At 43.5% G+C, this 115,343-nt stretch carries 90 protein-coding genes, 5 tRNA genes, 1 other RNA gene and 1 pseudogene (2 of these 97 running past the window's edge); 63 read left to right on the top strand and 34 right to left on the bottom strand.

Going from position 1 to position 115,343, the window contains the following annotated elements; genetic code table 11:
* The 3 genes from pykF to B9T10_RS04290 form a co-directional block, all read left to right on the top strand.
* Positions 1-668, top strand: the 3' portion of a protein-coding gene (gene pykF / locus B9T10_RS04300; protein WP_039949942.1) for a pyruvate kinase PykF. 739 nt of this gene lie to the left of the window's left edge; the window shows 668 of its 1,407 coding nt (coding positions 740-1,407); its start codon lies beyond the left edge, outside the window; it ends in the stop codon at positions 666-668.
* Between the two features lie 88 nt (positions 669-756).
* Entirely contained in the window at positions 757-2,124 is a 1,368-nt protein-coding gene (locus tag B9T10_RS04295; protein ID WP_094491373.1) for an MATE family efflux transporter, read from the top strand.
* A gap of 105 nt (positions 2,125-2,229) precedes the next feature.
* Entirely contained in the window at positions 2,230-3,144 is a 915-nt protein-coding gene (locus tag B9T10_RS04290; protein WP_094537941.1) for a hypothetical protein, read from the top strand.
* A gap of 32 nt (positions 3,145-3,176) precedes the next feature.
* On the opposite strand, the gene B9T10_RS04285 is transcribed toward B9T10_RS04290, so the two are convergent.
* Genes B9T10_RS04285 through ttrB form a run of 3 tightly spaced genes read right to left on the bottom strand, consistent with a single transcriptional unit; the run spans position 3,177 to position 8,075 of the window.
* Positions 3,177-6,275, bottom strand: coding sequence for a molybdopterin-dependent oxidoreductase (locus tag B9T10_RS04285; protein WP_094537940.1), 3,099 nt, complete (start codon positions 6,273-6,275; stop codon positions 3,177-3,179).
* Entirely contained in the window at positions 6,268-7,344 is a 1,077-nt protein-coding gene (gene nrfD / locus B9T10_RS04280) for an NrfD/PsrC family molybdoenzyme membrane anchor subunit (protein WP_094537939.1), read from the bottom strand. Before nrfD ends, B9T10_RS04285 begins: the two co-directional genes overlap by 8 nt.
* Positions 7,341-8,075 carry a tetrathionate reductase subunit TtrB gene (ttrB, locus tag B9T10_RS04275; RefSeq protein ID WP_008315243.1) on the bottom strand — a complete coding sequence of 245 codons (735 nt, stop codon included), beginning with the start codon at positions 8,073-8,075 and terminating at the stop codon, positions 7,341-7,343. Before ttrB ends, nrfD begins: the two co-directional genes overlap by 4 nt.
* Before the next feature lie 144 nt (positions 8,076-8,219).
* Between ttrB and B9T10_RS04270 the strand changes: the two genes are divergently transcribed.
* Both B9T10_RS04270 and B9T10_RS04265 read left to right on the top strand, forming a co-directional pair.
* Complete coding sequence (locus tag B9T10_RS04270; RefSeq protein WP_094537938.1) at positions 8,220-9,980, top strand: sensor histidine kinase; 1,761 nt, start codon at positions 8,220-8,222, stop codon at positions 9,978-9,980.
* Positions 9,958-10,545 (top strand): sigma-70 family RNA polymerase sigma factor, encoded by a 588-nt coding sequence (locus B9T10_RS04265; protein WP_094537937.1) that lies wholly within the window; start codon positions 9,958-9,960, stop codon positions 10,543-10,545. The genes B9T10_RS04270 and B9T10_RS04265 overlap by 23 nt, the downstream gene beginning before the upstream one ends.
* Here B9T10_RS04265 and B9T10_RS04260 read toward each other — a convergent pair whose 3' ends face one another.
* From B9T10_RS04260 to B9T10_RS04245, 4 genes are read right to left on the bottom strand one after another with little or no spacing between them, the layout of a single operon-like run.
* Positions 10,546-11,523: an XdhC family protein gene (locus tag B9T10_RS04260; RefSeq protein ID WP_094537936.1), complete on the bottom strand. Its 978-nt coding sequence runs from the start codon at positions 11,521-11,523 to the stop codon at positions 10,546-10,548. It lies immediately after the preceding gene.
* Between the two features lie 56 nt (positions 11,524-11,579).
* The gene (locus tag B9T10_RS04255; protein WP_094537935.1) at positions 11,580-12,824 is read right to left on the bottom strand and encodes a c-type cytochrome; all 1,245 of its coding nucleotides are present in this window, start codon (positions 12,822-12,824) and stop codon (positions 11,580-11,582) included.
* A gap of 3 nt (positions 12,825-12,827) precedes the next feature.
* Positions 12,828-13,376, bottom strand: a complete 549-nt coding sequence (locus B9T10_RS04250) for a (2Fe-2S)-binding protein (RefSeq protein ID WP_063455131.1) — start codon at positions 13,374-13,376, stop codon at positions 12,828-12,830.
* Positions 13,360-16,164, bottom strand: a complete 2,805-nt coding sequence (locus B9T10_RS04245) for a xanthine dehydrogenase family protein molybdopterin-binding subunit (RefSeq protein ID WP_094537934.1) — start codon at positions 16,162-16,164, stop codon at positions 13,360-13,362. The genes B9T10_RS04250 and B9T10_RS04245 overlap by 17 nt, the downstream gene beginning before the upstream one ends.
* Before the next feature lie 217 nt (positions 16,165-16,381).
* Between B9T10_RS04245 and B9T10_RS04240 the strand changes: the two genes are divergently transcribed.
* The 4 genes from B9T10_RS04240 to B9T10_RS04225 all read left to right on the top strand — a co-directional run bounded on the left by B9T10_RS04240 (position 16,382) and on the right by B9T10_RS04225 (position 25,074).
* Positions 16,382-19,276: an insulinase family protein gene (locus B9T10_RS04240; protein WP_094537933.1), complete on the top strand. Its 2,895-nt coding sequence runs from the start codon at positions 16,382-16,384 to the stop codon at positions 19,274-19,276.
* Positions 19,277-19,337: 61 nt separating this feature from the next.
* Positions 19,338-21,026: a hypothetical protein gene (locus B9T10_RS04235; protein WP_246782145.1), complete on the top strand. Its 1,689-nt coding sequence runs from the start codon at positions 19,338-19,340 to the stop codon at positions 21,024-21,026.
* On the top strand, positions 21,023-21,781 hold the full coding sequence (locus B9T10_RS04230; protein WP_094537931.1) for a Nif3-like dinuclear metal center hexameric protein: 759 nt from the start codon (positions 21,023-21,025) through the stop codon (positions 21,779-21,781). The genes B9T10_RS04235 and B9T10_RS04230 overlap by 4 nt, the downstream gene beginning before the upstream one ends.
* An 8-nt stretch (positions 21,782-21,789) precedes the next feature.
* Positions 21,790-25,074 carry a translocation/assembly module TamB domain-containing protein gene (locus B9T10_RS04225; RefSeq protein WP_094537930.1) on the top strand — a complete coding sequence of 1,095 codons (3,285 nt, stop codon included), beginning with the start codon at positions 21,790-21,792 and terminating at the stop codon, positions 25,072-25,074.
* A 75-nt stretch (positions 25,075-25,149) separates the two neighbouring features.
* Here B9T10_RS04225 and B9T10_RS04220 read toward each other — a convergent pair whose 3' ends face one another.
* Both B9T10_RS04220 and B9T10_RS04215 read right to left on the bottom strand, forming a co-directional pair.
* The gene (locus tag B9T10_RS04220; protein WP_094537929.1) at positions 25,150-26,229 is read right to left on the bottom strand and encodes a PilW family protein; all 1,080 of its coding nucleotides are present in this window, start codon (positions 26,227-26,229) and stop codon (positions 25,150-25,152) included.
* Positions 26,230-26,250: 21 nt separating this feature from the next.
* On the bottom strand, positions 26,251-27,108 hold the full coding sequence (locus tag B9T10_RS04215) for a pilus assembly FimT family protein (RefSeq protein WP_094492350.1): 858 nt from the start codon (positions 27,106-27,108) through the stop codon (positions 26,251-26,253).
* A gap of 210 nt (positions 27,109-27,318) precedes the next feature.
* Between B9T10_RS04215 and B9T10_RS04210 the strand changes: the two genes are divergently transcribed.
* The 6 genes from B9T10_RS04210 to B9T10_RS04185 all read left to right on the top strand — a co-directional run bounded on the left by B9T10_RS04210 (position 27,319) and on the right by B9T10_RS04185 (position 31,555).
* Positions 27,319-27,987 (top strand): site-2 protease family protein, encoded by a 669-nt coding sequence (locus B9T10_RS04210; RefSeq protein ID WP_063455124.1) that lies wholly within the window; start codon positions 27,319-27,321, stop codon positions 27,985-27,987.
* A 9-nt stretch (positions 27,988-27,996) separates the two neighbouring features.
* Complete coding sequence (locus B9T10_RS04205; protein WP_094537928.1) at positions 27,997-28,989, top strand: tryptophan--tRNA ligase; 993 nt, start codon at positions 27,997-27,999, stop codon at positions 28,987-28,989.
* Between the two features lies 1 nt (position 28,990).
* Complete coding sequence (locus tag B9T10_RS04200; RefSeq protein ID WP_018121809.1) at positions 28,991-29,782, top strand: segregation and condensation protein A; 792 nt, start codon at positions 28,991-28,993, stop codon at positions 29,780-29,782.
* A 282-nt stretch (positions 29,783-30,064) separates the two neighbouring features.
* Positions 30,065-30,139, top strand: a tRNA-Gln gene (locus B9T10_RS04195).
* 139 nt (positions 30,140-30,278) lie between these two features.
* Positions 30,279-31,214, top strand: coding sequence for a ribose-phosphate pyrophosphokinase (locus B9T10_RS04190; RefSeq protein ID WP_026165654.1), 936 nt, complete (start codon positions 30,279-30,281; stop codon positions 31,212-31,214).
* 68 nt (positions 31,215-31,282) lie between these two features.
* Positions 31,283-31,555 carry an oxidative damage protection protein gene (locus B9T10_RS04185; RefSeq protein WP_018121811.1) on the top strand — a complete coding sequence of 91 codons (273 nt, stop codon included), beginning with the start codon at positions 31,283-31,285 and terminating at the stop codon, positions 31,553-31,555.
* A 29-nt stretch (positions 31,556-31,584) separates the two neighbouring features.
* Here B9T10_RS04185 and ddpX read toward each other — a convergent pair whose 3' ends face one another.
* A complete protein-coding gene (ddpX, locus tag B9T10_RS04180) occupies positions 31,585-32,142 on the bottom strand; it encodes a D-alanyl-D-alanine dipeptidase (protein WP_008315221.1) in 558 nt (185 codons plus the stop codon).
* A gap of 141 nt (positions 32,143-32,283) precedes the next feature.
* Here ddpX and B9T10_RS04175 point away from each other — a divergent pair.
* Together B9T10_RS04175 and B9T10_RS10355 are read left to right on the top strand one after the other, a co-directional pair.
* Positions 32,284-32,360, top strand: a tRNA-Met gene (locus B9T10_RS04175).
* A 131-nt stretch (positions 32,361-32,491) separates the two neighbouring features.
* Positions 32,492-32,931 (top strand): annotated as a pseudogene (locus tag B9T10_RS10355) (GNAT family N-acetyltransferase).
* A gap of 587 nt (positions 32,932-33,518) precedes the next feature.
* Here B9T10_RS10355 and B9T10_RS04165 read toward each other — a convergent pair.
* From B9T10_RS04165 to B9T10_RS04145, 5 genes are all read right to left on the bottom strand, one after another.
* Complete coding sequence (locus B9T10_RS04165; RefSeq protein ID WP_063455847.1) at positions 33,519-34,205, bottom strand: IS6 family transposase; 687 nt, start codon at positions 34,203-34,205, stop codon at positions 33,519-33,521.
* A gap of 138 nt (positions 34,206-34,343) precedes the next feature.
* Positions 34,344-34,709 (bottom strand): plasmid mobilization protein, encoded by a 366-nt coding sequence (locus B9T10_RS04160; RefSeq protein ID WP_063503730.1) that lies wholly within the window; start codon positions 34,707-34,709, stop codon positions 34,344-34,346.
* 68 nt (positions 34,710-34,777) lie between these two features.
* On the bottom strand, positions 34,778-35,338 hold the full coding sequence (locus B9T10_RS04155; RefSeq protein ID WP_008316981.1) for a hypothetical protein: 561 nt from the start codon (positions 35,336-35,338) through the stop codon (positions 34,778-34,780).
* Between the two features lie 406 nt (positions 35,339-35,744).
* Complete coding sequence (locus B9T10_RS04150; RefSeq protein ID WP_094537927.1) at positions 35,745-36,068, bottom strand: MATE family efflux transporter; 324 nt, start codon at positions 36,066-36,068, stop codon at positions 35,745-35,747.
* A complete protein-coding gene (locus B9T10_RS04145; protein ID WP_094488290.1) occupies positions 36,069-36,380 on the bottom strand; it encodes a helix-turn-helix domain-containing protein in 312 nt (103 codons plus the stop codon).
* A gap of 421 nt (positions 36,381-36,801) precedes the next feature.
* Here B9T10_RS04145 and B9T10_RS04140 point away from each other — a divergent pair, with 421 nt between their 5' ends.
* The 19 genes from B9T10_RS04140 to B9T10_RS04050 all read left to right on the top strand — a co-directional run bounded on the left by B9T10_RS04140 (position 36,802) and on the right by B9T10_RS04050 (position 59,054).
* The gene (locus B9T10_RS04140) at positions 36,802-38,583 is read left to right on the top strand and encodes a hypothetical protein (protein ID WP_094537926.1); all 1,782 of its coding nucleotides are present in this window, start codon (positions 36,802-36,804) and stop codon (positions 38,581-38,583) included.
* A gap of 9 nt (positions 38,584-38,592) precedes the next feature.
* Entirely contained in the window at positions 38,593-38,844 is a 252-nt protein-coding gene (locus B9T10_RS04135) for a helix-turn-helix transcriptional regulator (protein WP_094488292.1), read from the top strand.
* Positions 38,845-39,846 (top strand): tyrosine-type recombinase/integrase, encoded by a 1,002-nt coding sequence (locus B9T10_RS04130; RefSeq protein WP_094537925.1) that lies wholly within the window; start codon positions 38,845-38,847, stop codon positions 39,844-39,846. It abuts the gene before it with no gap.
* Positions 39,847-39,920: 74 nt separating this feature from the next.
* Positions 39,921-40,388, top strand: coding sequence for a hypothetical protein (locus B9T10_RS04125; protein ID WP_094537924.1), 468 nt, complete (start codon positions 39,921-39,923; stop codon positions 40,386-40,388).
* A 125-nt stretch (positions 40,389-40,513) separates the two neighbouring features.
* A complete protein-coding gene (gene fic / locus B9T10_RS04120) occupies positions 40,514-41,590 on the top strand; it encodes a protein adenylyltransferase Fic (protein ID WP_094537923.1) in 1,077 nt (358 codons plus the stop codon).
* Between the two features lie 21 nt (positions 41,591-41,611).
* Positions 41,612-46,972 carry a DUF4011 domain-containing protein gene (locus B9T10_RS04115; protein WP_094537922.1) on the top strand — a complete coding sequence of 1,787 codons (5,361 nt, stop codon included), beginning with the start codon at positions 41,612-41,614 and terminating at the stop codon, positions 46,970-46,972.
* 457 nt (positions 46,973-47,429) lie between these two features.
* Positions 47,430-47,666, top strand: a complete 237-nt coding sequence (locus tag B9T10_RS04110; protein WP_094537921.1) for an EexN family lipoprotein — start codon at positions 47,430-47,432, stop codon at positions 47,664-47,666.
* A gap of 136 nt (positions 47,667-47,802) precedes the next feature.
* Positions 47,803-48,879: a protein adenylyltransferase Fic gene (gene fic / locus B9T10_RS04105; RefSeq protein ID WP_094537920.1), complete on the top strand. Its 1,077-nt coding sequence runs from the start codon at positions 47,803-47,805 to the stop codon at positions 48,877-48,879.
* Positions 48,880-49,155: 276 nt separating this feature from the next.
* A complete protein-coding gene (locus tag B9T10_RS04100) occupies positions 49,156-49,425 on the top strand; it encodes a type II toxin -antitoxin system TacA 1-like antitoxin (RefSeq protein ID WP_094537919.1) in 270 nt (89 codons plus the stop codon).
* 241 nt (positions 49,426-49,666) lie between these two features.
* On the top strand, positions 49,667-49,900 hold the full coding sequence (locus B9T10_RS04095) for an RNA-binding S4 domain-containing protein (protein WP_094488304.1): 234 nt from the start codon (positions 49,667-49,669) through the stop codon (positions 49,898-49,900).
* A 286-nt stretch (positions 49,901-50,186) separates the two neighbouring features.
* Positions 50,187-51,446, top strand: a complete 1,260-nt coding sequence (locus B9T10_RS04090; protein WP_094537918.1) for a 2-aminoadipate transaminase — start codon at positions 50,187-50,189, stop codon at positions 51,444-51,446.
* Position 51,447: 1 nt separating this feature from the next.
* Positions 51,448-52,836 (top strand): 2-oxoadipate dioxygenase/decarboxylase HglS, encoded by a 1,389-nt coding sequence (hglS, locus tag B9T10_RS04085; protein WP_094537917.1) that lies wholly within the window; start codon positions 51,448-51,450, stop codon positions 52,834-52,836.
* Between the two features lie 329 nt (positions 52,837-53,165).
* Complete coding sequence (cyoA, locus tag B9T10_RS04080; protein WP_094537916.1) at positions 53,166-54,071, top strand: ubiquinol oxidase subunit II; 906 nt, start codon at positions 53,166-53,168, stop codon at positions 54,069-54,071.
* A gap of 10 nt (positions 54,072-54,081) precedes the next feature.
* The gene (locus tag B9T10_RS04075; protein WP_094537915.1) at positions 54,082-56,088 is read left to right on the top strand and encodes a cbb3-type cytochrome c oxidase subunit I; all 2,007 of its coding nucleotides are present in this window, start codon (positions 54,082-54,084) and stop codon (positions 56,086-56,088) included.
* Positions 56,085-56,693 carry a cytochrome o ubiquinol oxidase subunit III gene (gene cyoC / locus B9T10_RS04070; protein ID WP_063455115.1) on the top strand — a complete coding sequence of 203 codons (609 nt, stop codon included), beginning with the start codon at positions 56,085-56,087 and terminating at the stop codon, positions 56,691-56,693. The genes B9T10_RS04075 and cyoC overlap by 4 nt, the downstream gene beginning before the upstream one ends.
* Positions 56,690-57,016, top strand: coding sequence for a cytochrome o ubiquinol oxidase subunit IV (gene cyoD, locus B9T10_RS04065; protein ID WP_008315211.1), 327 nt, complete (start codon positions 56,690-56,692; stop codon positions 57,014-57,016). The genes cyoC and cyoD overlap by 4 nt, the downstream gene beginning before the upstream one ends.
* Before the next feature lie 5 nt (positions 57,017-57,021).
* On the top strand, positions 57,022-57,873 hold the full coding sequence (gene cyoE / locus B9T10_RS04060; RefSeq protein ID WP_094488308.1) for a heme o synthase: 852 nt from the start codon (positions 57,022-57,024) through the stop codon (positions 57,871-57,873).
* Positions 57,874-57,882: 9 nt separating this feature from the next.
* Positions 57,883-58,458, top strand: a complete 576-nt coding sequence (locus B9T10_RS04055; protein WP_094537914.1) for a VOC family protein — start codon at positions 57,883-57,885, stop codon at positions 58,456-58,458.
* A 104-nt stretch (positions 58,459-58,562) separates the two neighbouring features.
* The gene (locus B9T10_RS04050) at positions 58,563-59,054 is read left to right on the top strand and encodes a RidA family protein (protein ID WP_008315207.1); all 492 of its coding nucleotides are present in this window, start codon (positions 58,563-58,565) and stop codon (positions 59,052-59,054) included.
* Positions 59,055-59,105: 51 nt separating this feature from the next.
* Here the strand turns inward: B9T10_RS04050 and B9T10_RS04045 are convergent, their stop codons facing one another.
* The gene (locus B9T10_RS04045; protein ID WP_094537913.1) at positions 59,106-59,891 is read right to left on the bottom strand and encodes an alpha/beta fold hydrolase; all 786 of its coding nucleotides are present in this window, start codon (positions 59,889-59,891) and stop codon (positions 59,106-59,108) included.
* A 112-nt stretch (positions 59,892-60,003) separates the two neighbouring features.
* Between B9T10_RS04045 and B9T10_RS04040 the strand changes: the two genes are divergently transcribed.
* From B9T10_RS04040 to B9T10_RS03995, 10 genes are all read left to right on the top strand, one after another.
* Positions 60,004-61,248: an ArsB/NhaD family transporter gene (locus tag B9T10_RS04040; RefSeq protein ID WP_008315204.1), complete on the top strand. Its 1,245-nt coding sequence runs from the start codon at positions 60,004-60,006 to the stop codon at positions 61,246-61,248.
* A gap of 8 nt (positions 61,249-61,256) precedes the next feature.
* On the top strand, positions 61,257-61,601 hold the full coding sequence (locus tag B9T10_RS04035; RefSeq protein WP_008315203.1) for a DUF1622 domain-containing protein: 345 nt from the start codon (positions 61,257-61,259) through the stop codon (positions 61,599-61,601).
* A 294-nt stretch (positions 61,602-61,895) separates the two neighbouring features.
* Positions 61,896-62,822, top strand: a complete 927-nt coding sequence (gene rsmH / locus B9T10_RS04030) for a 16S rRNA (cytosine(1402)-N(4))-methyltransferase RsmH (RefSeq protein ID WP_094537911.1) — start codon at positions 61,896-61,898, stop codon at positions 62,820-62,822.
* Positions 62,819-63,142, top strand: a complete 324-nt coding sequence (ftsL, locus tag B9T10_RS04025) for a cell division protein FtsL (protein ID WP_008315201.1) — start codon at positions 62,819-62,821, stop codon at positions 63,140-63,142. Before rsmH ends, ftsL begins: the two co-directional genes overlap by 4 nt.
* 3 nt (positions 63,143-63,145) lie before the next feature.
* Complete coding sequence (locus B9T10_RS04020) at positions 63,146-64,900, top strand: peptidoglycan D,D-transpeptidase FtsI family protein (RefSeq protein WP_094537909.1); 1,755 nt, start codon at positions 63,146-63,148, stop codon at positions 64,898-64,900.
* Positions 64,901-64,913: 13 nt separating this feature from the next.
* Positions 64,914-66,398 (top strand): UDP-N-acetylmuramoyl-L-alanyl-D-glutamate--2,6-diaminopimelate ligase, encoded by a 1,485-nt coding sequence (locus B9T10_RS04015; protein WP_094537908.1) that lies wholly within the window; start codon positions 64,914-64,916, stop codon positions 66,396-66,398.
* A gap of 6 nt (positions 66,399-66,404) precedes the next feature.
* A complete protein-coding gene (locus B9T10_RS04010; RefSeq protein ID WP_094537906.1) occupies positions 66,405-67,754 on the top strand; it encodes a UDP-N-acetylmuramoyl-tripeptide--D-alanyl-D-alanine ligase in 1,350 nt (449 codons plus the stop codon).
* Complete coding sequence (gene mraY / locus B9T10_RS04005; protein WP_008315194.1) at positions 67,755-68,837, top strand: phospho-N-acetylmuramoyl-pentapeptide-transferase; 1,083 nt, start codon at positions 67,755-67,757, stop codon at positions 68,835-68,837.
* A gap of 2 nt (positions 68,838-68,839) precedes the next feature.
* Entirely contained in the window at positions 68,840-69,439 is a 600-nt protein-coding gene (locus tag B9T10_RS04000; protein ID WP_008315193.1) for an IMPACT family protein, read from the top strand.
* 77 nt (positions 69,440-69,516) lie between these two features.
* On the top strand, positions 69,517-69,927 hold the full coding sequence (locus tag B9T10_RS03995) for a hypothetical protein (protein WP_018121836.1): 411 nt from the start codon (positions 69,517-69,519) through the stop codon (positions 69,925-69,927).
* A 44-nt stretch (positions 69,928-69,971) separates the two neighbouring features.
* Here B9T10_RS03995 and thiD read toward each other — a convergent pair whose 3' ends face one another.
* Together thiD and hemN are read right to left on the bottom strand one after the other, a co-directional pair.
* Positions 69,972-70,769: a bifunctional hydroxymethylpyrimidine kinase/phosphomethylpyrimidine kinase gene (gene thiD / locus B9T10_RS03990; protein WP_018121837.1), complete on the bottom strand. Its 798-nt coding sequence runs from the start codon at positions 70,767-70,769 to the stop codon at positions 69,972-69,974.
* A gap of 91 nt (positions 70,770-70,860) precedes the next feature.
* A complete protein-coding gene (gene hemN / locus B9T10_RS03985) occupies positions 70,861-72,237 on the bottom strand; it encodes an oxygen-independent coproporphyrinogen III oxidase (protein WP_094537904.1) in 1,377 nt (458 codons plus the stop codon).
* A gap of 131 nt (positions 72,238-72,368) precedes the next feature.
* Here hemN and pyk point away from each other — a divergent pair, with 131 nt between their 5' ends.
* Positions 72,369-73,799, top strand: coding sequence for a pyruvate kinase (pyk, locus tag B9T10_RS03980; RefSeq protein ID WP_008315188.1), 1,431 nt, complete (start codon positions 72,369-72,371; stop codon positions 73,797-73,799).
* A gap of 48 nt (positions 73,800-73,847) precedes the next feature.
* On the opposite strand, the gene B9T10_RS03975 is transcribed toward pyk, so the two are convergent.
* On the bottom strand, positions 73,848-74,492 hold the full coding sequence (locus tag B9T10_RS03975) for an epoxyqueuosine reductase QueH (RefSeq protein ID WP_008315187.1): 645 nt from the start codon (positions 74,490-74,492) through the stop codon (positions 73,848-73,850).
* Between the two features lie 73 nt (positions 74,493-74,565).
* Here B9T10_RS03975 and B9T10_RS03970 point away from each other — a divergent pair, with 73 nt between their 5' ends.
* From B9T10_RS03970 to nhaA, 3 genes are all read left to right on the top strand, one after another.
* Entirely contained in the window at positions 74,566-75,414 is an 849-nt protein-coding gene (locus B9T10_RS03970) for a sulfurtransferase (RefSeq protein ID WP_094537902.1), read from the top strand.
* A gap of 68 nt (positions 75,415-75,482) precedes the next feature.
* Entirely contained in the window at positions 75,483-76,337 is an 855-nt protein-coding gene (gene ypfJ / locus B9T10_RS03965; protein WP_063455107.1) for a KPN_02809 family neutral zinc metallopeptidase, read from the top strand.
* Between the two features lie 145 nt (positions 76,338-76,482).
* Positions 76,483-77,634 carry a Na+/H+ antiporter NhaA gene (gene nhaA / locus B9T10_RS03960; protein WP_008315184.1) on the top strand — a complete coding sequence of 384 codons (1,152 nt, stop codon included), beginning with the start codon at positions 76,483-76,485 and terminating at the stop codon, positions 77,632-77,634.
* A 58-nt stretch (positions 77,635-77,692) separates the two neighbouring features.
* Here nhaA and B9T10_RS03955 read toward each other — a convergent pair whose 3' ends face one another.
* Positions 77,693-78,976 carry an NAD(P)/FAD-dependent oxidoreductase gene (locus B9T10_RS03955; RefSeq protein ID WP_063455106.1) on the bottom strand — a complete coding sequence of 428 codons (1,284 nt, stop codon included), beginning with the start codon at positions 78,974-78,976 and terminating at the stop codon, positions 77,693-77,695.
* Positions 78,977-79,177: 201 nt separating this feature from the next.
* Between B9T10_RS03955 and B9T10_RS03950 the strand changes: the two genes are divergently transcribed.
* Complete coding sequence (locus tag B9T10_RS03950; protein WP_094537900.1) at positions 79,178-90,616, top strand: autotransporter outer membrane beta-barrel domain-containing protein; 11,439 nt, start codon at positions 79,178-79,180, stop codon at positions 90,614-90,616.
* Positions 90,617-90,672: 56 nt separating this feature from the next.
* On the opposite strand, the gene B9T10_RS03945 is transcribed toward B9T10_RS03950, so the two are convergent.
* Positions 90,673-91,647: a hypothetical protein gene (locus tag B9T10_RS03945; RefSeq protein ID WP_063503919.1), complete on the bottom strand. Its 975-nt coding sequence runs from the start codon at positions 91,645-91,647 to the stop codon at positions 90,673-90,675.
* Between the two features lie 96 nt (positions 91,648-91,743).
* On the opposite strand from B9T10_RS03945, the gene B9T10_RS03940 reads away from it, so the two are divergent.
* Positions 91,744-92,028 carry a hypothetical protein gene (locus B9T10_RS03940; protein WP_094537898.1) on the top strand — a complete coding sequence of 95 codons (285 nt, stop codon included), beginning with the start codon at positions 91,744-91,746 and terminating at the stop codon, positions 92,026-92,028.
* On the opposite strand, the gene B9T10_RS03935 is transcribed toward B9T10_RS03940, so the two are convergent.
* Entirely contained in the window at positions 92,025-93,026 is a 1,002-nt protein-coding gene (locus tag B9T10_RS03935; protein WP_008315177.1) for a 2-hydroxyacid dehydrogenase, read from the bottom strand. The two genes, B9T10_RS03940 and B9T10_RS03935, sit on opposite strands and share 4 nt — an antisense overlap.
* Positions 93,027-93,049: 23 nt before the next feature.
* Positions 93,050-94,102, bottom strand: a complete 1,053-nt coding sequence (locus B9T10_RS03930; protein WP_063455102.1) for an AEC family transporter — start codon at positions 94,100-94,102, stop codon at positions 93,050-93,052.
* A gap of 272 nt (positions 94,103-94,374) precedes the next feature.
* Here B9T10_RS03930 and B9T10_RS03925 point away from each other — a divergent pair, with 272 nt between their 5' ends.
* A complete protein-coding gene (locus tag B9T10_RS03925) occupies positions 94,375-94,836 on the top strand; it encodes a hypothetical protein (protein ID WP_008315175.1) in 462 nt (153 codons plus the stop codon).
* Positions 94,837-94,839: 3 nt separating this feature from the next.
* Positions 94,840-95,151 carry a single-stranded DNA-binding protein gene (locus B9T10_RS03920; protein WP_094537897.1) on the top strand — a complete coding sequence of 104 codons (312 nt, stop codon included), beginning with the start codon at positions 94,840-94,842 and terminating at the stop codon, positions 95,149-95,151.
* Here the strand turns inward: B9T10_RS03920 and B9T10_RS03915 are convergent, their stop codons facing one another.
* From B9T10_RS03915 to B9T10_RS03885, 7 genes are all read right to left on the bottom strand, one after another.
* Positions 95,152-96,306 carry a VWA domain-containing protein gene (locus B9T10_RS03915; protein WP_094488322.1) on the bottom strand — a complete coding sequence of 385 codons (1,155 nt, stop codon included), beginning with the start codon at positions 96,304-96,306 and terminating at the stop codon, positions 95,152-95,154.
* 8 nt (positions 96,307-96,314) lie between these two features.
* Complete coding sequence (locus B9T10_RS03910) at positions 96,315-98,627, bottom strand: DUF5682 family protein (RefSeq protein ID WP_281463636.1); 2,313 nt, start codon at positions 98,625-98,627, stop codon at positions 96,315-96,317.
* Positions 98,628-98,630: 3 nt separating this feature from the next.
* A complete protein-coding gene (locus B9T10_RS03905; RefSeq protein WP_094488323.1) occupies positions 98,631-99,737 on the bottom strand; it encodes an ATP-binding protein in 1,107 nt (368 codons plus the stop codon).
* Complete coding sequence (locus B9T10_RS03900; protein ID WP_094537896.1) at positions 99,730-101,595, bottom strand: hypothetical protein; 1,866 nt, start codon at positions 101,593-101,595, stop codon at positions 99,730-99,732. The genes B9T10_RS03905 and B9T10_RS03900 overlap by 8 nt, the downstream gene beginning before the upstream one ends.
* 13 nt (positions 101,596-101,608) lie before the next feature.
* Positions 101,609-103,045 (bottom strand): SWIM zinc finger family protein, encoded by a 1,437-nt coding sequence (locus B9T10_RS03895; RefSeq protein WP_094537894.1) that lies wholly within the window; start codon positions 103,043-103,045, stop codon positions 101,609-101,611.
* A gap of 114 nt (positions 103,046-103,159) precedes the next feature.
* Positions 103,160-104,308 carry a cyclopropane fatty acyl phospholipid synthase gene (cfa, locus tag B9T10_RS03890; protein ID WP_094537892.1) on the bottom strand — a complete coding sequence of 383 codons (1,149 nt, stop codon included), beginning with the start codon at positions 104,306-104,308 and terminating at the stop codon, positions 103,160-103,162.
* A 213-nt stretch (positions 104,309-104,521) separates the two neighbouring features.
* Positions 104,522-104,611 (bottom strand) — tRNA-Ser (locus B9T10_RS03885).
* Between the two features lie 410 nt (positions 104,612-105,021).
* On the opposite strand from B9T10_RS03885, the gene trpF reads away from it, so the two are divergent.
* The 5 genes from trpF (at position 105,022) to B9T10_RS03860 (ending at position 108,425) form a co-directional block, all read left to right on the top strand.
* Entirely contained in the window at positions 105,022-105,591 is a 570-nt protein-coding gene (trpF, locus tag B9T10_RS03880; RefSeq protein WP_008315156.1) for a phosphoribosylanthranilate isomerase, read from the top strand.
* Positions 105,592-105,628: 37 nt separating this feature from the next.
* Positions 105,629-106,021, top strand: a complete 393-nt coding sequence (locus B9T10_RS03875; RefSeq protein WP_026165662.1) for a cupin domain-containing protein — start codon at positions 105,629-105,631, stop codon at positions 106,019-106,021.
* A gap of 9 nt (positions 106,022-106,030) precedes the next feature.
* Positions 106,031-107,524, top strand: coding sequence for a malate dehydrogenase (quinone) (gene mqo / locus B9T10_RS03870; protein WP_063503928.1), 1,494 nt, complete (start codon positions 106,031-106,033; stop codon positions 107,522-107,524).
* A gap of 62 nt (positions 107,525-107,586) precedes the next feature.
* Positions 107,587-108,006, top strand: coding sequence for a YeeE/YedE family protein (locus B9T10_RS03865; RefSeq protein ID WP_063503929.1), 420 nt, complete (start codon positions 107,587-107,589; stop codon positions 108,004-108,006).
* A gap of 8 nt (positions 108,007-108,014) precedes the next feature.
* Positions 108,015-108,425 carry a YeeE/YedE family protein gene (locus B9T10_RS03860; RefSeq protein ID WP_063455094.1) on the top strand — a complete coding sequence of 137 codons (411 nt, stop codon included), beginning with the start codon at positions 108,015-108,017 and terminating at the stop codon, positions 108,423-108,425.
* Positions 108,426-108,476: 51 nt separating this feature from the next.
* On the opposite strand, the gene B9T10_RS03855 is transcribed toward B9T10_RS03860, so the two are convergent.
* The 4 genes from B9T10_RS03855 to B9T10_RS03840 form a co-directional block, all read right to left on the bottom strand.
* A complete protein-coding gene (locus B9T10_RS03855; RefSeq protein WP_094537890.1) occupies positions 108,477-110,435 on the bottom strand; it encodes a MacB family efflux pump subunit in 1,959 nt (652 codons plus the stop codon).
* A gap of 3 nt (positions 110,436-110,438) precedes the next feature.
* The gene (locus tag B9T10_RS03850) at positions 110,439-111,647 is read right to left on the bottom strand and encodes an efflux RND transporter periplasmic adaptor subunit (RefSeq protein WP_063455092.1); all 1,209 of its coding nucleotides are present in this window, start codon (positions 111,645-111,647) and stop codon (positions 110,439-110,441) included.
* 74 nt (positions 111,648-111,721) lie between these two features.
* Positions 111,722-113,248 carry an apolipoprotein N-acyltransferase gene (lnt, locus tag B9T10_RS03845; RefSeq protein WP_094537889.1) on the bottom strand — a complete coding sequence of 509 codons (1,527 nt, stop codon included), beginning with the start codon at positions 113,246-113,248 and terminating at the stop codon, positions 111,722-111,724.
* The gene (locus B9T10_RS03840; RefSeq protein WP_094537887.1) at positions 113,239-114,387 is read right to left on the bottom strand and encodes a serine hydrolase; all 1,149 of its coding nucleotides are present in this window, start codon (positions 114,385-114,387) and stop codon (positions 113,239-113,241) included. Before B9T10_RS03840 ends, lnt begins: the two co-directional genes overlap by 10 nt.
* Positions 114,388-114,526: 139 nt before the next feature.
* Here B9T10_RS03840 and B9T10_RS03835 point away from each other — a divergent pair.
* From B9T10_RS03835 to B9T10_RS03820, 4 genes are all read left to right on the top strand, one after another.
* Positions 114,527-114,602: transfer RNA gene (locus B9T10_RS03835), tRNA-Phe, on the top strand.
* An 18-nt stretch (positions 114,603-114,620) separates the two neighbouring features.
* Positions 114,621-114,696: transfer RNA gene (locus tag B9T10_RS03830), tRNA-Phe, on the top strand.
* Positions 114,697-114,763: 67 nt separating this feature from the next.
* Positions 114,764-115,117, top strand: a transfer-messenger RNA (tmRNA) gene (gene ssrA / locus B9T10_RS03825).
* A gap of 161 nt (positions 115,118-115,278) precedes the next feature.
* A protein-coding gene (locus B9T10_RS03820; protein WP_094492380.1) for a tyrosine-type recombinase/integrase crosses the window boundary here: on the top strand, positions 115,279-115,343 show its 5' portion. 1,144 nt of this gene lie beyond the right edge of the window; 65 of the gene's 1,209 nt are visible here — the first part of the coding sequence; its start codon is at positions 115,279-115,281; the stop codon falls past the right edge of the window.

The following is a 115,343-nucleotide window of genomic DNA, read 5'->3' as shown; positions in this document are numbered from 1 at the left end:
TAGGTGTGGAAATCCCTGTAGAAGAGGTGATTTTTGCACAAAAAATGATGATCGAAAAATGTGTGGCGGCGCGTAAAGTTGTGATCACTGCGACTCAAATGTTGGATTCGATGATCAAAAACCCACGCCCAACGCGCGCAGAAGCCGGCGACGTTGCCAATGCCATTTTAGATGGCACCGATGCTGTGATGTTATCTGGCGAAACCGCTAAAGGTAAATTCCCAGTGGAAGCGGTGTCCATCATGGCGGCGATTTGTGAACGCACAGATGGCTCGATGGGCAGTCGCATGTCTGCACCACGTAAAAAAATGCGTGTGACTGAATCGGTGTGTTTAGGTGCCGTTGAAATGTCTGAAATGCTGGAGTGTCCACTCATCGTGGTGGCAACGTATCAAGGGAAAACCGCGCGATCCATTCGTAAATATTTCCCAACGGCGCGCATTTTAGCGTTAACCACCAATGCAAAAACGGCACGTCAATTGCAAATGGTCAAAGGCGTGACCACAAAAGTTGTGCCAGAAATTCGTTCCACAGATGATTTCTACCGCATTGGTAAAGAAGAGGCATTATTGAGCGGCTTGGCAAAACAAGATGATTTGGTGGTGATGGTCTCTGGCGCATTGGTGCCAAGTGGTACCACGAATACCTCATCAGTTCACCGCTTATAGTGCTATAATTAAGCGTAAAAGCGAACAAAGATCGCTCTTCATACGAGGAGCGATTTTTTTATTCGCCTCAATTTAATGGAGGATTATTATGGCACTGTCCGAGAGAATGCTAGAACTCAAAGATGCACCGATTCGAAAACTCTTATGGAAATATGCACTGCCTGCCATCATCGGTAGTTCTGTCAGCGCCCTTTATAACATCATCACCCGTTATTTTATTGGCAATGCGGATTATCTCAATGACGATGCAATGAGCGCCATGGGACTTGCTTTGCCGATCATGACCATCATCGCTGCGTTTGGCATGTTAGTGGGTGCAGGGGCAGGGAGCCGCATCTCCATTTATCTTGGTAATGGGGATTATGAAAAAGCCGAGCGTGTTGTCGGTACATCACTATTGCTGACGCTGGTCATCACTTTAACCATTTCCTTCATATTCTTTTTCACGCTAGCACCATTGGTGCACTTTTTAGGGGCTGATGAAGGCAGCTATCAGCACACTTATGATTTTTTAAAGTATTTTTTACCAGGGGCGATTTTCTCAAACCTCTGTTTTAGTTTTAATAACATGATGCGTGCATCGGGTTATCCGAAAAAAGCGATGTACACCATGTTATTGACGTTGGTACTGAACGGCATTTTTGCGCCCATTTTCATCTATTGGCTCAAATGGGGCATGGAAGGGGCGGCGATCTCCATCATTTTATCCATGTTCATTGGCACGCTCTTTGTGATGCAGCATTTCGTCAATGGTCATTCGGTGTTGCAATTTAAGGCCAAATACATTCGCTTTGATGCACAGATCACCAAAGCTGTGCTCAGCATTGGTTTATCGCCCTTTTTGATGAACATTGTTTCAAGCAGCATTATTTTCATCATCATTCAGCAAGTGCGCGTATATGGCGGCTCTGTGGCCGTTGGTGCTTACACGATTGTGAATGTGTTGCTGATGCTCGTGGTGCTAGTGTTGCTTGGCTTGACGCAAGGGATGCAGCCGATTGTGGGTTATAGCTTTGGGGCAAAAGAGATTGCGCGTTTGCGTGAAGCTTTGCTGCAAACCATTAAAATTGGTGTGGGCATTGGCATTGTGGCAATGGTGATTGGCGTATTTTTCCCAGAATGGGTCATCATGCCGTTTAATCCATCGCCTGCGTTGTCTGATGTGGCGATTTCTGCCATTCGCATTGTGACGATGCTCTTTCCGTTGGTGGGCTTTCAGATTGTGGTGACGATCTTTTTCCAAAGCATTGGGAAAGTTAAACACTCTATCTTTTTAAGCTTAAGCCGTCAGATTCTCTTTTTGATTCCGGGGTTATTTATTTTGCCCCATTATTTTGGCATTGCGGGCGTTTGGTATGCCATTGTGGTGGCAGATTTGATCTCTACATGCACCGCAGCGCTCTTTTTATGGATTCAAATCAGAGAGTTTAATCGCTATTTAAAAGGCAATGCATAACGTTATGCATAACAAAACATAACGAAAATTAACGATACTTGAATCGCAATCGGCGATGAACTCCCTTAGACTGATCGGCTTAATAATCATAAAGGATGGATCATCATGAAAAAAGTTATGGCTGTTGCGGTTGCAAGTGTGTTTCTTGTGGCATGTTCTGAGAAAAATGAAGCCTACTATTTAGATAATATTGGTAAAGCTGAACAAAAAATGGAAAGCTGCAATGAAGCTGCCCGTAAAGCATTCATGAGTGGTAAAACCTCTGAGCTTGATCGTTTAAAGAAAGATGCTGAGTGCAACGCGGCAAGTAGCGCCATCAAAACACATAAACGCATGCAATATGAGTTAGAGAAAAAGCAAGCCGAAGAGCGCCATGCACAGGCAGTGAAAACTGCGCGTGATGCGATTAATGAAAGCCTAAAAGATCAAACTTGGCAAAAACAAATTGCCGCTTATTTAGGTTCAGAATGTGTCAATGCTTTCTCTTTTAACAAAACACCTGAATGTACGGCGTGGGATGAAGTGTATGAATCCGCCGTCACACAAGGTAAAGCAGAAATGCAAAGCGTGACATATTTAGAGCTTAAAGGTGAAGAGAAAACCTATTGCGGGGAAGACAAACGCCCAAAATCAGCATGCACAGTTTGGCAAAATGTGGTGGGGGAGAAAGCCACAGAAGTACTGCAACCGATGGATATTTTTGAGCTTTATGCTAAAAAAGGTGATTTTTGTCATGCCGAAGGCTATGACGCAAGCAGCAGCTGTAAAGCGTGGGAAGGATTGTATCGTGAGCGCTCACAAGCTTTGACGCAACACTTTGTGAATGATTTTGATGCCTTTAAAACTGCTTATAATCAATGTTATGTGAAGATGCAAGCCGTGCGTGATTTAGGCTTATCCTATTTTGATCAAGATAAACAATTTAGACCCATTTTACACAGCGTACCATGTGCACAGGCGAATCAAGCATATCGTGATCGCCGCTTAGGTTACAGTGATTTTAAAGCACCGATTGAATGATGAAAAAGCCCGCATTGCGGGCTTTTTTAACTTTAAACTTTCGTGATGCGGGCAGGGATGCCTTGGCGCACCACAGCGCCAGTTGCCCAATCTAACCATGGTGCCGGAATGGCGCGGCTCGGATCTTGGATCGCTAAATCATTGAGATTAAGTCCGCTGCCCACATGGCGATTAAAATAGAGCGGTTCGCCATCAATGTAGTGCGCCCGTGCGCCCATGTCACGATGACCATAACCATGTTCAATGGCAATCACGCCGGGCATCACGCCATCGAGCACCATAATTTGTGCTTCTTTTTTACCTGAGGGCGATTCGATGAACACCAAGTCACCATTCTCAATGCTGAGTAAATCAGCATCCACTTGGCTGATGGCGACAATATTGGTGGGCTTAATCATACGCATGCGAAGGTTCGAACCCGCCGTGCTGCTGATGAGGTTTGATTTAAACGAAGTGAGCAAAAATGGCCATTGATCTTTATGATAATGGGTGCGCATGTCCGAGCCATCCATAAAGCGCGCAGGATAATAGGTCGGGCAACCGCTGTAACGCTCGCCATTGGTGCTGTGCGTGTGTACGCTGACATTTTCATTCCACAGTTGCATTGTCATGGGCCATTTTTTACGAAGGTGATCACCATCCCAGCCAGTATCAAAATGGTTCGTTCGTCCACCACGAGCATACACATATGCCACTTTGGCTTGCTCTTCAGGTTTGAGCACCGCTTGAATCTTTGACAAAATGCGCGTGACGCCGGTCAGCACAAGGTCAGATTCTGTGGCATTATTTACGGGCGCATCATCAAACGCCACATTCGCTGCGGCGCGTAAATAGTAATCCTCAGGGCGTTTAAAAGGATAGTGAATATTGGGATCTTTTGCATCTTGAATGGCTTCATCGCCAAAACCCGGTAAATTCATGCGCTCGCCAATGGCAATGAAAAAACTCTCCATACAGATGGGATCGCCTTGGGCAGTTTTCTCAACGCGTGGTTCAACCACAGGCCAGCGCGCCGTTGTGGCTTTAAAAGGCACGCCGCCCCAAGGTGCAGTGAAGCCCCAACTTTCAAAGTTGTGAGTGTCCGGCACGATGTAATCGGCAAAAGCGGTGGTTTCATTGATGAAGGCATCAACCGCGACAAAGAGTGGTAATACTTTCGGGTCAGCGAGTTGCTTGCCCAATAACTGCCGAAAGCCAGCAATACCATAGACAGGATTGGTCATGTGGCTGATCCATGCTTTTAATGGATAAGGATCTTGGGCAAGGGCAGAGATCAACACTTCAGAGCTTTGTCCGCCGGCAAATGGATACCAAGGACGTTTGGCTGGGTATGGATTTTTACCGGCTTTGACGAGTGCTTTATAATCCGTAGAGGTTTCATACGGTTTTTTTGCACGAGCAAGGAGCATGCCTTTTGGTTGCACCATGCCTTTAAAATTGACCAAGTTATAACGTGGTCCTGGCGCATACTCTTTAAATTTACCGCCATTGACCAATAAACCGCCTTTGTGGTTCATGTTGCCAATCAATACATTGAGCGCCATGATGGACCATGCATTGTAAAAGCCATTGCCGCTCATCATGCCGCCATGGGTGATCACAGCAGCTTTGCGCCCGTGGCTTGTGAATTTCTTGGCCAAGGCTTTAATGGTGGCAACGGGCACGCCGCACAAGTTGCTGTATTCTTCTAACGAGTGGCGATGGGCGGATTCCGTGAGTAGGGTAAAGCTTGATTTCACAAGCGGCGCAGTGCCATCTTTGAGGCGCACAGGTTCCTCAATATAAAGGCTGCCTGTCAGGCAATCATCGGCTTTCATTAAGGTGTGGCTTGCTTCATCCATCACCATAAGAGCGCTGTCTGAACGTGCACCATCCATCTCTGTGATGTCCCATTCACGTAAAAACTGACCATACAATGGATGGGATTCATCGCTGATCACAAGGTGAGTGGCATTTGAAACGCTCACCTCTTGATGATGTGCCATGCCAGCTTTACCCGGCGTTTTAAGGTATGTTGCGTTGTACCATTGTTCATCGATGATTACGCGCATCAATGCCATTGCCATCGCGGAATCTGTCCCTGGTAAAATGGGAATCCAGCGGTTATCATCCACGGCTAAGGTATTGGTGAGCTGAAGATTCGGCGCGATGACGACATAAGAGAATTCTTCTGGTGTTTTGGTGCGGGCTTTGGCCAACAAGCGCCCTTGGCGTTTGAATGGGTTGCCCGATTGTGCAGGCGATGTACCCATAAATAGGGCAAATTCAATGTGATCAAAATCCGGTTTGGCATGGGCATTTTTTTGCATGTCATCCATCACGGCGCCAGAACCTAAGCGGTACGCAAGCCCACAGTATGAACCATGCTGTGCAAAGTTTTTACTGCCAAATGAGTTAAAGGTAAAACGTTTAGCGAGCTCTTCACGCCCTTCATTGCCAGCATCAGTGACCAAAAGCTGATTGGCTTTTGGGCCATATTCCGGAAAATTGGCGTCAATCGGTGTCTCTAAATCACGAATGGCGCGCAGACCCTCCACATGACCTTCGCCAAAGAGATCACCGCCTTCCACAACCTCTTTGACCAGTTGTTCAAAGGAGATGCGTTGCCATTTGCCTTCGCCGCGTTTGCCCACACGTTTTAATGGACTTAAGACGCGATAAGGACTCGTTAAACCTTCGCCCATCGCTGCACCACGCGCACAGGCTGTGGAGCGATCATTGATGCCTGTTTCACCGCCTAAACGTACCCATGCCTCTTCAATGGGTAGATCATAAGGATAATGCTCATCATGGGATAAAGGGCTGTAAGGATTACCACAGATGCGCAGTACCTCATTTTTCGCTTGATCCACGCGCACACGCACACCACACACAGTCCAGCAGCCAAAGCATTGAGTGTTAGACATCACTTGCCCCGGCGTTTGGGTAAAGTGACCATCTTTAATCACGCCTTCCACCGTTAAAGCATTGCCAAAAATACGATTGTCCGTGGGTTCAGCTGAGGTGCCTTTGATCATGCCCACCGCCATATTTTTGGCAGTATTGCTATAACCTGCAATGAATGCACCAACACCGCCCGCGGCTGCCAGCCCTTTGAGAAGATTGCGACGTTTTTTGTTGGTTTTATCCATGGTGTGCTCCTTTAAACGTAAACCAGCGATCGTTGAGTAGACTCCAAACGATGATCAATAGGGTGATCCATAAGCCAAAGGTGGAGATGATGCCAAGGGCACCATCAAATCCCCACGAGAGATGATAAGGATTGATGAAAATATTGTATTTGGGTAATGTCTGCGCTTGCATGAGGATCGCCCAGCGAATCGTCCATGCCAGAGATAAACTCATCAGCGACAGCAATAGATATAGATAAGGGGAGAGTGTTCGTTTGTTTGTCCAAGTGAGCACGGTAAAGAGCATTAAGGACACCCAATACACCACCAACCCTAAACCAATGGTGAACCATACGCTGCCTTGTTCAGGCAACGAACGAAAAGCTGCCCCCGCTGGCGTCTCGGACAAACCCCACCCCACCAATGTCACGAGTACACCAGAGAGCGCAATGAACTGAATGCGCGTTAAACAAGCATTATTTTCTGTGATGTTAGCTAAGCGCTGCCAAGTTTTCACCAGCATCGGCAACGTTTGCAATGCCGTAAAAAAGAGCACCCACGGTAACCACGGCGTGTGCCAAATGGCTTGAGCTTGTACGATGTTCACCTCTTTACCGGTGTAGAGCAAAATGCCAAAGGCAAAGAGGGCAAGGCAAATGCCCGTCCATGGTAGAATTTTACTTTCATTAAAGTTAAACCAATGGAGCGCTTTAAAGCCTTTAAACAGTTTATCAGGATCGGTATTTTCTCTCAGCACCAATAAAAATTGTGCCAATAAGAACATCACAAAGAAGGGCACAATGATGGCGCCAATCCACATCCATGACCATGGCGTGAAGGAGAGATAAAAATTTAGGATGCGCCCAGGCTGATGAAGATCAGCGCTGAGTGCAATCGGTCCCACAATGCCCGTTGTAACAGCAATGGCAAGTGTGATGAGTTCTGCCAATTGGTATTGCCCACGATGAAACAAGCGAAGATACACGGCAATGAGTGCGCCTGTCGCTGCGATGCCAATGAAGAAAAAGTATTGCACAGCCCACGGGAGCCATGCCAATTCTTGGGGATGGGTCAATAATTCGCGGATCATAATTTCACCTCCTGCCAGAGCATCGCTTGACCTTGCACATTGCGCGTAAAGGCTTCATCAAGCCCAATGTAGAAGACTTGGGGAATCGTGCCTTGCTCGGGTTTAAGCACTTTAATGTCATCTTTGAATGTGTTCAGCATTTGGCTGATTTCACTGTCAGGATCTTTCATATCCCCAATGATGCGCGCACCGCCCACGCAAGATTCCACACAGCCTGGCAGCAATCCTGCCTCTAAACGATGGACACAAAAAGTGCATTTATCCGCCGTGCCCGTTTCATGGTTAATGAAGCGCGCTTCATAAGGGCAAGCTTGTACGCAGTAAGCACAGCCGACGCAGCGTTTATTGTCCACAACCACAATGCCATCTTTACGTTGAAAGGTGGCTTGAACAGGGCAGACAGGCACGCATGGCGGATTGTCACAATGATTGCACAAACGTGGTAAAACCACATTGGTGGCTTCTTGATGATGTTCATTGATCACTTGATATTGGCGCACTGTGGTGCGAAATTGCCCGGGCGGCATTTGATTTTCTACAGAACAGCTCACCGTGCACGCTTGGCAGCCGATGCAGCGCCTTAAATCAATGATCATGCCATAGCGTTTTGAGCCATCACCTTCACGGCGATCCGGTGCCATCAAAGCTTGGGCTTGCGTTAAGCTCATGACGGTTGCGCCTGCTGTGATGGTGGCAAGTTGTTTTAAAAGATCTCGACGATTCAAATTCATAAACCTCATCCTTTTTATTTGTGATTTCCCAAAAAACCACTAGAATCATGTGAATATCATCGAGGTTTTTGCATTTTCTCTCTATTGTGGGAAACCACATTCAGGAGCAAAGATTGATCTGTGGCAAGAAAGGAAACAACAATAATGATCAAAAAGTTTCAGCAGTGGTGGTTTTGTGTGTGTTTGCTCATAAGTGGCATGATGGCGCTTGCACAAGATGTGGAAGATGCCTTAACGATTGCCATTTTAGCGCCGATGGGTGCACAAGAGACCTTAGAGAGTTGGCAAGGCTTTCAAACGTTGCTGGCCAGTCATGTAGATCGTTCAGTGGTTGTGTTACCGGTGACGTTTGAAGAATTTCAAACGGTGGCAAAAGATGCATCGGTCGATTTATTGATTGCAAATCAAACGGCATTTTTATCCATTTTTCCAGAGGTCAAATGGCGCTGGTTGGCAAGCCTTGATCAAAACAGCGCCTTGTTTAATCCTGAATCTGCCATTGGCAGTGCAATTGTGGTGCGAAAAAACAGCCAGATTCGCACATTAGAAGATTTAAAAGGCCAGCGAGTGACGGCGGTGTCTAAAGATGCATTGGGCGGATTTTTACTCGGTTATAAAGCCATTTATGATGCAGGATTGTCCGCGCCCGATGATTATTTCATTGAGATGACAGGCTTTCCCATTGAGCGCGGCATTTTTCTGGTGGAAAGTGGTTTGGCGGCAGCGGCCATTTTACCCACCTGTTTATTGGAAACTTTAGGGCAATCAGGATTGCTGAATGTGGCAGATTTTCGGGTATTAAATGAGGTGCAGGGTGGGCGTTGTCGAAGTTCAACGCCATTGTCCTATCATTGGTCATTGGCTGCATTGCCAAGTGTGGATGAAGCTTTGGCACAAAAGATCGTGCAAATTTTATGGCAGAACACAGATCCTGCCCTCACCACTTGGCAAACCCCAAGCAGTCTTGGGGAAGTGTATGCCATGAAGCGCTTTGCAGGGCTCATTGAGATTGATGAAACATTATGGGAAACTTTTGTGCGTCTTGCGAATGAATATAAATTAGGCTTGCTTGCCATCATCTTATTGATGCTGGTATTGGCCATGAATCATCTATGGCTCACATATGTTGCCCGTAAGCGCCGCTTTGCTCTAGAGAGCACATATCATCGTCTACATGATTATGAGGCATTGTTGTCAAAGGCAGATCGCATGAATATTTTGGGCGAAGTGGCCAGCGGCATCGGCCATGAGCTCAATCAGCCTTTGATGGCAATTCGCAATTATGCCGAAGGCACATTGCTTGGCATTGAGCGCGGTAAAGCACCGAATCAATTCATTCAGCCTTTATCACGCATCGTGACGCAGGTTGAACAGTGCAGTGCCATCATTAAAAATCTACAAGCGTGGGTCAAGCCAAAAACCATGCAGCAGTTTGAGTGGTTCAACTTTCATGATTTTATGAATCGGATGCTTGAGATCATTCGCTTACAGACCAAAAATCGCGTCGCCATTACGTTAGACATCAATTGCGAGCAGCAAATTTACACGGTGGTGTCTGTGCTTGAACAGGTGATGATGAATTCGCTGTTAAATGCGGTGCAAGCGGGTGCAACGGAGATCAACATTGAGGCGAGTTGTCACCAAGATTTTTATAAGATTTTAATCAGCGACAATGGCCATGGCTTTACACAAAGTGAGTTAGATGCGCCTTTTGTGCCTTTTCGCACCTCAAAACCCACCGGCTTAGGTTTAGGACTAGTGATTTGTGATCGTTTAATGACAGCCATTGGCGGAAAATTTAGGATCGATCATCGTAAAGATGGTATCAAAGGCGCATGCGTGCGCATCATTTTATCAAGCGGATCACAACAGGAGGCAAAAGATGAAGATACACATCGTGGATGATGAAATTGAGGTGCGTGAATCGTGCCAGTTTTTGATTGAGCAATTGACGGATGCTTCCATTGAACCGTGGGAAAATGGTGAAATCTTCGTGCAATCGGTGGCACTTTATGCACCGGCTGTGGTGATTTTAGACCTTCGCATGCCAAAAATGGATGGCGCAAGCGTGGTGGAATATTTAAAGCGTGAAGGCAGTGTGATTGCCCCCATTATTTTAACTGGGCATGGTGAATTGTCCCAAGCGGTGAGTTTACTCAAGCAAGGCGTGGTGGACTTTTTAGAAAAACCTGTCTCTTCTCTTAAGCTTGGGGAAGCTTTGCAGCGGGCAGAGGCAGAAACTCACCGTTTATGGCGTGGATTTTGTTTGAATCAGCAATTTTCAGAGCTCACAGAGCGTGAACAACAAGTGAGCCGCCTGGTGTATGAAGGCAAAACCAATCGTGAAATTGCAGAGCAGCTTCATGTGTCTGTGCGCACCGTGGAAGTTCAACGGGCAAGCGCCATGAAAAAACTCGGCGCAGAGACCTTAGCCGAGTTCATTGTGTTGTGTAATGGCTTGTGTGCTTGATCACGCTGCGCCATTTTTCACCCGCACAATGTCCGCAAGGATCGCGAGCGCAATTTCTGCAGGTGTTTTGCTGCCAATTTTAAGGCCAATCGGGGCATGGATGCGGGCAAGAGTGGCTTCTGAATGATCTGTCACTTCTCTAAGGCGCGCCATGCGATTGTCACTGTTGCGCTGTGAGCCCATGGCGCCAATGTAAAATGCATCCGTATCGAGTGCGGCCATCATGGTCAGATCATCAATGCGCGGATCATGGGTGAGGGATAAGATGGCTGTTTGTGGGTTTGCGCCATGTTTTTCTAAATGGGTGCAAGGGAAGGTTTCAACGAGCTCAATTTTGCGCATCAATTCTGGGCGTGATCTCAGTTGGCGCAACTCCTCTTCGCGATCTTCGCACACCAAAACATGGAAGCCTAAAGCATGGGCAAACTCAATGCAGTAGAGCGCCACAGCAGAAATACAGCCAATGAAAACGGTGGTAAAGCTTTGCAGCGTAATGGTGATGAAATCATCATGCAGGGTAACGCGAGTTTCAAGGGCATCGTGGTTGTCATTTAGGCGCGCTTTTTCGCCAATTTTCACCACTTTATGGGCAATCCAGTCACCTTTTAATGCACTGTGCATGGAGTGCAAATAAGCGATGTGCTCAGCTGTTGGGGTCAGATATTCCACCAAAACTTCAATGGTGCCACCACAAGGGAGGGCAACAGAAGGCGGAAAATCCCCTTCGCCATATCCATAACTCACCACTTGGCTTGGTGCGATAAAGCTTTGTTGACGGATGCGTTTTAAGAAATCTTCTTCAATACAGCCGCCCGACAAGGAACCCACATATTGACCCTCTTGTGTGGCAGCAAAGAGGGCGCCCGGTGAGCGCGGCGCAGAGCCATAAGTGCTCACCACAGTGCACAGCCAGACATCTTTGCCTTGTTCGAGCCAATTGATGGCATCCTCTAAGACGTTTAAATCCAACATTTGCATGTTTTCTCCTCACAAAAATGGCTGCACAGGCAGCCATCTTGTTTGATGATGATTGATCAACGCAAGGCTTTGACCATGTCAGGGGTGACATCAGCAGGCAAGCCGCCCCATTGTACGCGTAAAAAGTTCACAAGATTGGCAATGGCCTCATCGGATAGATCTTTTGCAAAGGCTGGCATGGCTTGTAAACGCTCATCATTCGGGAAGGTTTGCCAAGGCAATCCCTCTAAAATCGCTGTGATGAGGTTGTGAGCATCAGCATTTCGCACCGTACTATTGCCCACCATGGCAACCGCCACATTTGGCTTACCTAAGCCATCGCTACTGTGGCAGCCTGAACAGAGGGTCAGATAAGTATCGCGCCCAGCTGGATTGCCCTCGCCTTCTGTGATGGCTGTGGGTGCTAAAGGTTGATCACCCATTAAATAGGTAGCAACGGCCGTAATGTCTTGATCTGTAAAATATTGCGTGCTGTTGTGGATCACTAAATACATGTCACTGAAGGCAGAACCTTGTGGCGCTAATCCTGTGCTTAAGTATTGTTGAAGATCTTTAAATGTCCAGCCACGATTCGCTAAGCCTTCAGGCGTGATGTCGGGCGCGGCAAAACTGCCCATGATGCCACCTTTAAACATTTGATCGCGCTTCACTTCGCCAAAGGGTCCCATCGGTGTGTGACACATCGCGCAGTGCCCTAAAGTATCGACGATGTATTTGCCCCGTTGCCATTCTGGGGAGTCGCCTTTTGAAGCTGACGGCAGCGGTGTTTTATCTAAGAATAAAATGTTCCAACCGATCAACATGGCGCGAAGATTAAAGGGGAAATTGAGTCCATTTTGTGGCGGCGCCACATCAATGGCAGGGATGGACATCAAATAAGCATAGAGCGCATCAGAATCTTGGCGAGTGATGTTTGTAAAATAGGCATACGGCATCGCAGGATAAATATTGTGATAAATGGGTGAGACACCTTCTGTCATCGAACGATAAAATTCATCAGCTGTCCAGCGGCCAATGCCAAAGTCAGCCGATGGCGTAATGTTTGAGCTGTAAAGGGTGCCAAAAGGTGTTGCCATTTGATAGCCACCTGCTAACAGTGCACCATTGGTTGTGGTGTGGCATGATGCACAGTCGCCAACCGCCGCTAAGTAGCGACCTTGATTGATTTGCTCTGTGGTGAATTGCGCCACTTGTGGTGGATGGCTTGGACGTAAGCGTTCCACCCAAGTTAAAATGACAACCACCGCGATGGCGACAATCACCAACATGCCTAAAATACGCCAAATACGTGATTTTTTCATGAGTTACCCCTTGATCAGTCCAGGTGTATTGAGGATCACATCGCGCACCGCATCATAATAGCGCACATAACCAGTGCAGCGACAAATGTGATGGTTGAGGGCTTCGATGATGGCATCTTCAAGATCCGCGCGGGCAATGGGCTCACGCATCAACTTTTCAGCAAAGACAGTGGCAGCATTCACAAAACCCGGTGCGCAATAGCCGCATTGGAAGGCAAAGTTGTCAATGAAGGCTTGCTGAATTTTAGAGAGTTTTTCCTTCTGCGGATCTTCAGGATCTTTTTGCGCGATGCCCTCAATGGTGCGCACGGTTTTGCCGTTAAAGAAGTGCGCGCCCGTGATGCATGTGCGCATCTCTTCGCTTGTGCCATCAGGGTGATCTAATATCAGCACGCAGGCATGACAAATCCCTTGACCGCAGCCCATGCGCGAGCCGGTTAAGTCCATATATTCATGTAAAAAATCGAGCATCATTAAGCCTTCTGGGACATCGATGGGGCCGACTTTTTTGCCATTGATGGTCATTGAGAGTGGTTTATAGATGATTGGCATTTAAGACCTCCAAAACTTGTTTTGGCAAAATGGGATGATGATTAAAATAGTGACCGGTTGCAGCAGCGATGGCATTGGTGATGGCAGAAACCACAGGAATCATCACAACTTCCGCCATACCTTTAGGTGGATCGGTTTCTGACAAAGGTGGTAAAACTTCGCTGGTTTGTGTCCAGACAGCCACTTCGCTTGCGAGTGGCAAATGATAGCGGTTAAAGTTCCATGTGCCATTGCCGGGACCATCTTCAAATTGTGGTAAATATTCGTATAACGCATGACCAATGCCCATGGCAACACCCCCTTCGATCTGCCCAGAAACCAATTGCGGTACGATGACATTACCACATTCTACGACGGTATGGTGATTGAGGACAGTGACGGTGCCACTCGCTTCTTCGATGTCTAATTCCACACAAGTGGCCAGTGCCGTATAATATGTGACGCCTGCATTGCTGCGTTGTACATAAGGATAATAAGCGCGGGTGCGTGGATTGACTTGATATTCTTTTGCATCGCCAAAGCGTAAAGAGATGGCATCTAATGCGCGGCGCGTATTTTCTCCAAAAATTGTGAAATCGGCTTCTGCCCATTGCCAACGGTTAAACGCATGGGCAACTGCGCCTGTTAAACCGCCCATTTCATACACACGTTTCGCAAGGCGCGCTAAACTGAGCGGTTCAAGCCCATTGGCAGTTAAGCCGCGTTCATTCCAGCGGGCATCTTCTTTGCGCACCACAAGCGGTGCAGCTTGTCCGCCGCCAATGCCTTCTGTCCAGATGGAAACAGCGGCCGGCCATAAGCCGTAATCAAACAGTAAACGCGCCGTTTCAGTTGTGGTGTGGGAAAAGAAATAAGCTGAGTTACTCGCACTGGCAGGCGAGCTATAAGCTGGCGACCACAATGGGTTGAGTTGTAAATGATCTTGCTCTTTTTGTGTGAGGGCAGAAGGATCATGATTGACAATAATGGGTAATTCAGGCCATTGAGATTGCCCATAAAAAGAGGCATCCGCAGGGCGACCAAACCAATTGGCACAAATCACGGATTGTGATGTTGACATGCCTGTACCAATTTCAATGCCGCTGTGCCATAGAGAGATTTTACCATCTGGTGAGAGTTCAATTTTGGCAAAGGAAGATTCTTGGCCGGTGCCATAATCTTTTTGCACACAAGAGATGCCCGTGGTGAAAATATGTCCAGGATGTTTTGCTTCATACGCGGCTTTACGAGCATTGCGATCTTTCCAAATGGGATGTTCTGCACATTTGGTGAGGACTTCATCCCCACGCATCATGCCACCTGGAATGGCTCCTTGAGTATTTTTCATGCCAGATCGCAAGAGGTTTTTAAGGCGAAATTCAACAGGATCAGCACCTAAAAGATGTGCCGCTTCATCCATCAATGTATCTAAAGATGGCATGGCTTGCAGTGTGCCATAACCGCGTGCTGAGCCAGAATCCACAGAGCGCGTTGCGAGCCCCACAGCAGAGAGGTCACTTTTAGGAATGTAATAAATGCCTTGCACACCCGTTGCGCCAACCGCCATCACGCCTGGCGTAAAGTTACAGCGACCGCCACCATTGCCAATGAACTCCCCAATGAAGGATTCAATTTTATGCGTTTTTTTATTCACTGCCATTTTAAAATGCATGTCAAAAGGATGACGTTTTAAGGCGGATTGAAATTGCTCATAGCGATCATTGGCCAATCGAACAGGTAAACCATTGCCATATAATGCTGCCATTGCCCCTAAAATGGGTTCAGGTGCATGATCTTTTGAGCCGTAGCCCACTGTGAAACATGGGTGTAAAAAGAGATTTTTAAGGGCAAAGCGCGAGCGACTGATCATTTCAATGACCGAAGCCATCACTTCTGTGGGCGATTGGGCTGCCACCACTAAATGCAGAGATTGGGTCTTTTCATCGTACCAACCATTGGAGTTATTCGGCTCCATCGCGCAGGTGTCAATGGATTGCGAATGGTAAGTGCGATCAAGCACCAACCAATCTTCCGGTGGGTTTGCCATCTCTGTTGCCAATTGATCGGCATAATACATGCCTTCTTGATCAAGTTTGCCGCCTTCTTTGCCTTTTGGCCATACGGGTAAGAATTTTTTAAAGCCAGAAGGATTGATGCTCATGTCCTTCATGCTTGAATAAACATCCGGCGCATAAGGATCAGCCGCACCAATGCGTACGCCACGATAAGTGCCCCATGGATCACGTTGAATGTAGCCTGTGGTCTCACCATATTTTATGATGTCGGGTTTGAATTTAAGGGCATTTTTAGCAAAGCGAAAACGATCAAAATCATTGTAAATCAACAGCGCGACAGATTGTCCAAGGTAGGCGGGCGTTTTGCCTTCAGGCAATAACATGTCATCCCCAAAGAAAGCGGGGAAGGAGATTTGATCACGCTCAAGATCCTTAGCTGTAACGATGCGATCAGGCATTAAGCCATCTTTTAACAGTGAAAGGTCAAAGCCTTGATAGATTTTATCAGCTTCAGTGACGCGCAAGAAGAGGGCGTGTGATTGTTGTTTTGGCCAATTGGGCATGTCTTTTGCACGAATGTCCATGGAGAAGACTTTCTCTCCTGTGACTTTGGCAAAGGCATCGGTGCGATATAAAACGCGCTTGGTTTTAGGATCCCAATTTGGGGATTGCAAAATGTTCTCTTCAAACAGTGCAGCATGTGCTTTGCTAAAGGGTTTGGCGATGTAAACCGATACGCCTGCCACCATTAGGCACTTTAAGAAGCTTCTACGAGAAAACCCTGACTCTTTCATAAGCTGACCTCTACATTGTTATTCTATATGTATAGTTGTTTATACAAATGAAAATAAATCTTATTATCCATTGAGTATTACAAGTTTGATTTCCATTATAGCAATGATTGATGCAATAAATCATCCCCGCCTTGAATTTCTCATTTCCATAGCCATTATTGAGCGTATCCATGGCATAATATGTCATTCATTTTTAATCGATGAGGAAAATTGTCAGATGTCATTTACCCAACTAAAATCCACCTATATCGACTCGTTGAACGTCACTTTAGAAGAGTATGTTCACAACGAAACGAAAGCAAAACATTTTCACATCGCTTCTGAAGATACGAACAATACATTTTTAGTGGGCTTTTTGACGGTGCCGCAAGATTCAACGGGTGTGGCACACATTCTTGAACATACGGCGTTGTGTGGTTCAAAAAATTATCCGGTGCGCGACCCATTTTTCATGATGATTCGCCGTTCTTTGAACACCTTTATGAATGCGTTCACCTCTTCTGATTGGACGGCGTATCCATTTTCTAGCCAAAATGAGAAAGACTTTTACAACCTCATGAACATCTATTTAGATGCGGCGTTTTTCCCGAACTTAAACTATTATGATTTCTTGCAAGAAGGGCATCGCTTTGAGTTTGAAGAGCCGAACAATCCTGAAAGTCCATTGGTGTATAAAGGCGTTGTGTTCAATGAGATGAAAGGCGCGATGAGTTCGCCGGTCTCATTACTCTATCAAGAGATCTCTACAAACTTATTCCCAACCGTGACATATCATCACAACTCCGGCGGCGATCCTAAGAACATTCCTGATTTAACACATGACGCATTAAAAGCTTTCCATGCCAAACATTATCACCCGTCAAACAGCGTGATCATGACGTATGGTAATTTAGATCCTAAAGAACATCAAAAAGTGTTTGAAGAGCGCGTCTTGTCCCATTTCTCTGAAGAGAAATTTGACTTTGCTGTGCCAGATGAACATCGCTTCAGTGCACCTAAATATGTGACCAGCTACTATCCATTGCCAAAAGAAGAGAGCATGGAGAAGAAAACCCATGTGATCAATGCATGGTTGCTTGGCCCAATTTATGATACGTATGATGTGATGCGTGCCCGCATTTTAAGTGGTGTATTGCTTGATAACTCAAGCTCACCATTGCGTTTAGCTTTAGAATCCTCTGATTTAGGCGTTGCGCCCTCCACATTCTGCGGCTTAGAAGACAGCACCAAAGAGATTTTCTTCAGCGCAGGTTTAGAAGGTGCAGAAGCAGAAGACGCTGCAAAAGTGGATGAATTGATTTTATCCACGCTCCTTAAAGTGCGCGATGAATCTGTGGATGTTTCTGTGGTGGAATCAGTGTTGCATCAAATTGAATTGTCCGCCCGCGAAATCACAGAAGGCAGAATGCCCTATGGTTTAAACTTGATTTTACAATGCTTAGCGCCTGTACTTCATGGCGGTGAAGCCATTGATGCTTTAGCCATTGATAATGTCTTATTAACAATGCGTGAAGAGATCAAAGATCCTAAATTCATTCCGAATTTGATTGATCGCTTACTCATCAACAATCCACATAAATTGTGTTTAACCGTGAAGCCAAGCCATACGCTTGCTGATGAATTGGTTGCGGATGAAAAAGCCCGTTTAGCGGCGATTCAAGCAGAATTAACCGATGAAGAGAAAGCAAAAATCATTGCAGAAGCTGCCGAATTAAAACGCCGCCAAGATGAAACTGATGACATCAGCTGTTTACCGATGGTGACGCGTGAAGACATTCCTGAAACTTTAGCCATCCCACATGTAGAAGCAAGCACCGTCAATGGTCAAACCATTTATACGGGTTCTGTGAACACCAATGGCATGATCTATCAAAGCTTATTGGTGAAATTGCCAGCCTTAACTGAAGCAGAAAGCCGTTTATTGCCGTACCTGAACAGCATCTTAACGGATGTGGGCTGTGGTCAATTGAGTTACACCGAGCAGCAAGCACGCATTTATGCGGTGACCGGTGGGTTGAGCGCTGCAACGGTTTATCAAACAGATCGTAAAGATGGTCAATTAAAAGGCTTATGGACGTTGTCAGGTAAGGCCCTAGCGAGCAACAGCTCGCACTTAAGTGATCTGTTAAAAGAGACATTCTTCAATGCGCGCTTTGATGAAATCAAACGCATTCAAGAGCTGTTGAGCCAATTGAAATTATCCCGTGAAGAAGGTATTGTGTCCAATGGTCACATGTATGCGATGGGCGCTGCGAGCCAAAACCTTTCTGAGATCAATTATCTCTCTGAAGAGCTTGGCGGTATGCGCGGCATTCAGCAAGGCAATCAATTGACGAATCGCTTAAAAGATGTGGCAGCATGTGAAGCATTTGCCGCTGACTTAAAAGCGTTATTGACTAAATTGCAAGCGGCTGAATATGAGCTTATGGCAGTTTCAAGTGTGGTGGAATTGCCAAGTTTCAGTGATTATTTCACCCGTGCATTGAGCCACGAAGTGAGTGATCATGCACCATATCAATTCCCATTTGCAGTGCCAACGGATGCTTTAAACATCGGTTGGGCCATCAATGCCCCTGTGCATTATTGTGGCAAAAGTTATCGTGCCGCAACAAGTGGAGAAGCCGATGCACCTGCATTGACCATTTTAGCGGGATTCTTACGCAACGGTTATTTACACCGTGCAATTCGTGAACAAGGAGGGGCTTATGGCGGTGGTGCAAATTACAATCCAAGAGGTGGCGCATTTAATTTCTTCAGTTATCGTGATCCTCGTTTAACTGAAACATTGAAAGACTTTGATGCTGCCATTGACTGGATGCTGAACACCAAGCATGAGCAATTAGCATTGGAAGAGGCTGTGCTTGGCGTGATCTCTGGCATTGATAAGCCGGCATCTCCGGCGGCTGAATATCAACAAACAGCGATTGCCAATTACTTTGGCAATACGCCAGATGTGCGTGAAGCATTCCGTTCGAACGTTTTGAAGGTGACGCTAGATGACTTAAAAGCAGTGACTGAGAAATACTTTGTGGGTCAAAGGGCAGACATTGCCGTCCTTGGGCCAAAAGAGGCGTTAGAAAAGGCAGATCTCAAGGTTTATACTTTGGCATAACATTGTTAAAATGAGCGCTCGCAAGGGCGCTTTTTTTTATTCACGCAATCAAGGAGATGATGTGGTTAGACAACGATTCCTGATGGGTTTACAGACCCTTTTGATCATGGGGCTTTTGAGCGTCATGGGCATCAGTCATGCAGATGACAGTGGACAATTTGCCGAGCTCAATCGCGTGGAGCAATCGTTGAGTGAAAATTTAGAGAAACAAAAGAACCTTCAAGCCACTTTGAAAAAAACGCGTGATGAAGAGCAGCAAAAAGAGCTGCAAACGCAATTGAAAACTTTAAAGTCACAAGAAAAGAGTTTAGAGGATGTTTTCAATAAGATGGTCTTTGGCGGCATCAATCCCCAAAACTTTAAAACACAAGAACAGACGGACAATTACAATTGGCAAGAAGAGTTGTTGGTGATTGTTAAACCTTTGTTTGCAGAGCTTCGCTCATTGACGGCAAAGCCGCGGGAAAAAGATCGTTTAAGCTATGAAAACAGCGTGCTGACCGAACGCTATAAAACATTAACGAACGGCTTAAATGCTTTAAAAGAGATTCCGAAAGATCAATTGACACCGAGCGCGAAAAAGCGCATTGAACAGTTGAGCCAGCAATGGGGCGCGCATCAGCAAGAGTTACTGAATCAAAAAAACATCATCGAGCTGCAAATCAAAGAGCTGGAAAGCAGCGACATTCCGTTAGAAGTGCGCATCAAAAATGCTTTGAGTTCCATTTTTCTTGGGCGCGGCTTGATTTTATTGTTAGCAGTGTTGGCAGGCGCGACCATTGTGCTCATTTTTGGCGTGGGTGCTAAGCGATTATTCATGTGGTTTGATAAAAAACGCAATCGCAATTGGCACAAAGCCCGTTCAGAGGCACATAAGCAGGTCAATACGCGGTTACGTTTTTTGTGGATCATTTACAGCATTGTGGTGTACATCGCGGCGATGCTTGCATTTTTAAGCGTCATTTACATTCAAGGGGATATGGTCTTATTTGGCCTAGCGGTGCTAGTGATTTTCCTTGGCATCATCAGTTTACGCAATTATGCGCCACAATATGTGAGTGAGCTGAAAATCTTTTTGAATTTAGGTGCGGTACGCGAAGGTGAACGCATCATGTACCGTGGCATTCCCTGGGTGGTGACGCGCTTGAGTTTTTATTGTACGTGCGTCAATCCATTATTGGAAAATGGCCGCATCCGCATTGCATTGAGCGAGATTGCTCATTTAAATTCGCGCCCCTTTAATTCAGAAGAGGATTGGTTCCCAACAAAAGTGGGGGATGACATCTTTTTACCGAATGGCAAATATGCCAAAGTGCGCCGTCAAACGCCAGAAATGGTCTATTTAGACAGCTTCTTTCGGGAAACGATGATCCCAACGCCAGAGTTTTATGCCATGAAGGTGGAGAATTTAATCAATGGCTTTTATGTCTCTCCAACCTTTGGGCTCGATTATTGCCATACGGATTTGCCAGTGAGCACCGTTGCCAGTGCTTTTGAAGAAAAGGTGCGTGAAAAGCTCACAGACATTGGTGTCACAGAATATTTACGCAGTTTAAGCGTGCAGGTCAAACGCATCATTTATGGGCAAGCCATTGAATATGCCATCATCATGGAGTTTGATGGGGCATGTGGCGGCTCTTATTTTAGGATTGAACGCTTGGTCAATCATGCTTGTTTAGAAGTGTGTCAGGAACACGGGTGGCAATTGCCGCGCCAACAAATTGCCATGAGTGAAGGAGCTCAGCCATGAATATTTTTGAATTAGAACGCATCCTAGATGCCAAACTCAATGCCAAAGCGATTAAGGATTATGCACCGAATGGCTTACAGATCGAAGGGCGCCATGAGGTGAAAAAAATCATCACAGGTGTCACCGCTTCCATGCGTCTGATTGAGGCTGCCATTGAGCGTAAGGCGGATCTTATATTGGTGCATCACGGTTACTTTTGGCGCGGGGAAGACATGCGTTTGATTCATGCGAAATATCGTCGCATTAAAGCACTCATGCAGCATGACATTGGCTTAATGGGCTATCATTTACCCCTCGATATGGCACCAGAGATTGGCAATAATGCGCGCTTAGGGCAGCTGTTGAACATTCAGGCGGTCGAAGGGTTAGATCCACATGATCCCAACCCTTTGATTTTAAAAGGTCGTTTAGCCACACCGATGACGGGGGAAGCGTTTGCCCATGTGATTGAAAAGGTGCTGAACCGCACGCCGTTACACATTCCATCAGAACGTGATCAATTGATTGAAACTGTTGCTTGGTGCAGTGGTGGTGCGCAAGATTACATTGATCAAGCCGCACTCGCAGGCGTGGATGCCTATTTAACCGGTGAAGCGAGTGAGCGCACAACCCACAGCGCCCGTGAAATGGACATCCATTTTTATGGTGCAGGGCATCACGCCACCGAGCGCTATGGCATCGAGGCTTTCGGCAAATGGCTCGCTCAGACGCATCAACTTGATGTAGAATTCATTGATTGTGACAATCCTGTATAGATAGTGATATGACTGAAGAATCTGATAAGAAACACACGGTCGCCCCGACAGACGCGGCTGTAAAACCCCCGCGTAAAAGTCCTTGGCGTTGGCTCAAGCGTTTCATTTATGTTTTGGTGGGTTTAGTGGTGATTGTGGTGGGATTGATCGCCTTTATCCTCTTGACTGAAAGTGGCTTAAAGCTCGTCAATTATGGGCTTAAAAAATCGCCCCTCAATGAGATGGTGCAGATCGATGAATTAAGCGGCACATTGTGGCGCAGCATTGCGTTTGATCGCCTTTATTTGCAATTGAATGATGACAATCATATTGAGCTCAATCACGGTGCCTTAGCCTGGGATCTAAAGGGTTTGTTAGATCGTAAAGTGGTGATTGAAAGTGTGCGCCTGAAAAGCGGCGATGTGATGCTTGAAACACCCGGTGAACCCACGCCAGAGGATCCAAATGCGCCGCCATTTTTACCATTCTCCTTTGAGCGCGGCCAGTTGCCTGTGGACATTTACATTCAAACGGTCGAAGCCAATGATGTGGCAGTGATTCTGCCGGATTTATCAGTCTATGTGGAGAGCGCAAGCGTTAAAGATGGCGAAATCAGCCACACCACATGGGCATTTAAAGATGTGCTGTATCAAGGGCTTCTCAATATTGGTGAAGAGGTGACATTACCTTTGAACATGAGCGCGAGCATTGATGCAGATAAGGTCAATGATCACATCAACATTCGCTTGAAAAATGCCACCCGAGAGATGCGCGTGGGGGATGATTATTTTGATCATGCCATGAGTTTGATTTTAACGGGTTCTTTAAATGATTTAACCATTCATGACAGCATCACCTTTAACTGGCCGAATAAATTGGCCAAGCCTTTGGTGATCGAGAGCGCGATTGACATTCGCAATCAAGCGGATGTGGCGTGGGATTTGACGCTCTTTAACATCTCTAATCAGTTGGCAACAACAGGGCAATGGTCACTGAGTCGCCCCACAGAGATTCAAGCGAATTTAGATTTGTATCTTGCACAGCTAAAAGATGCCTATCCCGACATTTCAGGGGCTTTAAAAGGTGATTTTAGCATCGCGGGCGATGTGAAAAAGCCGCTCTTATCCGGTGACATTAAAGGCCACGACATTGAAGGCTTTGGCTTGATCCTTGATGAACTCACCGTGACGGCTGAGCACAATGAGGTGCAAACCACCAATTTTGTGGCGGCGCTGAACAATCTAAAGTTTGATGAGTTTTCCTTGCAGTCGGGTAAAGTTGAGCTCCATGCGGAAAAAATTGAACAGTTTGACATTGCCGTGACGGCAAAAAACATTGTGGATAAAGAGAAAACCCTCATTGATCAAATGACATTCACCACGGTGGGATCACTAGAAACACATGACATTGATTTTAAAATCCGCAGTATTTTTAACACCACAGATTTTAAAGGCATCGGGCATGTGGCAACAAATGCTGAAGGGGAACAAGAGTGGACGCTCGATATTAACCGTTTTGATGTGTACAGCGACATCATCGGGCGCTATACCTTGCTCAATCCTGCGAAAGTTGTGGCATCTAGTGGTGATGTGAGTTTATCCCAACTCTGTTTAGCAGAGTTACCCACCACCATTTGTGTGCAAGGTCAGCATCATGAAGGCAATAGCTTTGGGACGCTGGCGGTGCGCCGTTTGCAACCTAAGCGCATCAATGCATTTTTACCGCCTGAAATTCAAGTCAATACCACCGCAGATCTTGTGGTGGCTGGGCAATTTAAGGATCAAAAGAGTTTCAATGGGATTGTGGATGCTTCATTATCCTCTGGGCAAATTCGCTATCGCATGCAAGGCTATGAGATCAATGTGCCATTAACGAAAACACAAGTATTGGTGCGTGCTAAGCCTGAAGCCATCACCTCAACGGTGGATGTGGATTGGGGGCAATATTTACAGATTCATGGTGGCGGTTCATTAGATGATCCTTTTGGCCGTCAATTGGTCAAAGCAAAAATTGATGGCAATGCGCCCACATTAAAATGGATTCTTCCGATTGTGCCACAGCTACAAAAGCTTGAAGGTCAATTGACCATGCAGGCGGAAGCAGCGGGCGAACTGTCTAAGCCAAAAGGCGTGGAAGTGGGCTTTAAAATGGGGCTCGCCAATGGTGAGATCTATAATGCGGAATACAATACTTTGCTCAAAAACATTGCGCTCAATGTGGTGCTTAATAAAGGGCAGCCCACATTGAACATCACCGGTGGTTTGATGGCAGGTAAAGGTCGCATGACGATCCTTGGGGATGTTGATTTGGTCACCCTCAATGCCAATTTAAAATTGCGGGGCGATCAATTGCTCCTTGCGGACAGCACCAATGTTAAAGCGCTTGTTTCCCCAAATGCGGATGTCACCATGCGTAATGGTCAGCTCAACATTCAAGGGGGATTGAAAATTCCGGAGCTGCGCTTTATTTATAAGAGCTCAGATGATCCGCGCGGCAGCGTTGAACATGTGTCACCAGATACCATTGTAATTTCATCGAAATTACCGCCCCCGACTGATAAAGAACAACCAGATTTTTGGAAAAAAGCCTCCATGAACTTTAACATCTCCTTAGGTGATAAAGTCTCTGTGGGTGCCGTTGGCTTTGTGGGTAAATTGACAGGGGGAATTGACCTTAAAAAGAGCATCAATGAACCCTTGATGGCGATTGGCATCATCAATATTGGCAGCGGTGTGTACAATGTGCTTGGGCAAGAATTGACGCTCGATAAAGGGCGCATTCAGTTTACAGGGCTCAATATGACCAATCCGAATATTGAATTCCAAGCATCCCGCGTGTTTGACAACAAACGCACGGGCTCTAAGGTGAGCGTGGGTGTGCGCGTGACAGGCACGGCGAATAATCCGAAGTTGAACTTATTCTCTCAGCCGACGATGCCAGCAAACTCCATTGTCTCTTATTTAGCGTTAGGGACGGATGTGGATTCATTGACGGCGATTGAAGTGCTGCAAATTGCCAAAATGGCACAGCGCATTGCATCCGGTGAAATTGTCACATCACCGGAAGATGGCTTTGCAAAAAGTGTTGGCTTAACGGACTTTGGTGTGATGAAGGATCTGTCAGGTAACACGAGCCTTGGCATCGGTAAATATTTAACGCCCAACTTTTATGTGGGCATTGGCTTTAGTATTTTTGAAGAGAGCAATGGCGCCTTTGGCATCATGCGTTATAACTTCTTAAAGTACTTTAGCTTTGATACACAGGTGAGCGATGAATACTCGACGATTGATCTAAGGTTCTCTAAAGAGATTTAGCAAAATAAAGTCAAACAAAAAGCCATCAGAAATTGATGGCTTTTTTATGATACGTCAGTCATGAAATTTTATGATTTACGCATCTTTATGCAATGAGTTTAAATGCATATTTTTAAAACGGATGACGCGTTCAATCATGCTTTTTTCATTGGTTTTAGGATTCACAAGCGTGAAAGTAAAACGGATGGCGCGCACTTGCTCGGTCGCCTTTTTATTTAAAGGATAGGTGATCATATCTTTAATCGGTGCTGCAAACTCACTGTGAAGTCGATTGTTCACCTTTTTAGAGGTTTCGTGGTTGCCTGTTTTGTCCACAATTAAATTGTATTTGGTTTCATTCTCATAAGGATCTAACCAGCCGCCTGTGGTTAAACTAGTCATTTTGATGTTTGGCACAGAAGAGGACTCTTGATGGTTTGAGAAGCCTAATTCAATTTTCACATCATTTTGTTTAAAGGGTAGGCGCATTTCCTTTTCATTGGCCATCAGTAGTAGAGAAACGGCATCATGAATGCTTAAAGGATAAGGAGAAACCACCGTTTTATGGGCATTGTTAGTTTTCCAGCCTGTGGGCACCAAGTCACTTTCTTTACTGACGCGGGTTTGATATGTAGAGAGAATGACGAAATCTGTATATTGAGACGTAAACTCTTGTGTGGTGATGAAAATGCCATGTTTAGCTTTCGGTGGAATCACTTCAAGAATGGTGGCACCCACATATAGGCTGCTGTCGTCTTGCCCGCAGCTTGATGCCACTTTAATGGGGCTATAATTGAGCTCATTGCCCGTTGCTTCAATGATGCCAAGGCTGTCCATCACATGTGCTTCTGTGATCGGATGGGCAAACACAAATTGTTTACGATCTCTATTTTTATAGTCACCAAGCGCGATGACATTGCGTGGGAAACGATTGTCATCAAAGATGTCGCTGTTTTTAGCGCATTCAAACGCGCCCACATTTTCTAAATCTTTTGATAAGAGATTGAAGAGCTTGCGCAATTGTTGTTGCTCTTGATTGGCAATCCGATGCGTGGTGACATTTTGCTGCGTTACGGCATAAAACGCCAACATGGAGAAAAGAAGCAAAATGCCAAGGGCCAATGCCACCATCAATTCAATGATGGACAACCCTTTACTGTGAGGTATTTTTAACATGTGATGTCCTAACTTAACGGTTTATTGCATGAAAACTGAATGGCAGGCTGAATTGCCAAAGGCAAAGGCTGGGGAAAATTTATTCGCTGAGTCCATCGCGAACAGATCCGCAGGGAGCATGGCATCTTGGTTAAACGTGTAACTGATGGTGTCTGCAATTTTGCCTTGATGGGTGCGACAACCGCCTAAGAGCGCCACAACGTTACCCGTTGAATTGCCCTTAGCAAAACCTTTATAGGTACCATCAAATACATCACGCCATTTCGCTGAAAGGCTAGTGAATGAATAGTTTTTCCCCTTTTTAGCAATGACAAAAATGGGCAATGTCACCTCACCGGACGGTGAAAATTTAAGAAAACCTGGTTTGCCACCATTTTGACTGCGATAACCATTGAGCGCATAAATGCCACCAGGTTCACTGATCAAACCATTGCTTGCATTCATGGCGCTTTCTAGAGTGTAGATGTTAAATTGGCCATTATCTTTAAAGACTCTTTGACGGGCAATTTCATACGGTGAATTGTCTTTTAAAAGCTCATCTTCTTGCTTTTTAAAGGTCACAAAATCTCTGCCCACAGGTTTAAAGGACATGATCCAAGGTTGATTCCAGTAGCTCTCTTTTTGGGCTTTGTTTGCAGCATCATAACCTTTATAGCCTTCTGTATAAACATAAACTGTGCGGTTCGTGGCTGTGGCAATCTCTTGGGCAGAGCGCAGGAAGTTTGCGGCTTGAGCCACTTGGTTTTTCATGTCTGATTTGCCCAAAAATGCATAAAATGCGGGCAAGCCAAAGAGGGCAATGATGGCGAAAATCACCAAAGTTATCATCAGCTCAATGAGCGTATAACCTTTGCTGTGAAGGGTTCTATGTGATCGCATTTGTTATAACCTTATGTTGGCCAATAGAATACAAGTAAGTATGATTAAAATTTTGCTATTGTAGCATTATGAGGGCAAAAATACCGCCCCATAATGTTGAATCTAGATCAAAATTGTGGTGATTGAGCCATTGGGAAAAGTGCGTGATCTTTTCGGCAGCCGTTGCCTTTTTTGTTACAATTGAACCTTTCTCATTATTTGGAAGTGTTTATGGAATTTGATTTGCCCACCTTATTGTTGATGATCATCCCATTGATATTTGCCATCACTGTTCATGAAGCGGCGCACGGCTATATGGCCAATCTGTTAGGCGATAATACGGCGAAAATGCAGGGGCGTTTGTCTTTGTCACCGTTAAAGCACATTGATCCGATCGGGACGATTGTGGTGCCCATGGTGATGCTTGTGGTGTCAAGCATGGCAGGCTCGATGTTTGTTTTTGGTTGGGCAAAGCCAGTGCCATTTGATCCACGCAATTTTAAAAACCCACGCAAAGACATTGCATTGACGGCATTTGCAGGGCCTTTATCAAATCTCATTCAAGGCTTTATTTGGGCGTTGGTGTTGATGATTGTCTCAAGCACCATGCATGTCACAAATGAGCCGAGCATGGGGCTTGGATTGTTAAAAATGGCGTATTTTGGTGTCTCCATCAATGTCTTTTTAATGGTGTTAAACTTAATGCCCATTCCACCCCTTGATGGCGGACGCATCGCGATGATGCTGTTGCCTTACAATGCGGCCAAACAATTAGAAAAAATCGAGCCGTATGGCGTGTGGATTTTACTTGGGCTACTGTATTTAAACATTTTACCGTTAGGCTTGATCTCAAGCTATGTGATCAAACTTATTTTATCCATTGTCGGAGTCTTTTTTTAGGATAGTCAAATGTCTCAACGAATTATATTAACGGGGATTACCACCACAGGCACGCCACATCTTGGCAACTATGCAGGTGCCATTGGTCCTGCCATTAAAATGAGTCAGGAAAATGATAACTGCTTTTTCTTTTTAGCCGATTATCATGCCTTGATCAAATGCCAAGAACCTGAGCGCATCATTCAGTCGCGTCAAGAGATTGCTGCAACGTGGCTCGCTTTAGGATTAGACACAGAAAAAGCCACGTTTTATCGTCAATCAGACATTCCTGAAATCACGCAATTGATGTGGTTATTGACCTGTGTGACGGCCAAAGGGCTGATGAATCGTGCGCATGCTTATAAAGCAGCTGTGGATGCGAATACAAGCAATGATGAAGATGCAGATAAAGGCATCACCATGGGTTTATTCTCGTATCCTGTGTTGATGGCGGCGGACATTTTAATGTTCAATGCCACCGATGTGCCTGTCGGGCGCGATCAGATTCAGCATGTGGAAATGGCGCGTGACATTGCCCAGCGTTTTAACTATTTATATGGTGAGCACTTTGTCTTGCCAGAAGCCAAAATTGCTGACAATGTTGCATTATTGCCGGGCACAGATGGTCGTAAAATGAGTAAGAGTTATAACAATACCATTCCATTGTTCTTGCCTGAAAAACAGTTGCGTAAAGCGATTATGCGCATTGTGACCGATTCAAGTGAGCCGGGTGAACCAAAAGATCCCGATCAATCCACATTGTATGAAATGTATAAAGCCTTTGCCACTGAAGAAGAGTGCGCACAGATCCGTCAAGCGTATGCAGAAGGCATTGCTTGGGGCGAGATGAAGCAAGTGCTCTTTGAAAAGGTCAATGCTTTACTCAGTGAACCACGTGAAAAATACAATGAATTGATGGCCAATCCGCAATATGTGGAAAACATCTTATTGCAAGGCGCTGAGAAAGCACGCGCGCATACTGTGCCATTCATTGCAGATTTGAAAAAAGCTGTGGGTCTATAAGATGCAGTTATCCTTTGAGCAGGACAACGTTGGGGCGATTTATAAAGGGGAAACGGTGGCAGCACCGACGGATCTCTTCATTCCGCCCGATGCGCTTGAGCTGTGGCTTGATGCCTTTGAAGGACCTTTTGACTTATTGCTGTATTTGATCCGTAAAAATCACTTTGATATTTTGGACATTCCCTTGTCTGAAATTGCGCGTCAATATATGTCCTATGTGGATGTGCTGAAAAAAGATCGCTTTGAGTTGGCATCTGATTACTTAGTGATGGCGGCCTGGCTCGCTGAGATCAAATCGCGCCTCTTATTGCCAAAGCATCCCACAGTGGAAGAGGAAGAAGAGGGCACAGATCCGCGTCAAGAGCTCATGGAGCGCTTACAATTGTATGCACAATATAAGGAAGCGGCACAAGCGCTGCAATTGTTGCCACGCTTTGAGGAAGAGATTTTCCCCATCACGCCGGTGCTGCCAGAGCTCATTGTCAATGAAGCCTTACCCGAGGTGCACATTGATCAGCTCACAGCGGCGTTAAAGCGTCTATTGAAGGATCAAGCGCACTATACGCAGCATGTGATCACGACGGAAGTCTTGTCGGTGCAAGAGCGCATGGTGAACATTTTAGACTGTTTAAGTGATGTGGCTTTCATCTCCTTTGAGAAAGTGCTCAATTTAAAAGAGGGCAAGCTTGGCGTTGTGGTATCGTTTATGGCGATTTTAGAGTTGACGAAGCAACAAATGGTGGAAATTGTCCAAGATGATGCATATGGCACCATTCATTTGAAGCTCAAATGAGGATCGCTGATATCAAAACCGCCTAATTTTTAGGCGGTTTTGTTTTTTTGGCACTTTTTTTAAAAGTTTTTTCAGAATTTTTTAAAAAGAATCATAAAAAAATGGGGTGAAAAAAGGTATATTGTCAGGGGTCAAGCTGTGCGCAACAACTTTTTTCAAAAAAATCAAAGAAATTTTTAATGTAACTCGCTGAAAAATAATAAATTATTATAATTGATCAAAAGTTACGCACATATAGGGGTAGACAAGTCCTCAAAAATCCCTATAATGCAATCCATCTTTTGGGCTGTAGCCAAGCGGTAAGGCAGCGGGTTTTGATCCCGCCATTCCCAGGTTCGAATCCTGGCAGCCCAGCCAAATTTCTTCTTTTCAATTGAGTTTGCAGTTTTGAGCTTCTAATGCTTATGAAAAATATAGTCATATATCCATGCTGCAAACATCATCTTCATATCCATCACTTTTTAATCAAGGAAATATAGTCATGAGCGGCGCTCAGATGATGATCTTTGCTGGTAACGCAAACCCAGAATTAGCGGAAAAAATTGTTGAACACCTAGGAATGACTCTCGGTAAAGCTACTGTTGGTCGTTTTTCTGATGGTGAAGTCATGGTTTCTATCGATGAAAACGTTCGTGGTAAAGATGTTTTCTTGATTCAACCCACTTGCTATCCAACCAATGATAACTTAATGGAGTTATTGGTGACTGTCGATGCACTTCGTCGTGCGTCTGCAATGCGTATCACAGCGGTTATCCCTTACTTTGGTTATTCAAGACAAGATCGTCGCCCTCGTTCAGCGCGTGTACCAATTTCTGCTAAAGTTGTGGCAAATATGATCACAAGCGTTGGCTGTGACCGTGTATTGACGATTGATCTTCATGCTGACCAAATTCAAGGTTTCTTTGAAATTCCTGTCGATAACATCTATGCAACTCCAGTAATGTACCGTGACATCATCGGTTTACAACCAGAAAATTTATGTGTTGTTTCGCCTGATGTTGGTGGTGTATTGCGTGCGCGTGCGATTGCAAAACAATTAGAAACCAATGATTTAGTGATCATTGATAAACGTCGCCCTGCGCCAAACGTCTCTGAAGTGATGAACATCATTGGTGATGTGCGTGGTAAAAACTGTGTGATCGTGGATGACATCGTTGATACAGCAGGTACTTTAGCTTCTGCTGCGAATGTATTGAAAGAAAATGGTGCATTGTCTGTACGTGCTTACTGTTCTCACCCAATTTTATCGGGCAAAGCGATCCAAAACATCGAAAACTCAGCGTTAGATGAAATGATCGTGACAGATACGATTCCATTGCGTCCTGAAGCAGAAGCCTGTGAAAAAATTCGTGTATTGTCTGTGTCACACATCATTGCCAATACCATCCGCCGTATCCATGCGGAAGAATCAGTGAGCAGCCTTTTTGCTTAATTGAAAATTTAAGTTATATTATAAAGCCAGATTTTTATCTGGCTTTTGTTTTTTATAGAGGATTGAAAATGTCACGCACTGTATTTTGTCAAAAATTAAAAAAAGAGGCTGAAGGTTTAGCTCGTCCGATGTACCCAGGTGAGATCGGTCAAAAAATCTTTGAAAATGTGTCTAACGAAGCTTGGCAGCAATGGTTAAAACAACAAACCATTTTGATCAATGAGTATCGCGTGAATCCTTTAGATCCGAATGCGCGTAAGTTCATTGAAGAGCAAATGGTCAAATTCTTCTTTGAAGACAGTGACATTCAATTGCCAGATCAATTTGTGCCTGAGAAATGATAAAAACCGCTCGTTTGAGCGGTTTTTTGTTATTCGATGACGCCTAAGCGATCATCTTCCACAAGTGGGTATTCATAGCTGTTAAAAAACTGGTAATGCCACCATTCATGGGAGTAATTATCAAAGCCTGCATTGAGCATCATGCCTGCAAGCATCAGGCGATTTTTTTGTGCCTCAATGGAGACATTGTAATTGGCATGCCAAGATTCGGGTAAAAAGCTGTCAAAGGGCGTGCCCATGTCGAGGTATTGCTGTGTTTTCATATCCACTAAACCAACATCAAGGGCAACGCCACGAGAATGGGGCGAGCCGCGTTTGTGTGGATTGGCTAAAAAGTCAGGATCGGGCGTATGATCCCAGAAAATAAATTGTGCCTTAGGTGGACGATAAGCATCATACACGACAAATTGTAGCCCTAAATGAGCGGCTTGTTCGATGGCTTTACGGAATTTAAGTTCTGCATCTTTGTGCAATAATACGCGTGCTTGATCATACACTGCGCGATGCGTGAAATTTCTTTCATCTGCATAGGGCATATCTATGATAATATTGTGGGATTCGGGCGTCAGTTCGACTAAATCACTCATGGCTAACCTCTTTATAAGACAAGGAGTTATGATAGCGCTCTGAAAAGATTTGTGTTATTTTGATCAAAGAATGATCAAATCGAAAAATAGTATTGACGACTCTATAGAACCTCTTTATAATGCGACTCCTCAACACAGTACGGACATGTAGCTCAGCTGGTTAGAGCACAGCACTCATAATGCTGGGGTCGGTGGTTCGATTCCACCTATGTCCACCATATAAAGCATCTAAGCCCTTGTTATTCAAGGGCTTTTTTGTTGCCTAAAGCTTTCTTGTCCACATTTCTGTCCACATTTGTTTTTTTACTGTGTTTATTCCTTTAAAAAAGAGAGAGAGCTACAGAAAAAGTTGAGTAAAATTCAACGAGCTAATCCATCACAATATGATGTGCTCATTGTAATTTGGGGATCATCTGTTCGTGCCACGCATGACTTTTTACCTGAATCAGATATAGATGGTTTAAAGCCATTAATTAAAAAGCAGTACATCCGAATGTGACGTTGTTTATGGTTTTGGATAATCAGGATATGCCACTAGGGTTCATAGGGACGCACGAGAGTCGCATTGAGATGCTTTTTATTGGCTTAAATGCACATAGGCAGGGTATTGGCAAACAGTTGCTAGAATAAGCTTTAAATGAGCTTCAGGTTAATGAAGTGGATGTGAATGAGCAAAACCCACAGGCAATTGGCTTTTATCAATATATGGGCTTTATCGTTGTTAAGCGCTCAGAGACTGATATGGAAGGTAAACCTTATCCTATTTTGACTATGAAATATCAAAAATAAGTTGAAAAATATTTGATATGCATCGGAAACTCATTACAATCTAACATAGCCTATTTTTTATATATAACACACTAATTAATAAGTACTTTTTCTGTTAGAAAATTTTATTACAATCTCTAACATTGTTAGAAAATCTATATAACATTGCATGGAATTTTTTTTATTTAAAATCAATCTTGTAAGAAAAAATGTAATATTTGTAAGACAATATTAGAAAAAATTATTACATTTTATATTATTTAAAATCAATGATTTATATGTGATTTTTGGGTGCTGTTAGATTGTAATGAGTTTCCGATGAATATATTAAAAATTAATAATTTATAAATTACTCTCTATGAAATACGTGGTGACAATATAAATTGTATGAATAGTGATCCATTAGTTAATAGAATATGTAATTTGAATGCACGGAGATAAAGTTCTATTGATAAGGGTTTATCTGTAAACAAGTTTTTTGTGTTTTAGTGGGTAAAACTCCAATTTTGGCACAATTTTGGCACAATTAGTTATAAGTCTTTGAAGTTTATAATATGGTTCTGTCGCATTAAGAAATTCAAAACCAGTTTTTCAACTGGGATTATCCATTAGCCAACCAAAGAGTAAAAGGTTGCCACAGGATCCAAATAGAATCCTTCCGTGTGTATCTGTTTTTTATGAACCTTATGTAATGTTTCAATGCCTGCAATTAATATTTGTGCGGTTTTATAGGTTTTGAACCCTAACATAGGCCGGCATCGCTTCTTAATAAACCGATGATCTTGTTCAATAATATTGTTTTTATACTTGCATTGCCTGATTTTAAAATTAAAACCATGTGGGCTGATAAAATCCATTAAAGCAGCCTGATTAGCACCGCTTTTATCGATATTAGCGGTACTTATGCATAAATTCTTTTCCATGGCCTTACTGAAGAATCGTTTAGCGGATCTTTTATCTCGACGCTTACTCAACATAAAATCGATTGTATGACCACTAGCATTCACAGCTCGATAGAGATAATGCCACTTTCCTTTGATTTTGATGTAAGTTTCATCGATATACCAACTCCCACCATATAGAATTCGTCTTTTATGAGCATTTTTGGTAAGCAGCGGTGATAATCTCAAAATCCAACGATGAATCGTAGAATGATCCACAATAATGCCTCGTTCTAACATCATTTCTTCTAAATTTCTCAAGCTGAGAGAATAAGAAAGATACCATCGTAAACATAACAGGATAATTTCAGTTGGATAGTGTAAACGCTTAAATGATTCTTGAACTATTCCCATTATCAATCCCTGTTAATTCAATGTATTCACTGATAATATCAATTGTGATTTCTTAATGCGACAGAACCTTTATTTTGAACTCAAATGTTCAACATGCCCTAGTAATTAATAAGCCAATTAGAAGATGATGCTTAAATCTTAGCGTGGATCACTTGATTTTTTTGCATGTTCGATACCATTTTCAAAGCTGTCATAAATTCTATTTAATTTTGAGTAAAACTGAATTAATTTTTTTGTATCTATATTGCTAGTCTTAGCTTGAGTATTAATAACTTTAGCTAATTGATTGATATTGTTACTAGCCTTATTAAAATAAAAAAGCAGTTTCTCGATGTCTTTTCTGGTTTTCTTGTCATGTATTTTAGGATCAAAATTATTAAGAAGCACAGCTCTTAATAATTCAGCATTCGACAGACCTAGCTTTTCTGCTGCAGATTTATAGGGTGCAAATTCTTCTTCTGTAAATCTAATGCCTACTTGGATGCTTCTATTTTGTTTTTTCAAATTACTTACCTTTTTATGCATATTGAGTGTGTATTGTAGATTATTTAAAAAATTCCAGATTCTTTAAGTTATTTGGCAGAAATTTTTTGTGAAATATAGTTGTTAACTTTTTTTATATTCTCAATATGATCAATTCTACTTAAATTCATTTGATTGAGCTCTTCTTCACTTATCTGATTAGTTAATATTTTTTTCAATACAGTTTTGTTTAATGGGTAGTATTCGAGAACTTTTTCTAACCATAAATAATCATCGAGTTGATAACTGCATTCATTTAATAAATTAGTTAATAGTGATTTATCATCTTGTTGTTGGATACTCTCAGATCTTATAGGTTGCTCATGACTAAACTTACCATGGTGAGTTTGTGTCATATTTCTTTTGTCTTTTTCTTTTTTAAAGGCAACATAAAAAGAATTTTCTTTGATGTTAGATTTAATGAATAAATTTTTGGATTCAAAGGACCGATCTATAAATTGGTTAATTGATGATGCAATATCTCGTAATGTTTGTGTTTTAATTTGCTTCTCGATGTCATCAAAATAAAAAGCAATAAATCGAGCAAGATTAGAAAAATATAGTTTTTCTTCACCGTTAACAATTCGTTCTAACTTGTTATATAAGTTCATTATAGTGCCAATAAAATAATTAATATTTTTTCATTATAACAATTATATAGCTGCGATAAAGATTAAAAATCAAATAAAATCATAATTAGTAAAATTAACTAAAATTTAGCTTGGTTAATGAAGAAAAATGGTCAATAAAAATCAAATAAACTAAAATTAAATAATATAAATTTTTTATTATCACCCTAATTTTTTATTTAGCTAATTGATATTTATTTATTTTTTTATATTCGTTGGTAGTTTAGATTTATGCTATGAGATAGTCAGAAAAGAGAATTCAAAAAAATATAGGCACGATTACGCATGATACCAAAAATAAATTTTTGTCATCTTATGCGTAGTGCTTAGGGAAAGTCCCTAAAACCCTTTTTGTGAAATCTAACGATTTTATATACAGGTGGATATATCATGATTTATTGGATTCTGGATAGAAATCGCCCGATTTTTGTTGAATTTCTGTAATAGAGACTTGTTCTTGTTGGTGGACTTTTTTGTATAGCTTTTTTAATACGATAGTCATGACCATGAATAAGCAAGCAAGGATAAATACAATCCATGAGCTGTTAAAGGAAGAGAAGCTTATTACTAGATATGATATCAACAGGAGTGCAGTTAAAAATATACTTGTGAGTATGTTGTATTTGTATTGCGAATATATATTTTTATTCACTGATTTTTCAATATCACGGTTAATCTCAGCAATAGTTCGTTTTTCGTCGTGTTTCATCATTTATGAGTCCTTACCAAGCTTAGTATTAAGCACTTGAATAGCTGCTTTTTGTAGAGAGGGATTAGCATTGTTAAATAAATTAAGTATTTCTGAGTGTTCTTTAGAAATGAGAGAGGATGAAGAAATACCAGTAATAATGTATTGCACATCACAACCTAATTCTGCAATGTTTTGTAGGTATTTAAGGTCGGGATAACGCTCACCTTTTTCATAATTTATTTGTGATTTTTTACTGACACCTGCAATAGCGCCAAAAACTTCTTGTGAAAGTTTTATTTTATTTCGTTCTTCTTTTAGTCGATCACCAAACATTGTTCACCATAAATTGAGTTGACAAGTGAACAATCGTTCACTATTATCATATCTAAATGAGTAGCTATTATAGTGAATAGCTAAGATTAAAGGTAAATTTTATATGATACAGAAGATTAATCCAATTAAGAGAACTGAAGTCGTTAATGTTCGATTCTTACCAGAAGAGATTCAAATGCTTAGGGAAGAAGCACAATCTAAGAATATCCCTTTATCAACTTATTGTTATTTGATTATTAAAAATGCAATAGAGCATGATCAGATAAAATAATCATAGCCAACTAAGTTCCCTAATTCCATATATTGAAATGAATAGCTTTTATTAGCTAGGGGATCTTTTTATCTAAATTTTATCAATCAATTACTAAAACTTTGGTTTTAGTGATTACGGGATTCTTTTGCCTGAAATATAGGAAAACTCATGTCAGAGAAAAAAGAACGACAGAAGAAACAACATAATCCAGAGCTATTAACTAACACCGCTTTGGTGAAAGAATGTTTGAGAAAGTGGCAGTTAAATACTTCAGTCTCAGATTTTTGCGTCATGGTTGGTTATAAAAGCTATTGGTGTACCGTTGATGATACGAAGTTGCAGATCAATGATTCTACAATTGAGTTAAGCACGTTTGCAAAGCATATTGCACTAGCTGAAATAGCTAATTGTTCTATCACAATCCTCTATTCACAAGTGGAATCAGGCTCGGAAGAATGCATTTATTATTTAGAAATTGCTCAATCTAAGACGAAAAGAGCTAAAAGTGCCTTTACTGCGAAGCAATTGGCAAGTAAGTCAGATTTTAAGCAGAAGATCATGGCAACGCTTTCAGGTGCCATTTATACAGGCAATACAGAGCAGTTAAATAGCATTTTCTTGGATCAAGCACCATTAGCCAAAACAGTAAAAACGATACCTTACATAGGTTATTTCACTGATATTCAAGCCTATATTTATAATGATTATGCAGTTTATCAAGGAGAAATATATCAAAAAAATACAGATGATTTTTTTGTTTTACCTCATTGCTATGTCAAAAGCACTTTTGATTTATCAAATTTTGATCCAAGCATTGACTATAAGAATGAGTGGTTAGAAGCCTTTATTGAAGTATTTGGTGACAAAGGGCTGGTAGCACTCAGCTATTGGATGCTTTCTCTATTTGCAGAGCAAATACGTTATAAATATGGGATGTTTCCATTTTTAGAAGTAACAGGTGACGCAGGTGCAGGTAAATCATTATTGATTGAATTTTTGTGGGCATTGGTGGGTCGTTCATCCTATGAAGGGATCAATCCAACCACATCAACTAGAGTAGGACGTTCTCGAACATTGGCACAAGTATCAAACTTACCAGTAGTGTTTATTGAAGGGGATATTAACGATCCAAACAGTAGCAATAAGCATAAGCAAAAAACCTTTAGTCCTGAAGAGTTAAAGCCATTATTTAATGGGCGGTCACCTCGTACGAAAGCTAATAAAGATCATACAAATATTACAGATGATGAGCCTTTTAAAGGTTCTGTAGTGATTTCTCAGAATCAGAAGGTGTCAGGCTCTGAAGCCATTTTATCTCGATTGGTTTATTTGCACTTTGATCGTTCACAACACAGTGCACAATCACGAGAGGCTGCTAGTTATTTAGCACGTTTATCAGTTGAAGAAGTTTCAGGGTTTTTATTCTATGTATTGAAGAATGAACAGCTCATTATGGATATTGTTGATCGGACTTTTCAAAGTAATCGTGATCATATTATGGCATTGCCAAATGTCAAAATGGAACGCATAGGGTCTACTCATAGTTTGATGCTATCAGGTTTACAGGCTTTATCTGAGATTCTACCCATTACTGATAATACTAAACAAAAAGTAATGAATTTCATTGATCAGATTGCTATTGAACGAGAGCGTGATCTTGTGAGTGATCATCCTGCATTAGATCAGTTTTGGGATGTTTATGATTATTTTGAAGGATTAGCAAAAGCCAATGATCCTTGTCGGCTTAATCATTCGCCTAATGATGATGAAATTGCCATTAATCTTAATGAATTCTTTGCCCATGCAAAGCTTAATAACCAATCACTTGAGGATATCAAACTAGTTAAACAAATCATTGAAAAGTCAGTGAGACGTCAATTTATCGCAGTCAAAACAGTTCGCAGTCTTATCGCATCAAAACCGATGCATTGTTATGTATTTAAAAAATAAGGAGAAGTTATGAATATTGAAATGGAACATCATTTGGTTAAGAACGGTCAGTCTTATATTTTAGTGAAAAGTGATAAGTGTCTATCTACTCAGGCATTGGCAGATAAGTTTGATGTCCATGTGTCTCATATCAGAAAGCACATTGTAACTTTACTTGATTTTCCAGCACCTATTCATTTTGAGGAAAAAAGTCATCCTAGATGGCTGGAATCAGAAATTGACTTATGGTTACAAACTAGAAAAAAAGTAAGGGAGTGGTAAATGGGCAGTATTCGTAAACGCGGCAAGGCTTATCAAGCTAGAGTTAAAGTTACTAGAGATTATAAAGAAATTAATGAGTCAAAAACTTTTGATTCTAAATTGGAGGCTCTGAAATGGATGGAAATACGAGAAAGCCAGATCCGTATTGGTAGATCTAAAGGTATTGATAATCGGCATACATTACGGGAGGCTTTAGAGCGATATGCGGATGAAGTCACACAATCTAAAAAAGGTGCTAGATGGGAAATATTACGCATCAAGGCAATGCTTCGAGACCCAAATTTACCAGTGGATGCGCGGCTTGAGCATGTAACGATAGATGACTTATTGAATTGGAGGCAGCAGAGAGAGGTTGGATCTGCTAGTAAGAATAGAGAATCATCTTTGTTAAGAGCAGTATTTGAAGTTGCACGCATGGAATGGCGTTGGGTATTAGAAAACCCAGCAAAGGATCTGAAAAGATTAAAAGAACCACCGCCAAGAGATCGAAGATTATCCGATCATGAAATTGATCTCCTGTGTGAAGAGTTTGGTTTAGATCAGGATAATCCTATTGCCATTACTCAAAAGCAAAAAACAGGATTGATTTTCTTATTTGCGATTGAGACTGCTATGAGACAGAGTGAAATTACAACATTAGATTGGGCACAAATAAATCTTAGACGGAAATTTTTAACATTACTTGAAACTAAGAATGGTGATAAGAGAGATGTGCCGTTAAGTAGAAGAGCCATTGAGTTACTTGAAGTAATGCAGCCAAAACGATCAGGTGAAGTATTTGCTATTACATCAGGAGTGGTCAGCACGTTATTCAGAAAAGCGCGAGATAAATGCAAAATCGAAAATCTAACATTTCATGATACACGGCATGAAGCATGTACTAGATTAGCTGAAAAGCTTAAAGTTTTAGATCTTGCAAGAATGATAGGGCATAGAGATCCACGTTCTTTAATGATTTATTACAACGCTACAGCGACTGAAATTGCAGAGCGCTTAGATTAATTATATTTAAATGAAAAGGTGATCCATGTGGTCATCTTTTTGTCATTACACATCAAAATAATATAGGTGGAAAAATGAAAAGACTAACTGGATTGTTGAAGAATATTGGTTTTATGCACATTGCAATACAGGGGAAAACGAGAAGTAAAGAGCATGTTATTGATTCTGTTTTAGATCGACAGAAAGGTATCTATATTATTGTTACAGATCGAATTATCACACAATATGAATGGGAAAATTTTTCATCTAGAGCTTTTGATAACTCAGTTATGTCATGGAATGGATTTGGTTTAGCAATGACAGACCATATTTTATATGTAGGGGCATCTAGTAAACATTTAAAAGGGGAAATTGATAGACACACAAGAGGATCTTCTTATGAGAATAGGGGATTGAAGCTAGCTGACTATAAATGCCCTGAATTTAATTATATGATTCATGCTTTTTTTCCTGACCCAAACCAGGGTTATTGTGGGATTGATTTGGATAATCTTGAGGATTTAGTGAAAAAATATTTAAAGCCAGTGGTTGGGAGGATATAGCTAATTATGTTTATACAATCGACATGTTGTCATGATGTGTCGATTTTTTTTGATTTTTTAAACATGTTCTGTTGATATGTCGATTGTATCAACATATACTCTATTCAATAATTAAAGGATAAAGTATGACCTGGATCGCGGATAAACCCTACAATAATTTGCCATTGTTGCCACCAAATGTAGATTTGGAAACTAAAGAAGTGCTCAAAGCGTGTATTAAAGCGCGTAGTGCATTGGCTGAATTAAATCAGGCAGGGAAGTTATTGCCCAATCAGGGATTGTTGATTAATCTTTTACCGATCTTAGAAGCACAAGGCAGCTCTGAGATTGAAAACATTGTCACAACGACGGATAAGCTCTTTCAATATGCAGATGAAGAGAATAATGCAGATCCTATGACCAAGGAGGCTTTAAGTTATCGTCGTGCTTTATACAATGGCTTTCAGTCATTAAAAGATATTCCTTTATGCAGCCGCACAGCCATGGATGTATGTAGTACTTTGAAGAATAGCAATATGGATGTGCGCAAGCAGCTAGGTACAGCATTGCTTAATAGCAGTAATGGTGAGGTCATTTATACACCTCCCGCAGGTGAAGAGACGATTAGAAACTTACTCAGAAATTGGGAAATTTTTTTACATGGCTCTGATGATTTAGATCCTCTGGTTAAACTTGCTGTTTTACATTATCAGTTTGAAGCAATTCACCCATTTATTGATGGTAATGGTCGTACAGGCAGGATTTTGAATATCTTATACCTAATAGAGAAAGAGCTTCTAACCTTGCCAATTCTATATTTGAGCCGTTATATCGTGATGAATAAAAACGATTATTATCGTTTACTATTAGATGTGACAACTAATGGTCAATGGGAGTCTTGGATTTTGTTCATGTTAAGAGCCGTTGAAGACACTTCAATCTGGACTAAAAATAAGATAGCAGCTGTGACTTCATTGATTGAAGAAACCGCTCAATACATAAAAGAGAAAGAGCCAAAAATATATAGTTATGAATTGGTGAATATTTTATTTGAACAGCCGTATTGCCGCATTAGTAATCTCGTCGATAATGAGATTGCGAAACGCCAAACAGCCTCTACATATCTTCAAAAGCTTTGTGATCTTGGTGTATTGATCGAGCATACAGATGGGAGAGAGAAGTTATTTATTAATAATAAATTGATTGCATTGATGAAAACATAAATATAAATAGGAAATATTTAGATGATTAATGACACTAAGTTGTTAGATTTGATTAAAAAAAATCAACCAATTAAAGCAAGAGAATTAATTAAAGTATTATCTAAGGAATTAAATATAAAAATTGAACGTAGTGAAATTAATTCTCGTTTATATAAATTAAAAGATAATAACTTACTCATGACTAATAAAAATTATGAGTGGTTTATATCTGAAGAGGTATGTAAATTGAAGGATACTGAACCCAAAATGATAGCACAGGACCAAAACTCTATAGAATTGTTAGTACCGCAGGATATTATACATAAAGAAGCAAATAATAGTGGTTTTTCTTATTCTTCTTTAGAAGCTGTCAGAAGTAAACTTTTGGATTTATCGCGTAAAAATTCTTTATTAAATTTTAGATTCACGAAAACTAGTACGATAAGATTTGTAGAGTGTGATCTACAAAGAACGCTTGATGCATTAGTCAGTAATGCCACTTTAACTATGGTTGCATTGAAAGAGCCATCAGATAAAGCTTTACAAGCGCTTGGTTATGAGTTAGATGAAGAGGGAAATTTTAATGGTAAATTATTACCTGAAGAATGGGCTAAAAAGCAAGGAATAAATATTGATTATGATTTGAAAAATTTTATTATATCTGAAGATAATCGTTTTAAAAAACAATTACAAACTTTATATTTTCCAGATGTTTTTGAAAGTTGTGTTAGAAAATTAAGTCAAGAAAATAAGAGTTCTGTTGAGGAAAGCGGAATACATACGTTGTATTTAGTTTTTGGATTTATAGAGTGGTTCGAGAGCCGAGACTCAAATGAATCGTCTCTTGCTCCTTTAATTACAGTTCCCGTTGATTTTAAATTATCTGGTAATAAAGCTTTACTTACATTTAAAGATGATGGTGAATCATTATTAAATCTAACATTTAAAGAGAAATTAGAGCATGACTTTGGTCAGATTTTACCTGAATATAATCCCACAGAAATTACGTTAAAGGACTATTTTTCTTCTTTAATTAAATTATTTGATGAAAATAGTTTGCCTAAATGGAAAGTGAGGGAATTTGTTTGTTTGACGACAAAAATTAATTTTTCTAAGCAGGTAATGTATCAAGATTTAGATCCTAGTAATTGGCCAATTGAGTCATCTATAGAAAATCATCCAGTAATTCAAAAGCTCTTTGCACGAGAAGGTGTAGAGGATGGGCGTGGCTCTTTAGGTCATACTGAAGAATATAAAATTGATTCTATTAAAGATATAGAAACAACATTTCCCTTAATTTATGATGCTGATAGTTCTCAGCATAGCGCTTTAATTGACGCAGTTAAGGGGCGTAATCTTGTTATTGAAGGGCCACCGGGAACAGGTAAATCACAAACCATTACAAATTTAATAGCAGCCTGTATTAATAATAATTTGCGAGTATTATTTGTTGCTGAGAAGATGGCTGCATTAAATGTTGTAAAAAACAGATTGGATCGTGCTGGAATTGGTGAGTTTTGTCTTGAATTGCATAGTCATAAGGCTAATAAAGCATCTGTGTTAGAAGATTTAAATTCTGCACTTCATCGTGCACCAGTAAAATCTAAAACTAAAATTGATGAAGAAATTAAACACGTTAATAGTTATAAAGAACAGTTGAATCATTATGTTAATCTAATGAATACAGTGTGGAAAGATACTGGATTAACTATTGCTCAGATTTTTTCAAAAGCAACAAAATTAAAATTAACTTTGGAAAATGATATTGTGCCTCTGCATGTTATGGATTTAGATGGTAGCACTTATAATTCAATGATGGCACGACAATTAGAAGATCGTATTAAAACTATTGCAGAAATTTGCCAGAAAATAGTACAACAATCAGAGAATGATATTGTTCTGCATCCCTGGTATGGAGTTGTAAAGAATGATATTTCTCAAAGAGAATTGAATGATTTTAAAGATCAGTTAGATACTTGTAATAATGCATTAGATCAGATTATGGCTGAATGTAAGAAGATCGAATCAGAAGTATTTGTAAACTTTAAAGATTTATCTCTATCTTATGATGAAATGAGTCATTTCCTAGAAAAATTAGATCAATTTCCTGACATTTTAGAGTCGGAGGATTTTGCTTTAATTGAAGCTGTTTTAGAAAATGATATAAATATGGATTTACTTTTGTGTTATCAGCATTGTGTTATGAGTTTTCAGGAGCTGAACCAATTTTTTAAATCTCATCAAATGTTAAACAAGGACACATGCTTTAGCACTGAATTGATGCTGAAAAGATTAAATGAATCAGGATATTTATTTGCAAATAAAGTTAGTGATTTATCTAAAGAAATCATTGAAATTAAGACGTTGTTAGATTATGGACAAGTGCTGCATGTTGAACTTGAAAATTTGAAGAAGATATTACCTGAAACGATGCAGGATCTAGCCAATGGAAGTCTTTTGAATTTACAAGAGATTGATAAATTTGTAAAAATTATTGCCTTACTTCCAGAAGATCTCCTCGATATGCGTAATGATGCATTTTTACGAGAATCAATTAAGCCTCAATTATTTGAGCTTATAGATTGCGTTGTGCTTTTAAAAGCACAATTTGAGCAATTAAGTATTCACTTTAAACTTGTTGATTTACCTTCTGTAAATGTAATGAAGGAGCATTTTAGAATTTTAGAACAGGGTGGATTGTTTAGTTTTTTATCATCAGACTGGCGGAATGCTAAGGACTTTTTTCAAGCATATAGTGTAAGTAATAAAATTAGTGCTAAGAAATTAAAAGATTTAGTCCCAACCTTAATTGATTATAGAGAAAATGAACTAAAGATTAAATCATTAGTACAAAAAAGTAGTTTTTTACGTAAAATTTATCAAGGCGTAGAAACCAATACAAATGGATTGCTATTATTGATTGATTGGTATAAGACTTTACAAACTACTTATGAGCAAGGAGTTGGGCACAGAAGAAATTTAGGAAAAGAGCTGAGAGAATTATCCGCTGATATTTTGAAAGATATTCAATATACATGGGAATGTTCATTTGAGTCTAACTATATTGAGTTTGTAAAATTACATCGTTTTATTCAGCAACGATTTACTGAATCTAAAAGTATAGTAGATGCAGCTGTTTATGTTAATGATACCCAAAAAGGTTATTATTCATTATTAATGGGGATTGAACAGGCATTAGAGAATTTCAGTTCAACACTTGAAACATTGAATGTTTCTTTAGATGATGTTGATTCAAAAGTTTATATTCTTAAACAAGAAAATAAAAAGGTAGCATTACTATCTGAAGCATTGAAAAATAACCGATTTTTGGCGCCTTATATTTCCGAGAATATAAAAATTGAAGATTTTACATTAGAAAAATACAACGCAATAGCTAGAGTGCTGGAGATTATACAGTACATTAAAAATCTACCTGATCTAGTAGTGAATCAATTTAAGCAGCATTGTTATTATGGCTATTTTCAGAAATGGTCAATGTTGAGTAGTACCTCTATGCTGACGAAATTACATGGAGAATTAAGAGAAATAATTAACCAGTTAGATCATACATCTTTAATTGATTTAAATGATTGGTACTTGATTGATCAAAGAAATTATCATGGTATAAGAAGTAAAAATAATAGAGCACTGAGTCATCCAAATGATTTGTACTCATGGCAAGAGTTTTTAAAGATTCTAGAGAAAGAACAAAAGACAAATTTATCTGTAGCATTAGATTCTGTGTTGAAAAATGAGGTTCATCCAGATCAGCTTTTAACTGTATGGTTATATTCTGTTTATACCCAATTAGGTAATGAAATATTAAAAGAATGTGAAATAGTAGATGGTTTTAGTAGTTTTGAACAAGAAGGTTTGAGACAACGCTTTGTTGAGGCAGACCAAAATTTATTGAAGCTACAACGAGAAAGAATTATAGCTAAAGTATCCGATAAACAGGCACCAATAGGTGTGGGTACTGGTATCGTACGTGCTTATACAGAATCTTCATTAATTAAACACGAAATCAGTAAAAAGACTCGACATCTTCCCATCAGAACCTTGTTATCTAGAGCACAAGAGGCTATTCAAACTTTAAAGCCTTGTTTTATGATGAGTCCAATGTCTGTTGCACAATATTTAGAGCCAGGTAAATATCAGTTTGATATTGTTATCATGGATGAAGCTTCTCAGATCAAACCTGAAGATGCAATAGGGGCCATAGCACGTGCTAATAGTTCAATTATTGTTGGGGATCCTAAGCAATTACCACCAACTAGTTTCTTTCAGAAGGGAAATGCTGATGCCGATGAATTTGAAGATGATCAAACCTCGGTTGAAGTAACAGAAAGTATATTAGATGCTGTGATGCCATTATTTACTAATCGTAGGTTGAGATGGCACTATCGTTCACGTCATGAAAAATTAATAGAGTTTTCTAATTACCATTTTTATGATAATGATCTTGTAGTTTTCCCATCACCACATAATCAAAATGATTCATTTGGCATTGATTATCGGATGGTATCAGGTCTATTTTTGGAAAACATAAATATCAAAGAAGCTGAATCTATAGTAAAGGAAACCATAAGACTTTTATCTGAAGAAAATTCAAAAAGTATTGGTATTGTTGCTATGAACTCTAAACAGAGTCAGTTGATAGAAGATCTATTGGAGTCTGCGATCATGAGTGATCCATATATCAGACAAATTTATGAACAAAAACAGCAGAGTGAGGAGCCTATATTCATTAAAAACCTTGAAAACGTACAAGGTGATGAGAGAGATATTATTATTATATCTATGACATATGGTCCTAAAAGTGAGGGTAGTAGCACACCTCAAAGATTTGGTCCAATTAACTCCGATGTAGGATGGCGTCGTTTGAATGTTTTATTTACACGAGCTAAGTGTCAAATGATTATTTTTTCATCGATGAAATATAGTGATATCTTAATCGATGGTAAAAAAAGTCGTGGTGTTCAAGCACTAAGAGATTTCTTAACTTATTGTGAAACCAATCAAATAGCATCACATGTGAATATTGCTGATGATCGTGGACCTGATAGTGATTTTGAAATTTCAGTGATAAAAGCATTACATCAGTATGGTTATGAGTGCCGTCCTCAGTTAGGGATTGCAGGATACTATCTAGATTTAGCTGTTATTAATCCAAATAATCCAGGTGAATATTTACTTGGTATAGAATGTGATGGTGCAACATACCATTCAGCTAAATCTGCAAGGGATCGTGATCGATTACGTCAGCAAGTTTTGGAAGGACTAGGGTGGAGAATAGAGAGAATTTGGTCTACAGATTGGTTTAAACATCCTGAACGTGAAATTGAACGAATTGTGAATATATTGGATACATTACAAAATCCTCATCAGATTATGAAAGTCTAAGATATATAGTAAATTGTGGGGATGCTGTCCACATTCTGCCCCCATCATGTAAAATTCCTTATGATAGTAGCATTAGGTAAATTCATGCTTATCAATATGATAAGTAGTTATAAGGCGTGATATTTACCTCTGATTTACTACCTATGTCCACCATATAAAACATCTAAGCCCTTGTTATTCAAGGGCTTTTTTGTTGCCTAAAGCTTTCTTGTCCCAACTTTTGTCCCATTTTAAAAAAATAATTATGAAATCATTAGTAAAAATGAGGGGTTTGAGAGATTGTTATGATTAAAATTACGCTAATCAATAAGCCATATGATAAGTATCAGTTCAATACAACGAATCACTGACAATCGGTAGTTTTTGTTTGGATTTTTATTTGTTGCTGTTATAGTAATTCAGCTTTTTGACATGAGCGTTAGTCATAAAAATTACAAGTCATTAATACAAAGGTTGGATGAAAAAGTTAGCATTATTTTTACCCTTATTAGTCATTGCATGCAGTGCAGAAGTGAAACCAGTTGAATACTATGAAAACAATATGGAAGAAACAAAGGCGGTATTAAAAAAATGTGAGGTGACGCAGGGCAGTCAGAATGATCAAAACTGTCTTAATGCTAAGAACGCCAGTCGTAATAAATATATTGCAGAGCAGTTTAAACTCCCTTCATGGGCTAAGATGTATGAGGAATAACCAATATTGACCCATATATGTTTATGAAATCGACACGTTGTCATGATGTGTCGATTTTTTTTGATTTTTTAAACATGTTCTGTTGATATGTCGATTGTATCAACATATACTTTATCCAATAATTAAAGGATAAAGTATGACTTGGATTGCTGATCAACCCTACAATAACTTGCCATTATTGCCACCAAATGTAGATTTGGAAACTAAAGAAGTGCTCAAAGCGTGTATTAAAGCGCGTAGTGCATTGGCTGAATTAAATCAGGCAGGGAAGTTATTACCCAATCAGGGATTGTTGATTAATCTTTTACCGATCTTAGAAGCACAAGGTAGCTCTGAGATTGAAAACATTGTCACAACGACGGATAAGCTCTTTCAATATGCAGATGAAGAGAATAATGCAGATCCTATGACCAAGGAGGCTTTAAGTTATCGTCGTGCTTTATACAATGGCTTTCAGTCATTAAAAGATATTCCTTTATGCAGCCGCACAGCCATGGATGTATGTAGTACTTTGAAAAATAGCAATATGGATGTGCGTAAGCAGCTAGGTACAGCATTGCGTAATAGCAGTAATGGCGAGGTCATTTATACACCCCCCGCAGGTGAAGAGACGATTAGAAACTTACTCAGAAATTGGGAAAATTTTTTACATGGCTCTGATGATTTAGATCCTCTGGTTAAACTTGCAGTTTTACATTATCAGTTTGAAGCAATTCATCCATTTATCGATGGTAATGGTCGTACAGGTAGGATTTTGAATATCTTATACCTAATAGAGAAAGAGCTTCTAACCTTGCCCATTCTATATTTGAGCCGTTATATCGTGATGAATAAAAACGATTATTATCGTTTACTATTAGATGTGACAACTAAGGGTCAATGGGAATCTTGGATTTTGTTTATGTTAAGAGCCGTTGAAGACACTTCAATTTGGACTAAAAACAAGATAGCAGCAGTAACTTCATTGATTGAAGAAACCGCTCAATACATAAAAGAGAAAGAACCAAAAATATATAGTTATGAATTGGTGAATATTCTATTTGAACAGCCGTATTGCCGCATTAGTAATCTCGTCGATAATGAGATTGCGAAACGCCAAACGGCCTCTACATATCTTCAAAAGCTTTGTGATCTTGGTGTATTGATCGAACATACAGATGGGAGAGAGAAGTTATTTATTAATAATAAGTTGATTGAGTTGATGAAACAATAAGCAAGAGTATAAAAGTGCATGACCAGCATGTTTTATTCAATTAAGTATTTTGGCGGTGGTGTTGGTAATAGCTATTACGCGCAACTGCTTACTTTCCTTCTGTCTTTTGAAATGTTCACAAAATAAGAAACATACATGCCAAATGAATAGATTAAATCTGGCTAAGTAAACGAGAGAGCGACTGTAACACGTTCATTTATTTCTTCTGTAATGTTATTGTACGTCTGTCTAATTGCCGGGTAATATAATTTATATCCTAAGTCGGAGAAATAGATCATGACCACAAAAACAGAAAGAATTGAGGCAATATTTTTGCCAGAAGTCAAAAGATCAGCTGAGCGTGCAGCCTTGGCTACTGGGGTGACTTTAACGGAACACCTATCTAAGTTAGTACAAGAAAATGCACCAAAAACTTTCAATGCTTATCATGAGATCGTATTAACTAATCAGCAATTTGCTAATTTTTTAGAGACTTGTGAAGTCGTACAACCACCTAGCAAAAAAATCAAACAAGCAGCTGCACTTTTAGACAAAGAGGGATTTTGAGAATATTCTGTTCCACCCAATGAATTCAAAATAAAAAATACGAGCTAGGCAGGGCAGTCAGAATAATCAAAATATGTTGATGAAATCGACACGTCGTCAAAACGTGTCGATTTTTTTGGATTTTTTAAACATGTTTTTTGTATCGGTTGCTTGCATCAACGCAAAATAATTTTGTTATGATATGCATATTCAGTCTTTAATCACCGTATGCAGATTTTGCATGCAAAACCGAGAATCTCTCATGACACAACAAACTAAATTCTATCTTGAAAATCATCCTCATGTTGCTTTAAATGATCTATTGAAAATGGTGGGCATTGCCGACACAGGCGGGCGCGCAAAATTGATGGTGGCAGAAGGCAACATCAGCGTAAATGGCACCATTGAACTTCGTAAAACTGCCAAAATCCAAGCAGGCAGCATTGTCACAGGTGCAGGCTTTGAAATTCTGGTCTGTGAAGGCTATGACGCATAATTAAAAATCGGCCATGTGCCGATTTTTTTATTCATTCAGCAAAGATGTGGAAGACTTAGAATATAATATCGATATAAGAATCGTGCGCGTGATTGATTCAGGGCCTTTTAGAACAATGTGCAATGAATGATAAATACTTGAGTCAGAGCTCAATGCACTTAAAATAAGCGCGGAAAAAAAGGAATAAACCACCGCATTTTTTTCGTTTGAATCACCTAGGTAATTTTGTTGTTATAGAACCATTCTACAACATGATAAGGCATTTGCCGCCTCGGAGGATTCAACCATGCAAGTGACATCTGCGCTCTCAATTGTGCATCCCATTTTACTCTCACACGGTCAAAATGCCACTGTATGGGATACAGGTGGGCAAGCGTACATTGATTTTATTGGCGGCATTGGCGTCCTCAATTTAGGGCATTGTCATCCGAAAATCGTGGCGGCGATTGTGGATCAAGCCCAAAAACTCACCCATTATGCCTATAATGCAGCGCCTCATGGGCCGTATCAAGCGTTGATGGCAGCGCTCTCAAACTTTATCCCAACACGCACCCCAATGATGGGCATGCTGACCAACTGCGGGGCAGAAGCCACAGAAAATGCCCTTAAAATTGCACGCATCCATACGGGACGTACGGCAAGCATTGCCTTTGATGGTGGTTTTCATGGTCGCACATTGGCCGCCCTTAATTTAAATGGCAAAGTCGCGCCTTATAAGCAAGGTTTAGGACCATTGCCGGGTCCTGTGTATCATTTGCCTTTTCCAAGCCCAGACAATGGCATCAGCTGTCAGATGGCGATTGCGGCATTAGAGCGCCTCATTCAGGTGGAAATTGATGTCAAAGAGATTGCCAGCATCTTTGTGGAACCTGTGCAAGGTGAAGCAGGCTTTCAGCTGTTAGATCGTGACTTTGCACGTTATCTGCGCTCATTTTGTGATGATCATGGCATTGTATTGGTGTTAGATGAGATTCAATCGGGCTTTGGTCGCACAGGTAAACCCTTTGCCTTTGAGCATTTAGGGATTGAACCAGATGTATTGTTACTGGCTAAAAGCATTGCAGGCGGCATGCCCCTTGGCGCGGTGATGGGGAAACCTCATTTGATGGACAATCTCCCTAAAGGCAGTTTAGGTGGCACCTATTCTGGCAATCCCGTGGCGTGTGCTGCAGCATTGGCCACCATTGAAATTCTCTCAGATCGCGATTCTCTTAAGCATTGGGGCGCGCATTATGAAAAAACCGTCAAAGCCCATCATGCCCAGTGGCTCAAAGAAGGCTTGACCTGCGTTGCACCTTTAACCGGCATTGGCGCAATGCGTGGCATTCCTTTGATCACAGAAAATGGCGAACCGAATGAAAAACTATTGGCGGAATTATTACCGATGGCACGTGAGCGTGGCTTATTGCTAATGCCAAGCGGTAAACATCGCAACATCATCCGCCTTTTAGCCCCTTTAACCATAGAGCCTGAACAATTAGAAGCAGGCCTGACCATTTTAGGCGATTGCCTACACACCATAACCAAACCATCGATGGAGAAATGATATGTCTAATGCTGTATTTGTCTCGCCGGATGTGATCCGCGCACAGTTTTCTGCGGCGATGTCCGATATGTATCAAAATGAAGTGCCCCTGTATCGTGATTTGATGAATTTGGTGTCCGATGTCAATGCGGCCACATTGCAAGAAGATGGCAATTTGTATGATCGCCTTTTACAAACGGGCGAGCTTGAACGCTTAGATGAAGAGCGCCACGGTGCGATTCGTGTGGGTACCGCCGAAGAGCTCAGCACCATTCGCCGCCTTTTTGCCGTGATGGGGATGTATCCTGTGGGGTATTATGATCTAACACCGGCCGGTGTGCCTGTGCATTCCACAGCATTTCGTGCCATTCATGAGGACGCACTGAAAATCAGCCCATTTCGCGTGTTTACATCATTATTGCGCTTAGAGTTGATTGATGATGAAGCGCTGCGTGAAGAAGCAACGCGCATTTTATCTGAGCGCAATATTTTTACTGAAAAGGCGTTGCGTTTAATTGATCAACATGAGCAAGCCGGTGGATTGACCGAAGCAGAAGCTGCTGAATTTGTGCAAGAAGTGTTAGAGACTTTTCGCTGGCATGCCGATGCGACAGTGACGGCAGAGCAGTATCAGAATCTACATGATCAACATCGCTTAATTGCCGATGTGGTGGCATTTAAAGGGCCGCACATCAACCATTTGACGCCAAGAACGGTGGACATTGATGTGATTCAGCAGCAGATGCCTGCGCGCGGCATGAATGCTAAAGCCGTGGTGGAAGGCCCGCCGCGCAGACGATGCCCAATTTTATTGCGTCAAACCAGCTTTAAAGCTTTAGAAGAGGCAGTCTCTTTTAAAAATCAGCCAACGGATGATACTGGCAGCCACACGGCACGCTTTGGGGAGATTGAGCAGCGCGGTGCTGCATTGACGCCCAAAGGTCGCGCTTTATATGATGAATTTTTGAATAAAACGCGTGCAGAAGTGCCCGTCACCACTGAGCACAATGCCGATGAATATTATGCGGCGCTTGAAAAGCATTTTGCAGCCTTTCCGGATGATTATGCAACGCTGCATGATCAAGGTTTGGCCTTCTTTGCCTATTATCCTACAGAAAAAGGGTTGGCCAATCGTGGGCAATACTCAAAAGAGATGAGCGCTGCAGATTTAATTGCCGCGGGTGCCATCACTTATGAACCCATTGTATATGAAGACTTTTTGCCAGTGAGTGCGGCGGGTATTTTCCAATCGAATTTAGGGGAAGGGGCACAAGCTGATTATGCACAAAATTCAAGCGAAGCGAAATTTGTGGCGGATTTAGGTGCCGCTGTCATTGATGAGCTTGAGATGTATGCCGCCTCACAAGCCCGCTCATTAGAAAAATGTAAAGCCGCTTTGGGCATGGTGTAAAATTTCGTGGATCATCTGAATCGGCGCTCTGTGCGCCGATTTTTGTTACAATCATGTCAATTTCCATCACAACATTAGAGCAATAAAAGATGAAATGACATGAAGTGAGAACAAAATATCATTTATAAAGACACCACTGGTTATTTGATGTGCGAAGATGCCTGAACCAATTGCTTTAAGACAGGCGCTGCATTGGCTTGATTTGACAGTCACCCATTATCTCGGATATTCTCTATTAATAAATAAAAAATTAATTTATTTTTAATTAATTTTTATATTAAACGACAGATTTTAATTGACATAATGCAGTTCGTTTATGGGTGACTACAATGAGAAAAACCTACACAAAAGTTGTACGCACGGGCGTGATGCTCCTAGCGCTGATGATTCTGTCAGGCTGTGACCTTGCGCTCTTTAATCCGAAAGGTGAAATCGCCGAATATGAAAAGTGGCTCCTGATCTTCAGCGCCGGCATCATGCTGCTGGTGATCATTCCATGCATCATCATGGCGGTGGTATTCCCATGGTGGTTTCGTGAATCGAATACTAAAGCGAAATATCACCCTGAATGGCGTGAATCGAAAACCCTTGAAAAATTCATGTGGGGCGTGCCGATTGTCATTACGGTGATTTTAGCGTTCATCGTGATTCAAAGCACCATTGACCTCAATCCGAAAAAGCCCATTGAATCAGAGCATGATGAATTGGTGATCGAAGTGGTTTCGATGGATTGGCAATGGCTCTTTATCTATCCTGAAGAGGGCATTGCCACCATCAATGAGCTCTATTTACCGGTGGATCGACCGCTTAAATTCCGCTTAACCTCTCAAACAGTGATGAATGCCTTTTTTGTGCCGCAATTGGGCACGCAGCTTGATGTGATGAGCGGCATGGAAAACGTGTTGCACTTGATTGTCAATGAGCCAGGGCGCTTTCAAGGGGCATCGTATGGTTACAGTGGCGCGGGTTATTCTGACATGAAATTTCCAGTGATTGCTGTGCCAATGGCGGACTTTGATGCATGGGTATTAAAAATGCAGAGTACGGATAATCATCCGCTCACTTGGGCAAAATACCAAGAGATGGTGAAAGCTCAGCCCATCAATGCACCAGTGCAATATTTCCATCCCATCGATAAGGGCATTTATTTACGCATCATCGGGCAGTTCATGGATCTTAAAGAACTGGAAGAACACATGATGCACATGCATCACATGCCTACCTCTCAACCCTAAGGAGCCAAATATGTTTGGACGATTAACCATTGATAGTATTCCATGGAGCCATCCCATTCCCTTAGCGGCGTTTGGCTTCATCATTTTAGTGGTGTTGGCGGTTTTAACCACCATCACTGTGACGCGCCGTTGGGGCTGGCTCTGGACGAACTGGCTCACCACAACAGATCATAAACGCATTGGCATCATCTACATCATTGTGGCGATTGTGATGCTGCTGCGCGGTTTTTCCGATGCCATCATGATGCGCACACAGATGGCGCTCGCCTCCACGGGTGATCGCGTGGGTTATTTACCGCCAGAACATTATGATCAGATTTTCTCAGCCCACGGCGTGATCATGATCTTCTTTATGGCGATGCCATTCATCATTGGTTTGATGAACATCATCATTCCGCAGCAACTTGGGCGTCGCGATGTGGCATTTCCTGTGTTAAATGCGGTCAGCGTTTGGCTCACCGTTGCTGGAGCGATTTTAATTAACTTATCCCTCGGGATTGGTGAATTTGCCAAAACAGGTTGGGTTGCGTATGCACCGCTCTCTGAAAGCTTATACAGCCCGGGCGTTGGCGTGGATTATTATATGTGGAGCATCCAGATTTCGGGGCTTGGCACCACATTTGCTGCCATCAATATGTTTGTGACCATTTTACGCATGCGCGCGCCTGGCATGAAGATGTTTCAGATGCCGCTCTTTTCCTGGTCAACCTTCTGTACGTCCATTTTGATTTTAGCGACATTCCCCATTTTGACGGCAACCATGCTGCTTTTGGCGCTTGATCGTTACTTAGGCTTTGAGATCTTCACCAATACATTGGGCGGCGGTAGCCAAATGATGTATGTGAACCTCATTTGGGCTTGGGGTCATCCTGAAGTGTACATTTTGATTTTGCCAGTCTTTGGGATCTTCTCAGAAGTGGTGTCAACTTTTAGCCGTAAATATCTCTTTGGTTATAAAGCATTGGTTTGGGCGATCATTGCCATTTTATTCATGTCGCTGACTGTATGGCTTCATCACTTCTTTACGATGGGCGCAGGGGTGAATGTGAATGCCTTCTTTGGCATTACCACCATGCTGATCGCGATTCCGACAGGCGTGAAGGTCTTTAACTGGCTGTTCACCATTTATCGTGGGCAAGTGCGCATGGAACCGCCAATGTTATGGGCAGTGGGTTTCTTGGTGCTCTTTGTGCTTGGGGGAATGACAGGTGTGATGCTTGCGATTCCGGGCGTGAACTATTCTGTGCATAACACCATGTTTGTGGTGGCGCACTTCCATAATACGATCATTGGCGGCGTTGTTTTCGGCGTCATGGCAGGTTACAACTATTGGTTCCCGAAAGCCTTTGGTTTCAAACTTAATAAAGGCTGGGGTGTGGCATCGTTCTATCTTTGGTTCTTTGGCTTCCTCTTTGCCTTCGTTCCGCTCTATTTAGTAGGCTTTGATGGCATGCCGCGCCGCGTGAGTCAAAACATTGACTATCGTTATGGACCGTATTTAGTGGTGGCGTTCTTTGGTGCTGTGATGATTCTCGTTGGCATCATCACTATGTTGATCCAGCTTTTTGTAAGCATTAAACATCGTGAACAGTTGCGCGATGAAACGGGCGATCCTTGGAATGGCCGGACATTAGAATGGTCGATTCCATCACCGCCCCCTGCATATAACTTTGCGGTGATTCCTGAAGTGGATGACATCGACATGTTTTGGAAGCTCAAACAAGAGGGCAAAGCGTATGATCCGCATCGAACTTATGAGGACATTTATGTGCCCAAACATACCGCCCTTGGGTTTGTGTCAGGCGGTGTTTTAGCGGGATTAACAGCCTTCTGTTTGGTGTGGAGCATTTGGTGGCTTGGCATCATCTTCTTTGGCGCGGCGATCATCTTCTGGATTGTGGAAAGTTTCCGCGAACATGAAGAGGTGAGGATTCCGAAAGAGAACATTGCCGCTGCCGATCAAGCCTTTTTACAACATGTTCAGCAATATCAACTGGCACAAGGAGGTCGCTCATGATCAATGCCATCAACAGTCAAGAGATCAAAATGCGCCAATTAGAAGAGAGCGCCCACAATAAGATCTTTGGCTTTTGGATCTATTTAATGGCCGATGCCATCATCTTTGGCACATTCTTTGCGGTGTTCGTGGTGTTGGTGCGAAATACAACCGATGGACATACGCCACAAAGTTTATTTGATCTTGGCAATGCTTTTGTGGAGACAATGGCGCTCTTAACGAGCAGCTTAACGTGCGGGCTTGCGATGCTCTCTTTAAATGCAGGGCGCATCAAGCAAACTTTGTGGTTATTGGTGGCGACTTTTATCTTTGGCGGGATTTTCCTCACCTTAGAAATTCGTGAGTTCATCGGCTTTATTGACATTGGCGCAACACCCCAAAGCAGTGGATTTTTATCAGGCTTTTTCTCTTTGGTGGGACTCCATGGTTTTCACTTATCCATCGGGATGATCTGGATGCTGGTGATGATGTTTCAATTGGCGTTTAAAGGCTCAACATTAGAAACACGCACGCGCCTTAAGCTCTTTAGCCTCTTTTGGCACTTTTTGGACATCATTTGGATCTGTATTTTCTCCATCGTTTATTTAATGGGGGTATCACTATGACCACAAATAATCGCTCAGATTTGATTCACTATTTGGTGGGTTATGGCTTTTCCATCGCATTGACTTTAGCGGCGTTTGGCACAGTGGTGTATTTGAAAGATGTGGTGGCCATTGGCTTATTGGCATCGATCATCGCCGTGTGTGGCATCACGCAGATTTTTGTGCAGATCGTCTATTTCCTACACATCAAAAAATCAGACAATGATGGCTGGAACGTGGCATCTCTGTCATTTACCGGAATCATTTTATTGATCGTCATTGGCGGTTCAGGTTGGGTGATGTATTACCTACACATGAACATGATGCCAGAGTTACCGATGTGACGCGCATGCGCCCGTATTTAAAGCTCATTAAGCATGGCATCATTTTAGGTAATTTGATGCCAGTACTGGCAGGATTTTTGCTGGCCTATGGTGCTGTGGGGCAATGGCAGGGCATGCGCTTACTGTACACTTTGATTGGCATTACGGGCGTGATGATTTCTGCCACTGTGTGGAATAACATCATCGATCGTGACATTGATCGGCACATGGCGCGCACGAAAAACCGTCCATTGGTCAATGGTGAAATTTCGTTAGAAATGGCCGTTGCCATTGCGGTGATCGCATCGCTTGTGGGTTTTAGTGTGCTCTATGGTTGGGTGAATCCACTCAGTGGCCATTTAGCGATGATTGGCTTTGTGGATTATGTGATTTTATATTCGCTCTTTTTTAAGCGCAATTCACGTCTTAGCATTGTGGTGGGCAGCATTTCTGGTGCGGTGCCGCCTTTGGTGGGTTATGTGGCGCTCAAAGGGCAATTAGACATGACGGTGGTGTGTTTATTCATCATCTTTTCGACATGGCAAATTGCGCATTCTTATGCGATTGCCCTCTATCGAAAAGCCGATTATTTGGCCACCAAAATTCCGATGCCGCCGCTCTTTATCACATTTGAGCGCACACAAATGCGCATGCTTGCTTATGTCAGTGCCATGATTTTGGCGGTGCTTTATTTAGCAGCGTTTGAGGTGCGAGGTTTTTGGTTGCCAAGCGCGATGGTGATCACAGTTGCCGCTTGGTGGATCAGCTTACAGCGCCCGATTCATAAAAGCGAAGAAGCGTGGGGTAAGCAGCAATTTTTAAATTCTTTGTGGGTCATCATGGCGCTTTGTCTATGGATGATGCTCACAGCCCTTTAGGAGGAAATGATGACAGAACGATTGACCACAGTGAAAAGTGCAAAAGATGCTTTTGGCGAGTTGCCAAGAGGGATTCATCACTTAGGTGTGACGGTCCCGGACATTGATGCCGCCACGACATTTTTCCGTAAAGCCCTCGGTGCAAAATGGTGTTATGACGGTTTAACCTTACAAGATGAACCGCGCGGTGGGCAAATTGTTGAGTTGCAATTAGGTTTGCCAAAGGGCGCGAAGATCATTCGTCAGCGCATGCTCAGAATTGGCAATGGACCTGGGCTTGAGCTCTTTGAAATTAAAGCGCTAGAGCAGCGAAAGCCTTTGCGTTTGTGTGACTTTGGCATCAATCACATGGCGCTTTATTGTGATGATCTAGAAGCATGTGTGGCGCGCATTCAAGCCGCAGGCGGGCAGTTATTGGATCAGATCCATGGCAATTCGCGCCATGAAGACAGCGAAGGCAATGGCAGTATTTATGCATTATCGCCTTGGGGCATGTTGATTGAACTGCAATCGATTCCGAATGGTTATTATTATGATGAAGATTCCGAAGCCACCGCATGGCTGCCTGCGCGTCGTGGTGGATGATCAGAAAGTGTGAAAACTTTGACATTTATCAATGTTTGCAAAGTGTGGTATCATGCGCGCGAGTGAGGATTCATCCCCACATCGATACTATTGAAGGAGTTTATATGCGTTTAAAAAGTTTATTATTATGTGTGCCATTTGCTTTGAGTTTAGCGACTGCGGATACAAAAGCAGAAGCAGTGATCACACATAAAATGGACAATTTCCCAATTGCTGAATCTGTAGAGATCAATGCGGGCAAAGACATCATCTTTTTAAGTGGCAAAGTGCCAACGAAAAAAGCTGCCGATTTACCAAATGCAGAATTGGCATCTTACGGTAACACAGAAGAGCAAACCATCAATGTGTTAGAACAAATCCAAGCGCATTTGGCTCAATTAGGCTTAAGCATGGAAGATGTGGTTAAAATGCAGGTGTTCTTAGTGGGCGGCGAAGAAACTGACGGCACGATGGATTTTAAAGGCTTCATGGATGGCTATACCAAATTCTTTGATGGTAAAAGCAGCAAATTGCCAGCGCGTTCTGCATTTCAGGTGGCTAAGTTAGCAAACCCTGCATGGCGTGTAGAAATCGAAGTGACTGCGGTTCGTCCGTAAGCATTCGATGAAAAAGCCTTGGGACGCCAAGGCTTTTTTTATGCCTAAAATTTAAGGCGCATCCACTTTTGATAAGAATTGATTGATGGCACGCACCACAGCATCGGTTTTTTGGGCATGCACCCAATGACCTGCACCTGCAATCACTTTTGCCTGCACATTTGGCAATTGCGCAGTGATCGCGGCTTGATCTTTACGGGAAACATACGGTGAATCACCGCCCACAATGAATAAACAAGCACCGTTCCATGGGGCAATGGTTTCCCAACCCACAATGTTCGCATATTGATTCTCTAAAACTGGCACATTGAATTTCCATTCACCTTTGCCCGCGCGAAAGGATTTTAATAAAAACTGAATCACAAAGGGCTCGTCTAAATATTCAGCCATCGCAGCTGCGGCGATTTTACGATCCGTAATGCCTTGAGCACTCACCGCTTTGAGGGCAGCAAAAATCTCACTGTGACGATTTTCTTGATAGGCAACAGGCGCAACATCAATCACGATTAAAGCCGTGATGCGATCATTCATCATTTCTGTCATGCGCATGGCGATTTTTCCGCCCATTGAATGGCCAATGATGATGGCTTTTTCCACATTGAGGTGATCAAGCAGCGCCACGACATCTTTTGCCATCTCGCCATAATTCATGACATCTGTGTGAAAGGATTCGCCATGATTGCGCACATCCACTTGAATGGTGGTGTAATCAGCAAGGGCACGGGCGATCATGCCAAGGTTGTTCATGTCCCCAAATAGACCATGAATGAGCACAATCGGGGTGGCATGTTGAGGATTGTCTGGCTGTGTGATTTTATGATTGAGTAATGTATGCATAATTGTGTTTAAAATGAAGGATCATGGCAGAATTCTAACATAATGCATCACAATGGCGCATTATGCTCTATGCTTTAACCATGATTCATCCACAATAAAGAAAGATAGAATAATGAACAGTACAGTCATCATATTTTTATTGGTTTACACCGTCATGGCGTTAGGGAAGTTTCCAGGGCTCAAACTCGATCGCACGGGCGCGGCGCTTGTTGGGGCACTTGCCATGTTGGTGATGGGCGCAATCAGCGGTCAAGAGGCATGGAATGCCATCAGTTATCCAAGTTTAGGGTTATTGTTTGGTTTGATGGTGGTATCGGGGGCGTTTGGCGTGTCTGGCTTTTACCGTTTTGCCGCTGAGCGTGTGGCGACGTTAAAAGTGAGTCCGCCAAAATTACTCGCCATTTTGATTGTGGTGTCGGGCGTTTTATCCTCAGTGTTAACGAATGATGTTGTGGTGGTGGCAATGACGCCACTTTTGATTGCAGTCACATTGTCGCGTGGTTTAAACCCGGTGCCATTTGTGTTGGCATTTTGCTTTGCTGCAAATACAGGATCAGCGGGCACATTGATCGGCAGCCCACAAAACATGATCATCGCACAGCAGTTAGAACTCTCATTTACAGGATTGTTAAAGGTTGCAGGCGTGCCTGCTGTATTGTCGCTGTTGATTGTATGGGCGGCGATTGTGCTCATTTATCGCAATCGTTGGGATCTGCCGCCGTTTTATCGTAAAAGTCATGACACATCGCCGAATGTGGCGGTGCTCAACACCTTAGAGACTGCTAAAGCCCTCATTGTGACGGTGGCGGTGATCATTGCATTTATGCTCAACATTTGGCCGCAAGCGATTGTGGCACTTGCAGGTGCGGCGGTGTTGCTGATGAATCGCAAAATCTCTTCTCAAGATCTGTTAAAAGAGGTGGATTATAGTTTGCTCATTTTGATCATGAGTCTATTTGTGGTCAATGCGGCGATGGCAAAAACAGGATTGCCACAAGCACTGCTCGGTGATTTAAAAGCAATTGGCTTGAATCTCAATGATCCTTTATCCCTCTTTTTCTCAAGCGCTGTCTTGAGCAACATTGTGGGCAATAATCCTGCGGTGATGCTTCTTGCGCCGTATGTGCATGTGGGCAGCAATGCCGATGTGTTAGGTGCTGCTTTAGTGCTTGGCACAGGTTTTTCCAGTAATTTAATCGTGTTTGGCAGTTTAGCGGGCATCATTGCTGTGGAGGAGAGCGCAAAATATGGCATCATGATCTCCTTTAAAGAGTTTGCCAAAGCCGGCGTGCCAGTGGCTTGCGTCTGTTTAGCGATGGCGGCGGCATGGATTGTTCTGTTAAATCTCATCCATTAGGAGGCAATATGTTGCATTTAATCACGCATTATACGGTGCTTGCACTCAATGTTTTTTCCATCGCCATTTTGCTTGTGGGCGTGATCAAAGCCTTTTTTGGCTTCATTATCAATGAAGGCAAGGGCGGCGATCGTTTTGATGTGGCCTCTAAAAATAACCACATTAAAATCTATTTAGGCTCGTACATTTTATTGAGCTTAGAGGTGTTGATTGCTTCAGACATCATCGAAACCATCATGAACCCAAGTTTAGATGACATTTTAGTGCTTGCTGGCATTGTGGTGATCCGAACAACCATCTCTTACTTTTTAGGCAAAGAGATCGAAGTGGCAGAAAAAGAGCGCACATCTTAAGTCAAAGTGATCCTAGGTTATCCACATCTTCTGTGGATAACTTTGTGAAAAACTCATGAAATCCCCCTCAAAATCCCATGCAACATTGGGGGTTTTGGGTATGATTTTTAAAAAAATAATTTAAATTCAATGGGATGAATGTAATGACATTGCAGCTGCATGGAATGTGGCGTTGTGCACAAATGAGGTGCGCAATAATGATGCAGCAAAGGCAGCGCTTGGAAATAAGAGTGGAAAAAAGTGGGGAAAAGTGGTAAAAGTATGGCATAAAACTATATTTGGATCGATTTTTTCATGTCAGAGTTTCAGCACGTTTCCGTTCTTTTAAATGAGGCGATTAATGCGCTCAATATTCAACCTGCCGGCGTCTACGTGGATGGGACATTTGGCCGCGGCGGTCATTCCTCTGAAATCCTAAAACGATTGACAGCAGGGCACTTAATCAGCATTGATCGCGACCCAACGGCGCAAGCTTGTGCCAAAGAGCGTTTTAAAGGGGCTGAAAATTTCACATTTTTTGCCGGCTGCATGAGTGACATTAAAGCGGCGGTGGCTTCTGCACATTTTGAAAAAGTCGATGGTGTATTGTTAGACATTGGTGTGTCATCGCCACAATTAGATGATGCAGAGCGTGGTTTTAGCTTTATGAAAGATGGCCCGCTTGACATGCGCATGGACCCAACCTCTGGCGTCAGTGCAGCGACATGGGTGGCAACGAGTGATTTTGCCACGATGGCCAGCGTCTTTCGTGAATTTGGTGAAGAGCGTTTTGCGGGTAAAATTGCCGGTCACATCATCAAATGCCGCGAGCTTGCCCCGATTGAAACCACCCATCAATTGGCAGACATCATCTCAGAAGCTGTGCCTTTTAAAGATAAGCATAAACACCCGGCAACACGTGTGTTTCAAGCCATTCGCATTGCAGTCAATGAAGAGCTGACGGAGCTGAGTCAAACCCTGACTGCCGCCTATGATTTATTAAATCCTGGGGGGCGTTTGGTGGTGATCAGCTTCCACTCATTAGAAGATCGCATCGTGAAAAACTTCATGAATCACCATGCGAAACCGAAAGATTTGTTGCCAGATTTACCTGTGGCGCAGTTTGTGTCTGAGCCCACGCTTAAATTGATCGGCAAACCTGTGAAAGCAAGCGATGAAGAGTCGCGTCATAATCCTCGGGCCAGAAGTGCCATCATGCGTATAGCGGAGAAATTACCGTGAATATCACAAAAAGTTTGGTGATTTTGTGTGGTTTAGCGCTCATTGCTGTGGGAATGTTAAAAATTCACACCACACAAGAGCATCGTCATTTATGGCATCAGTATGAAAAAGCACTGACGCAAAAAATGGACTACGATACAGAGTGGAACAAACTCAAGTTAGAAGAGAGCATGTTGATCACAGCGGTGTTGATGGACAAAACGATCCGTGATCGCTTGAACATGGTATTACCTAAACAAGAGAGCATCGTCTATGTGACAGAGAAAAAGACTGCAACATTGGTGAGTGCTCAAAATGATAAAGATCGTTACATTCAATAATTCATGATGCGTCAAACTCCAAAGAAGCGTCGCTCGAAAAAGGCGAAAAGCAAACGGCCGGTGTTGCCCGGTCAAAATTACCGTCGTATGTTTGTGCTCGGTGTTTTTTATCTTTTAGCCGTCGCGTTGATGATCAGTGCCTTTGATTTACAGATTCTCAATCAGCAATTTTTGCAATCAGAGAGCAATAACCGTGTTTTACGCACACAAAACATTCCTGCGGTGAGAGGGGCAATCATGGATCGCAACCATGAGTCTTTGGCCATCTCGACGGAAGTTTATTCCATTTGGGCAGACCCTAAAATTTTATTGCCTTATGCGGAGTATTTGCCAGATTTAGCCAAAGCCATCGACATGAAGGAAAAGCATCTGTATGAGTTATTAACCAAGCGTGACAATTCTCGCTTTGTGTGGTTAAAGCGCCAATTGCCGCCCCATGCAACGAATGATGTGGTCAAACTGAATTTACCGGGTGTGACCATTGAAAAAGAGTATAAGCGTTATTATCCGGATGCGGAAGTGACAGCCCAGCTCCTTGGCTTTACGAACTCAGAAGATGTGGGCATCGAGGGAATTGAGCTGACGTTTGAGGATCACCTCAAAGGTAAAATGGGCAAAAAACAGGTGGTGAAAGATTCGGCCAATCGCATCATTGATCAGTTTAAATTGATTGAAGGGGCAGAGTCCGGTAAAAACTTAGTGCTCACCATTGATCGACGCATTCAATTGGCGGCCTATCAAGCCCTTAAAAATGCCATCATTGAGCATAAAGCAAAAAGTGGTACCGCGATGGTGGTGGACGCTTGGACGGGCGAAGTGCTTGCATTGGTCAGTCAGCCTTCTGGCAATCCGAATAATCTACAGCACCGCATTCCTGAAATGATGAAAAACCGCGCCATTGCCGATGTATATGAGCCCGGTTCCACCATTAAGCCTTTTGTGATTGCCCTTGGCCTTGAGTCTAAAAAATGGCATCCGACCAGCGTTGTGCCAACCGGTTATCAATTCATGGTGAGCGGCAATGCCATTAAAGACGTTTCTAAATCCCAGTCGATGGATTTGATCACCGTATTGGTGAAGTCGAGTAACATTGGTGTGGCGCGTGTGGCGCTCTCGATGCCGCCTGAAGTGTTGTGGAATTTGTATAAATCCCTCGGCATTGGTCAAAAAACGGGTTTAGGGATCGTCGGTGAGCAAGCAGGTCATTTAGGCAATGTACGCCCTTGGCAGCGCAATCAGTTTGAACATGCCACCAAATCCTTTGGTTATGGCATCAGCCTAAATACGGCGCAATTGGCGCAGATGTACTCTGTGTTTGCCAATGGTGGCGTTTATGAGCCTTTAAAAATTGTCAAAGATTTACCTCCTCAGACAGATCAACAGCGCCGCCGTATTTTCTCTAAACCTGTGGCTGCCTCCATGGTGGGCATGCTTGAGAAAGTGATCACCAATAATCCCACCTCTAAAGCAAAAGTGCCGCATTATCGCGTGGCCGGTAAATCGGGCACCGCACGTAAAATTGAAAAAGGACGCTATAGTAATACCAAGCACCGTGCATTCTTTGCCGGCTTTGGCCCAATCTCTAACCCTCGTTATGTGGTGGTGGTGATGATTGATGAGCCTTCTGCGGGTCAATATTATGGTGGTGCTGTGGCAGCGCCGGTATTCTCTGAGATTATGGGCGATACACTGCGCATTTTGAATGTCAAACCCGATGGTTTAGCGGAGTTACCTAAACTACAAATGTTATCCCACTGATAAGGAAAACCCCATGAAACTTTTACACTTATTTCCAACGCTTGAACTGCCCATTTCGTTGCAAGAAGTGACGGTCTCGGGGTTGTCGTCAGACAGTCGTTATGCTAAGCAGGGTGATCTGTTTTTTGCATTGCAAGGGGCAAACGGTCACGGTTTAGATTATATGGATGGATTACGCAAAACGGGTATTGCCGCCATTTTTTATGAGGGTGAGCCGGGCAATGTGCCCTTCGACATTCCTGCATTTAAAGTGGCAGACATTCATGCACTCATGAAAGAAGCTGCGGTGATGTTTTATCAATCGGCACTTAAAAAAACCAACATCATAGGCATCACAGGGACGGAAGGCAAAACCTCTGTGGCGATGTTTACAGCCGTTGCCCTACAAAAGTTAGGCAGAGCGGTGGGCATGATTGGGACGAATGGCATTGGCCCATTAGAAAACCTTAAAGAAAACACACACACCACGCCGGATTTTTTAGCACTCTATCGCTCCATTGATGAGATTGTGGCAGCGTTTGAAACAGCTGAATCTGTGGATATTGTCTTAGAAGTCACCTCTCATGCCCTTGATCAAGGGCGCGTGGCCGGTTTATCTTTTGCGGTCTCCACCTTTTTGAACCTTGCCCGTGATCACTTAGATTACCATGAAACCGTGGCCAATTATCGCGCCGCGAAAGAGCGCTTATTTAATGAGTATGCCTCGACCGCCTCAGTGTTGAACATCGATGATGTTGTTGGATATGATTTATTTAAGGCTTTACAAGCAAAAGGTGAGCGCACTTTATATCCTTTTGGGGAGCAGGCATGTGAGCATGAGAATGATTTACGCATTTCAAAGATTGATCTTCATGCCCAAGGGTTACGTTTCACATTGACGCATCAAGGACAATCCTATGCCATTGAGAGCCCATTGTATGGCCATTTCAATGCCCATAATTTAGTGGCGATGGTGGGCAATTTATTGGCCCTTGGTATTGAGATGCCGCGCATCATTGACTTACTGCCTGAAATCACCTTGGTCAAAGGACGTATGGAGGCGATCTTTTTAGACAATGGCGCGGTGGCAGTGATTGATTATGCCCATAAGCCGAATGCCTTATTGCAAGTGTTAAAAGCCTTGAAAAAACACATTCCAAACGGCGATTTATACTGTATTTTTGGTTGTGGCGGGGATCGTGATCGCGGCAAACGTCCATTGATGGCAGAGATTGCCGAAGCTCATGCGGATCATGTGATTGTGACCAATGATAACCCACGCACGGAAAATGATCTTGCCATCAGCGATGAGATTTTTACAGGCTTTAAAGCGCCAGAAAAAGTTCAGCGCATTTTAGATCGCAAATTGGCGATTGAACACGCTGTGAGTGTGGCTAAAGCCGGGGACATTATCTTAATCGCCGGTAAAGGGCATGAAGATTATCAAATCATTGGCCACACCAAACACCATTTTTCCGATGCTGAAATTGTTGCAGCATTCATTACACAGGATCGTTGATATTGTATGAAACTTTCACAAGCAGCCCAAATCCTACAAGGTGAGCTCAAAGGCATGGATGCCATTTTTTATGGTGCCTCTACTGATACGCGCTTGATTCAAGCCGGCCAGCTCTTTTTTGCATGGAAAGGCGATAAGCACGATGCCCATAATTTTTTAGACAGCATTGAGGCAAAAGGTGCCATTGGCGCGGTGGTTGAGCGTTATACGCCATCTGTGAACATCAGCCAAATTGTGGTCAAAGATAGCCAAAAGGCGCTCGGCATACTGGCAAAAGCATGGATGGCCGATTGGCAGGGCACAACGGTTGCTTTGACGGGCTCAAATGGCAAAACCACATTAAAAGAGATGATTGCCTCCATTTTGCGTGGCAAAGGGGCGACGCTGGCCACAGAGGGCAACTATAACAATCATGTGGGTTGCCCTTTGACGATTTTAAAACTCACCGATCAATATGAATATGCCGTGTTAGAGATGGGTGCGAATCACTTTGAGGAGATTCGTTATTTAACCCACATTGCGTGCCCAGATGTGGCGATTTTGAATAATGCTGGACCTTGCCATTTAGAAGGTTTTGGCAGCATTGAAGGTGTTGCGCGCGCTAAAGGTGAAATTTTTGAAGGCTTAAAAGTGGGCGGAACAGCGATCATCAATGCCGATGATGATTATGCAGACTATTGGCAGAGCCTGAATACAGAACATCGCGTCTTAACGTTTGGCATTCGTAACACTGCCGACGTGATGGCAAAAAACATCAGTGGTCAATCATTTGACTTGGTGATTCATGGGCAATCTATCCGCGTGACGTTGGCATTGGTGGGCATTCACAATGTTTTAAATGCATGTGCAGCTGCTGCGGCAACCTATGCTTTAGGCGCCTCTTTAGATGAGATCAAAACAGGGCTTGAAAATCTTCACTGCGTCAAAGGGCGTTTAGAGAAGATTCAATTGAGCGATCATCACATTTTGCTCAATGATGCTTATAACGGCAATCCTGCCTCTTTGCGCGCAGGGATTGACGCATTAGAAGGCATTGCCGATCACACCTGGCTTGTGTTAGGAGACATGCGTGAATTGGGCACACAAGCGGTGCAAATGCATGAAGAGTGCGGGCGCTATGCAAAAGTGCGCGGCTTTGATCAGCTTTTAGCCTTAGGCGAGATGGCCGCAAAAAGTGCTGAGGCCTTTGGTGAAGGCGGGCAAGTGTATGCAGATCACGATGCCATCATTGACCACATCAACCAAACATTGGTCACACTTAAAGATGAATCGGTTGCCATTTTGGTGAAGGGTTCAAACTCCATGAAGATGTATTTAATTGCCGAGGCGATGGTTCAAAAAGAGAAGGAAGTTTAAATGTTATATGCGTTACTCACATACTTAGCGGAGCATCAGTGGGGTGCTTTGCGAGTGTTTCAATATTTATCGATGCGTGGCATCTGTGCGGTTTTGACGGCGCTGGTGTTTGCGCTCTTTTTTGGCCCGAAATTCATTCGTAAATTGCAGGCCAATCAAATTGGGCAATTTGTGCGTGACGATGGTCCGCAATCCCATTTATCCAAAAAAGGGACGCCAACGATGGGTGGCGTGCTCATCATCGCGAGTATTTCGGTTGCAGTGTTGTTGTGGGCTGATTTAAGCAACATCAATGTTTGGGTGGTGATGGGTGTGTTGTGGGGCTTTGGTTATGTGGGCTTTATTGATGACTATCGAAAAGTGGTTAAAAAGCAATCCCTTGGGCTGCGCGCTAAAGAAAAATATCTCTATTTAACCATTGGCGGCTTATTGGCAGCGGTGATTTTATATTACAATGCAGGCGATCAGGGCACGCAACTTCTCATTCCATATTTTAAAGAGTGGTACATTCCTTTAGGCATTTTCTTCATTCCGTTTGTCTATTTTGTGATTGTGGGTGCAAGTAATGCCGTGAATTTAACCGATGGTTTAGATGGTTTGGCCATCATGCCCACCATTTTAATTGCTGCCGCACTCGCCATTTTTGCTTATGCCACAGGGCACGTGGAATTTGCTAACTATTTAGCCATTCCATATGTGCAAGGCGCAGGCGAAATGGCCATCATTTGTGCCGCAATCTTTGGCGCAGGTTTAGGCTTTTTATGGTTCAATACTTATCCTGCGCAAGTCTTTATGGGCGATGTCGGTGCTTTAGCATTAGGTGGCGCATTGGGTGCGATCTCTGTTGTGGTGCGCCAAGAGCTTGTTTTCTTCATCATGAGTGGTTTATTTGTGGTGGAAACACTCTCTGTGTTCATTCAAGTGGGTTCATACCGCATGTTTAAAAAGCGCGTATTTAGAATGGCGCCGATTCACCATCACTTTGAGCTCAAAGGTTGGCCTGAGCCACGCGTCATTGTGCGCTTTTGGATTTTGACGGTGATTTTGGTCTTAATTGGTTTAGCCTCCCTTAAAATCCGTTAATCATGACCGAAACCTACTTTGAAATTGCCGCGAATGTGCACTCAGAATTTACTGAACAAAAGAGTAAATTTCTGGGCTTTGCTCATCGCGTGCAATCCGAAGAGGAAATTAAAGCCATCATTGCAGATTTACGAGCAATGCATCCAAATGCTAATCATGTTTGCTATGCCTATCGGCTTGGCAAACATTATGAATTGTATCGTTTCAGTGATGATGGCGAGCCCGGTGGCACAGCAGGGCGCCCAATCTTTGGGCAGATTGAAGCGTTTAAAGTCACCAATGTTTTGGTGGCGGTTGTGCGTTATTTTGGCGGCATTAAGCTTGGCACCGGCGGGCTTGTGGCGAACTATCAGAAGTCTGCACGCCTAACATTAGACGCAGCTCAAGTGATCGAGCATAAAATTTTACAATCCCTACAGTTCGTTTATGATTATGATGTAACCAGTGATATTCAACAACTGTTACATGTGTCAAAAGCGGTGGTGGAAGCCACGGATTATGCAGAACGTTGTGTGTGTACGGTTTCGCTTGAGCCATCACAGATCGACGATTTTAAACATAAATTGATACAAATAAAAAACACGCAGTTACTCAGTCCTTAACAGATGCCAATGGATCATTGGCCCGTGATATAAAGTGAGCAATGATGCAGGTGTGGAAACGATTCGTTTGTGGTGTGATGTTAGGTTTGCTTTCTTTAACGCTGGCATGGAGCAGTACTTATGATGAGCTCGTATGGCACAATGGCCATGTGCAATATGTCGTCCTTCACCATCCTAATCGTGCAGAGTTTGAGATCCAACGCACCGAGTTTGCCAATCAGCCCATTCATCCGCCCACAGCCATTTTGATCCTTTCTGCGAATGTCACGGCATTTGAAGAAGAATATCTCTACTCTTTTTTATCTCAAATCTTCAATTTAACCAGCATTTATACCAATACGGATCATGATCCGAACCCTGATTGTGTGGTGCATTTATGCCAATCTAACAGTTATCATTGTGTGCGCGTCAGTACGCAACTCTTTGAACACCAAGGGGGGCGCTTTGTCTTTGACCGCTATATGCAAAGCTTATCTTGGCCAGAATAAAAAACCCTGCAAGCAGGGTTTTAGCATCAATGGTTTAATGTCATTTATTTAAAACTGTCTGGAAAATCTAAGGTGCCCACAAATTGATTAAGCGCCCAGTGATTTTTAATGCCTTTTTTGATGGCTTCTTTGGCTTCAAACACCGATTCGCGCGGAGAAAAGCCTTTGCAAAGGTTTGCAGCCACATGTGCGGCAAATGTACAGCCTAAACCATGGGTGTGATGGGTATCAATGAATGCGCCTTCCATCAACACAAACTCATGGCCATCATAGAATAGATCGCCGGAGGTTTTTGGTGCCATCACGCGGCCAACATTGGTGATGGCCACAGCTTGACAACCTAAAGCTAAAATGCGGCGGGCAGCTTCTTTAGCTTCTTCATAGTTTGTGATTTCTTCCATGCCCGCTAATTGTGCTGCTTCAAATAAGTTTGGCGTTGTGACGGTGGCATGTTTGATCAAATGGGTGCGGATGGCTTCGGCATGTTCTGGGAATAAAGGTTTATTGCCTTTACACACCATCACAGGATCGACAACAACAGGCACTTTTTTCGCCCAAGTCTTTAAATAACCATCGACATTTTCAATGATGGCTGGGGTTGGCAACATGCCAAGTTTAATGGCATCGACGCCCACGCCTTCGAGGGCTGTTTTAATTTGAGCATCAATCACGGGCAATTCAATGGGGAATACGCCGTGTGACCATGTGTCCGTTTCCATCGTCACGATCACTGTGAGGGCACAAAAGCCATACAAATCATGCTTAGCAAAGGTGCGTAAATCCGCTTGAATGCCAGCGCCGCCGCTTGAGTCTGAACCTGCAATGGTCAATATCTTTTTCATCGAAAATCCTTTGTGTTATATCCAGCAAATAGGTGGAAAATATAGAGTACAAAAAAAAGCTCTAAATTTATAGAGCTTTTCAGGAAGTTTTTTAAATGACGCGGGAGAAACGCTGATCATTCTTTTGCAAATAGGCATCAAACACCATGCCAATGTTGCGAATGAGTAAGCGGCCGCGATCTTGGACGTGATAAGTGTCACCTTCGACGACGATTAAGCCATCTGGCCCCATTGCACGAAGATCTTCCAATTCAATTTTAAAATGCTCTTTTGCATCGATGTTAAAACGGCGACTGACATCATTGATGTCGAGCTTTAAGTTGCACATGAGCTCTGTGATCACATAACGGCGAAGTTCATCTTCAGGCGTCAGAGTCACGCCGCGCCAAATCGGCAACTGTTCGCTGTTGATCACCGCTTCATAATCGGGCATGTCTTTCACATTTTGTGCATAGATGTTGCCAATTTGCGAGATGGACGATAAACCCATGCCCACTAAATCACAATCAGAATGGGTGCTGTAACCTTGGAAATTGCGATATAAATTGCCTTCACGCTGCGCGATCGCCAATTGATCCGTTGGTTTAGCAAAGTGATCCATGCCAATGTACACATAACCTGCATCGGTTAAGCGCTCAATGATGTTTTTGAAGATCAAGAGTTTCTCTTCAGGTTTTGGCATGTCTTCTGCATTCATCTGCTTTTGTGTTTTAAAGAGATGTGGCATGTGAGCATAGTTAAAGACGGATAAACGATCTGGTGAGATTTCAATCATCTCTTCTAACGTTTGATTGAAGGTATCGACCGTTTGGAAAGGTAAGCCATAAATCAAATCCACAGAGATGGAGCTAAAACCACATTCGCGCGCGGCGGTTAAGGTTTCAAGGGTGATCTCTTTGGGCTGAATGCGATTGACCGCCACTTGCACTTTTGGGTTGAAGTCTTGCACGCCCATGCTCAAACGGTTAAAACCGATGCTGCGTAAAAAGCGCACGGTGTCCGCATTTGCTTCACGCGGGTCCACTTCAATGGAGTATTCGCCTTGATCTTGATCGAGCAATGTGAAGTGTTTAGCGGTGGCATCCATCACCGTGAGCATTTCATCACGGGATAAAAATGTTGGCGTACCGCCGCCCCAATGGAGCTGCTTCACTTTGCGTTGACGGTCAAAAAGATTGCCCTGCATTTCAATCTCTTTGAGTAAATGCTCAACATATGGCAAAGAGCGCTTACGATTTTTGGTGATGATTTTGTTACAGCCACAGTAAAAACAGATGGTGTCACAAAATGGCATGTGAAAATAAAGGGATAAATCACGATCAGATGCATTCGATGCCAAAGCGGCTTGAATGTAATCTTCGCGGGTGAATTCGGTGGTAAATTGTACAGCGGTGGGGTAAGAGGTATAACGAGGACCAGCCTTGTCATATTTATCGATGAGTTCACGATTAAAAATAGATTGTGTCATGTTGCCCAACTAGTATATTCGTTAATAAAGTAATCATGGGGTATATTGTACTGAATTACACCACAAACTGCGATTTTGTTTTATCGATGGGGCAGATTTATATTCATAATGCATGAAAAAAGGAGCAATTGATGAAAAGAAGGACAAAGATTGTTGCAACATTAGGGCCAGCGAGTGATCGCCCGGGTGTGTTAGAAGGTATGATTAAAGCTGGGGTGAATGTTGTGCGCCTCAATTTCTCCCATGGCACCCATGAAGATCACATTAAACGCGTCAATGCAGTGCGTGAAATTGCTGCGCGTTTAAAAGTGAATGTGGGGATTTTATCGGATTTACAAGGCCCTAAAATTCGCATTGAGAAATTTAAAAATGGTTCAGTTGAATTGACAGAAGGCGCGCCGTTCATTTTAGACAGCGCACATGCCGATGATGCCGGCGATGAAACGCGTGTGGGCATTGCGTATAAAGAATTAGTCAATGACGTGAAGCCTAAGGATATTTTGCTGCTCGATGATGGCAAAATCGTCCTTGAAGTGACGGCGGTGAAAGATTTAGAGGTGTATACCAAAGTTGTGATTGGCGGGACATTGTCAAACCGTAAAGGCATCAATTTACAGGGCGGCGGTTTGTCTGCGCCTGCTTTGACGGATAAGGATCGCGAAGATCTCATTTGCGCGGCGAATTTTAACACCGATTATATTGCAGTCTCTTTCCCAAGAAATGGCAGCGATATGGATGAAGCGCGTGAACTGCTGAAAAAAGCAGGTTCACAGGCGCATTTGGTGGCAAAAATTGAGCGCATTGAAGCGGTGGCGAACATCGATGAGATCATTTTAGCATCAGATGCCATCATGATTGCCCGCGGCGATTTGGCGGTGGAAATTGGCGATGCAAAATTGATGGGTGTGCAAAAGCGCTTCATTTTAAGGGCGCGTGAGTTGAATCGCGCCACCATTACTGCGACGCAAATGATGGAATCGATGATTGAGAACTCATGCCCAACGCGTGCAGAGGTGATGGATGTCTCTAATGCGGTGTTAGATGGTACAGATGCTGTGATGCTCTCTGCTGAAAGCGCTGCCGGTAAATATCCTGTGGAAACGGTCAAAGCGATGGCAGAGATCTGCATTGGGGCAGAGAGCGAGATGATGAATCATTTGAGCGCGAACTCCATGATTAAAAATAAACAGTTCACGCAAACGGATGAGGCAATCGCGATGTCCTCAATGGTGTTGGCCAACCATTATGATGTGCAAGCGTTGGTGTGTTTAACGGAATCGGGCACCACAGCGATGCTCATGAGCCGCGTCAATTCTGACATTCCCATTTACGCTTTAACGCGCCATGCGAAAACTGCCGGTTGGATGACCTTATATCGCGGTGTCGAGCCGTTAGAATTCAACATTCATCATGCGAATGAAGAGGATGTGGTCAATGAAGTAATTGCGGTCTTAAAAGAGAATCAAGCGGTGACAGAGGGTGATCGCATCATCATTACGCGCGGTTCGCTCAATTATGTGCAAGGCGGAACGAATAACCTTCGCATTGCAGTGGTTGAATAACAGTCGATGAGCCATAAAATAATCCCGAGCAATGCTCGGGATTTTTATTTATTGATAATACATGACGCCAAGTTTAATCGGGGCGCGTCCTTTGCTTTTACGGAATTTATTGGTGTCACGCAGTGAATAGGCGCAGCCACAATACTCTTGTTGATAAAAGCTCTCGCGCTTACTGATCTCGATCATACGGGCAGAGCCGCCGCCTTTGCGCCAGTTGTAATCCCAATAAGTGAGGTTTGGATAAGGGGCAACGGCGCGCTCACCACAATCATTGATTTGTGCCATGTTCTTCCAGCGCGAAATGCCAAGGGAACTTGTCATGACATCAAAGCCATGTTCATGAGCATAGAGTGCTGTACGCTCAAAGCGCATGTCAAAACACATGGTACAACGAATGCCGCGCTCAGGTTCCATTTCCATGCCTTTTGCGCGCTCAAACCAATTGTCTTTATCATAATCGGCATCAATGAAAGGGATGTTGAATTTTTCAGCAAAGCGAATGTTTTCCTCTTTACGGATTTCATACTCTTTCAATGGATGGATATTCGGGTTATAAAAATAGATGGTAAAGTCTATGCCAGAAGCCACCATTGCTTCCATCACCTCACCTGAGCACGGGGCGCAGCAAGAGTGGAGCAGTAATTTTTGGCCATTGTTTGGCAGGGTTAAGGTGTCGCGGACAAGTTCAGTCAAGAGGCGCTCCAATGGTTAAAATGAGTTAGATTACAATACTTTTCGATAAAATCAATACATTAAGGAGGTCAAAGTGTCAGCCATTTCATCCCTCATTTCAGTAGAGTCGTTAAAAGCGCAGATGCCATCGGCATCGCTCGTGATTTTAGCGGCAGAATCGAGCATGCAGCCCATGCAAAAGGATCATTGTTACATCAAAGGCGCGCGGCGCATTGATTTAGAAAAGGATGTGTGTACGGCGGTGACGCCGTTATCAGGGCGTCATCCCTTAAAAAGTACGGATGAATTGATCCATGTGATGCAGCGCTTAGGCATTCATCAAGGTGATACAGTGGTTGTATACGATGCTGGCAATACCATGATGGCAGCATACATTTGGTGGATTTTGCACCATTTAGGCCATGGGCAAACTTTTGTTCTCAACGGCGGTTTACGCGCATGGCAAGCGGCGGGGGGAGAGGTGTCAGCTGTGCCTGAGGCTGCACCTCAACAAGGGGACATTGTGCCATTGCCTTCAGACTTTCAGACGGTGACGGCGGATGACATCATGGCATCGATTTCTCAGCCTCAGCCGCCCCTTTGCATCATTGATGCCCGTGGTCATGCGCGCTTTAAAGGAGAAATTGAGCCGCTTGATCCTGTGGCAGGACACATTCCGACTGCCATCAATCGACCTTTTGAACTCAATTTACAGAGCGATGGCACATTTAAACCAAAAGCCATTTTGGCAGAAGCATTCAATCATTTACTCAAGCATCATCAGGATCAAACCATTGTGCATCAATGTGGCTCAGGTGTATCAGCATGCCACAATCTATTGGCGATGGCCTATGCAGGCTTTGGGGCAACGGCGCTGTATGCCGGTTCATGGAGTGAATGGTGCAAAAATCCTCTGCATCGAATTGCGCTTGGCGATGATTAGAAATCCTCACATTTGCCTGTAATGATCTACAATACACACTTTCAATCAAATGAATAGATGGAGCAAACATGCGCTGGGAAAATGAAAGACGCAGTGAAAATGTCGAAGATCGCCGCCGCTCAGGTGGTCAAAACAGTTTAGGGGGCTTGCCGATTCCGATGAATGGTAAAGCGGGCATCGTACTCTTCATTGTGGTGATGATTGCCGGTTACTATGGCGTGGATTTATCGCCATTGTTAGAAGGGCAAGTGCCCACGCAAACGAATGCGCAATCGGCGAATATTTCACCCGAAGAAGAGCGCATGGCAAATTTTACATCAACATCATTGGGCATGACGGAAGATCTCTGGCAGCGCGAATTTAAAAAGATTGGCAAAACGTATCAAGAACCCACACTTGTGATCTATTCAGGACAAACCTCCACTGCCTGTGGCTATGGTCAAGCGGCGATGGGACCATTTTATTGTCCGGCCGATTATAAAGTGTACATTGATCTCTCTTTTTATGATGACATGCGTAAAAGCTTAGGTGGCGGCGGCGATTTTGCCCAAGGTTATGTGGTGGCGCATGAGGTTGGCCATCATGTGCAGAATCTATTGGGCATCAATCAACAAGTGCGTCAATTGCAGCAGCGTGCAAGCAAAAAAGAGGCCAATCAATTGTCCGTTAAAATGGAGTTGCAAGCAGACTGTTTTGCGGGCATTTGGGGCAAATATGTGCAAGAACGTGGTTTGCTTGACATGGGTGATTTAGACAAAGCCATGAAAACAGCCGAAGCCATTGGGGATGACCGCTTACAAAAGCAAAGCGGTGGCGCTGTGGTGCCGGATAGCTTTACGCACGGTACATCTGCGCAGCGTCAAGCATGGTTTGAACGCGGATTTAAAACCGGCGACATCAACGCGTGCAATACCTTTCAATGAGGAAAATGCAGTCATTGCGTGATTCTTCGGTGTGCTTGATTGCGTTTGTTTAAATCATTTGTGATATTTTTTTTGGAAATATTGTTTTTTAAAACACTTTTCTAGTAAATTAGCAGCTTGATTAAAATGCGATTTAGGAGATTAGATGTACAAAAAAATTCAATACTTTTTTTCTTTACCCACGGCAGGCGGCATTGTCTTGATGATTTCGGCACTGCTTGGCCTTGTGATTGCCAACAGTCCATTGTCTGGTCAGTACTTTGCCATCTTAGAAAGTTATGTGGCAGGTTTATCCGTTTTACATTGGATCAATGATGCCTTTATGGCAATCTTCTTTTTGTATGTGGGCCTTGAATTAAAACGTGAATTTTTGGTGGGTGAGCTGGCAACGAATTCTCAGCGTATTCTTCCAGGGTTAGCCGCGTTAGCAGGGCTTGCAATGCCAGCTGTGATCTATTATCTCTTTAACCGAAATGATGGCGCAGCCCTTAATGGTTGGGCGATTCCGACAGCCACAGACATTGCCTTTGCGCTTGGGATCGTGGCATTGTTAGGCAGCCGCGTGCCATTGTCATTGAAGGTGTTTTTAACGGCATTGGCCATCATTGATGACTTAGCGGCGATCATCATCATTGCAGTGTTCTACACCAGTGAATTGAACTTGATTTACTTGTTAGGCGCTTTAGCGAGCATCATTGCGCTTGTGGTCCTTAATAAGACAAAAGTGGTGCAACCTTATTTGTATCTCTTGTTTGGCGTGATTTTATGGTTCATGGTGTTAAAATCCGGTATTCATGCCACATTAGCGGGCGTGACGTTGGCTTTAACCATTCCATTAAATGGCGTGAAAGAGAATGCAAAAGGTGAAACGCCATTATTGGCTTGGGAGCATGGTTTGGCCAATTGGGTGAGCTTTCTCATCATTCCGGTGTTTGGTTTAGCGAATGCGGGCGTTTCCTTTGCGGGCTTAGAGTTATCGATGTTGGCACATCCTGTTGTGTTAGGCGTGGCTGTGGGCTTATTCTTAGGTAAACAGATCGGTATTTTTGGCATTGTATTCATCGGTGAAAAGTTGGGTCTATTCAATCGCCCAACCGGTGCCACATGGTTACAAGTGTATGGCGTGGCATTGTTGTGCGGTATCGGCTTTACCATGAGTTTATTCATCAGCATGTTGGCCTTTGCTGCCCCTGAATTGCAAGATTTAAGTAAGATTGGTGTCTTTATCGGCTCGTTCTTATCGGGCATTTTAGGCTACTTGATTTTGCGTTTCCATCCTGTGGTGAAAGCGGCATAAAAAAGCATGAAAAATGACATAAAAAAGGCAGCTTAGGCTGCCTTTTTGATTGTGATGATTAGAAGTCCTCTGCCAAAATTCGCGCCACCTCTTCACCCCAAACGGGCACTTTGCCATCGGTGTTAAAGAAAATGTCTTTATACTGCATTTTGAGCATATAAGGAATGCGACCCATTTTCAGCACTTGTGTATCGCCGCCAAACCATGAGTCGGAACGAATGTAAAAGCCTTTACCGCTGCCGATGTCCCCAATGCAGAATACAACAGGTTTTAAAGGCTCATTCGCTTTATCAGCGCTCATGTGCCCTAAATCTAAGGCAATTTGTCGCCCGATGATTTCACCTTCCTGATGGCCAATTGCGCCCAATTTTGGCATGGTGACCGCCGCGCAATCGCCCGCTGCAAAGATGTTTTTGTAAGTCGGGTTACGCATCAGAAGATCTGTGATCACAAAGCCTTTGCTGTCAGCCACATGCTCGATGTTTTTGACAAAATCATGCGCCACCCAATCAGGGAAGACGATTTTAAGCTCTGCCGGCAGCTCTAAACCATTGGCAAAAATGATGGAATCTTTCGTGAGTTTGACCACATCTTCTACATTGTTGTAGTACTTAAAACCCATTTTTGCAGCGGTATTGAGCAATTCGGTGACGACTTTTTCACCGGCATCTTCTGCGATCATTTTACCGGGTGTGACAAGGGAAATCTTGCTGGCATCGCCCATTTTATGGCGCACAAGCCAATCGGCAAGCCCTAAGCTGATTTCAACCGGAGGCCCTTCACAGGCTGCCATCGCTTGTGGGATTGATCCGCCTGGATAAGGCGCTAAGCCATCTGCGCCATCGCCTTGATGGAAGCGGGCAGAAGTCACCACGATTGGGCCGCCTTTGTAGGTGCCATCATGGAGTTTTTTGCGCAATTTGTTGCCATGATAAAAGTCAGACACCGTATCGCCATATTCTGCAAAACCTTCGATGTGATCATAGGCAAGCTTTGCCCCAACGGCGATGACTAAATAATCGTAATCAATGATTTGTGGCTCAGCGCCGGGGCGTTCATTCGGCGTGATTGTGACGGTTTGTTTGACAGGATCGACTTGAGTGATCTCCGCTTGAATGAAATCCATGTGTTCTTTGTGGAGCACTTTACGAATGTCCATCGTGAGGGAAAGCTCAGGATTGCGATTTTCTAAGACTTCAGCAGGGATATTTGGCACATACAATAGATAAGATTTTCGATCAATGACAGTAATGGCCACATCATCTTTTGAGTATTCTTTGATTTTTTGTGCAGCGCCAAGGCCTGCAAAGTTACCACCTAAAACAACAACTTTCTTTTGCATAAAAGACTCCTTGTGTGATCAGTGATGAATAAATTAAATAATATAATTATAATATTAGTTTAATTATTTTAATAATAACATGGTATAAGTATCATGGGAATTTAAAAATTATATGAGTTTTAAGAAACTGTATTTGATATTTTAATATGCTTTCGAATACATCAAAAAAATAGTACCACTTAATGAAAAGGGTCATGCATTATGAATAATATTTTTAAAGTTGTTTGGAGTCAGTCTTTAAACATGTTGGTGGTGGCGTCAGAATATGCCAAACATTCGGGCGGTATGGGCAGCAGCGTCGTGACAGAGGGCGCACGCACATTTAAACGCACTAAGATCGCAGCGAGCATTTTATTGTTGCTTTCAACAGCCCTTGGTGGTGCGCAGGCCGACAGCTTAAAAGATTTACTCAATAATGGTCAAGACAGTGGGACATCTGCAAAGCGTGCCTTTTATTACACAACAGAGTCCATTTTGACGAAAGATAAAACCTATACATTAAATTTCTCCTCGAGTGATCCGGATGAAAAAGAGATTAAATGGATCAATAATGGGGGCAAAGCCGAAACAACCAGTTGGACGATTGATAACAGTAAGCTTTTGGTCAATGGGCGCTTTTATACAGGTTATGACAACTCAGGCGTAACGCCTGAAAATCCAGCAACGTATTATACAAAAATCATTAACAATAGTGATGTGACCTTTAAAGAGTGGATTTATGTTGGTCCCACATCTCAGCTGCCAAATGGCGCGCAATATATTGTTCAGATCGACAACAGTCAATTATCTGGTCAATATCTATATGTCGGTAGTAACGGCGGCATTGAAGTGAGTAATGGCTCGGTGTTCAATGTTTGGAGTACAGACATTTTTACTAATAACTATATCTCTGTTGATTCACCTCGCGATCAAAAAGGGTACATTAAGATCACCAATGGTGGCGTGTTCAATAATGGTTATGGTGAGATTACCAAAGAGTCAAGCGATAACTTACGCCTCATTACAGATGGCACGGGTTTTTATAACTTAAGTGGCGTGATGAAGGCTTACACCTCTAACCCTGACTTTAATGCAAAATTCACCGTTGGGATACAAAGTGGGCAAAATGCCAGTGCGACAGTGAATCTATATAAATTAGATGCCTTTGGCTCTGAAAAGATGTATTTGACCAATTCAAAAGCGGTGGTGCAAACTTTTGCCGATGGGCGTTTTCTCAATACTTTGATTGGCAATGGTAATTTATACATCAAAGCAAACAACAGTTTTGAGCATGCACAACCTGATTTTATAGGCCCAGTGACCATTACCTCTGGTCATTCTGCATTGGTGAGTGTCAATAAAGGGTTAGGGACAAACAATGATCTTTACAACCTTGAGAATGCGACATTAACCTTTGTTGATGGCACCGTCACTGAGCTCAACAGTAATTTAATCGGCGCGGGCACCATCAATGTGGGTAAAAATAACATTAAAGTGACGGGTAACCACAGCTCATTAAATGGCTTGGTGGTGGTGGGCTCTGAAGATTCCACTTGGAATCTTCAAAAACTCTATAACTATGATTTCCGTTATCGTTTGCAAGGCACAGGGAATGTTAACATCAGTGCCGGTAATCAAAATCAAATGATTACCTTTAAAAATGAAACCAAAAATCAAGATTTTACGGGTAAATTCACGGTAGAGCGCGGCATTTTAAAATTAGACTCATTGAGTGAAAATGCATTGGGCAATGCGTATCTTGGCATTTTGCCAAATGGTACAGGGCGGGTGGATGACAATGTCTCTGTGGGCAGCTTAGGATTACAAAATGCTAAATTGCATGTGCTAAATAACGGCACGGCATTTAATTTATTGACTGCGAAAAATGGCATCACCTTGACGGGTAAAAACACCATTGTGATTGACAATGCCAATTTATTGGGTCAACAATCTGCCATTGATCAAATGAAGCCCACGGGCACTTTATTAGATCAACAAAATCAAGTGACTTTAGGGGAAACCTTTGCCGCAGGTAAAACTTCAGGAGATCGTGATGATGTGACATTAGTGGCCAACAGTGGCGATATTAATGCCATGAACATCAAAAAAGACATCGTGGGTCAAGAAGCGAAGGGGCAAGGTGTTTACGGTTATCAAAAAGTGGTGGCAGATGACACCGGTTTACATGCGGGTTATGGTTTAAAAGCACTGTCTGCCAATGATAACCAATCTGTGACCATTGATAGTACAGGGGCAAGTGAGCAAAAACTCTTTGTACAATTGACGGGCAAAGGTGGCTTTACCTTTACCGGTGCACCCTTAGTGACAGTGACCGGGCCAACGAATGATTATGAAGGCGCGACGGCATTAACGAATGATGCAAAAGTGGCGCTTGGCGTGGATCAAGCCCTTGGTCAAAAAGGTGTATTGACGCTATCTGATCAAGCTCAATTAGATTTAGGCACACACACACAAAGTGTGGCGGGAGTAACAGCAAGCAATCATACACAATTGAACCTTAACTCAGGGACATTGAATTTAACCGGAAATCAAATCCATGAGATGGATGGGCAATTGAATGGCACGAATCAATCAGCATTGAATGTACAACAAGGCACCCTCAAAGTGGGCGCAAGCAATGGTGAATTGGCGACTAACGTAACGTTAGGCAACAAAGTCACGGCGGCTCTTGCCAAAGCCGATGGTTTAGGCAAAGGCAATGTCACACTTCAAGGTGGCAATATTGTCAATGTCAATGGCGGCGGGACATTAGCCAATGCATTGACTGGTGACAATACCAATACTTTAGCGCTCAATACAGGTGATGTGACGTTAAAAGGCGATAACAGTCAATTTGCGGGGAAAATCAGCATTGAAAAACCTGCAGCGGCGAATGTGACCGCCATGAATAATCTAGGCACAGGTGCTTTAGAGATTGAAGGCAAGTTAAACTTTGCCGATGGCATCAAGGGTGATCTCAATAATGGCTTCAGCGGTGATGGTCAAATCACTTTAACGGACAATCAGTTGAACGTTAAAGGCGAACATGATGGCTTTACAGGTACATTAAAAACGGGCGATCAAGCAGCATGGAACATTCAAACCGATGCACCGTATGATGTCAATTATGCTTTATCCGGTACCGGTACCATTTCTGTGGATGCCAAAGGTGACATTGCCCTTAAAAATGTGGGTGCAAAAGACTTTACAGGTAACTTTACTGTGAAGGGCGGCAATGCACAGCTTGATCAAACCGCCTTTGATGTTTTAACTCATGCGAGTTTAAATCTAACGGGCGGGGCGGCGACGGTGACCGTCGATGGCCAACATGTGGACAATTTGGTGATTCATGAGGGAACATTGTCGTTAGATCCAAAAGACCCAAATGCATCCAATCACCTTAAAGTGACCGATACCATCACTTTGATTGGGGATAAAAATGCCATCATGGTGGATAAAGATACAGTGGATAAGCATGTGACCGATGCGAGCGCAGGGCAAGTGGATCAAACCACCTCGTTCTTAGATCAGCAAGAGGGCTTTGTTGGTGAAACATTGGTGTCTGGTAAAGTCGTAACCAAAGACAATGCCGGCAACCCGATTGATGACTTTGAAGCCATTTTCTTACGGGATCGCAATGGTCAACTCATTGAAGCAAAAGATGTGGGACAAAGTACCGTTGAGATCCAAAATGGCGCCGGTGAAGCATATTATGGCTTCAATGGATTGCGCACCGATGATAAAGGCATTCATTTAAACTATGGTTTAGATGAAATTCAGGCTTATGATGGCAAAGTGGTGACGGTCAAATCTGACCAAAGCAACGTGACCACAAACAGCCGTGACTTACGCGTGGAATTGGTGGGTAAAGGTGGCTTTACCTTTACGGGTGATCAAGGCATTACCTTATCAGGCAACCCAAATACCTACACAGGCAATACGATTATTGATGGCACGGTGATCACCGCGGGCATGGACAATGTGTTTGGCCAACAAGGTGATTTAACCTTAAAAGGGCAATCCACTTTTGATTTAGCAGGCATGAAGCAATCAGTGGATAATCTACAGCTTGGCCAACAAGGCGTGATTGACTTAAACCAAGGTGAATTGACGTTGGCACAAAACAGTGCATCAGTGATTGAAGGCACCCTTGAAGGCAATGGGCAATCGAAACTCAACATCAATGCCGGTGAAGTGAGGGTTGAGTCAAGCAATGCAGGTTTAAATGCAACTGTGACATTAGGACAAAATGCCACGGTGAATTTGGCGAACACGGATGGTTTAGGCAAAGGCACATTGGCGATGGGTCAAGGCAAAAATACCGTGAACATCAATAAAGGCGGTGCATTTGCCAATACATTGACGGGTGATCAAAGCAACACTGTGAATGTTACACAAGGCGATGTGGCGCTCATGGCAGACAACTCAGGCTTTGCAGGTGGCATTCAGATAGCACAAGGGACAGGCGTGTCTGCCACCGATGTGAAAAATGTGGGCACTGGTGTATTAACTGTGGAGGGTGAGTTAAATTTAGCGAATACCGTCAAAGGCACGCTTGCCAATGCCTTGACAGGCAAAGGTCACATCAACTTAGCGGGCAGTGATTTAACGGGCACGGGTGATCATGATGGCTTTACGGGCGTGATGAACCTTGATCAAGCGAATTGGCGTGTGGTGAAGGCTCAAGGTGACCAAAACATCAACTATGCATTGTCTGGCAATGGCACGATGACAGTGGGCACAGCAGGTGACATTCATCTGAATAATGACACGCAGAACCAAGACTTCACGGGAACATTTAATGTGCAATCAGGTCATTTGCTACTCGATACTAAGGCGGGTTATGCGTTAAAAGAGGCATCCGTCAATCTATTGCCTGCGGCTAAAGGTACTGTTGAAAATGATTTAACGGTGGGACAATTGAGTTTAGACAACAGTACATTGTCCGTCACATATGATCCATTGAAAAACAATTTTAATTTGATCACTGCAACTGATGGCATTGTGCTCACGGGTGATAATAAAATTGAAATCAAAGATAAAAGTTTGTTAGGTCACTTTGCAGCACATCAGAATGCCAACACAGATACATTGTTAGATCAGCAAAATAACATCACCTTAGGTGAGTTGTTTGCAGCGGGTCAAACCTCTGGTCATAAAGAGGGCTTAACGCTGGTGGATGCTGCAGGTGATGTGGTGAGCAATGTCAATGCGGTCAAACAAGCCATCATTGGACAAGAGACCCACGGCGATGCATTTTATGATTACAGCCGCTTAGTGGCCGATGATGTGGGCATTCATGCTGGTTATGGTCTGACAACGCTATCTGCCCATCAAGATCAAGCCGTCACCATTGACAGCACTGGCACAAAAGAAAGCAATATGTTTGTGTTGCTCACAGGTGAAGGTGGCTTTACGTTTACAGGGCAGCCTGCCATCACCGTGAGTAATGAGAACAATGATTACGCGGGTGACAGCATTTTTAACGATGCCACTGTGACAGCGGGTGCGGATCATGTGTTTGGTGACAAGGGTGCCTTGATCCTCAATGGCCAAAGCACGGTAAATTTAAATGGTCATGCGCAAACGGCAGAGGCCTTAACCGTCTCTGGCGGCTCAACATTTGCGCTTGGCAAAGGGGCATTGACGTTAACGGGGGATCAGAAAAATGAGATCACCGGTCACTTAACGGGTGAGGCGGGTTCAAGTGTGACGGTTGAGCAAGGCTCAGTGACTGTCGGCTCAAGCAATGCAGATTTGGCCGCAGATATTTCCCTTGGCAAGGCTGTGAATGCCGATCTGACCACGGCAGATGGCTTAGGTAAAGGTCAGCTGGTGTTAAAGGGTGGCAATACTGTGAATGTCAATGGTGGCGGTACATTGGCCAATGCCATTACGGGTGATCAAACAACAGCATTGAACCTTAATCAAGGTGACACAACATTGACGGGTGATAACAGTGCATTATCTGGCCAAATCACCATTGCAAAAACTGCCACCGCAAATGTCACGGCCATGAATAATCTTGGCAGTGGTGCACTAGGCGTGGACGGTCACTTGACGTTTAATGACAATGTCAATGGTGATCTTAATAATGGCATTACTGGCGCGGGTCAAATCACGTTGACAGATAATCAAATCAACGTCAAAGGTGAGCACAGCGGCTTTACAGGCACACTCACTACCGGTGATGAAGCCACATGGAATGTGAGCAGTGATGCACCGTATGATGTCAATTATGCTTTATCCGGCACCGGTACCGTTTCTGTGGATGCCAAAGGTGACATTGCCCTTAAAAATGTGGGTGCGAAAGACTTTACAGGTAACTTTACCGTGAAAGGCGGCAATGCACAGCTCGATCAAACCGCCTTTGATGTTTTAAATAATGCGAGTTTAAATCTAACGGGCGGGGCGGCGACGGTGACACTCGATGGCCAGCATGTGGACAATTTGGTGATTCATGAGGGAACATTGTCGTTAGATCCAAAAGACCCAAATGCATCCAATCACCTTAAAGTGACCGATACCATCACTTTGATTGGTGATAAAAATGCCATCGTGGTGGATAAAAATACAGTGGATAAGCATGTGACCGATGCGAGCGCAGGGCAAGTGGATCAAACCACCTCGTTCTTAGATCAGCAAGAGGGCTTTGTTGGGGAAACATTGGTGTTTGGTAAAGTGGTGACCAAAGACAATGCCGGCAATCCGATTGATGACTTTGAAGCCATTTTCTTACGGGATCGCGATGGCAAAATCATTGAATCAAAAGATGTGGGTCAAAGCACCATTGAGATCCAAAACGGCGCTGGTGAAGCATATTATGGCTTCAATGGATTGCGCACCGATGATAAAGGCATTCATTTAAACTATGGTTTAGATGAAATTCAGGCCTATGATGGCAAAGTGGTGACGGTCAAATCCGATCAAAGCAATGTGACCACAAACAGCCGTGACTTACGTGTGGAATTGGTGGGCAAAGGTGGCTTTACCTTTACGGGTGATCAAGGCATTACCTTATCGGGCAACCCGAATACATACACAGGCAACACGATTATTGATGACACAGTGATCACCGCGGGCATGGACAATGTGTTTGGCCAACAAGGTGATTTAACCTTAAAAGGTCAATCCACTTTTGATTTAGCAGGCATGAAGCAATCAGTGGATGCATTGAATGTGGATCAACTAAGTGTGGTGGATCTTAATGGTGGTCATTTAACGTTAACAAAAGATCAAAATTCCACGATTGATGGGGCATTGCTTGGTCGTAAAGATTCTCAATTGACAATTGATCACGGCAAAGTTGCCATCAACGCCAGTAATGGCAGTTTAAATGCTGCGGTGACTTTAAATAATCAATCCGCAGTGACCTTAGCGAAAGTCGATGGTTTAGGGCAAGGCAATGTGACCCTCAATGATGAGAGTGCATTGACCCTTAAGGGTGCAGGTGATTTAAACAATACGATTGCCGGCAAAGGCACATTAAACATCGCAGCGGATGGCGTAACACTACACAAAGATAACAGTAGCTTTGTAGGTGCTTTAAATGTTGCAGATAAAGGCACGGCAAATGTGACAGCGCTCAATAGCCTTGGCACTGCAACTGTGGATGTGGCCGGTACATTGAACATCAATGATGGCGTCAAAGGCGATGTAAATAATGTCATCGGTGGTACAGGCACGGTGGCGCTTGGCAAAGGCAGTGATTTAAATGTCAAAGGCGAACATGGCGCTTTAACGGGTACGGTGACATTAGCCGATCAATCGGCTTGGAACATCACAACTGATGCACCGTATGATCTTAATTATGCATTGTCAGGTGTGGGCACCGTGTCTGTGGATGCTAGTGGCGCCATTACCCTTAAAAATGCGGGTGCAAACGACTTTACCGGTGAATTTGCTGTAAAAGGCGGTGAACTTGCTCTTGATCAAACAGGTTTTGATGTCTTAACAAATGCAAGTGTGAGTTTAGTTGGGGGTGATGCATCGCTTCAATTAGATGATCAATCATTGAAAAACTTAACCTTCAATCAAGGTTCGATGACGTTGCAAACTAAAGACACGAATGATCGTGTGAACCATTTGAATGTCACAGGTTTAGTGACACTTGAAGGTCAGGATAACAGCTTGCGTGTTGATCCCACGAAATTAGAAAAAACCGAGTTTGATCAAAAAGTGGACACATCGCTCTCATTTTTAGATCAGCAAGAGGGTTTCATCGGTGAAACGTTGATCAAAGGTCAAGTGGTGAAACAAGGTGATGCACAGATCCATTTAGCAGATTTGCAAGGCCAACGCGTTGATAATGATGCAGTGGCAAAAAGCGCGGTGACAATTCAAGAAGGTGCCGGTCAAGCATTTTATGGTTTCAATGGCTTACGCACAGATGATCAAGGCATTCATTTGAATTATGGCTTATCTGTGATTGAAGCCTATCAAGGTAAAAATGTGGCAGTGTTGTCGAGCACAACGAATGTCACCACTGAGTCACGCAATTTATCGGCTGAATTGATTGGTCAGGGTGATTTTACCTTCAAAGGCAATCTTGGCATTGAAGTCTCTAATGGCAAAAACAGCTACACAGGTAACACGGTGATTGATGGCGCCACTGTCACTGCAGGCGCAGATCATGTCTTTGGGGAAAAAGGTGCCTTGAATTTGGTGAATCAAGGACAATTTTATCTCAATGGTCACGCGCAAACAGTGGATCAGTTGGTGATTGATGAAGGTGCGCGTCTTGAATTAAACGCAGGCACATTCACGTTAAATGATCAACAAACCTCAGACATTAAAGGTGCATTGCTCGGGGATCAAGCAGCAACATTGAACATTGCTAAAGGCACGGTGAATGTTGAGAGCATCAACAAAGAGTTTGCGGCAACGGTCAATGTAGATGATGCCTCGGTGAATTTAAATCAGACACAAGGTTTAGGTCATGGTCAATTGAATTTGACGGATAAAGCTGTGGTGAACATTGCCGGTCAAGGTGATTTGTTGAACACAATCGCTGGCAGTGGGAAGATCAATGTGACGCCCACCGGTCAAGTGGCGGTGAAAGGTCAGCATGATGCCTTTAATGGCACAGTGAGTGTGGCAGATCAAGGCTCGTGGAACATTCAAACCGATGCACCGTATGATGTCAATTATGCATTGTCTGGTGCAGGTACCGTGTCTGTCGATGCCAACGGCGCCATTACCCTTAAAAATGTGGGTGCAAAGGACTTTACCGGTGAATTTGCTGTCAAAGGTGGTGAACTTGCCCTTGATCAAACGGGCTTTAGCGTGCTTGATCAAGCCCATGTGAATTTAGCGGGTGGTGAAGCGAACTTAACGCTTGATGGACAAACATTGAAAAACCTCACCTTTAATCAGGGAGCGATGACACTACAAAAAGAGAGTGGTGGCAACCGTTCTAACCATTTAACTGTATCTGACACCATCACATTGGTGGGCGATCAGAACTTATTGAAAGTGGATCAAGCCACGGTGGAAAAACATGGCATTGATGCTGATCAGGTGGATCAAAAGACGTCATTCTTAGATCAACAGTTTGGCATGACTGGTGAAACCTTGATTTCAGGCAAAGTGGTCACTAAAGATGCGAAGGGTGATCAAGTGACGGATTATGAGGGCATTTTCTTAGCGGATATGAATGGCAATCTCATCGAATCTAAAGATGTCAAACAGAGCTCTGCTGTGATCCAAGGTGGTGCCGGCGAAGCATTCTATGGCTTTAATGGCTTGCGTACGGATGACAAAGGCATTCATTTAAATTATGGTTTAGATGAAATTGAAGCCTTTAAAGACAAAAATGTGGTGGTTTTATCGGATGTAAGCAATACAACCACAGATAGCCGTGATCTACGTGCGGAGCTTAAAGGTGAAGGTGGCTTCATCTTTAAAGGCAGCGAAGGCATCACGCTCTCTGGCAATTTGAATACTTATGCGGGCGATACCATGATTGATGGCACAAGCATCACTGCGGGCATGAATCAAGTGTTTGGTACGCAAGGCAATCTCACGATTGACAACAAAGGTCTATTTGATCTCAATGGCATGAAGCAAACGGTGGATCAATTGAATGTGGCTTCAGATTCAGCACTCAGCATCAATGGTGGTGAATTGACAGTACGTAAATCGAGCACGTTACTTGGCGACACCATGAAAGGCAATGGTGGTACATTGGTGATCGATGGTGCTCAAGATATGCAAATTCGCGTACAAGGTAATCATGATCAGTTTGGTAGTCATACATGGGTGAAAAATGGTTATCTCAACATTGAGAAAGATGCAGTCTATGGTAATGGCACGGCATTGGTCACCGTGGATCAAAATGCTGGCATGGGCGGTTATGGTACAGTTAATGGTGATGTGCTCTTAAAAGGCCATTTAGATGTGGGCAGCACGGTGAATCATCAAGCGGATCAACCGATGGGCAACTTTACAGTGCAAGGCAACTTTAAAGCTGAAAAAGGCAGCCTCATTCACATCGCCAGTGACGGTGAATTGGCCGGTCGTTTAATCATCACCGGTAATGCGGAAGGTGAAAGTGGCCTTAAAGTGGATGATATGCACGGTGCACCATTGACGCAATTAGCGGATGGTACGCAGAAAGTTGAAGTGGTGAGCATTGGCGGCAAAACCAATACCATGGTCCTCACACAAGAAGGCCGTGCGGTGCGCGGTGCCTTTGACTATCACTTAGAAAAAGGCAGCGATGGTAACTGGTGGTTAGTGACGGCTGCGGATGATGCAAGTCGCCGTCCTGAAACAGGTGTGTATGTCGGTGGCTTAAATGTGGCGAATACGTTGTTCAACCACAAATTATCTGAACGTAACTATTTGTCAGAAGATAGCCGCATTTGGACATTGGTGGGCGGCCAGTTCAGTCAATTCTATGACAATGGCAAACACAACCGCACCACGATTGACAGTTATCGTATGATGATCGGTGGTGACATCCTTCGCACAACGATGGATGATCAGCCGATTAAAGTGGGTGTCTTTGGGGCATATGGTCACAGCAAAATCAAGAGTCAACAGCAACACAATGGCTTAAACTCTAAAGGCAGCAGCGATGGTTATGGCTTGGGGATTTATGCGACATTCGGCGATCAATTGACGCAAGGCTTCTACCTTGATGGCTCAGTGCAATATGTTTACTTTGACAACAATGTGACCGGTGATCAAATCAGTAGCGAGAAGATGAAAACCAAAGGTTTCATTGCCTCATTAGAAGGCGGTTACACCTTCGAATTGACGGATCAGCTTTACCTACAACCACAAGCGCAAGTGACGTGGATGGGGGCGAAGATGAACGACATCACAGATTCCACAGGCACGCGCATCACAGGCAGTAAAAACAACATTGAAACGCGTTTAGGGGCTCGCTTATTCATGGAGAAAACTTTGGACAATGGCAATGTTGTGACGCCTTATATGGAATTGAATTACTATCACAATTCAAAACCGTTTTATGCAAGCTTTGATGGTATTCGAGTGGATCAACATGGCTCACGCAACTTAGGTGAAATGAAGCTCGGTATTGAAGGCCAAGTGCAGAAGAACTTAAGTGTTTGGGGTGATGTGGGTTACCGCGCAGGTTCAAACAGCTATCACGACACAAAAGTGACTTTAGGGGTGCGTTATAACTTCTAAGTGAACAGCATTAAAAAGCGCCTTCGGGCGCTTTTTTTTATGAGCGGGATATTTGATCAACGGCGTGTTAATAAACGGCCTGTCATCTCAACGCGATCAAAACTATACACATGATCAAACGGACTTTCACTACAGCGGCCCACCAATGGTAAACGCTGATCTTTCCAACCTTCACGCAATGTCACTTGAGCACTGCAAATGGGACATTCACCAATGAATTGTGTCAAACTTGTGATTTGTGAATGTTCATCGCGGTGCATTTCGATTTCAGCAGCAGATTGATTCATGGCGATCATCCACGGCGGCGCCTTTAAAATGCGATATTCTGGCAACCGAAATAGGGGCAGTGTCACATAACGCATCACCAAATAAAAATAGCCCATTGGTATTGAGAGATAGAGCAGCTGCCATAGGGTGAGATGATCCGTTTTAAGGGCAACGCCCACAATGATGATGAGGAGTCCTGCTAGAGCCATCAATGTCAATAAAAACCACATGAGATAAAAACTCATGCCGCGAAGGCTACGATTTCTAAAGGTGCCTTGATGCATGAAAGGGCGCATGTACCATGCAATTTTAATATTGGCAGGAGGTGTTCTGTGGTAGCGGATCGATGTGGGGTCCATCTCTTCAGGCGGGGTTTCTTTGGCAATCGGTTGGATGTCAATGTACATCAAATTTTCATTGCCTTTGCCGCCTTGTGGGTTGGTGCCTTCAATGGATGGCACATACCCAATGTTTTCAAACACTGCACGATTTTGTAAAACAATGCGTTCGCATTGCTGATTGAGCATGCTTTGATTGATCCATTTATTGAGATTAGCCGGGGGCACATAGTCCGCAATTCCCTTTGAATCATCATAGTCCGCCTTCATCGTATGGCGCGATAATCCATGAAATTCTTCCCCTTTTTGATGGGCATTGAGGGTGCATTCACACAAATAACGCAGACAATGATCCGTCTTTTTTAGGGATTTATGGGTCTGTAAGATGGCATAAAGTGCCTCAATGGTTTCAATAGATTCAGTCATTTATACTCTCCTTACCCGGTTACATACTGGGTTATGGTCTGTTTTCGCCTCATGATACTTGTCACAATCGATCCATTCAATCAATGGAGGTATTTTATGCAACAGCATTATCACATTCACAATACACGTTTAACGGTACACACTTTAGCAGAAGGCAGCCTTTGCATTGAGGCAATGATGAATGATGATACGGTCGAATTGTTGATGGACATGCGTCGCCGTTATCATGGGCGTTTTCATTTAGAGTATACAAAAATGGTGTTTCCCGTGCGTTATACGGCGCGCATTTTAACGTATCTTGAAAAATGGCAAAAAAAAGCACCATCACAAGATGGTGCAAAGAGGGGTAAGGAACGAGTAGAACACAGGATTGTTAATTAAGGGCAAATCTCATTGATGCAAGCACCGCGCGTGAGCATTTCATGGAAGTTTTCATAACTGGTTTCCACCATGTTTGACAGCGCTTCTTCTGTATTTGAGCCCACATGTGGGGTCACAAGAACGCGCGGGAAAAGTTCAATGAGTTTTTGTACCGTGCCATCAGGAACAGTTTGCCAAGGCATGAATTTGCGTTGGAAAAATTCTGCTTCATTTGAGAAGACATCGGTGGCAAAGCCGCTGAGTTTTTTGCTCTCAAGGGCGGCAAGCACCGCTTCATTGTCTTGAATCTCGCCGCGTGCAGTATTGACTAAAATGGCATCTTGCTTCATTTTGCCGATGAATTCTGCATTGACGAATTTTTCATTTTGTCCCGGTACATACGGCACATGCAGGCTGATGATGTCGCTTTGGGGCAATAATTCATCGAGCGTCATAAATTCCACAAACTCTTTGGCTTTTTCGGACTCAAAAATGTCATAGCCAATCACGCGCGCACCTAAACCGTGAAAGAGTTTAGCTTCAGCGAGCCCAATTTTCCCAAGTCCGATGATGCCCACAGTACAGTTATGGATTTCACGCGTGAACATCTCATCATCAATGATGAAGTCACGATAGGCAGATTTCACCGTCATATAGGCCGTTTTACGAAGGAGCATCATCGCAAGTGTGACGGAAAGCTCTGCAATTGCCGTCGGTGAATAGGAAGGCACGCGTGCCATGCGAATGCCAAGGGATCGGGCATATTCCACATCAATGTGGTTAAAACCCACGGTGCGTGTAAAGACATATTTAATGCCATAACTGTGCAACGCATCAAGGTTTTGTTTGTCCGCCACAGAGTTGCCGCGCAATAGAACCGCATCATGATGTTCTGCGGTGCTCACGTTATCATGGCGCAATAAGTCGGGAATGAGCGTTAAGTCATAATTGTATTTATTGAGTTTGTTAAAGTACTCAACTTCATTGTGTCTAACGCCATAGCATGCAATTTTAAACATATCAGTCACCTATGATTCGTGAGTTAAAAGAAATAGTGTTGAACAAGCTCAAGCACCACGATCCAGATCGGGATGAAGATCACCGCTAAAATGGTGGAGATCAATGAGCTGTTTGAGGCAAGGAGTGCCTCGCGATCAAAGCTGATGGCATAAGTGGTCACCACAGTTGCAGCAGGCGCCATCATCATGAGCACCACAACGGCGATCACATCATAGCTCATTGGCATCACGCCTGTGCCATGGAGGAACAATAACACCACTAAAATGAGTGCAGGAATCAAGACAACTTTAATGAAGCTGTAATACCATGTGGTTTTGTTTTCCGCAGCCTGTTTTAAGTTGATTTGACCAAGGGTTGCACCAATGGATAACCATGCCAATGGGGAGGCAAGCCCTGCCAAATATTTCATGGCTTGTTGTAACCAAGGTGCCGTTTGATCGATGCGAAGGAAGGCATATTGCTTCACAGCGCCGCCACTTGTGGTCACATCCACTTGGGGTAATGAGTTTTGAAATGCCCAGATGAATAAACCCGCGAAGGTTGCGATTACAATCGGATTTAAGAACATCTCTTTGATGTTTTTACTGCTCATTTTCAAGCCACTCATTTGAATGTAGCCATATGAGTAGAGGAACACGCGATAACTGATGTTAAAAATAGAGCTCAGCATCACGCCCACAGGACCAAAAAGGCTGCTGATAATGGGTGTACTGAAAAATGTGGTCGAGCCAAAGATGCTCAAGTTACGAAGTGCCGTTTGTTCATCGCCCACATATTTAAAATAAAAGAATTTGCTTAAAATGATCAAAACAATGTAGATCACAAAGCCAAAGACTAAGAGTGTCATGCCATCGGCCATTTTCTGTGGGTCATTGTCCTGCATGAAGGAGGTGAACGCCAAAGCGGGCAGGGCTGCTGTTAAAACCACAGAAGAGAGGATCTTACCCACTTGATTGTTAAAGATGCCCGTTTTTCTAAAATAGTAGCCAAGACCAATGATCGAAATGGTGGAGAATATCGCACCAATCATGGCAGTATTGCTTAAGGTTTTGTGCAGCAATGCTAAAATTTCCATTTGAATGTGCCCTCTTATTGATCGACAGAGTCTATGTTTGGCCAGATTTTATATAGATAATTCTAATCATAATTATTATCTATAATATTAATAACGCAACATAGTCTATATAATAATAAATAAAATGCCAGTCTAAATTAATTTATTTATTAAATTTGCCATGTGCGGGTGAATTATTTTATGGGCAAGGATTGACACATCCGCGCAAAGGTTTAGATTAATATATGAGCGATGATAAAAATAAAACCCACTCAAGAAAGAAGGAGCGCATCATGAAACACGTCTGGACACTCACCGCAATGATTGCCTTGAGCTTAAGCGCGGCACAAGCACAAGAGGGGCGTTTGTTGCAAACCCCAAACATGACGCAGATAGAGTTTAACCAAGCCGCAGGTTATGGCAAGGATGCCGATCCTGACAGTTATTGCTACATTGTCCTTGATGAACCTTATGCGAAAGAAGATGCGCCCGATTTAACATTAGCGCGCGGCATTGGCGATGGGGCAGAGGAGATGGTGATTAAACTCAAAAATACGCCCGTTAAAGTGAGCAGTGAAAATATCGGCATTGCCACGCCTTATATTTGGCACAATCAAAAAGCGAATCTCTTTATGGTATTTGACACCACGCGCGTTGTGGATTATGGCGAAAGCTCTATTTTGTTTGGGCAATTGAGCATCATCACGCCACAAGCAAAAGAGGTGTATCAAGCGCGATTCAGCTGTTTAGATTAATGTATGACGTTTGGCATCAATCAAGTGATTTTAGTGGGGCAGTTGTTGAATGCCCCAGAGATAAAAATGCTCACCACAGGCCGTCAAATGGTGACGTTCATGCTCGCCATTGAGATGGAAAAACACGTAGAAAAACATGTGGTGAAAATTTATGGTCATTTGACTGAGCAAGCGACTGCCTTAGCACAAGGCACATGGATTTATCTAGAAGGGCACCTGCAAACCCACACATCAAAAGATTTAACGGGTCAAACGCATGAACACCTTGAGATCATTGTTGGCCAAAAAGGTGTGTTGCAGGTGCTAGATGAATGATTATAGCGTCGTGGTTTCAAAGCGCTTCAAATCGTGCCCTTTCAATGCGGCGCCAATCATCTCTGGCAATTGATCTGGCGTACAAGCAAAGCAAGGCACGCCAAGGTTGCTGATCTCTTTACCGAGTGCTTTATCATAATCAGGGCGGCCGCTGTCCGTCAGGGCAAGCAGTGTGATGACGATCACGCCATCGTCTTTCATGCTGGCTAAACGGCGCAACAAACCTTGGCGAACGCCACCTTCATACAGATCAGAGATCAAAATAAAAATGGTTTTTTTTGGCTCTGTGATCAAGGTTTGGCAATACGAGACGGATTGATTGATGTCGGTTCCGCCGCCCATTTGAAAGCCAAAGAGCGCATCCACCGGATCATTGCGGCACAATTCTGTTAAATCCATGATGTTGGTATCAAATGCCACCACATGCGTTTCAAGCACAGGCATGCTTGCAAAAATCGCTCCCATGATGGATGAATAGATGATGGATTCATACATTGAACCACTTTGATCGATGTCGAGAATCACCGTCCAATTTTTCTGTTTTTGGCTGCGCTCAAAGAAGAAAAATCGTTCTGGAATGAGGCGCTTTGTGGCAACATCATAATTTTTGAGATTGCGCTCAATGGTTCTTTTCCAATCGGTGCTGGAAAAATTGGCAATCGGCGTGTGTGCTTTTTTATTGACAGCGCCCGTCACAGCCCGACGAAGATCCATTTCCATCTTTTTCATGATTTGATCAACGACAGCTTTAATGAGCGCGCGCGCAGAATCTTTGGACTTTTCCGGAATGGCATCTTTGAGGGCTAAGAGATTGCTCACCATATTGATGTCTGGCGTGACGTTTTGCAAAGATTCAGGCTCAAGCAACAGTTGCGTGAGCCCTTTGCGTTCGATGGCATCGGCTTGAATCACGCTCACCACATCTTTCGGGAAATGGTTACGCACATCCACCAGCCATTTGGCCAATTTAGGCGAGCTTGCGCCTCGACCTGCGCTGCGGGCACTTGAATCATCTTGCCCATTGCCTTCATAGATCAATCCTAAGGCTTGATCCATGATCTGTTCAGAATCTGATAATGGCGCGGCTTCTAGCGTGCTCGCATTGTCGCCTAAGATCAAGCGCCAGCGGCGAAGCTGCGTATTTTGATTGTCCATATTGTCCTTTAAAAATCAAAGTCAAAATCATTGAGGGCATCGAGCGCGTCATGCTCCTCTGTGCTGAGCTCAGTTTGTAAAAACTCGGCAGTCGCGGCGGCGTTTGTGCCCCAAAAATCATTGAGTAAATCCACAATGCTCGCTTTTTGACTCGGTTCAAATTGCCCAAGAGTGCGGCGTAAAAAGACAACCGCCCGTTGAAAACCTTCTTCATCTAATTGTGTGACGTAATCATTGAGCTCGCGCCAAATGGCAATGCGTGACAAGAGTGCATAGCGATTGCAAGAGGCTAAGCCTTCAAACCATGTGGCGGCTAAATCAGCAGGAACACCGGGAGAAAATCGCCTGGCCACTTCGATGCTGCATGCTTCTTCACTCACCAATTGATGTTCGAGCAATAACGCAAAAGCGGTGCCGGATAAATAGGTATTGTGATGATCTTCCATCGCCAAGATACGTAATTGAGCTTGCCACAATGGCACATTGAGCCATTCATAGAGATCATGTGCCACGCGTTCAAGCATTTGTATGCTGCCAGCCACCTTTTTAGCGGCGATATAATCACACGTTGCCGCATCAGGCAATAAGAGAGAGGCGCGTAAAAAGAGCTGTTCGATGATGGGTTTGAGCGTTGCTGTATCAATGCGGCGCAATGATCCAAATTGATACAGATGGCTGAGGGCAAAGCAGGCATCACTGATGGCATCAAAATCTTCATTGTCCACCAATAAAGCTTGCAAGGCAGCAATGGCGCTGTCAAACATGTGGGTTAAATCACATTCGCAAATCGCCCGAATGATGTGTGCAGCTGCACTGATGTTGTCACAGTTTTCTAAGCGTTGCTGTAGCTCGTAAGCGGCAGCGATTTCGATGGTTTCACCTTTGAGGTTGCTCTCAATGATCGTGATTTCCACTTCTGTTGACCATTGCAGCACCCATTTTTCTGACCATGAAGCATTGTCCTGCGTTAAGCGCATTTGTGTGGCAAATGGAACGTTGAGGACTTGTAAGCGGTGCAAAAATGTGGAGCGATGCAAGTCTAAAAATGCCGCAGCCTCTGATTTAACGCGGATGTTCTCCCGTAAATCTAAGGCCAAAGTTTTTTGTACGGTGTTTTGATACTCTTTGAGTTTAAGGCGTTTGAGTTGCTCTGCCATGTCCTCTTGAATGGGCGTTTGCCCAACGCCTTCTGGTAAAAATCCCATATCTGTGCCAATGTCCACACGATTTAACGCAACGGCGACTTTAGCAATCTCGCCTTCGCCTAAGCACGTCATGGCAGCTTCATGTAAATCACTTAAAACGGGATATTGTCCACCTTTGAGCATCGTTAATGCATTGGCAAGGCGCACCGCTTCAATGACGCTCGCAGAGGATGCATTGTGTCCCTCATCTCGCAAATGGTGCGCAATGTGGGTCAAATATGTGGCGGACAATTCCGCTTGTGTACCGTTTTGTAGCGCCTGCCAGAGCATGCCAAAATAATAGGGTGCGCGGTTGCCTGCGCCATAACCGGTGCGGCTGCTTAAACGTAGGTAAGAGTAGGGCATCAATGTTTGTTTGATGGCAACTTTTGGCAGTGGCGGCATTGCCTCTACATTCGGCGCGGCAAATAAACGCTGTAATCCCGAAACATGATAAGCGCCCACTAGCATCACAATGTCATCAAGGTGATAACCCTTCTCCTTTTGAATGCGCAGCACTGTTTGATGCATATACGCTTCGCGGATGTGGTTATAGGCATGATCAAGCGGTTTTGCATGGTGTTCTTGCTTTTCCGTCAGTGCGCGAATTTGTTCGGATTGATAGAGCATTGCCGCTTGATAGGCATCATCATCGGCCGTTTGCTCAAAGTTTCGCTCAAAATAACTGTCATAATCCTGCTCATCACTGAGCTGAGCAATCGTGTCATAGAGCATTTTTTGATGCTGATGAAAATCCATCGCATCATTATCATCAGACTGATCATGGCTCAAGGATTGTGCTTCACGCATCAACTGCCTAAATTTTAGAGAACTTTCAGATGGGAGATCAAAAAATGCCACATCGCAATCATGTGCTTTGCCCCAGCGCATCGCTTGATATTCAGGGGAATAATCTGCGAGCGGATAAAGAATGCTCTCCATCGGGAACGCTTGCGTATAGGCCATGATGGCAATCGGCAGGCGAACCTCTGGTTTAATGATGTGATCAATCAGATCTGTCGCATCGCTTGGCCCTTCAATCAAGATGCATTTAGGCTGCTTTTTTGATAGATAGCGCTGTAAATGGTGCGCCGCCGCGGGCGATAGATGACGCACACCAAAGATTTGTGGCATCATAGATTATCCATTCATTTCAATGCAGCTGTGGTAGAGATCACGCCAGTTGGCGCCACGCTTTTTCATCACGTTTTCTAAATACTCTCTCCAGACGATTTGATCTTTTTCATCATCTTTAACAATCGCGCCTTGAAGCCCTGCGGCAAGATCATTTTCACAAATGGTGCCTGTACCAAAGCTTGCAGCGAGCGCCATGCTGTTGGTGATCAAAGAGATGGCTTCCGCCGTGGAAACCACGCCGCTTGGGCATTTGAGTTTCTGTTTTTGATCAAGGGTTTTGCCTTCACGCAGTTCTCGGAAAATGGTGACGATTTTTTCAATGTCCGCGCTTGTGGGCAATGCCGCTTTGAGTTGATAACTGCTGGCAATTTCAGCCACGCGTTTAGTGACAATGCTCACTTCAGTGTCAAGCGTGCTTGGCGCAGGTAACACAATGATGTTAAAGCGGCGCTTGAGGGCAGAGGACATATCATTGACCCCTTTATCGCGTGTATTTGCGGTGGCAATGATGGCAAAACCACGCTGTGCGCGCTGTTCGCGGGCAAGTTCAGGCACAGAAACTGTTTTTTCAGACAAAATAGAGATCAATGCATCTTGCACTTCAGAGGCGCAGCGAGAAATCTCCTCAAAGCGTGCAACTGAACCTGTTTCCATTGCTCGGAAAATTGGGCTTTGGATCAAAGCCTCTTCAGATGGGCCATTCGCTAGAAGCATCGCATAGTTCCATGAGTAACGAATGTGCTCTTCTGTCGTGCCGGCTGTGCCTTGCACCACTTTACCGGAATCACCACAGATGGCGGCGGTTAAGTTTTCAGATAACCATGATTTCGCGGTGCCCGGTTCGCCAATTAATAAGAGGGAGCGATCGGTTAAAAGTGTCGCAATGGCGATTTCTACTAAGCGATCATGACCAATGTATTTTGGTGTGATGATCACGCCATTTGCTTCACCGCCCACGATGAATTTAAGCACGGCTTTTGGGGAGAGCTGCCAACCGGCGGGTTTTTCCTGTGAGGCATCCTCTTTTTTAAGGGCATCTAACTCATGGGCATATAAAAGTTCTGCAGGTAAGCGCAGGGCATCGTTGGTTTTTTGAGCTTTTTTAGCCATGGGTGACTCCGTTGTTTTGCGCCGCGGCGCGTTGTGTGAGGTTGGCAAGATATTCAACGCTGCCTTGTGGCTTTTTGCCAAGGCGCGCAAACTCTGCATTGATTTTTTCGATGATGCGTGGCGCAGCTTTAGCGCTGCCCATGCGCTCTTCTAAATATGCAAAAATTGTGCCCATTTTATCGTAGGATAAATAGTGCATCATATGAGTGAGGCACTCAATCATGCGCGGGCTATCTTTAGGCTCAAGGCCATGCAACAGTGCTAAGACATCAAAGGCATTGTGAGCATTTTGACCACGTTTGGTGTAATTAGAGCGCAGCATCACTAAAAATTCTTGTGTGGAACAAAAATCATAGAGATCATCAGCCCAGCGTGGATCGGCATATTGTGGATTAGGCGCCGTCAATGCATATTGATAGAGCACATAAAAACGTGGCGCAATGCCATCGGTATAAGGTGAATTGTCCACTGAGTCAATCAAATAACAGAGGATGTTGGCAAAATTGATCACCTGATCCATCGGATAGAGCTGTTTAAACGCACGATAGATAAAATGCGGGCAGAAGCTTAAATGGCGCATATTCTCGATGAATAATCTTCGCGCATAATGATCCTGGATCAGTACAGCATTTAATGTGCGCTCAAAATCAGGATGATCTTCAGGCAATCTTAGCTCACCAAAATAGCGGGCAATTGAGGATTGTAGACGATCAAACTCCTCTGAGAAGTGTTTAAAATTGGCATCGCCCTGTTTTTGGCTGCGCTGACCTTCATAATCATTGAGTTGCTGGCTGAAACTGATTAAATGCTCGATGAGTTCAGGATAATAGATGTGGTCAAAGATGCGTACATAAGCATTGATGTGACGGAAAATATCAGCGGTTTTGCCATAATCTTCTGACCACTCAAATGTGCTGAGTGCTTCAATCTGAGTCAATAGAGGGGCAAGGAACGTTGCATCATCGCCTCTCAAATCTGTGATGGATTGTAATGTATTGGCCATGAGCTCAAGCGTGCTTAATTTTTGCGTATTAAATGCCGCCATTAAGAAATCCCAAGCTTCTGGCAAGGGTGAGCGCGCAAGTCCAAGATAAGCCGCTTCTTTCAACGCTTTTTTCTGACTTTTGGCAGCCGCTAATAAATGATCAAGATGATGCAAATTTCTTGAGAGCGCTGGCATCAATGCCACTTGTAGCTTTGTGGCTTTACCATTGAGAATGTTGTCAATCCATTCATCGGTGAATGTGTGCCCAAGTTGATCAAGCAGCTCAATGCGGCGCGCATTGCCTTTATTGTCCACTAACGTGAGGTCTGCCAATAAAAAGGGAATCATCGGTGCGCCAATGGCTGGAATGATGGTCTCGGCGACTTCATCAGCAATGTCTGCATATTTATCTTCAATGCCGCGGGCGATGTGGCTGTATAGGCGCACATCATGAATCAAGCCACGCTCATAAGCATCTGTGATGATTTCATAGCGCCCTGAACCTGTGGTATTCAATGCGGTGATGGTGGGGGCAAGTTCTAAATAAGTCAGCGGCGTTTTGAGGGTTTCGATGTCTAAGATCGGTTGGGGCGATGTTTGCTCGCCATTAATCTCGCTTTTGCCTTGTGTGTATAACACAGCATAGAGCAGGGTGGAGAGTGCAGTTAAATGGGCGGCGCTGTCTTGTGTCTCTGCATTGACCAAGGTGTGGATGTGCTCGGCAATTTTTTTAAAAATGGGGGCTTTTTCCCCCATTTTTTCAAAGATGGGCAGTAATTTTTGTAAGCGCGGATCATGGTGAGCAAAACGGCTGCCTGCGATCATCAAGCGATTGACCTCTGTGCGTAGGTCGGATAAAGGCTGTAGTAACATAAATGGCGTCCTATTAGTAAATTAAGCGAATGATGCCATCTGTACGCACAATGGCGAGCACTTGTACGGCAAAGGTTGCAGAGGCTAAATCCGTGTGACAACGCACCACTAAAGCAGTATTGTCCGCAGTTTCTGGCAATAGATTGGCCAATAATGTGGTGGTTTGCTCACTGTTTTTAAGATCTTTGACCACTAACGTTGTACCCTTTTGATCCATCAAAACAGGTGTATCATCCACGAGTGCCGCACGATGAAAGGCAATGAGGGCAACGGGATATTTATCTGCCAGCGGATTTTTAATGCTGTTTTTCACAGATTTAATGAGCTCAGCATAATCAGTCACGGCATGCGTCAATGTACGGGCGTAATCGCTAGGTTCTGCGGCGCGCGTTTTGCACTCTTGATCTTCCCAACGAATGCGCGGATTGACATCGCCAGGGTAAATGTACAAGGTATCTAGCGTATGAATCTCCGCGGTGGAATTCGTTTGCTGAATGTATTTAGCCGCGCGATAAGGGCGATAATTGAGGGTGGTGAAGATGCGCCCTGTGTTTAAATTGAGCCATAAACCTTCGTCTACGAATTCTTTGCGCGCAGTGTGATCAAAGACATTAAAAGAGAGCTGGATCAATGATGCATTTTCTTCAAATTGTTGCAATTCTGCCAATTCATTGATTTTCCAAGTGCGCCCAATTTGCTCTTCAATCGCGGAGCTCACATCAGGCGATTGTGTGGGTTCTGCATGCCATGCGGTTAAATGCGCACGGCTCTTTTTAAGAAGGGTTGCGATGTAATTGACTTGATCAATGGCGATGGTGTAATCATCCGCTTCAATGTGTGTAATGGCGACAATCAGGTGATTAAATGCCGTTTGAATGCCATTGATGTTGTAATTACCAAGCTCTTTAATTTGTGCTTGATAGGCATCAATGAGCTGACCATCTAATGCGGCTAAGCCAGAATGCACAATGCTATTGAGGAGAGTGTCTGCAATATCCAGCCCAAGCAGCTGTTGATCAATGCGCTTACGCACCGTGGTGGCATTGATTTTTTTGGGTTTGTCAGCACTTTTTGCGCTCGCAGCGTCGGCCTTTTTCTTTTCTGCACGCATCTCCATTTTCCCACGCTTTGCGGCGATGTCGTCAGGGACAGGGTGCTCTACAAATTGCGTGGGTGCATTGCTATAGAGATAGAGCAGGCCAAGGGCATGTTTACATGGGAACTGACGGCTCGGGCACGTACAGCGGAACACAGGATTGTGCTCATCAATATAGTCAGCAGAGCAGTAATAAGGATTTTTACCGCTGCCTGCGCACTCTGCCCAGATCAAATCTTGATCGGGTGAGATTTGCATCTGACTGAATTTATTTTTCGCATAGAGCGCATGGCCATTTTTAGCGGCTGCTGCGTTCGGTGCGAGCGATACAATGCTCGATTCGTTGATGTTCATACTCACTCACTTCTGTTATGGATATGTAGCTCGATATATTTCCGTGTAGGATAACAAAATCGCGCCCAAATAAAATAGAAGCAAGTGAATAAAAAACATGCAAATCAAAAGGATTTATCGAGGTGTTCTCAATCCACCTTGTACGCCATTTGGGCTCCACATGATTTGCCACAATTGGATTTCTCGAGAGCGAAAAGACCCCGCGCAAACCAATAAATAGTAGCGGAACATGCGTTCAAATCGCGGTGTGTATTGATCACATAATTCTGGCCAAGCGGCTTGAAAACGCTCAAACCAAGCCATCAACGTGCGATCATAATCCGCGCCAAAGTTGTGCCAGTCTTCCATCACCCATTGATTTTCACTGGCATCGGCAATTTTTTGCATAGAGGGCAAAATGCCGTTCGGGAAGATGTATTTCTCAATCCAGGGATCAACGTTGATTTTATTATATTTCGAGCCGATGGTGTGCAATAAAAAGAGTCCATCTTCCTTAATGTTGCGACGCACCACATTAAAATATTCACGATAATTTTTAGGGCCCACATGCTCAAACATTCCAACGGAAACAATGCGATCAAATTGATCATTGAGATCACGATAATCTTCTAACAAAATGGTGACATCTAAATCTTGACAGCGATCTTGTGCAAATTGCTGCTGCTCTTTTGAGATGGTGACGCCAGTGACTGAAACGCCATAATGTTGTGCAGCATAAGCAGACAATCCGCCCCAACCGCAGCCAATGTCCAATAAACGCATGCCTGGTTTTAATTCAAGTTTTTGGCAAATGAGTTCTAATTTATCGCGCTGGGCACTCTCTAAATCTGTGGCGGTTTTCCAATAGCCGCAGGAGTATTGCATATAAGGATCTAGCATGTGCATGAACAGATCATTGCCAAGGTCATAATGCTCTTTACCCACGATCCATGCGCGGCTTTTGCTCTGTAGATTCCAAATGCGTGCGGCGAGGATTCTCAAAGTGTCATGCCAATTATTTGGTAATTGATCGTCTAATTTTGCACTCAGCACGCGCGTGAAGAAAATATCGAGGCGCTCACAATCCCACCAACCGTCCATATAGCTTTCGCCAAGGCCAATCGAGCCTTGTTGCAACACGCGATCAAAAAAATCAGGATGATTGATTGTGATGTCATAAGGACGTGTACCATTGATCTCGATGCCCGCTTTATGGAGCATTTCTTCAATGATGCGTTGTGAATGCGCAACTTTTTTTGATGCAATTTCTGTCATTTGACTCATAACATTCTCCCATGGTCATTTTGTTCATAATAATCTTTCGATTGTGGGGATAGTATTTATGTGAATGATTAAAAAATGAATAATTAATATATTATCTAAAATTATATGATTGTGGGATTGATAATTTTAATGAGGTGTTTTAGGTATATGATTGTGCACCTAGAATAACAGACAATAAAAAAGCCCTTAGCATTGCTAAGGGCTTTCTCAATATGGCGGAGGCGGTGGGATTCGAACTCACGAACGGTTTAACCCGTTGCCGGTTTTCAAGACCGGTGCCTTCAACCACTCGGCCACGCCTCCAAAAGAGAAGCTCATTATATATAATAATTTCATTGTTGCAAGTTTTTATGTTGTAGTTTTTTTGATCAATGGCTGATTTAAGGTGTAAATTTGATTTATCTAATTGATTATAAAATATAAATTTTTCCTCTAAAAGATGTATTATGCCTAAAACTTAAGCAAAATTATGCATATCTATGCGTAAAAAAATCATGATGCGGTGTGGATGTGAAAGATTGACAAAGGATAAAAACGCGCTATGATCAAGATTCACTGTTTTTTAGGTACATTATGACACATTTATTCGCAACTTATTACGATTATTATCTCCACTTCGCGGGGAGATATTGTTGCGTGTACCAAAAATAACCACACAAACAATCATCGAAGCCCGCACACCGCGGGCTTTTTTTATACCTAAGGAAAATGAGATGGCCTCACTGACACAATTGAAAACATTACCCGCAACTGAATCCATCATCAGTGGCATTACGAATGCAGATGATCTAAAAACCGCCATAGAGATGGGCGCAACCTATGCAGGACTCATTTTTGTGCTCACATCGCCTTATGGCATTGCCATTGATGCAGCGCTTGAGTTTGCAGAGGCTTCGCCCATTCCACTCATTGGCATTTTTCAAAATTCTGACCTTGAGGACATCTTATATGTGAGTGAGCAGATTCCATTGTTTGCCGTTTTGCTCAATGGTTGGGAAACACAGGGTTTTATCAATGACCTTCGAGCGCGTTTACCGATGCACATTAAAATTATTAAAATCGCCCATATGTGTGATGGCAACCCGAAAATGAATTATCAAAATGTGGACTTTTACCTCCTTGGGGGCCATGTTGGGGAACAATTGACACCTAATTGGGCGCTTTTAGAGCATTTAAACATGGAGAATGTCTTTCTCTCTGGCAACTGGGTGAATGATACAACACCGCCAAAAGTGGCTAAAAAGCTGTTAGGTTTTGAGATGAATGTTAAAATGATGGTATAACAGCATAACCAATTAACCACAAAAAGGAGGAGTGGTGATGATACGTTGCGTTCGGATGTGGACAGGTGACGATGGTAACTCTCAGTTTGAAGAGGGCTTTATAACATTAAAATCGGGGGAGCGTGGTGATCACGCAAGTTTTAGCATTCCTGTCAAAGAGTTGTCGTTTCGTGAAACAACCTCAGGAGGCTCATATGATTGGCATCAAGATCCCGTGCCACGATATGTCATTACATTATCCGGCACTTTAGAGTTCGAAATGAAAAATGGCGCTACATTTGTACTCCATCAAGGTGATATACTATTGGCGCAGGATAACAGCGGTACAGGTCATAAATGGCGTTTAATTGGCGATGAGCCTTGGCGACGTGCTTATGTGGTGTATCAAGATGATGCTGATTTATGTTTTGTGCCAACAGTGAAGAAATAGGGAGAAGTGATGAGTCAATCCATGACAGAACAGGCGGATGTCGTTTTAATTGGCGGCGGGATTATGAGCGCGACGCTCGCCACATTTTTAAAAGAACTCGAACCGTCGTTAAATATAATGATGTTTGAACGCTTAGAAGATTGCGCACAAGAGAGTTCGTTTCCATGGAATAATGCGGGTACAGGTCACGCTGCCCATTGTGAATTAAACTACACACCACAAAAATCAGACGGCACGGTCGACATCAGTAAAGCTGTGAAAGTCAATACTGAGTTTGATGTGTCACGCCAATTGTGGACATATTTAGTCAAAGCAGGCAAGATCGAAAATCCTCGTGATTTCATCACGCCATGCCCACACATGAGTTTTGTGTGGGGCGATGCGAATGTTCAATTTTTGCGTCAGCGTTTTAAACAATTGTCCGAGCATCATTGTTTTGGGGCGATGGAATTTACAGAAGATCGCGCACAGATCGAAGCGTGGGCACCTTTGATTATGGAAGGGCGCGGCACAGATTTACCATTAGCCGCCACGCGTTCTTTAGAAGGCACCGATGTGGATTTTGGCGCTTTAACTCATTTATTAATGAAAGAATTGGTGAAGCAACCAGGATTCACAGTCAATTATCAGCACGAAGTGTTGGATTTAAAAGACAATGGCCAAGGCGGTTGGCGCGTTATGGTGAAGGATTTAAAATCTGGCCAAAAACGTGACATTTCTGCCAAATTTGTTTTCGTTGGGGCAGGCGGACGCTCCATTGATTTATTACAAAAATCGGGCATCCCTGAAGGTAAAGGGTATGGCGGTTTTCCAGTCAGTGGCATTTGGTTGCGTTGTGATGATGAATCGATTGCCTCACGCCATGAAGCAAAAGTGTATGGTAAAGCCTCTACGGGTTCACCACCAATGTCTGTCCCGCATTTAGACACGCGCGTGGTCAATGGTAAACGCTCACTGTTGTTTGGTCCTTATGCAGGTTTTTCCACAAAATTCTTAAAACACGGTTCGTACATGGATTTGTTTGGCTCCATCAAAGGCAATAACATTGAGCCGATGTTGGCGGTTGCAAAAGACAACTGGGATTTGACGAAATATTTAATTGGTCAAGTGTTGCAAAGTTCACAAAGTCAATTCAATGCCTTAAAAGATTTCTATCCAAATGCAGAGCGTATTCATTGGAACAAAGCGGTGGCGGGTCAGCGTGTGCAGATCATTCGCCCAAATAAAGAGAAAAAAGGCGTGTTGGAATTTGGTACAGAGCTCATCACCAATGAAAACAAATCCTTGGCAGTATTGTTAGGGGCATCGCCTGGCGCTTCAACTGCGGCACAAATGGCATTGAATGTGCTCAATAAATGCTTTGCTGATGATATGGCACAAACCGATTGGCAAGCGCGTTTAAAAGCGATGATCCCAAGCTATGGCATTGATTTGAAAGTGGATGCACAAGCATGCCGCGACATTAGAAGCGAAACGACAGAAGTATTGAAGCTAAAGATGTGATAATTATGTTACCAAGTGTATAATTAATGTTTATTCAACATTCATTTTCATAAGGTAACATTATGTCATCATTTTTTTCTCTGCCTGCATTGCTCGGCGGATTGCTCATTGGGCTCTCCGCCGCAATTTATTTTCTCTTTTTAGGGCGCGTGATGGGCGTCAGTGGCATTTTAGGCAATCTATTGAGCCGCTGTGGTTTGACAAGTTGGCGCTTGCTGTTTGTGGTGGGCGTGATCATCTCCCCTTGGATTTATAGTCTCATTGCACCTTTACCGGTGCCAGAAATCACGAATAATAAAATTCTGCTCATTGTGGCGGGCTTACTTGTGGGCGTTGGCGCTGCATTAAGCTCCGGTTGCACGAGCGGACATTCCATTTGTGGCATTTCACGTTTGTCGCCAACGTCTGTGGTGGTGACGATGATCTTTATGGTGGCAGGTGGCATTGCTGTCTTTTTCGTGAAACATTTATTGGGACTGTAGGGGGCAATATGTACGCATTGATTTCATTGATCGCAGGCATCGTATTTGGTTTGGGCTTGATTTTATCGGGGATGGCCAATCCTGCGGTGGTGCAAGGATTCTTAGATGTCTTTGGCGCTTGGAATCCTGCTTTAATGTGGGTGATGGTGGGCGCTTTGGTGGTGAGCTTTATTGCCGTCACGATCCTTAAAAAACGCGGTCAAACGCTCTTAGGTGAGCCACATCATCTGCCCACAAATACGCCTTTGGATCAAAAACTCATCATTGGCGGATTGATCTTTGGTGTGGGTTGGGGTTTAGTGGGCATTTGTCCCGCGCCTGCCTTAGTTTTAGTGGGTGAAGGCAACAGCGATGGCTTAATCTTTGCCGCAGCCATGATCATTGGTTTATTCATCCCTCGATTATTCAATAAAAAATAATGGGAAATTTCAAAAGAAAAGCTCAGCATGGCTGAGCTTTTTTATTGGGCATTAGGATCGTTCAAGTGCTTCAATCGGCGCAAGTTGTGCGGCTCTTCGTGCCGGGAAATAACCAAAGAGCATGCCAATGGCGCTTGATGCCCCTAAAGCAATGATGATTGAGCTTGCAGAAAAGCCCACGCTTAAATCCATCTTCAATTGATTGATGCCAAATCCCGCAGCATATGCCACTAAAATTCCCACGATGCCACCGAGCAGACACACCAGCACCGCCTCAATTAAAAACTGCATGGAGATGTCGCTTTTACGCGCACCCACCGCCATGCGCATGCCGATCTCTTTGGTGCGCTCTGCCACGGAGACAAGCATGATGTTCATCACGCCAATGCCGCCGACCACAAGGGAGATCATGGCAATGGAGAAGATCAAAAAGCGCATCATAAACGTGGTTTCTTCTAAGAGCTCTTTAAAGGAGTCGGCGGTGAAGATGAAAAAGTCCTTGCTGCCGTGGAGCTGCGTCATGAGATTGGTGAGGGTTTGCTCTGCCAATTTCATGTCAATGTTGTCCTGCACAGTGACGGTAATGTTGCGAAGATAGCTCTGCCCAAGTAAACGCTTCATGGCGGTAGAATAGGGAATCATCACAGTGAGATTGCTATAGCCGCCAGCGCGTTGCGCTTTTGAGGTGGCAACGCCAATGACGCGCACCGGTAAACGGTTCATGATGATCACCTCGCCAATGGGATCAGTGCCATCGCTAAAGAGTTCATCACGCGTGCCCTCATCAATCACCACTTCAAGGCTTAAATTCTCTTCACTGGTTTCATCAAAAAAGATGCCTTCTGCGGGCGTGTAGCCTTCAGTTTCAAAATATTGGCTGCCCACACCCATGACGGAGACATTTTTTTCCGTATTGCCATAGCGGGCAAGGGCGGATGTTGCCACAACGGGCGTCACATTTTTGACAAAGGGCTGCTGCTTTAAGAATTCCACATCTTGTGGCGTTAAACTGCGCACGCGCCCTGAGCGAGCATCGCCAAAGCCGCTGCCGGGATAAATGGTGAGCGTGCTTGTGCCCATCGAGTTGATGTTGCTTAAAATTTGGTTCATGGTGCCTTGCCCAAGGGCAATGACGAGCACCACAGAGGCAATGCCAATGATGATGCCAAGCATGGTTAAAAAGGTGCGCATTCGCTGCATGGACATAGAGATCAATGCCATACGAAAGGCGTTGAGCACGCGATCCATCATCAAGATCCACGATGCGCCGCGTTTGCTGGTCAAAGGCGGAAGATCCACGGTAGGCGCATGGGTCGGTAAAGTGGGCGGCGTATTTTTCTCATCACGGATGACATGACCATCTTTGAGTTCAATGATGCGCGTGGCATGCTTGGCAACATTCGGATCATGGGTGACTAAAATAATCGTGTGTCCCGCTTGATTGAGCTCTTGCAAGATTTTGAGCACTTGCTCGCCACTTTCACTGTCAAGTGCACCGGTGGGCTCATCGGCTAAAATCACCTCGCCACCATTCATTAAAGCGCGCGCAATGCTGACGCGTTGTTGCTGACCGCCTGAAAGCTGCGTGGGATAATATTTGATGCGCTCTTTGAGTCCAAGGGCGGCTAATAAGGCGTCGGCACGGGTTTTGCGTTGATGGGGCGAAAAACCTGCATAAATGGCGGGCACTTCCACATTGCCTTGAGCATTCAACGTAGATAATAGATGGTAACGCTGAAAGATGAAACCAAAGTGCTCACGGCGCAGCTCTGCCAATTGATCATCATCGTAGTGGCCAATGTTTTCGTCATGGAAATGATAATCGCCGGTAGAGGCCTGATCTAAGCAGCCTAAAATGTTCATCAAGGTGGATTTGCCCGAGCCCGACGCGCCAATGATGGCCACCATTTCCTCAGCCTCAATGGTCAGATCAATGCCTTTAAGAATTTGTACCGTTTGATCCCCTGATTGAAAGGCGCGGGTGATGCCAGATAACTCAATGAGTGCCATGGCTTACCTCATTCGCGGCATGCGGTTGGGGCCATTTTTGGCATCTGAACTCGTTTCAGAGAGCACAATCACCTCATCGCCCGTTAAGCCATCGATCACTTCGGTGTGGATGTTATTACTGATGCCCAACGTCACTTTTTTCGGGGCAATGGTGCCATCGCTATTTTTGACCCACACATAAGCTTCATTCGGTTGCAATCGCCCCTCTGGCATGGGGAGATTTGAGGGTTTAAAGCGCGTTGCCATGGTGGAAATGGTGGGTTGATTCGTCACGCCATCAACCACAATGTAAACTTGCGCCGTCATGTCGATTCTAAAGCGGCGTTCATGGTTGTCCACCGTTAAAATGCCTGCATAATAGATGGCTTCATTGCTTGCGGTGGTGGCTGTATTGCCGGTGGCGGTTTGGAATTTCTCGGGCGCAGGCTCTGTGGATTCGAGCGTGGCAGGATAATGATTTTTTGGTTCACCCAAAATTGTGAAATATGCCTTCATGCCCGGCGTGATTTTGGTGATGTCCGCTTCAGAGATTTGTGCTTTGATGTTCATGGTGTCTAAATCCGCAACTTTCACAATGGTGGGCGCTGTTTGTGAGGCATTCACGGTTTGTCCCTCTTTCACCACTGTTGCCACCACAACGCCATCAATTGGGGAGATGATTTTAGTGTAATCTAAATCCAATTGTGCGGAGTCTAGCGCGATTTTTGCTTGGGCAATTTGTGCATCTAACGATTCAAGTTCAGCTTCTAGTACTTGTAGATTGGCCTCTGCCATGTCCACTTCAGACTGGGCAGTGGCTTTTTGTTTAATGAGGTTTTGTTGGCGCTGTAGATTAATGCGTGCATTGACGATTTGTGCTTGTTTTGCCACTTTCGCCGCTTGTACATTTTTAAGGCGTGCTTCGCTGTCTTTGACGGCATTTTGGCGGGGCAGGTCATCAATCTCTGCAAGTAATTGCCCTTTTGTCACCACATCGCCTAATTTAACGTGGAGCTTTTTGATCTGCCCTGAAACCTGTGCGCCCACTTCCACTTGTTCAGAGGCTTCTAGTTTGCCATCGGCTAAAATGGTGACTTCTAAATCTTGCGTTTTGACGGTGTCGGTTAAATAGTAAATGGGCGTTTTAGTGAAATATTTTTGATACACGCCATAACCCACCGCGAGCGCCGCGATGAGGGTAAAGATCACAGTTTTTGTGCGTTTGATTTTCATGATGAACTATCCTAACAGTGTGCACGGGATTATAGCGAAGAAAACCGATAAATTTGTATAGAGAATGTAAAGGTTTACGGGTCATTGCGGCGTTTGAGGATGCGATAGAGCACAAGCAAGATGAGCAATGCGCCCATTAAACTAATGCCAAGGGTATCCCCAAGTTTGACATATGCCGTCAATCCCTGTTGACCTGTGATGTCATGGGTTAAGGTGGTGGCGGTAAAAAGTGGCGCTTTAGCGATGATGTTGCCATGATGATCCACAAATGCCGTCACGCCTGTATTTGTGGCGCGGGCAATGGGGCGGGCAAACTCAAGGGCGCGCGCTTGTACGATTTGTAAATGTTGCCACGGTGCAAGGGAGTCGCCAAACCATGCATCATTACTGATGTTCACTAAAAAGCCGCTTTGCTCTGCTTGATAACGCAGTGATTCCCCAAAGACAGCCTCAAAGCAAATGGAACCGGTGGTTTGTGTGCTAAATTGCGGGAAGGTGAAGGGCGCTTGCTGCGCTTGGCCTTTTGTGAAGCCCACAAGCGGCATGTTGATCCAATCATAAATGGTGCCAAAGATGGCAGGGGCAGGAATGTATTCGCCAAAAGGCAAGAGGCGATGTTTATCATAAAACTGATCCGCGTTTGCCGTTTGCCCTAGATGGACAAAGGCATTGAATTGTTCAAGGGCTGCATTTTCCCGCGGGATGCCGATTAAAATTTCAGTGTCCGTCAGGTCAGACCAATGACGGAGATTATTCATCAAATCAGAGACTTGATCATAATAGGCAACCACGGCTGTTTCTGGCCAGATCACAAGATTTGCTTGCTCAATCACAGTGCTGGTGAGATCCACATACGTTTGAATGGATTGATAAAAATGGGCTTCGTCAAACTTTTGATCCTGCGTGATGTTGCCTTGGACTAAAGCGATGTTGAGGGTTTCGGATTGATCCTCAATCGGGTCGCTCATGCGTGAAAAAACAGCGGTGATCAGAGCAATGGCAACGATGCCAATGGCCATTGGCGCAATATTTTTAAAGGATCTGACATGCACAATGATGTACAGCATTAATCCTGTCATAAAATAGATCACAAAACTTGAGAGCAATGCGCCAAAAGTGGGAAAGAGCCATAAAGCAAAAGGTGTATCCGTCAATGAATAGCCGAGTGCTAACCATGGAAAGCCCGTGAAAAGATGTGCGCGCAACACTTCTAACAGTGTGCCCAGCGTTGGCAGCCACACAAGATAACGCAGGGCGGGCGGAAAATTAAATTTACGTACGCCGTATAGAAGCGCACCATAATAGAGGGCAAGATAAGCAGCGAGCAGCAACACCATCGCAATCGCTAAAGGGAGTGGTGCACCCCCAAATTGATGAACACTGATGCGCACCCACCACAATCCCACCGTAAACATGCTTAAGCCAAAGAGAAAACCCAGCCAACCGCTTGCCTTTGCGCTGCGGAATTGCACCGAATAGATGACGGATGCGAGCGCAATCGGTGCCACATACCAAGCATGAAAAGGTGCAAAAGCCAAAGGCATCAATGCACCCAATAAAAGGGCGATGATGGGGGGTAAAAAGCGTTGAGTCAGTTGCATGCCGTTAATCCTAGTGCCGTATAAATCTCATTGATGATGTTGCGATATTGTCCTGCCCACAAAATGTCCCCTAAAAAGCGATGGGGATTGTCTCTGGGCTTGAGTACTTTACTATGTTTTCGGTTCGTTAAGTAGAGGATGGTTAAATCATGACGTGGATCAATGACGCACACGCAGCCCGTCCAGCCTGTGTGACCGTAGGCGCGATCTGAGGCAAATTGTCCAAAATGGTATTGCATCTCGCCCCCTTGATTGAGGCGCCAACCGAGCCCAAAGCTGGGATCATGTTGTTGACTGTGAACAAATTGCTGTTGAATCTCTGGCGTGAAAAAGGGCTGTGGTGCCGTCATGAGTTGCAACGCTTGATAAAGCGCTTGGCAATTGGCAAAAAGCCCAGCGTGACCAGAAATGCCCGCCATACAGTGAAAGGCCTTTTCATCTTGCACCTCGCCGTGCACTGTGTGCGTGCGGACGTTGGCAAAGTCAATGGTATGATCGCGGGTATTGCCATGCAACTCTGTGGGGGCGATGTCATCGTGTGAATAGCCGTGAGCAAGCGGTGTAAAGGTGATGCGCTCATGTTTGAGCATAGGAAAGGCTTGTTGCCAAAGATGATCAAAGGGTGCGCCATAAAGATGCTCTAATGCAAAGGTTAAGAGCATAAAGTCCACATCGGAATAGAGGGATTGAGTGCCTGGCGTGTGAACGAGTGGGGCAGATAACAGTTTTGGGAGAAATTCTGCTCGGTTCTGACAAAAGAGCGCAGGATTATAATGCGCATCATAAAATAGAGGATTCGGCTCAAAGCCCGCTTCATGCGCAAGCAACATGCGAAGAGTGATGTGTGCTTTATCTGTGAATTGATCATTGGTAAATTGTGCAGGAAAAATTTCTGCTAAGGTCAAATTGAGATCAAGCGCTGCCGTTTGTGCATAATATTGATACAAATAGGTGGTGGCAAAGATTTTAGTGAGGGAGGCAATGTCATACATTGTTTCGCGCGTGGCATTGCCATAGGCTTGATGATGGAGAATGGTTTCAGATTGAGCGATCAATAATTGCGCAGAATCAAGCCCTGCATCGATCGATGCGCGAATGTTTGTCTCAAGATTTGCCAGTAGCATTTCAACAGGTTCCATAAGATATGAATCTTATATTTTAGGTGACAAAAAAGAGAAAAGTACAATGTGGCTAAAAGTTAGTCATGTGCGGCGCTTGACCAAAGTGAATTAATAGTGTTTAATGCTCACCTGCATTAGCGATGAAACATTGCAAAATGGCTCGATAGCTCAGTTGGTAGAGCAGAGGATTGAAAATCCTCGTGTCGACAGTTCGATTCTGTCTCGAGCCACCATTAATGCAAACACAGTACGGCTCGATAGCTCAGTTGGTAGAGCAGAGGATTGAAAATCCTCGTGTCGACAGTTCGATTCTGTCTCGAGCCACCATATTCTAGAGAACAGTAAAATACATTGCGATTTTACTGTTTTTGTTTTATACTAGAAAAACTTAAATGGGGGCGTTCTTGGATTCGACGGGGATGTTGAAGTTTGAGGTGCATGTCGAGAAGGTCGAGAGTCTCGTAAAAACGCGGCAATCAGTTATAATTGCAAACGATAATAACTACGCTTTAGCAGCTTAAGCCTGCTAACTGATCTTACTACTGTGTTCGTTCGGTGGTAACATCAGTCAACTTAAACGATCTAGAGAGATGTTTGCCTAGGAGCACCCTCTCGAAACCTAACTAGGACAGCTGTTTGTTATCCTGCCGGTCGGATGAGAAACAGTTAAATTGAAGACACGGCTAAACATGTAGTACCAAGGATGGATAGTTTTCGGACGCGGGTTCAAATCCCGCCGCCTCCACCAAATAACATATCATATGATTTACAATATGATTCAAAACCCCCTAAATCTCTATGGTTTAGGGGGTTTTTACTTTACAGTGCGTTTCACTGATTTCTTTTACTTTGCAGTAAAATGGAAGTAAAATTGGAAGTAAATATTAGCTTGATGAGGATTTTACTTCTATGCCTAAAGTAATCGTTCCATTAACCCTTAAAGAAATTAAAGAAGCTAAGCCAAAAGATAAGCA

Origin of the sequence: Wohlfahrtiimonas chitiniclastica (assembly GCF_002252325.1) — a bacterium.
GTDB classification, from domain to species: Bacteria; Pseudomonadota; Gammaproteobacteria; order Cardiobacteriales; family Wohlfahrtiimonadaceae; genus Wohlfahrtiimonas; species Wohlfahrtiimonas chitiniclastica.
Note: the sequence above shows the minus strand (reverse complement) of the source record. Positions and strands in the feature narration are given on the sequence as shown.

Bases quoted from the DNA above. Each gene is read 5' to 3' on its own strand.
- B9T10_RS04295 (WP_094491373.1), top strand. From the start codon at position 757: ATGGCACTGTCCGAGAGAATGCTAGAACTCAAAGATGCACCGATTCGA.
- B9T10_RS04290 (WP_094537941.1), top strand. From the start codon at position 2,230: ATGAAAAAAGTTATGGCTGTTGCGGTTGCAAGTGTGTTTCTTGTGGCA.
- B9T10_RS04285 (WP_094537940.1), bottom strand. From the start codon at position 6,275: ATGGATAAAACCAACAAAAAACGTCGCAATCTTCTCAAAGGGCTGGCA.
- nrfD (WP_094537939.1), bottom strand. From the start codon at position 7,344: ATGATCCGCGAATTATTGACCCATCCCCAAGAATTGGCATGGCTCCCG.
- ttrB (WP_008315243.1), bottom strand. From the start codon at position 8,075: ATGAATTTGAATCGTCGAGATCTTTTAAAACAACTTGCCACCATCACA.
- B9T10_RS04270 (WP_094537938.1), top strand. From the start codon at position 8,220: ATGATCAAAAAGTTTCAGCAGTGGTGGTTTTGTGTGTGTTTGCTCATA.
- B9T10_RS04265 (WP_094537937.1), top strand. From the start codon at position 9,958: ATGAAGATACACATCGTGGATGATGAAATTGAGGTGCGTGAATCGTGC.
- B9T10_RS04260 (WP_094537936.1), bottom strand. From the start codon at position 11,523: ATGCAAATGTTGGATTTAAACGTCTTAGAGGATGCCATCAATTGGCTC.
- B9T10_RS04255 (WP_094537935.1), bottom strand. From the start codon at position 12,824: ATGAAAAAATCACGTATTTGGCGTATTTTAGGCATGTTGGTGATTGTC.
- B9T10_RS04250 (WP_063455131.1), bottom strand. From the start codon at position 13,376: ATGCCAATCATCTATAAACCACTCTCAATGACCATCAATGGCAAAAAA.
- B9T10_RS04245 (WP_094537934.1), bottom strand. From the start codon at position 16,164: ATGAAAGAGTCAGGGTTTTCTCGTAGAAGCTTCTTAAAGTGCCTAATG.
- B9T10_RS04240 (WP_094537933.1), top strand. From the start codon at position 16,382: ATGTCATTTACCCAACTAAAATCCACCTATATCGACTCGTTGAACGTC.
- B9T10_RS04230 (WP_094537931.1), top strand. From the start codon at position 21,023: ATGAATATTTTTGAATTAGAACGCATCCTAGATGCCAAACTCAATGCC.
- B9T10_RS04225 (WP_094537930.1), top strand. From the start codon at position 21,790: ATGACTGAAGAATCTGATAAGAAACACACGGTCGCCCCGACAGACGCG.
- B9T10_RS04220 (WP_094537929.1), bottom strand. From the start codon at position 26,229: ATGTTAAAAATACCTCACAGTAAAGGGTTGTCCATCATTGAATTGATG.
- B9T10_RS04215 (WP_094492350.1), bottom strand. From the start codon at position 27,108: ATGCGATCACATAGAACCCTTCACAGCAAAGGTTATACGCTCATTGAG.
- B9T10_RS04210 (WP_063455124.1), top strand. From the start codon at position 27,319: ATGGAATTTGATTTGCCCACCTTATTGTTGATGATCATCCCATTGATA.
- B9T10_RS04205 (WP_094537928.1), top strand. From the start codon at position 27,997: ATGTCTCAACGAATTATATTAACGGGGATTACCACCACAGGCACGCCA.
- B9T10_RS04200 (WP_018121809.1), top strand. From the start codon at position 28,991: ATGCAGTTATCCTTTGAGCAGGACAACGTTGGGGCGATTTATAAAGGG.
- B9T10_RS04190 (WP_026165654.1), top strand. From the start codon at position 30,279: ATGATGATCTTTGCTGGTAACGCAAACCCAGAATTAGCGGAAAAAATT.
- B9T10_RS04185 (WP_018121811.1), top strand. From the start codon at position 31,283: ATGTCACGCACTGTATTTTGTCAAAAATTAAAAAAAGAGGCTGAAGGT.
- ddpX (WP_008315221.1), bottom strand. From the start codon at position 32,142: ATGAGTGATTTAGTCGAACTGACGCCCGAATCCCACAATATTATCATA.
- B9T10_RS04165 (WP_063455847.1), bottom strand. From the start codon at position 34,205: ATGGGAATAGTTCAAGAATCATTTAAGCGTTTACACTATCCAACTGAA.
- B9T10_RS04155 (WP_008316981.1), bottom strand. From the start codon at position 35,338: ATGAACTTATATAACAAGTTAGAACGAATTGTTAACGGTGAAGAAAAA.
- B9T10_RS04150 (WP_094537927.1), bottom strand. From the start codon at position 36,068: ATGATGAAACACGACGAAAAACGAACTATTGCTGAGATTAACCGTGAT.
- B9T10_RS04145 (WP_094488290.1), bottom strand. From the start codon at position 36,380: ATGTTTGGTGATCGACTAAAAGAAGAACGAAATAAAATAAAACTTTCA.
- B9T10_RS04140 (WP_094537926.1), top strand. From the start codon at position 36,802: ATGTCAGAGAAAAAAGAACGACAGAAGAAACAACATAATCCAGAGCTA.
- B9T10_RS04135 (WP_094488292.1), top strand. From the start codon at position 38,593: ATGAATATTGAAATGGAACATCATTTGGTTAAGAACGGTCAGTCTTAT.
- B9T10_RS04130 (WP_094537925.1), top strand. From the start codon at position 38,845: ATGGGCAGTATTCGTAAACGCGGCAAGGCTTATCAAGCTAGAGTTAAA.
- B9T10_RS04125 (WP_094537924.1), top strand. From the start codon at position 39,921: ATGAAAAGACTAACTGGATTGTTGAAGAATATTGGTTTTATGCACATT.
- fic (WP_094537923.1), top strand. From the start codon at position 40,514: ATGACCTGGATCGCGGATAAACCCTACAATAATTTGCCATTGTTGCCA.
- B9T10_RS04115 (WP_094537922.1), top strand. From the start codon at position 41,612: ATGATTAATGACACTAAGTTGTTAGATTTGATTAAAAAAAATCAACCA.
- B9T10_RS04110 (WP_094537921.1), top strand. From the start codon at position 47,430: ATGAAAAAGTTAGCATTATTTTTACCCTTATTAGTCATTGCATGCAGT.
- fic (WP_094537920.1), top strand. From the start codon at position 47,803: ATGACTTGGATTGCTGATCAACCCTACAATAACTTGCCATTATTGCCA.
- B9T10_RS04100 (WP_094537919.1), top strand. From the start codon at position 49,156: ATGACCACAAAAACAGAAAGAATTGAGGCAATATTTTTGCCAGAAGTC.
- B9T10_RS04095 (WP_094488304.1), top strand. From the start codon at position 49,667: ATGACACAACAAACTAAATTCTATCTTGAAAATCATCCTCATGTTGCT.
- B9T10_RS04090 (WP_094537918.1), top strand. From the start codon at position 50,187: ATGCAAGTGACATCTGCGCTCTCAATTGTGCATCCCATTTTACTCTCA.
- hglS (WP_094537917.1), top strand. From the start codon at position 51,448: ATGTCTAATGCTGTATTTGTCTCGCCGGATGTGATCCGCGCACAGTTT.
- cyoA (WP_094537916.1), top strand. From the start codon at position 53,166: ATGAGAAAAACCTACACAAAAGTTGTACGCACGGGCGTGATGCTCCTA.
- B9T10_RS04075 (WP_094537915.1), top strand. From the start codon at position 54,082: ATGTTTGGACGATTAACCATTGATAGTATTCCATGGAGCCATCCCATT.
- cyoC (WP_063455115.1), top strand. From the start codon at position 56,085: ATGATCAATGCCATCAACAGTCAAGAGATCAAAATGCGCCAATTAGAA.
- cyoD (WP_008315211.1), top strand. From the start codon at position 56,690: ATGACCACAAATAATCGCTCAGATTTGATTCACTATTTGGTGGGTTAT.
- cyoE (WP_094488308.1), top strand. From the start codon at position 57,022: ATGCGCCCGTATTTAAAGCTCATTAAGCATGGCATCATTTTAGGTAAT.
- B9T10_RS04055 (WP_094537914.1), top strand. From the start codon at position 57,883: ATGACAGAACGATTGACCACAGTGAAAAGTGCAAAAGATGCTTTTGGC.
- B9T10_RS04050 (WP_008315207.1), top strand. From the start codon at position 58,563: ATGCGTTTAAAAAGTTTATTATTATGTGTGCCATTTGCTTTGAGTTTA.
- B9T10_RS04045 (WP_094537913.1), bottom strand. From the start codon at position 59,891: ATGCATACATTACTCAATCATAAAATCACACAGCCAGACAATCCTCAA.
- B9T10_RS04040 (WP_008315204.1), top strand. From the start codon at position 60,004: ATGAACAGTACAGTCATCATATTTTTATTGGTTTACACCGTCATGGCG.
- B9T10_RS04035 (WP_008315203.1), top strand. From the start codon at position 61,257: ATGTTGCATTTAATCACGCATTATACGGTGCTTGCACTCAATGTTTTT.
- rsmH (WP_094537911.1), top strand. From the start codon at position 61,896: ATGTCAGAGTTTCAGCACGTTTCCGTTCTTTTAAATGAGGCGATTAAT.
- B9T10_RS04020 (WP_094537909.1), top strand. From the start codon at position 63,146: ATGATGCGTCAAACTCCAAAGAAGCGTCGCTCGAAAAAGGCGAAAAGC.
- B9T10_RS04015 (WP_094537908.1), top strand. From the start codon at position 64,914: ATGAAACTTTTACACTTATTTCCAACGCTTGAACTGCCCATTTCGTTG.
- B9T10_RS04010 (WP_094537906.1), top strand. From the start codon at position 66,405: ATGAAACTTTCACAAGCAGCCCAAATCCTACAAGGTGAGCTCAAAGGC.
- mraY (WP_008315194.1), top strand. From the start codon at position 67,755: ATGTTATATGCGTTACTCACATACTTAGCGGAGCATCAGTGGGGTGCT.
- B9T10_RS04000 (WP_008315193.1), top strand. From the start codon at position 68,840: ATGACCGAAACCTACTTTGAAATTGCCGCGAATGTGCACTCAGAATTT.
- B9T10_RS03995 (WP_018121836.1), top strand. From the start codon at position 69,517: ATGTTAGGTTTGCTTTCTTTAACGCTGGCATGGAGCAGTACTTATGAT.
- thiD (WP_018121837.1), bottom strand. From the start codon at position 70,769: ATGAAAAAGATATTGACCATTGCAGGTTCAGACTCAAGCGGCGGCGCT.
- hemN (WP_094537904.1), bottom strand. From the start codon at position 72,237: ATGACACAATCTATTTTTAATCGTGAACTCATCGATAAATATGACAAG.
- pyk (WP_008315188.1), top strand. From the start codon at position 72,369: ATGAAAAGAAGGACAAAGATTGTTGCAACATTAGGGCCAGCGAGTGAT.
- ypfJ (WP_063455107.1), top strand. From the start codon at position 75,483: ATGCGCTGGGAAAATGAAAGACGCAGTGAAAATGTCGAAGATCGCCGC.
- nhaA (WP_008315184.1), top strand. From the start codon at position 76,483: ATGTACAAAAAAATTCAATACTTTTTTTCTTTACCCACGGCAGGCGGC.
- B9T10_RS03955 (WP_063455106.1), bottom strand. From the start codon at position 78,976: ATGCAAAAGAAAGTTGTTGTTTTAGGTGGTAACTTTGCAGGCCTTGGC.
- B9T10_RS03950 (WP_094537900.1), top strand. From the start codon at position 79,178: ATGAATAATATTTTTAAAGTTGTTTGGAGTCAGTCTTTAAACATGTTG.
- B9T10_RS03945 (WP_063503919.1), bottom strand. From the start codon at position 91,647: ATGACTGAATCTATTGAAACCATTGAGGCACTTTATGCCATCTTACAG.
- B9T10_RS03940 (WP_094537898.1), top strand. From the start codon at position 91,744: ATGCAACAGCATTATCACATTCACAATACACGTTTAACGGTACACACT.
- B9T10_RS03935 (WP_008315177.1), bottom strand. From the start codon at position 93,026: ATGTTTAAAATTGCATGCTATGGCGTTAGACACAATGAAGTTGAGTAC.
- B9T10_RS03930 (WP_063455102.1), bottom strand. From the start codon at position 94,102: ATGGAAATTTTAGCATTGCTGCACAAAACCTTAAGCAATACTGCCATG.
- B9T10_RS03925 (WP_008315175.1), top strand. From the start codon at position 94,375: ATGAAACACGTCTGGACACTCACCGCAATGATTGCCTTGAGCTTAAGC.
- B9T10_RS03920 (WP_094537897.1), top strand. From the start codon at position 94,840: ATGACGTTTGGCATCAATCAAGTGATTTTAGTGGGGCAGTTGTTGAAT.
- B9T10_RS03915 (WP_094488322.1), bottom strand. From the start codon at position 96,306: ATGGACAATCAAAATACGCAGCTTCGCCGCTGGCGCTTGATCTTAGGC.
- B9T10_RS03910 (WP_281463636.1), bottom strand. From the start codon at position 98,627: ATGATGCCACAAATCTTTGGTGTGCGTCATCTATCGCCCGCGGCGGCG.
- B9T10_RS03905 (WP_094488323.1), bottom strand. From the start codon at position 99,737: ATGGCTAAAAAAGCTCAAAAAACCAACGATGCCCTGCGCTTACCTGCA.
- B9T10_RS03900 (WP_094537896.1), bottom strand. From the start codon at position 101,595: ATGTTACTACAGCCTTTATCCGACCTACGCACAGAGGTCAATCGCTTG.
- B9T10_RS03895 (WP_094537894.1), bottom strand. From the start codon at position 103,045: ATGAACATCAACGAATCGAGCATTGTATCGCTCGCACCGAACGCAGCA.
- cfa (WP_094537892.1), bottom strand. From the start codon at position 104,308: ATGAGTCAAATGACAGAAATTGCATCAAAAAAAGTTGCGCATTCACAA.
- trpF (WP_008315156.1), top strand. From the start codon at position 105,022: ATGGCCTCACTGACACAATTGAAAACATTACCCGCAACTGAATCCATC.
- B9T10_RS03875 (WP_026165662.1), top strand. From the start codon at position 105,629: ATGATACGTTGCGTTCGGATGTGGACAGGTGACGATGGTAACTCTCAG.
- mqo (WP_063503928.1), top strand. From the start codon at position 106,031: ATGAGTCAATCCATGACAGAACAGGCGGATGTCGTTTTAATTGGCGGC.
- B9T10_RS03865 (WP_063503929.1), top strand. From the start codon at position 107,587: ATGTCATCATTTTTTTCTCTGCCTGCATTGCTCGGCGGATTGCTCATT.
- B9T10_RS03860 (WP_063455094.1), top strand. From the start codon at position 108,015: ATGTACGCATTGATTTCATTGATCGCAGGCATCGTATTTGGTTTGGGC.
- B9T10_RS03855 (WP_094537890.1), bottom strand. From the start codon at position 110,435: ATGGCACTCATTGAGTTATCTGGCATCACCCGCGCCTTTCAATCAGGG.
- B9T10_RS03850 (WP_063455092.1), bottom strand. From the start codon at position 111,647: ATGAAAATCAAACGCACAAAAACTGTGATCTTTACCCTCATCGCGGCG.
- lnt (WP_094537889.1), bottom strand. From the start codon at position 113,248: ATGCAACTGACTCAACGCTTTTTACCCCCCATCATCGCCCTTTTATTG.
- B9T10_RS03840 (WP_094537887.1), bottom strand. From the start codon at position 114,387: ATGGAACCTGTTGAAATGCTACTGGCAAATCTTGAGACAAACATTCGC.